Annotated in this window: 112 protein-coding genes and 2 tRNA genes (2 of these 114 only partly in view); 62 read left to right on the top strand and 52 right to left on the bottom strand. The window is 29.4% G+C overall.

Annotation, left to right across the window (positions count from 1 at the left end; all coding sequences use genetic code 11):
- The 4 genes from LPB136_RS04180 to LPB136_RS04165 form a co-directional block, all read right to left on the bottom strand.
- Positions 1-1,677, bottom strand: partial view of a RelA/SpoT family protein gene (locus LPB136_RS04180; protein WP_072554934.1) — the 5' portion only. 540 nt of this gene lie to the left of the window's left edge; only the first 1,677 of its 2,217 coding nucleotides appear in the window; it begins with the start codon at positions 1,675-1,677; its stop codon lies beyond the left edge, outside the window.
- A 271-nt stretch (positions 1,678-1,948) separates the two neighbouring features.
- Positions 1,949-2,752, bottom strand: coding sequence for a carboxypeptidase-like regulatory domain-containing protein (locus LPB136_RS04175; RefSeq protein WP_072554933.1), 804 nt, complete (start codon positions 2,750-2,752; stop codon positions 1,949-1,951).
- A gap of 105 nt (positions 2,753-2,857) precedes the next feature.
- Positions 2,858-2,941, bottom strand: a tRNA-Leu gene (locus LPB136_RS04170).
- A gap of 44 nt (positions 2,942-2,985) precedes the next feature.
- Positions 2,986-3,058, bottom strand: a tRNA-Lys gene (locus tag LPB136_RS04165).
- Positions 3,059-3,151: 93 nt separating this feature from the next.
- On the opposite strand from LPB136_RS04165, the gene LPB136_RS04160 reads away from it, so the two are divergent.
- The gene (locus tag LPB136_RS04160; RefSeq protein WP_072554932.1) at positions 3,152-3,667 is read left to right on the top strand and encodes a shikimate kinase; all 516 of its coding nucleotides are present in this window, start codon (positions 3,152-3,154) and stop codon (positions 3,665-3,667) included.
- On the opposite strand, the gene LPB136_RS04155 is transcribed toward LPB136_RS04160, so the two are convergent.
- The gene (locus LPB136_RS04155) at positions 3,659-4,162 is read right to left on the bottom strand and encodes a phosphoribosyltransferase family protein (protein ID WP_072554931.1); all 504 of its coding nucleotides are present in this window, start codon (positions 4,160-4,162) and stop codon (positions 3,659-3,661) included. The genes LPB136_RS04160 and LPB136_RS04155 overlap by 9 nt on opposite strands.
- A complete protein-coding gene (locus LPB136_RS04150; RefSeq protein ID WP_072554930.1) occupies positions 4,162-4,548 on the bottom strand; it encodes an RNA-binding S4 domain-containing protein in 387 nt (128 codons plus the stop codon). Before LPB136_RS04150 ends, LPB136_RS04155 begins: the two co-directional genes overlap by 1 nt.
- Before the next feature lie 79 nt (positions 4,549-4,627).
- Here LPB136_RS04150 and LPB136_RS04145 point away from each other — a divergent pair, with 79 nt between their 5' ends.
- Positions 4,628-5,521, top strand: coding sequence for an FKBP-type peptidyl-prolyl cis-trans isomerase (locus LPB136_RS04145; RefSeq protein ID WP_072554929.1), 894 nt, complete (start codon positions 4,628-4,630; stop codon positions 5,519-5,521).
- Between the two features lie 74 nt (positions 5,522-5,595).
- Here the strand turns inward: LPB136_RS04145 and LPB136_RS04140 are convergent, their stop codons facing one another.
- The 5 genes from LPB136_RS04140 to smpB all read right to left on the bottom strand — a co-directional run bounded on the left by LPB136_RS04140 (position 5,596) and on the right by smpB (position 9,363).
- Positions 5,596-6,204, bottom strand: a complete 609-nt coding sequence (locus tag LPB136_RS04140; RefSeq protein ID WP_072554928.1) for a porin family protein — start codon at positions 6,202-6,204, stop codon at positions 5,596-5,598.
- Positions 6,205-6,213: 9 nt separating this feature from the next.
- A complete protein-coding gene (locus LPB136_RS04135) occupies positions 6,214-7,164 on the bottom strand; it encodes a transketolase family protein (protein WP_072554927.1) in 951 nt (316 codons plus the stop codon).
- A 121-nt stretch (positions 7,165-7,285) separates the two neighbouring features.
- A complete protein-coding gene (locus LPB136_RS04130) occupies positions 7,286-7,870 on the bottom strand; it encodes a Maf-like protein (protein ID WP_072554926.1) in 585 nt (194 codons plus the stop codon).
- Positions 7,871-7,974: 104 nt separating this feature from the next.
- Positions 7,975-8,904: a geranylgeranylglycerol-phosphate geranylgeranyltransferase gene (locus LPB136_RS04125; protein WP_072554925.1), complete on the bottom strand. Its 930-nt coding sequence runs from the start codon at positions 8,902-8,904 to the stop codon at positions 7,975-7,977.
- On the bottom strand, positions 8,905-9,363 hold the full coding sequence (gene smpB / locus LPB136_RS04120) for an SsrA-binding protein SmpB (RefSeq protein ID WP_072554924.1): 459 nt from the start codon (positions 9,361-9,363) through the stop codon (positions 8,905-8,907). It lies immediately after the preceding gene.
- Between the two features lie 90 nt (positions 9,364-9,453).
- Between smpB and LPB136_RS04115 the strand changes: the two genes are divergently transcribed.
- On the top strand, positions 9,454-10,203 hold the full coding sequence (locus tag LPB136_RS04115) for a DUF6503 family protein (RefSeq protein ID WP_072554923.1): 750 nt from the start codon (positions 9,454-9,456) through the stop codon (positions 10,201-10,203).
- A 7-nt stretch (positions 10,204-10,210) separates the two neighbouring features.
- Positions 10,211-11,842 carry an aryl-sulfate sulfotransferase gene (locus LPB136_RS04110; protein WP_072554922.1) on the top strand — a complete coding sequence of 544 codons (1,632 nt, stop codon included), beginning with the start codon at positions 10,211-10,213 and terminating at the stop codon, positions 11,840-11,842.
- A 3-nt stretch (positions 11,843-11,845) separates the two neighbouring features.
- On the opposite strand, the gene LPB136_RS04105 is transcribed toward LPB136_RS04110, so the two are convergent.
- Both LPB136_RS04105 and clpB read right to left on the bottom strand, forming a co-directional pair.
- Positions 11,846-12,343: a SixA phosphatase family protein gene (locus LPB136_RS04105; RefSeq protein ID WP_072554921.1), complete on the bottom strand. Its 498-nt coding sequence runs from the start codon at positions 12,341-12,343 to the stop codon at positions 11,846-11,848.
- Between the two features lie 94 nt (positions 12,344-12,437).
- Positions 12,438-15,038, bottom strand: coding sequence for an ATP-dependent chaperone ClpB (gene clpB, locus LPB136_RS04100; protein ID WP_072554920.1), 2,601 nt, complete (start codon positions 15,036-15,038; stop codon positions 12,438-12,440).
- Positions 15,039-15,204: 166 nt separating this feature from the next.
- Between clpB and ytxJ the strand changes: the two genes are divergently transcribed.
- Positions 15,205-15,597 carry a bacillithiol system redox-active protein YtxJ gene (ytxJ, locus tag LPB136_RS04095; protein ID WP_072554919.1) on the top strand — a complete coding sequence of 131 codons (393 nt, stop codon included), beginning with the start codon at positions 15,205-15,207 and terminating at the stop codon, positions 15,595-15,597.
- Between the two features lie 60 nt (positions 15,598-15,657).
- Positions 15,658-17,208: a DEAD/DEAH box helicase gene (locus tag LPB136_RS04090; protein ID WP_072554918.1), complete on the top strand. Its 1,551-nt coding sequence runs from the start codon at positions 15,658-15,660 to the stop codon at positions 17,206-17,208.
- A gap of 68 nt (positions 17,209-17,276) precedes the next feature.
- Here LPB136_RS04090 and corA read toward each other — a convergent pair whose 3' ends face one another.
- On the bottom strand, positions 17,277-18,341 hold the full coding sequence (gene corA, locus LPB136_RS04085; protein ID WP_072554917.1) for a magnesium/cobalt transporter CorA: 1,065 nt from the start codon (positions 18,339-18,341) through the stop codon (positions 17,277-17,279).
- A 20-nt stretch (positions 18,342-18,361) separates the two neighbouring features.
- Positions 18,362-19,195 (bottom strand): universal stress protein, encoded by an 834-nt coding sequence (locus LPB136_RS04080; RefSeq protein WP_072554916.1) that lies wholly within the window; start codon positions 19,193-19,195, stop codon positions 18,362-18,364.
- Between the two features lie 97 nt (positions 19,196-19,292).
- Between LPB136_RS04080 and LPB136_RS04075 the strand changes: the two genes are divergently transcribed.
- The 6 genes from LPB136_RS04075 to LPB136_RS04050 all read left to right on the top strand — a co-directional run bounded on the left by LPB136_RS04075 (position 19,293) and on the right by LPB136_RS04050 (position 25,407).
- Positions 19,293-19,817 (top strand): mechanosensitive ion channel domain-containing protein, encoded by a 525-nt coding sequence (locus LPB136_RS04075; RefSeq protein ID WP_072554915.1) that lies wholly within the window; start codon positions 19,293-19,295, stop codon positions 19,815-19,817.
- Between the two features lie 315 nt (positions 19,818-20,132).
- On the top strand, positions 20,133-21,581 hold the full coding sequence (locus tag LPB136_RS04070) for an arginine decarboxylase (protein ID WP_072554914.1): 1,449 nt from the start codon (positions 20,133-20,135) through the stop codon (positions 21,579-21,581).
- Positions 21,582-21,598: 17 nt separating this feature from the next.
- A complete protein-coding gene (gene speB / locus LPB136_RS04065; protein ID WP_072554913.1) occupies positions 21,599-22,537 on the top strand; it encodes an agmatinase in 939 nt (312 codons plus the stop codon).
- 9 nt (positions 22,538-22,546) lie between these two features.
- Complete coding sequence (locus LPB136_RS04060; RefSeq protein WP_072554912.1) at positions 22,547-24,076, top strand: bifunctional GNAT family N-acetyltransferase/carbon-nitrogen hydrolase family protein; 1,530 nt, start codon at positions 22,547-22,549, stop codon at positions 24,074-24,076.
- Positions 24,077-24,088: 12 nt separating this feature from the next.
- Positions 24,089-25,057 (top strand): deoxyhypusine synthase family protein, encoded by a 969-nt coding sequence (locus tag LPB136_RS04055; RefSeq protein ID WP_072554911.1) that lies wholly within the window; start codon positions 24,089-24,091, stop codon positions 25,055-25,057.
- A gap of 77 nt (positions 25,058-25,134) precedes the next feature.
- Positions 25,135-25,407 carry a hypothetical protein gene (locus tag LPB136_RS04050; RefSeq protein ID WP_072554910.1) on the top strand — a complete coding sequence of 91 codons (273 nt, stop codon included), beginning with the start codon at positions 25,135-25,137 and terminating at the stop codon, positions 25,405-25,407.
- A 65-nt stretch (positions 25,408-25,472) separates the two neighbouring features.
- Here the strand turns inward: LPB136_RS04050 and fahA are convergent, their stop codons facing one another.
- Positions 25,473-26,753 carry a fumarylacetoacetase gene (gene fahA, locus LPB136_RS04045; RefSeq protein WP_072554909.1) on the bottom strand — a complete coding sequence of 427 codons (1,281 nt, stop codon included), beginning with the start codon at positions 26,751-26,753 and terminating at the stop codon, positions 25,473-25,475.
- A gap of 197 nt (positions 26,754-26,950) precedes the next feature.
- On the opposite strand from fahA, the gene glyA reads away from it, so the two are divergent.
- Positions 26,951-28,225, top strand: a complete 1,275-nt coding sequence (glyA, locus tag LPB136_RS04040; RefSeq protein ID WP_072554908.1) for a serine hydroxymethyltransferase — start codon at positions 26,951-26,953, stop codon at positions 28,223-28,225.
- Between the two features lie 47 nt (positions 28,226-28,272).
- Here glyA and LPB136_RS04035 read toward each other — a convergent pair whose 3' ends face one another.
- The gene (locus LPB136_RS04035; protein WP_072554907.1) at positions 28,273-29,592 is read right to left on the bottom strand and encodes a DNA recombination protein RmuC; all 1,320 of its coding nucleotides are present in this window, start codon (positions 29,590-29,592) and stop codon (positions 28,273-28,275) included.
- A 44-nt stretch (positions 29,593-29,636) separates the two neighbouring features.
- On the opposite strand from LPB136_RS04035, the gene LPB136_RS04030 reads away from it, so the two are divergent.
- Positions 29,637-30,197, top strand: coding sequence for a 1-acyl-sn-glycerol-3-phosphate acyltransferase (locus tag LPB136_RS04030; protein ID WP_072554906.1), 561 nt, complete (start codon positions 29,637-29,639; stop codon positions 30,195-30,197).
- Between the two features lie 3 nt (positions 30,198-30,200).
- Here LPB136_RS04030 and LPB136_RS04025 read toward each other — a convergent pair whose 3' ends face one another.
- Both LPB136_RS04025 and gcvT read right to left on the bottom strand, forming a co-directional pair.
- Complete coding sequence (locus tag LPB136_RS04025; RefSeq protein WP_072554905.1) at positions 30,201-31,199, bottom strand: metal-dependent hydrolase; 999 nt, start codon at positions 31,197-31,199, stop codon at positions 30,201-30,203.
- Between the two features lie 84 nt (positions 31,200-31,283).
- The gene (gene gcvT / locus LPB136_RS04020) at positions 31,284-32,369 is read right to left on the bottom strand and encodes a glycine cleavage system aminomethyltransferase GcvT (protein WP_072554904.1); all 1,086 of its coding nucleotides are present in this window, start codon (positions 32,367-32,369) and stop codon (positions 31,284-31,286) included.
- A gap of 201 nt (positions 32,370-32,570) precedes the next feature.
- On the opposite strand from gcvT, the gene LPB136_RS04015 reads away from it, so the two are divergent.
- Together LPB136_RS04015 and LPB136_RS04010 are read left to right on the top strand one after the other, a co-directional pair.
- A complete protein-coding gene (locus tag LPB136_RS04015) occupies positions 32,571-34,202 on the top strand; it encodes an aminopeptidase P N-terminal domain-containing protein (RefSeq protein WP_072554903.1) in 1,632 nt (543 codons plus the stop codon).
- Between the two features lie 142 nt (positions 34,203-34,344).
- Positions 34,345-34,566, top strand: coding sequence for a VF530 family protein (locus tag LPB136_RS04010; protein WP_072554902.1), 222 nt, complete (start codon positions 34,345-34,347; stop codon positions 34,564-34,566).
- 411 nt (positions 34,567-34,977) lie between these two features.
- Here LPB136_RS04010 and LPB136_RS04005 read toward each other — a convergent pair whose 3' ends face one another.
- The 3 genes from LPB136_RS04005 to LPB136_RS03995 all read right to left on the bottom strand — a co-directional run bounded on the left by LPB136_RS04005 (position 34,978) and on the right by LPB136_RS03995 (position 38,202).
- A complete protein-coding gene (locus LPB136_RS04005; RefSeq protein WP_072554901.1) occupies positions 34,978-35,352 on the bottom strand; it encodes a hypothetical protein in 375 nt (124 codons plus the stop codon).
- 6 nt (positions 35,353-35,358) lie between these two features.
- Positions 35,359-37,143: a hypothetical protein gene (locus LPB136_RS04000; protein ID WP_072554900.1), complete on the bottom strand. Its 1,785-nt coding sequence runs from the start codon at positions 37,141-37,143 to the stop codon at positions 35,359-35,361.
- 207 nt (positions 37,144-37,350) lie between these two features.
- Positions 37,351-38,202, bottom strand: a complete 852-nt coding sequence (locus LPB136_RS03995; RefSeq protein ID WP_072554899.1) for an alpha/beta fold hydrolase — start codon at positions 38,200-38,202, stop codon at positions 37,351-37,353.
- Positions 38,203-38,381: 179 nt separating this feature from the next.
- On the opposite strand from LPB136_RS03995, the gene priA reads away from it, so the two are divergent.
- Genes priA through mqo form a run of 3 tightly spaced genes read left to right on the top strand, consistent with a single transcriptional unit; the run spans position 38,382 to position 43,701 of the window.
- Entirely contained in the window at positions 38,382-40,826 is a 2,445-nt protein-coding gene (gene priA / locus LPB136_RS03990; protein WP_204218370.1) for a replication restart helicase PriA, read from the top strand.
- 3 nt (positions 40,827-40,829) lie between these two features.
- On the top strand, positions 40,830-42,227 hold the full coding sequence (locus LPB136_RS03985) for an ArnT family glycosyltransferase (protein WP_072554898.1): 1,398 nt from the start codon (positions 40,830-40,832) through the stop codon (positions 42,225-42,227).
- 1 nt (position 42,228) lies between these two features.
- Entirely contained in the window at positions 42,229-43,701 is a 1,473-nt protein-coding gene (gene mqo, locus LPB136_RS03980) for a malate dehydrogenase (quinone) (RefSeq protein ID WP_072554897.1), read from the top strand.
- A 169-nt stretch (positions 43,702-43,870) separates the two neighbouring features.
- Here mqo and LPB136_RS03975 read toward each other — a convergent pair whose 3' ends face one another.
- The gene (locus tag LPB136_RS03975; RefSeq protein WP_072554896.1) at positions 43,871-44,761 is read right to left on the bottom strand and encodes a sterol desaturase family protein; all 891 of its coding nucleotides are present in this window, start codon (positions 44,759-44,761) and stop codon (positions 43,871-43,873) included.
- Positions 44,762-44,879: 118 nt separating this feature from the next.
- On the opposite strand from LPB136_RS03975, the gene rpsF reads away from it, so the two are divergent.
- The 4 genes from rpsF to LPB136_RS03955 all read left to right on the top strand — a co-directional run bounded on the left by rpsF (position 44,880) and on the right by LPB136_RS03955 (position 49,265).
- Positions 44,880-45,221, top strand: a complete 342-nt coding sequence (rpsF, locus tag LPB136_RS03970; protein ID WP_072554895.1) for a 30S ribosomal protein S6 — start codon at positions 44,880-44,882, stop codon at positions 45,219-45,221.
- A 3-nt stretch (positions 45,222-45,224) separates the two neighbouring features.
- Positions 45,225-45,524, top strand: coding sequence for a 30S ribosomal protein S18 (gene rpsR, locus LPB136_RS03965; protein ID WP_173862380.1), 300 nt, complete (start codon positions 45,225-45,227; stop codon positions 45,522-45,524).
- Positions 45,525-45,538: 14 nt separating this feature from the next.
- On the top strand, positions 45,539-45,985 hold the full coding sequence (gene rplI / locus LPB136_RS03960; protein ID WP_072554893.1) for a 50S ribosomal protein L9: 447 nt from the start codon (positions 45,539-45,541) through the stop codon (positions 45,983-45,985).
- 109 nt (positions 45,986-46,094) lie between these two features.
- Entirely contained in the window at positions 46,095-49,265 is a 3,171-nt protein-coding gene (locus LPB136_RS03955) for a TonB-dependent receptor (protein WP_072554892.1), read from the top strand.
- Positions 49,266-49,507: 242 nt separating this feature from the next.
- On the opposite strand, the gene lysA is transcribed toward LPB136_RS03955, so the two are convergent.
- From lysA to LPB136_RS03935, 4 genes are all read right to left on the bottom strand, one after another.
- Complete coding sequence (lysA, locus tag LPB136_RS03950) at positions 49,508-50,710, bottom strand: diaminopimelate decarboxylase (protein WP_072554891.1); 1,203 nt, start codon at positions 50,708-50,710, stop codon at positions 49,508-49,510.
- Between the two features lie 283 nt (positions 50,711-50,993).
- Entirely contained in the window at positions 50,994-52,232 is a 1,239-nt protein-coding gene (gene pepT, locus LPB136_RS03945; RefSeq protein WP_072554890.1) for a peptidase T, read from the bottom strand.
- Between the two features lie 28 nt (positions 52,233-52,260).
- A complete protein-coding gene (locus LPB136_RS03940) occupies positions 52,261-52,815 on the bottom strand; it encodes a hypothetical protein (RefSeq protein WP_072554889.1) in 555 nt (184 codons plus the stop codon).
- Positions 52,816-53,820, bottom strand: coding sequence for a DUF3810 domain-containing protein (locus LPB136_RS03935; protein WP_237267416.1), 1,005 nt, complete (start codon positions 53,818-53,820; stop codon positions 52,816-52,818).
- A gap of 214 nt (positions 53,821-54,034) precedes the next feature.
- Between LPB136_RS03935 and dnaB the strand changes: the two genes are divergently transcribed.
- The 5 genes from dnaB to bshA all read left to right on the top strand — a co-directional run bounded on the left by dnaB (position 54,035) and on the right by bshA (position 60,172).
- Positions 54,035-55,543, top strand: a complete 1,509-nt coding sequence (dnaB, locus tag LPB136_RS03930) for a replicative DNA helicase (RefSeq protein WP_072554887.1) — start codon at positions 54,035-54,037, stop codon at positions 55,541-55,543.
- A 101-nt stretch (positions 55,544-55,644) separates the two neighbouring features.
- A complete protein-coding gene (locus LPB136_RS03925; protein WP_072554886.1) occupies positions 55,645-56,616 on the top strand; it encodes a hypothetical protein in 972 nt (323 codons plus the stop codon).
- A gap of 80 nt (positions 56,617-56,696) precedes the next feature.
- Positions 56,697-57,881 (top strand): asparagine synthetase B, encoded by a 1,185-nt coding sequence (locus tag LPB136_RS03920; protein ID WP_072554885.1) that lies wholly within the window; start codon positions 56,697-56,699, stop codon positions 57,879-57,881.
- Between the two features lie 153 nt (positions 57,882-58,034).
- Entirely contained in the window at positions 58,035-58,880 is an 846-nt protein-coding gene (locus LPB136_RS03915; RefSeq protein ID WP_072554884.1) for a transketolase, read from the top strand.
- Positions 58,881-59,041: 161 nt separating this feature from the next.
- On the top strand, positions 59,042-60,172 hold the full coding sequence (gene bshA, locus LPB136_RS03910) for an N-acetyl-alpha-D-glucosaminyl L-malate synthase BshA (RefSeq protein ID WP_072554883.1): 1,131 nt from the start codon (positions 59,042-59,044) through the stop codon (positions 60,170-60,172).
- Here the strand turns inward: bshA and aroB are convergent.
- A complete protein-coding gene (gene aroB, locus LPB136_RS03905) occupies positions 60,169-61,227 on the bottom strand; it encodes a 3-dehydroquinate synthase (RefSeq protein WP_072554882.1) in 1,059 nt (352 codons plus the stop codon). The two genes, bshA and aroB, sit on opposite strands and share 4 nt — an antisense overlap.
- A gap of 90 nt (positions 61,228-61,317) precedes the next feature.
- On the opposite strand from aroB, the gene LPB136_RS03900 reads away from it, so the two are divergent.
- The 3 genes from LPB136_RS03900 to typA all read left to right on the top strand — a co-directional run bounded on the left by LPB136_RS03900 (position 61,318) and on the right by typA (position 64,918).
- Entirely contained in the window at positions 61,318-62,481 is a 1,164-nt protein-coding gene (locus tag LPB136_RS03900; protein ID WP_072554881.1) for a proline dehydrogenase family protein, read from the top strand.
- Positions 62,481-62,765 carry an LETM1 domain-containing protein gene (locus LPB136_RS03895; RefSeq protein ID WP_072554880.1) on the top strand — a complete coding sequence of 95 codons (285 nt, stop codon included), beginning with the start codon at positions 62,481-62,483 and terminating at the stop codon, positions 62,763-62,765. Before LPB136_RS03900 ends, LPB136_RS03895 begins: the two co-directional genes overlap by 1 nt.
- 380 nt (positions 62,766-63,145) lie before the next feature.
- Positions 63,146-64,918 carry a translational GTPase TypA gene (gene typA / locus LPB136_RS03890; RefSeq protein ID WP_072554879.1) on the top strand — a complete coding sequence of 591 codons (1,773 nt, stop codon included), beginning with the start codon at positions 63,146-63,148 and terminating at the stop codon, positions 64,916-64,918.
- A 127-nt stretch (positions 64,919-65,045) separates the two neighbouring features.
- On the opposite strand, the gene LPB136_RS03885 is transcribed toward typA, so the two are convergent.
- Complete coding sequence (locus LPB136_RS03885; RefSeq protein ID WP_072554878.1) at positions 65,046-65,567, bottom strand: thioredoxin family protein; 522 nt, start codon at positions 65,565-65,567, stop codon at positions 65,046-65,048.
- Positions 65,568-65,649: 82 nt separating this feature from the next.
- On the opposite strand from LPB136_RS03885, the gene LPB136_RS03880 reads away from it, so the two are divergent.
- From LPB136_RS03880 to hisIE, 10 genes are all read left to right on the top strand, one after another.
- Positions 65,650-66,801, top strand: a complete 1,152-nt coding sequence (locus tag LPB136_RS03880; RefSeq protein ID WP_072554877.1) for a class I SAM-dependent methyltransferase — start codon at positions 65,650-65,652, stop codon at positions 66,799-66,801.
- Positions 66,802-66,812: 11 nt separating this feature from the next.
- Entirely contained in the window at positions 66,813-67,724 is a 912-nt protein-coding gene (locus tag LPB136_RS03875; protein ID WP_072554876.1) for an EamA family transporter, read from the top strand.
- A gap of 296 nt (positions 67,725-68,020) precedes the next feature.
- Positions 68,021-68,878 carry an ATP phosphoribosyltransferase gene (hisG, locus tag LPB136_RS03870; RefSeq protein WP_072554875.1) on the top strand — a complete coding sequence of 286 codons (858 nt, stop codon included), beginning with the start codon at positions 68,021-68,023 and terminating at the stop codon, positions 68,876-68,878.
- 1 nt (position 68,879) lies between these two features.
- Positions 68,880-70,163: a histidinol dehydrogenase gene (hisD, locus tag LPB136_RS03865; protein WP_072554874.1), complete on the top strand. Its 1,284-nt coding sequence runs from the start codon at positions 68,880-68,882 to the stop codon at positions 70,161-70,163.
- Entirely contained in the window at positions 70,163-71,200 is a 1,038-nt protein-coding gene (hisC, locus tag LPB136_RS03860; protein ID WP_072554873.1) for a histidinol-phosphate transaminase, read from the top strand. The genes hisD and hisC overlap by 1 nt, the downstream gene beginning before the upstream one ends.
- Positions 71,201-71,413: 213 nt before the next feature.
- Positions 71,414-72,553, top strand: coding sequence for a bifunctional histidinol-phosphatase/imidazoleglycerol-phosphate dehydratase HisB (gene hisB / locus LPB136_RS03855; protein WP_072554872.1), 1,140 nt, complete (start codon positions 71,414-71,416; stop codon positions 72,551-72,553).
- 77 nt (positions 72,554-72,630) lie between these two features.
- Positions 72,631-73,212 carry an imidazole glycerol phosphate synthase subunit HisH gene (gene hisH, locus LPB136_RS03850; RefSeq protein ID WP_072554871.1) on the top strand — a complete coding sequence of 194 codons (582 nt, stop codon included), beginning with the start codon at positions 72,631-72,633 and terminating at the stop codon, positions 73,210-73,212.
- 113 nt (positions 73,213-73,325) lie between these two features.
- Positions 73,326-74,063, top strand: a complete 738-nt coding sequence (hisA, locus tag LPB136_RS03845) for a 1-(5-phosphoribosyl)-5-[(5-phosphoribosylamino)methylideneamino]imidazole-4-carboxamide isomerase (RefSeq protein ID WP_072554870.1) — start codon at positions 73,326-73,328, stop codon at positions 74,061-74,063.
- Position 74,064: 1 nt separating this feature from the next.
- Positions 74,065-74,820, top strand: a complete 756-nt coding sequence (gene hisF, locus LPB136_RS03840; protein ID WP_072554869.1) for an imidazole glycerol phosphate synthase subunit HisF — start codon at positions 74,065-74,067, stop codon at positions 74,818-74,820.
- Between the two features lie 90 nt (positions 74,821-74,910).
- Positions 74,911-75,510, top strand: coding sequence for a bifunctional phosphoribosyl-AMP cyclohydrolase/phosphoribosyl-ATP diphosphatase HisIE (hisIE, locus tag LPB136_RS03835; protein ID WP_072554868.1), 600 nt, complete (start codon positions 74,911-74,913; stop codon positions 75,508-75,510).
- 2 nt (positions 75,511-75,512) lie between these two features.
- On the opposite strand, the gene LPB136_RS03830 is transcribed toward hisIE, so the two are convergent.
- Positions 75,513-77,009, bottom strand: coding sequence for a hypothetical protein (locus LPB136_RS03830; protein WP_072554867.1), 1,497 nt, complete (start codon positions 77,007-77,009; stop codon positions 75,513-75,515).
- 150 nt (positions 77,010-77,159) lie between these two features.
- Here LPB136_RS03830 and yiaA point away from each other — a divergent pair, with 150 nt between their 5' ends.
- Complete coding sequence (gene yiaA / locus LPB136_RS03825) at positions 77,160-77,648, top strand: inner membrane protein YiaA (protein WP_072554866.1); 489 nt, start codon at positions 77,160-77,162, stop codon at positions 77,646-77,648.
- Between the two features lie 177 nt (positions 77,649-77,825).
- Entirely contained in the window at positions 77,826-79,190 is a 1,365-nt protein-coding gene (creD, locus tag LPB136_RS03820) for a cell envelope integrity protein CreD (RefSeq protein ID WP_072554865.1), read from the top strand.
- Positions 79,191-79,322: 132 nt separating this feature from the next.
- Here the strand turns inward: creD and LPB136_RS13815 are convergent, their stop codons facing one another.
- The 15 genes from LPB136_RS13815 to LPB136_RS03740 all read right to left on the bottom strand — a co-directional run bounded on the left by LPB136_RS13815 (position 79,323) and on the right by LPB136_RS03740 (position 95,636).
- The gene (locus tag LPB136_RS13815; protein WP_083426175.1) at positions 79,323-80,567 is read right to left on the bottom strand and encodes a S41 family peptidase; all 1,245 of its coding nucleotides are present in this window, start codon (positions 80,565-80,567) and stop codon (positions 79,323-79,325) included.
- A 95-nt stretch (positions 80,568-80,662) separates the two neighbouring features.
- On the bottom strand, positions 80,663-81,460 hold the full coding sequence (locus tag LPB136_RS03805; RefSeq protein WP_072554864.1) for a LytTR family DNA-binding domain-containing protein: 798 nt from the start codon (positions 81,458-81,460) through the stop codon (positions 80,663-80,665).
- 20 nt (positions 81,461-81,480) lie between these two features.
- Positions 81,481-82,296 (bottom strand): DUF1853 family protein, encoded by an 816-nt coding sequence (locus tag LPB136_RS03800; protein WP_072554863.1) that lies wholly within the window; start codon positions 82,294-82,296, stop codon positions 81,481-81,483.
- A gap of 8 nt (positions 82,297-82,304) precedes the next feature.
- Positions 82,305-82,808 (bottom strand): OmpH/Skp family outer membrane protein, encoded by a 504-nt coding sequence (locus LPB136_RS03795; protein WP_072554862.1) that lies wholly within the window; start codon positions 82,806-82,808, stop codon positions 82,305-82,307.
- A 57-nt stretch (positions 82,809-82,865) separates the two neighbouring features.
- A complete protein-coding gene (gene miaA / locus LPB136_RS03790; protein ID WP_072554861.1) occupies positions 82,866-83,783 on the bottom strand; it encodes a tRNA (adenosine(37)-N6)-dimethylallyltransferase MiaA in 918 nt (305 codons plus the stop codon).
- A gap of 2 nt (positions 83,784-83,785) precedes the next feature.
- On the bottom strand, positions 83,786-84,619 hold the full coding sequence (locus LPB136_RS03785) for an ion transporter (RefSeq protein WP_072554860.1): 834 nt from the start codon (positions 84,617-84,619) through the stop codon (positions 83,786-83,788).
- Between the two features lie 88 nt (positions 84,620-84,707).
- Complete coding sequence (locus LPB136_RS03780; protein WP_072554859.1) at positions 84,708-87,518, bottom strand: caspase family protein; 2,811 nt, start codon at positions 87,516-87,518, stop codon at positions 84,708-84,710.
- Between the two features lie 10 nt (positions 87,519-87,528).
- Positions 87,529-88,968: a C1 family peptidase gene (locus LPB136_RS03775; protein WP_072554858.1), complete on the bottom strand. Its 1,440-nt coding sequence runs from the start codon at positions 88,966-88,968 to the stop codon at positions 87,529-87,531.
- An 88-nt stretch (positions 88,969-89,056) separates the two neighbouring features.
- Complete coding sequence (locus LPB136_RS03770) at positions 89,057-90,139, bottom strand: exonuclease domain-containing protein (RefSeq protein ID WP_072554857.1); 1,083 nt, start codon at positions 90,137-90,139, stop codon at positions 89,057-89,059.
- A 24-nt stretch (positions 90,140-90,163) separates the two neighbouring features.
- Entirely contained in the window at positions 90,164-90,832 is a 669-nt protein-coding gene (locus LPB136_RS03765; protein ID WP_072556897.1) for a YggS family pyridoxal phosphate-dependent enzyme, read from the bottom strand.
- A 1-nt stretch (position 90,833) separates the two neighbouring features.
- A complete protein-coding gene (locus tag LPB136_RS03760; RefSeq protein WP_072554856.1) occupies positions 90,834-92,072 on the bottom strand; it encodes a DUF1015 domain-containing protein in 1,239 nt (412 codons plus the stop codon).
- A 47-nt stretch (positions 92,073-92,119) separates the two neighbouring features.
- Complete coding sequence (locus LPB136_RS03755) at positions 92,120-93,070, bottom strand: NAD(P)-dependent oxidoreductase (RefSeq protein WP_072554855.1); 951 nt, start codon at positions 93,068-93,070, stop codon at positions 92,120-92,122.
- Positions 93,070-93,489 carry a hypothetical protein gene (locus LPB136_RS03750; protein WP_072554854.1) on the bottom strand — a complete coding sequence of 140 codons (420 nt, stop codon included), beginning with the start codon at positions 93,487-93,489 and terminating at the stop codon, positions 93,070-93,072. Before LPB136_RS03750 ends, LPB136_RS03755 begins: the two co-directional genes overlap by 1 nt.
- Positions 93,490-93,498: 9 nt before the next feature.
- A complete protein-coding gene (gene serC / locus LPB136_RS03745) occupies positions 93,499-94,563 on the bottom strand; it encodes a 3-phosphoserine/phosphohydroxythreonine transaminase (RefSeq protein WP_072554853.1) in 1,065 nt (354 codons plus the stop codon).
- Between the two features lie 11 nt (positions 94,564-94,574).
- Entirely contained in the window at positions 94,575-95,636 is a 1,062-nt protein-coding gene (locus LPB136_RS03740) for an acyl-CoA reductase (RefSeq protein WP_072554852.1), read from the bottom strand.
- 68 nt (positions 95,637-95,704) lie between these two features.
- On the opposite strand from LPB136_RS03740, the gene LPB136_RS03735 reads away from it, so the two are divergent.
- Both LPB136_RS03735 and ychF read left to right on the top strand, forming a co-directional pair.
- Positions 95,705-96,055 (top strand): 4Fe-4S binding protein, encoded by a 351-nt coding sequence (locus tag LPB136_RS03735; protein ID WP_072554851.1) that lies wholly within the window; start codon positions 95,705-95,707, stop codon positions 96,053-96,055.
- 156 nt (positions 96,056-96,211) lie between these two features.
- Positions 96,212-97,303 carry a redox-regulated ATPase YchF gene (ychF, locus tag LPB136_RS03730; protein WP_072556896.1) on the top strand — a complete coding sequence of 364 codons (1,092 nt, stop codon included), beginning with the start codon at positions 96,212-96,214 and terminating at the stop codon, positions 97,301-97,303.
- Positions 97,304-97,388: 85 nt separating this feature from the next.
- Here the strand turns inward: ychF and LPB136_RS03725 are convergent, their stop codons facing one another.
- Positions 97,389-98,180 carry a hypothetical protein gene (locus LPB136_RS03725; protein WP_072554850.1) on the bottom strand — a complete coding sequence of 264 codons (792 nt, stop codon included), beginning with the start codon at positions 98,178-98,180 and terminating at the stop codon, positions 97,389-97,391.
- A 146-nt stretch (positions 98,181-98,326) separates the two neighbouring features.
- Between LPB136_RS03725 and LPB136_RS03720 the strand changes: the two genes are divergently transcribed.
- Genes LPB136_RS03720 through LPB136_RS03700 form a run of 5 tightly spaced genes read left to right on the top strand, consistent with a single transcriptional unit; the run spans position 98,327 to position 101,637 of the window.
- Positions 98,327-99,001, top strand: a complete 675-nt coding sequence (locus LPB136_RS03720) for a DUF2461 domain-containing protein (RefSeq protein ID WP_072554849.1) — start codon at positions 98,327-98,329, stop codon at positions 98,999-99,001.
- On the top strand, positions 99,001-99,393 hold the full coding sequence (locus tag LPB136_RS03715; RefSeq protein WP_072554848.1) for an acyl-CoA thioesterase: 393 nt from the start codon (positions 99,001-99,003) through the stop codon (positions 99,391-99,393). The genes LPB136_RS03720 and LPB136_RS03715 overlap by 1 nt, the downstream gene beginning before the upstream one ends.
- Before the next feature lie 32 nt (positions 99,394-99,425).
- A complete protein-coding gene (locus tag LPB136_RS03710) occupies positions 99,426-100,544 on the top strand; it encodes a DEAD/DEAH box helicase (protein WP_072554847.1) in 1,119 nt (372 codons plus the stop codon).
- Positions 100,544-101,164, top strand: a complete 621-nt coding sequence (locus tag LPB136_RS03705) for a trimeric intracellular cation channel family protein (protein ID WP_072554846.1) — start codon at positions 100,544-100,546, stop codon at positions 101,162-101,164. Before LPB136_RS03710 ends, LPB136_RS03705 begins: the two co-directional genes overlap by 1 nt.
- Positions 101,165-101,172: 8 nt before the next feature.
- On the top strand, positions 101,173-101,637 hold the full coding sequence (locus tag LPB136_RS03700; RefSeq protein WP_072554845.1) for a MaoC family dehydratase: 465 nt from the start codon (positions 101,173-101,175) through the stop codon (positions 101,635-101,637).
- A gap of 43 nt (positions 101,638-101,680) precedes the next feature.
- On the opposite strand, the gene LPB136_RS03695 is transcribed toward LPB136_RS03700, so the two are convergent.
- Entirely contained in the window at positions 101,681-102,097 is a 417-nt protein-coding gene (locus LPB136_RS03695) for a hypothetical protein (RefSeq protein ID WP_072554844.1), read from the bottom strand.
- 163 nt (positions 102,098-102,260) lie between these two features.
- Between LPB136_RS03695 and LPB136_RS03690 the strand changes: the two genes are divergently transcribed.
- The 5 genes from LPB136_RS03690 (at position 102,261) to LPB136_RS03670 (ending at position 105,613) form a co-directional block, all read left to right on the top strand.
- The gene (locus LPB136_RS03690) at positions 102,261-102,656 is read left to right on the top strand and encodes a hypothetical protein (protein WP_158009593.1); all 396 of its coding nucleotides are present in this window, start codon (positions 102,261-102,263) and stop codon (positions 102,654-102,656) included.
- Positions 102,657-102,661: 5 nt separating this feature from the next.
- Positions 102,662-102,862 carry a helix-turn-helix transcriptional regulator gene (locus LPB136_RS03685; protein ID WP_072554842.1) on the top strand — a complete coding sequence of 67 codons (201 nt, stop codon included), beginning with the start codon at positions 102,662-102,664 and terminating at the stop codon, positions 102,860-102,862.
- 41 nt (positions 102,863-102,903) lie between these two features.
- Positions 102,904-103,440, top strand: a complete 537-nt coding sequence (locus tag LPB136_RS03680; protein WP_072554841.1) for a LysM peptidoglycan-binding domain-containing protein — start codon at positions 102,904-102,906, stop codon at positions 103,438-103,440.
- Between the two features lie 270 nt (positions 103,441-103,710).
- Positions 103,711-104,157 (top strand): cold-shock protein, encoded by a 447-nt coding sequence (locus LPB136_RS03675; RefSeq protein ID WP_072554840.1) that lies wholly within the window; start codon positions 103,711-103,713, stop codon positions 104,155-104,157.
- A 115-nt stretch (positions 104,158-104,272) separates the two neighbouring features.
- On the top strand, positions 104,273-105,613 hold the full coding sequence (locus LPB136_RS03670; RefSeq protein ID WP_072554839.1) for a DEAD/DEAH box helicase: 1,341 nt from the start codon (positions 104,273-104,275) through the stop codon (positions 105,611-105,613).
- 23 nt (positions 105,614-105,636) lie between these two features.
- On the opposite strand, the gene LPB136_RS03665 is transcribed toward LPB136_RS03670, so the two are convergent.
- From LPB136_RS03665 to LPB136_RS03650, 4 genes are all read right to left on the bottom strand, one after another.
- Positions 105,637-106,554, bottom strand: a complete 918-nt coding sequence (locus LPB136_RS03665; protein ID WP_072554838.1) for a glutaminase — start codon at positions 106,552-106,554, stop codon at positions 105,637-105,639.
- Positions 106,555-106,626: 72 nt separating this feature from the next.
- Positions 106,627-107,526 carry an EamA family transporter gene (locus LPB136_RS03660; RefSeq protein ID WP_072554837.1) on the bottom strand — a complete coding sequence of 300 codons (900 nt, stop codon included), beginning with the start codon at positions 107,524-107,526 and terminating at the stop codon, positions 106,627-106,629.
- Positions 107,527-107,561: 35 nt separating this feature from the next.
- Entirely contained in the window at positions 107,562-108,203 is a 642-nt protein-coding gene (locus LPB136_RS03655; RefSeq protein ID WP_072554836.1) for a thiamine phosphate synthase, read from the bottom strand.
- Between the two features lie 30 nt (positions 108,204-108,233).
- The gene (locus LPB136_RS03650; RefSeq protein WP_072554835.1) at positions 108,234-108,845 is read right to left on the bottom strand and encodes a DEAD/DEAH box helicase; all 612 of its coding nucleotides are present in this window, start codon (positions 108,843-108,845) and stop codon (positions 108,234-108,236) included.
- Between the two features lie 189 nt (positions 108,846-109,034).
- Between LPB136_RS03650 and LPB136_RS03645 the strand changes: the two genes are divergently transcribed.
- From LPB136_RS03645 to LPB136_RS03625, 5 genes are read left to right on the top strand one after another with little or no spacing between them, the layout of a single operon-like run.
- Positions 109,035-109,886, top strand: a complete 852-nt coding sequence (locus tag LPB136_RS03645; protein WP_072554834.1) for a hypothetical protein — start codon at positions 109,035-109,037, stop codon at positions 109,884-109,886.
- 9 nt (positions 109,887-109,895) lie between these two features.
- Positions 109,896-111,383: a phage tail sheath family protein gene (locus LPB136_RS03640; protein ID WP_072554833.1), complete on the top strand. Its 1,488-nt coding sequence runs from the start codon at positions 109,896-109,898 to the stop codon at positions 111,381-111,383.
- Positions 111,384-111,410: 27 nt separating this feature from the next.
- Positions 111,411-111,866, top strand: coding sequence for a phage tail protein (locus LPB136_RS03635; RefSeq protein WP_072554832.1), 456 nt, complete (start codon positions 111,411-111,413; stop codon positions 111,864-111,866).
- A gap of 3 nt (positions 111,867-111,869) precedes the next feature.
- Positions 111,870-112,331 (top strand): phage tail protein, encoded by a 462-nt coding sequence (locus LPB136_RS03630; protein ID WP_072554831.1) that lies wholly within the window; start codon positions 111,870-111,872, stop codon positions 112,329-112,331.
- Positions 112,332-112,348: 17 nt separating this feature from the next.
- On the top strand, positions 112,349-112,804 hold the full coding sequence (locus LPB136_RS03625) for a hypothetical protein (RefSeq protein WP_072554830.1): 456 nt from the start codon (positions 112,349-112,351) through the stop codon (positions 112,802-112,804).
- A gap of 66 nt (positions 112,805-112,870) precedes the next feature.
- Here LPB136_RS03625 and LPB136_RS03620 read toward each other — a convergent pair whose 3' ends face one another.
- The gene (locus LPB136_RS03620; protein WP_072554829.1) at positions 112,871-113,605 is read right to left on the bottom strand and encodes an arylesterase; all 735 of its coding nucleotides are present in this window, start codon (positions 113,603-113,605) and stop codon (positions 112,871-112,873) included.
- Positions 113,606-113,734: 129 nt separating this feature from the next.
- On the opposite strand from LPB136_RS03620, the gene LPB136_RS03615 reads away from it, so the two are divergent.
- Positions 113,735-114,424, top strand: a complete 690-nt coding sequence (locus LPB136_RS03615; RefSeq protein ID WP_072554828.1) for an ABC transporter ATP-binding protein — start codon at positions 113,735-113,737, stop codon at positions 114,422-114,424.
- A gap of 44 nt (positions 114,425-114,468) precedes the next feature.
- A protein-coding gene (locus LPB136_RS03610) for an ABC transporter permease (RefSeq protein WP_072556895.1) crosses the window boundary here: on the top strand, positions 114,469-115,343 show its beginning. 1,618 nt of this gene lie beyond the right edge of the window; 875 of the gene's 2,493 nt are visible here — the first part of the coding sequence; its start codon is at positions 114,469-114,471; its stop codon lies beyond the right edge, outside the window.

Genomic DNA, 115,343 nt, shown 5'->3' with positions numbered 1-115,343 from the left:
GCTACGCTGGTTAGCAAATGCTTTTAATTGTGTATTGTCTATGGCTCCATTTCCAATTCTATAAAACAAATCGAAACTTGTTTTAAGATTAAAATAATTAACCATTTCATTTACAGCTTTATCATCAAAATTAATTTTTAAATGACGTAACTTTCTTGAAAGAACAGCTTTTCCTTCTTCTGCAATAATCTTTTCTTCTTCTTTTAGTGCTGTTTTAATTTTTGTTCTGGCGCGAGCAGTAATAACAAAATCTAACCATCTTGCTTTTGGTTTATTTGTAGATGTAGTTAGTACTTCTATTTGATCTCCACTTGTAAGTGTATGACTTAGTGGAACTAGCTTTCCGTTAACTTTAACACCTCTTGTTTTTAAACCAACGTCTGTATGTATTGAAAATGCAAAATCTAAGGCTGAAGCTCCTTTTGGTAGTGATTTTAAATCTCCATTTGGAGTAAATACATATATTTCTTTTGAATATAAATTCAATTTAAAATCTTCAACAAAATCTACCGCATCTAAACTTTGGTTTTCTAAGGTTTCTTTTAATTTATTCAACCAAGATTCTAAACCACTTTCATTTTCATTACCTTGTTTGTATTTAAAATGAGCTGCATATCCTTTTTCAGCAATTTCATTCATTCTATTAGAACGAATTTGAACTTCTACCCATTGTGCATTTGGCCCAACAACTGTTATATGCAAGGCTTCGTAACCTGTAGATTTAGGTTGAGAAATCCAATCTCTTAATCGAGTTGGGTTTGGCTTAAAATAATCTGTAACTATTGAATATATTTTCCAAGCATCAAATTTTTCATCTTTAGAAGTTGGTTCAAATATTATTCTAATTGCAAATTTATCATAGACTTCATCAAAAGAAACATTTTGCTTTCGCATTTTTCTCCTAATTGAAAAGATAGATTTAAACCTGCCTTTAATTTCATAAGTGAATTTTTCTTTATCTAAGCCAGATTTTAGTTTGTCTGAAAAAGATTTTATGTATAGTTCTTGTTCTTCTTTGCTTTCTTTAATTTTGCTTAAGATATCGTTGTAAACTTCTGGTTCTGTATATTTTAAGCCAAGATCTTCTAACTCTGTTTTAATATTATATAAACCTAAACGATGGGCTAGTGGTGCGTAAATATATAAGGTTTCTGATGCAATTTTAAGTTGTTTATATGCTGGCATTGCATCCATGGTTTGCATATTATGCAATCTATCTGCAATTTTTATTAAAATTACACGAACATCATCATTTAAAGTAAGAAGCATTTTACGAAAATTCTCTGCTTGGATAGAATAATCTTGATCTTTCTTTAAACGAGAAATTTTTGTTAAGCCACTTACAATACGAGCAATTGTTTCTCCAAACAACTGTTCCATATCTTCAACAGTGTAATGTGTGTCCTCTACAACATCATGAAGTAGGGCAGCAGCAATAGAAGTTGCTCCTAAGCCAATTTCGTTAGCAACAATTTTTGCTACAGCAATTGGATGGTAAATATAAGGTTCACCAGTTTTTCTTCTTTGTTCAGAATGTGCCTCTACAGCAATTTCAAAAGCCTTACGGATTAATACTTTATCTTCTTTTGATAAAACTTCATACGTTCCTTTTAGCAAGTCTTTATATCTATTTGCTATCTCCTTATTTTCCTCTTCTACAGTTGCTGTGTATGCCATAGATTAAAAGTAACGCAAAGAATTTTACTAAGCAAGTTTTTTTAACTCCTATTATTAAAAAATAATTTTCTGAATGAAATTAATAAATGAGCGGTAGTTCTCTTAAAAAACTGTTAAACTAAAAATTAAACTGTAACTAATTTAATAAAGCATCGTCTTATAAATGATTACTTACTACAAGTTAGTGATTAGTTAGTTTTTAATAGTTGATAAAAAGGGTTGAAATTTCACAATTTCAACCCTTTTGAATTATATAAACTTTTGTTTTATTTTAATTACCGTTGCTATTTAATTTTTTATCAGGAACACGATTACGTTCAATTTTACCTTTTTTAACGGCTTTGTATTCTTCATAACAATCTAAAACAGCTTCAATAAGCTGTAAATCACTTGCTTTTTTGATAAAATATTCTGAATAATTACAATCGGTAAGTAATTTAGTTAGCTCTTGACGATCCATTTCTAAATATTCCATCATTACCTCACGATCAAATTTACCTTGTAACATTTTACGTAAATCGTCTTCTTTCTTTAATTTCTGAAGCTTTTTAAGCTGTTTTGGCTTTTTCCCGAAGAGATTATACACTAAATCTACCGGATTAAAAAGTTTTGCAATTGGAGAAGATATTTTTTGAGGACGACCAACTTCGTACGTTTGTGGCAATCCGTTTATATGTATTCTGGTAAATTTATCTGTAGGAACTTGTTTAACATCTACTTCTAAAACACCAATTAATTTAGTAGATCTTATAATAACTTCTTTAACTTCTTCGGGTTTTTCAATTAAGGCAATTTCTAGTTCATTTCCTTTTAATAAATCGTTTGTTACTTTCAGTTTTATTGATTCAAAACCTAAATAAGAAACCAATACAGTATCATTAGCTTTTGCAACTAATTCAAAAAAACCTTTATCGTTTGTAATGGTTCCTGTAACAGAATTCAAGTTTAAAATATGAGCGGCACTTAAGCCATTTTTATTTTCTGAATGAATAATTTGACCTTTTAACTTATTGTTTTGTGAAAATCCAACAATAGAAATTAACAAAAAAGATAGTAAGAATAGATGTTTTTGCATGTTGCAATAATAATAATAATAGTGTATAATGACGTTAATAATCTGTGAAAAGTAGCAACAAAAAATATACCATAAAAAAAATCGAAGTAAAACTTCGATTTCTAGTGCGCACGAGAAGACTCGAACTTCCACGGACTAATGTCCATCAACCCCTCAAGCTGACGCGTCTACCAATTCCGCCACGTGCGCTTTTAAACAAAAAAAAGTTAAGCTTACACTTAACTTTTTTTTTGTGACCGGGCTGGGGCTCGAACCCAGGACCCTCTCCTTAAAAGGGAGATGCTCTACCAACTGAGCTACCAGGTCATTGCTTTTTGTAAAAGCGAGTGCAAATATACTATGATAAGTTTTATTAACACAATTTTTTTTGAGATATTTTATCGATATTTGTAAAATATTATGAAGATAGTTTTAGTTGGGTATATGGCAAGCGGTAAAAGTACCGTTGGAAAGGAATTGAGTAGTAAATTATACATTCCGTTTATAGATTTGGATAATTTTATTGAAGAAGGTGAGGGGAAATCAGTTTCTAAAATATTTGAAGAAAATGGAGAAATCTATTTTAGAAAAAAAGAACATCAATATTTAAAACAGTTATTAAACTCTGAAGATAGTTTTGTATTGTCTTTAGGAGGCGGAACACCTTGTTATGCTGGTAACATGGATTTAGTTTTAAATTCTGATGCTTCTTCTATTTATTTAAAAGCTAGTTTAAAAACGTTATATAATAGACTTCAAAAACAAAAAGAAACTAGGCCTTTAGTTGCTTCAATTTCTGATAAAAAATTATCAGAATTTATTGCAAAGCATTTATTTGAAAGAAGATTTTACTATGAAAAAGCAAATTTCAACCTTACAATTGATGATAAGAAAGTGTCTGATATTGTAGCAGAATTAAGAATTTTATTACATTAAAAAAGCTACAGCATCTTTTCCTTTAAATTCTACAACAATATGCTCTTTTAGAGAAGTTGATAAAGAAATACCTTTAAAATCTGCTTTTACAGGATATTTTTTATGATTTCTATTTACTAATACAGCTGTCTTGAACCTTTTTAAAGGTACATCTAGAAAATGTTTTATACCATAAATTAAGGTTGTACCAGAGTTTAAAACATCATCAACTAAAACCAAAGATTTATTTTTATACTCTTCAGCTTTAATAGAAGTAGTTATTGGGCTCAACGGTTTTTTCTTATTTATTTTAACCTCACACAGTTGTACTTTTAAGTCAGAAATTTCTGAAAGTATTTCTGCAATTTTTTTAGCAAATAAAAAACCATTATCTGCAATGCCGGCTATAATAATTTCCTCTTCTTTACTATTACTTTCAAATATTTGATAAGCAATTCTTCGAGTTTTATGAGCTACTTCCGTAGCATTTAAAATTATATTATTGGTTGTTGTCATCATATTATTTGTTCTTCTTCCGGTGATTCGTAATAATCATCAATATCTCTTCTATCTTTTTTTGTTGGTCTTCCAGTACCTTTTTTTCTATAATAATCTTTAGAATATTTTAAAAGTTCAGTTTTTTCAAATTCTTCTTTTGGTGTAATATCTTTTCGATATAAATCTACCAATTTTGCGCCAACTCTACTTAAAGGTATGTCTAATACTTTTATTTTATAATTAATTTGATTCTTTCTAACTGTAAGTTCTTCGTTACCAAATATTTCTTTAGAAGGCTTTAAATTGTTTCCTTCAACTTTTACATGCCCTTTTTTACAGGCTTCCGTTGCTAAACTTCTTGTTTTAAAAAGCCGAATACACCATAAGTATTTATCAATTCTCATACAAAAAGTTAAATTTTTACGTTAGGTTTTTTACAAAGGTATAAAAATGCTAACTTGCGCCTTAAAATTTTTAGAATAAATGATTAAAATTAAACACGTTTTTATAGTAGCATTATTTTCAATTGCATTTTATGCTTGTGGAGATGATAATGATAGTAATGCGGTTGAAGTCTTTGACCATGAAGCGCAAGCCTTAATTGATAAAGATTCTTTAGCTAGTTTTTTTACAAAACATTATTATGATACAACTTCTGGTTTAGTAAAACCATTAATAGCTGGAGAAACAGCGTTATCTAATGATTCTAATTTAAAATCTCAAGAAGTTACTGAACAAGAAGTAGATTATACTTTTTATTATTATAAAATTGGAAATGAAGGTTCAGATCCAGACGCTAAAGGAAATCCTTCTGTTGTAGATTCTGTATATGCAAAATATAACGGAGTAAGAATCGTTGATACAGATAGTATAAGTACTTCTTTTGATAGTAATACATCTTGGTTTACACTTGATGGTGTTATACGTGGTTGGTCTTATAGTTTTCCTAATTTTAAAGGAGGAGAAAATGTTTCTTCTAGTACTCCTGGTGAACCAATTAATTTTATTAATGGAGGAAAAGGTATCTTATTCATTCCTTCTGGTCTTGGTTATAGAAATGTTGGTACACCAACCGGATCTATACCAGGTAATGCTAATCTTATTTTTTATATTGAATTATGGGATATTGTAGCGAACACTGATCATGATCAAGATGGAATTCCTTCAATTGAAGAAGATTTAGACGGAGATGGAGATCCAAGAAATGATGATACTGATGAAAACTTTGTTGCTAATTATGTCGATGCAGATGATGATGGCGATGGAAAATTAACAAAAGATGAAGATAGAAATGGAGATGGAGATCCAAGAAATGATTTTAATGATCCTGATAACCCAACATTACCAGATTATTTAAACCCTAATATTTTTGGGTAACAGAAAAAATACAGAAATAAAAAAAGCACGTTTACAAAATGTAAACGTGCTTTTTTTATGTTTAATAGTTTCTCTTAAAATCTATAAGATAAACCTACAATAATCTGGTTAACTCTTGTGTCAAAATTAACTTCGTTACCACCAACATTACTGTCTACAAAAGAAGATTCTGTATCAGATAAAGCTCTTTCCCAACGAACATCTAGACCTAATTTACCTAATTCTACACCAGCTCCAAATTGTAAACCAAGTGAAAAACCGTCAGAATTAACATCTTTTAAATCTTCAATATCAAAGTCTGAATCAAGTATATATTGAAAAGAAGGCCCTCCAAAAATATGTGCAATTCCAAAAACTTTTGTTCCTAATAAAACAGGAATATCTATTTTTTGAAAATCATACGTAGTTTTAACTCCTTTATTTAAATAAGTAACTTCATTACTTAATTGAGTATACACCAATTCTGGTCGTAAATACAAACCTAAAACTGGTAATTTAATACGTGTCCAAATACCTGCATGAAAACCAGTTTTACTTTTTGCTCCATCAAAGATATCTGTTTGAACTTCTTCAATAGATTCAGAATTATAATTTACACCACCTTTAATACCAAAGTCTATTTGTGAATTTACAAATTGATTGAAACCTAAAGTGAAAATTGCTACTAAAATTATTCTTTTCATAATTAATTATTATTTACGTGTTAATACTTTTTCTACAGCTTTAACGATGGCAATGTCATTAATGTTGTATTTAGCCATTAATTCTTCTGGAGTTGCAGATTCTCCAAAGCTATCGTTTACAGCTACAAATTCTTGTGGAGTAGGATTGTTAGTAGCTAAACAACGTGCTACACTTTCTCCTAAACCACCATATTTATTGTGCTCTTCAGCAGTTACAACACAACCTGTTTTTGCCACAGATTTTAAAATAGCTTCTTCGTCTAAAGGTTTTATTGTGTGAATATTTATTACTTCAGCAGAAATTCCTTTTGCTTCTAATGCTTCAGATGCTTGTAATGCTTCCCAAACTAAATGTCCAGTTGCAATAATGGTTACATCTGTACCTTCAGTTAATTGTACAGCTTTACCAATTTTAAATTCGCCAGTTGGCATATAAACAGGTACTTTTGGACGACCAAAACGTAAATAAACTGGTCCTTCATGTTCTGCAATAGCAATTGTAGCTTCTTTTGTTTGATTATAATCGCACGTATTAATTACCGTCATTCCAGGTAACATTTTCATCAATCCAATATCTTCTAAAATTTGATGTGTTGCTCCATCTTCGCCTAAAGTTAAACCTGCATGTGAAGCACAAATTTTCACATTTTTGTCTGAATATGCAACAGATTGGCGAATTTGATCGTAAACTCTTCCTGTAGAAAAGTTGGCGAATGTTCCTGTAAAAGGAATTTTACCTCCAATTGTCATACCAGCAGCAATACCAATCATATTTGCTTCAGCAATTCCTATTTGAAAAAAGCGTTCTGGATGATTTTTTTCAAATTCATTCATTTTTAAAGAACCTGTTAAGTCGGCACAAAGTGCAACAACATTAGGATTTGTTTTTCCTAATTCAGTTAAACCATCTCCAAAACCAGATCGAGTATCTTTTTTTTCTGTATAGGTGTATTTTTTCATTTTTTTAGTATTTGTGTGTTGTTAATTTAGTCATCAAAAATAAACTTTTTATTCCTTTTTGAGGTAAAGAAAAAGGCAATAAAATAAAGACTTTTTAACAGTTAGTAAGTAATGTTTATAATTAATCTAATTTTAGTAATTCATCATATAATTTATGTACTGGCAAGCCCATTACATTAAAATAACTTCCTTCTATTTTTGTAATTCCAATTCTGCCAATCCATTCTTGAATTCCATAAGCACCAGCTTTGTCGTAAGGTTTGTATTTGTTGATGTAATAGTTAATTTCTTCATCAGATAAATCTTTAAAGTATACAATTGTGGTATCGTTTATTATCTTCTGGAAATTCTTATTTTTTATACTTATTGAAGTAATAACATCATGCTTTTTGCCAGACATTTTCTTAATCATATTAAAAGCATCTTCGTAGTTTTTTGGCTTACCAAGCGCTTCATTTTTAAACCAAACAATGGTGTCAGAAGTTATTAAGATGTCTTTTTCAGTAAGTTCATTGTCAAAAGGTTGCGATTTTAAGTCAGCAAGAAAATCGGTTATTTCTGCTCCTTTTAATTCCTTCGGATAAATTTCTTCAACTTCTTTTAAACGGATTTCATAATCGATATCTAAATCTTTAAAAAACGCTTGTCTTCTTGGTGAACCAGAAGCTAAAATGATGTTGTATTTTGATAGTTTTTCTCTTAACATATTTTTTTTGTCATTCCCGTGAAAACGGGAATCTATACTTGGTTAATTTTTTAATATTTTTCTTTCTATGGATTCCTGCCTACGCAGAAATGACACATTGTTTTTTAAATAAATTTGAATAATAACATTGATAAAATTCCGAAGCACATAATTAGTTTCATTAAATCACTTAAATAGGAGTAGTGTTTTTTTGTTTTAACATTATTAAGCTTATAAGCTAAAAATATAAAAGGAATAAATGTTATAAATAAAAAATAAAAAAATAATAGTTTATTATGAATCAGAAGAGATTTTAAAATAATTACCCCAAAAATTAATGATAAGAAAACAATTAAATTAATGATATAAATAGAGCGTTTTCTGCCTATTAGAATAGGTAAAGTTTTAGCATTTATCTTTAAATCTCCATTTATATCTTCTAAATCCTTAATAATTTCTCTTATTAAAGTGGAAATAAACGCAAAAATCATGTATAATATTATTGTTATCCACACTCTAAAGTGAAAAGTAGAATCAGTTTGTTGGTTAAAATTTAGGTAGTAATTGGGGATATATTTGAAGTCTAATAAATAGACAATATAAATAGTTAGAGAAACTAAAATAGAGATAATTAGATTTCCTATTAAAAGTACCTTCTTAAATAAGATAGAATATAAAAACAATCCAAAAACAGTTACTAAAAAAATATAAAAACAATTTATATTTTCTGTTATTAAAGAGAGTTGGTAGCTTAATGATAATCCTAAAAAACTTAATATAAAATAACTTCTCCAAGCATTTTTCTTAGCAAATGTTACATCAATAAACACCTTATTTGGTTTGTTTATTTTATCAGCTTCTACATCAAAAATATCATTAACAATATAACCGCCAGCAGTTATACAAAGTACACTTATAACTAAAAGTATAAATTGAAAATGTGTTAAATAACTAGGAGAAATAAAAGATTCAATCAACGCATATTTAGTTAAAACCATCGTTAATAAAACCATTAAAAGGTTTTTATAACGGATTAGTTTTAAGAAAGAAATCATTTAGTTAAAGTTCTTTTTAATACGCGCTAAATCTTTTTTATTGTCACGATCTTTCATGGTTTCACGCTTATCGTGTAGTTTTTTACCTTTAGCTAAGGCAATTTCTAATTTAGCAAAACCACGTTCGTTAATAAACAAACGTAACGGTACAATTGCATTTCCTTTTGCTTCAACTTCTTTCTTTAGAGATTTTAATTCACGCTTATTTAAAAGTAACCTTCGCTCACTTTTTGGCTTGTGATTAAACTGATGTCCGTATATATATTCTTCAATATACATGTTTATTACAAACAATTCACCGCCTTCGTTAAACTCACAAAAGCTTTCGGTAATACGAGCTTTGCTTAATCTAATCGATTTTATTTCTGTTCCAGTTAACTGAATTCCAGCCGTATACTTATCGATTATCTCGAATTCGAAGCGGGCTTTTTTGTTTTTTATGTTAATATTCTTCTGCATTTAGCATCTTTTATAAAAGATTAACAAATATACATTTTTGATTAAGATAAAGAAGTGTAATTTTGAATCTAGAAAATCGACTTATAATTTATGAGAAATATTATACTATTTGCACTTTTTATACTTGTTGCTTGTAAACCAAATAAAATAAAAGATTTAAATGCTCAAGAAATTGTTGATAAAGCAATTTTAGCTTCTGGAGCAGATAAAGTTTCTAATTCTATTATTACTTTTCAATTTAGAGATAAAAAGTATGTAGCGGTAAGAGAAAATGGTTTGTACAGATTATCGAGATCTTTTACAAATAAAATGTCTGATCATGAAGAAGATCAAGTTACTAATTATGGTTATAGAAGATATTTAAATGGTCATAAATTACCTGCTGCTTTAGATTCTTTAATTGATGTAAATAGAGCTAATGCGGTAAATTCTGTTCATTATTTTTCAGTTTTACCTTATGGTTTAAATGATAAAGCTGTTAATAAGAAGTTATTAACTTCTTCAACAATAAATAAAAAGGAATATTATAAAATTCAAGTTACTTTTAATGAAGAAGGTGGAGGAGAGGATTTTGATGATGTATTTATATATTGGATTGGAAAAGAAGATTTTTTAGTTGATTATTTAGCATATTCTTATCATACTAACGGAGGTGGAATGCGTTTTAGAGAGTTAACAGAACAATGTGTTAAAAACGGAATTAGATTTGTAGATTATGCTAATTATAAGCCTTTAGACACTACTATTTTATTAGAAAATTTAGACAAAGCGTTTGAAGAAAATAAACTTAAAAAAGTTTCTGAAATTATTTTAAGGAATATTGAAGTTGAAATTAACTAGAAATTACATGAAAAAACTACTACTTTTTATCTTATTCATAAGTACTTATTCTCTAATTTTTGCTCAAAATACTGTTGGTACAAAAAATATAACCAATGATGTTTATGAAGGTTACACATTATTCTCAATTCATAAAAAAACATTTTTAATTGATAATTGTGGTAGAGTAGTAAATGAATGGAATAGTGAATTTACACCTGGTAATGCGGTCTATTTATTACCTAACGGCAATATTCTAAGAGCCGGTAGAGAAGATGGTTTAAGTAATATAGTTTTTGGCGGAGTTGGAGGTGTTGCAGAAATTTTTGATTGGGACGGAAATTTAATTTGGCAATATAAATACAATAATAATAGCAAAAGACAACACCATGACGTTTATCCAATGCCTAATGGGAATGTATTAATTTTAGCAGTTACTGTTTTAACTAACGAAGAAGCCATCCAAGCAGGTAGAGATCCAAGTGTTACTTCTGGAGAATTATATAACGAACAAATAATTGAAGTAGAACCTATTGGGACTACTGATGGAAATATCGTTTGGGAATGGAATGTTAAAGACCATTTAATTCAAGATTTAGATAGTTCTAAAGACAACTTTGGTGTTATTGAAGATAATCCTCATAAAATTGATATTAATTTTTTAAATGGAGGAAATGGAAGTTCAAATTGGTTGCACGTTAACTCTATACAATATGATGAGAATTTAGATCAGATAGTGATTAGTTCTAGAAATTTAAGTGAAATTTGGATTATTGATCACTCAACAACAACTATAGAAGCTGCATCAAATTTTGGCGGAGATTATGGAAAAGGTGGCGATATTTTATACCGTTGGGGAAATCCAGAAGCTTATAAAAAAGGATATAGTTCAGACAGAAAATTATTTGGACAGCATTATCCACATTTTGTAAGAAATACAGGAACTATTTATGATGGTAAAATGATAGTTTTTAATAATGGTTTAACTAGAGATCCTTTATTTTCAGAAGTTAATATCTTAACTCCACCAACTGATTCTCCTGGTTTTTATAGTTATAGTGATGTTGCTTTTGGACCAACTAGTTTAGATTATGAGTATTCAGATTTATCTTTTACACCATCAACTTTTTATTCTTCAATAGTAAGTAGTGCACAAGTTTTACCTAATAATAATATTTTAGTTTGTGAAGGAGCAGAAGGACGTGTTTTTGAACTGAATAAAAATAAAGAAATAGTTTGGGAATATGTAAATCCCGTAACAAATGGAACAGGAAATATATCTACACAATTTGATACTTCGCCAGTTGGAAATACCACTTTTAGAGCAATAAAATATGGTTTAGATTATGGAGCTTTTATTGGAAAAACGATTACTGTTGGAGATCCTATTGAAAATGATTTTAATTTAACTCCTTGTAATAATTTGGATGTAAATCAATTTAGTATAAATTCATTTAACATATATCCAAACCCAACAAAAGGAGTTTTAAATTTAGCTAAAAAGGTAGATAAGATTGAATTGTATTCAATTTTAGGAGCCAAATTAGCTGAATTTAAAAACACTAAACAAATTGATGTATATAGCTATAAAACAGGTGTTTACTTAGTTAAAATATATAAAGATGATACGTTTTTTACTTCTAAATTTATAAAAAACTAATTTTTATTCAATCTTTAAAAGCGTACTTGTTTTTATATCGCCAATTACGGTAACAATATATAAGTTTCCATTATTAGTTTCTTCTATTTGTTTATATTTTTCTACGCCTAATATTTTATTTGCAAAATAAGGTGTAGTATTACTATGACCAACAATTAATATTGTTTTGCCTTTTGTATTGTATTGAAAAGCTTCATCAAACATATTTCTAGGATCATAACCTAAAATTTGTAATTTCTGACTATCTGCAACAAACTTTGCTGTTTGTTTTGTTCTTTTATAATCAGTAGAATATATTGCATCAAAAGAAACATCGCTTAAGATTTTTACCCAATTTTCAGAACGTTTAATACCTTCATTATTTAATGTTGGATTTTTGTCAGTTGTATCTGTTTTTACTTTTTCTGCATGTCTAATTAAATAATAAGTTGTAATTTCTTCTTGAGAAAAAACTCCTATTGAACTAAATAATACTGCAATAATTAAAATAATTTTCTTCATATTCTTAAATTTAAATAGCGAATATACTTAAAAAAAGAAAAAAGCGATGCTTTTTCAAACACCGCCTTAATCAACTATTAAAAAAAACTAACTATTAACCATCAATCAATTCAGATTGATTTCTAAAAACTAACTCATTATCAAAAGCATCTAATAAAATAATGCTGTCTGTTGTTATTTTTCCTGCTAAAATTTCTTTAGAAAGTTGATTTAAAACTTCTTTCTGAATTACTCTTTTTACAGGTCTTGCGCCAAACTCTGGCTGATATCCTTTTTTAGCTAAGTAAGAAATTGCTTCGTCTGTTGCATCAAAAGTGATGTTTTGCTCAGCAATCATTTTTTTAAGACTGTCTAATTGTATTTTTACAATATTATTTATATGCTCTTCCGTTAGAGGCGTAAACATAATAATATCATCAATTCTATTTAAAAACTCTGGTCTTACAGTTTGTTTTAGTAATCCTAAAACTTCTGTTTTTGCTGTTTCCATTGTTGTATAAATATCACCTTTAAAATTGTCAAACTTCTCTTGAATTATATGGCTTCCCATATTAGAAGTCATAATAATTATGGTGTTCTTAAAATCGGCAATTCTACCTTTATTATCGGTTAATCTTCCTTCATCTAATACTTGTAATAAAATATTAAAAGTATCTGGATGCGCTTTTTCAATTTCGTCTAAAAGTACTACAGAATAAGGCTTTCTACGAACAGCTTCCGTTAATTGACCACCTTCATCATAACCAACATAACCTGGAGGCGCACCAATTAATCTACTCACAGAATGGCGTTCTTGATATTCACTCATATCTATTCTTGTAAGCGCATTTTCATCATCAAAAAGATATTCCGCCAATGCTTTTGCAAGTTCCGTTTTACCAACACCTGTTGTTCCTAAAAATAAGAAACTACCAATTGGTTTATTAGGATTTTGTAATCCGGAACGAGAACGGCGAACAGCATCAGAAACGGCTTCAATAGCTTCTTCTTGGCCAACAACACGTTTGTGTAATTGATCTTCTAGTTTTAAAAGTTTCTCTCGATCAGATTGTAACATTTTTGTAACTGGAATTCCAGTCCATTTTGCTACAACTTCAGCAATATCATCATAAGTTACTTCTTCTTTAATTAAAGTATTTTCACTTTCACCAACTAATTCTTGTTGCTTTTCTAACTCGCTTTGCGCTTCTTTTATTTTACCATAACGTAGTTCTGCAACTTTACCATAATCTCCATTTCTTTCTGCTTTATCAGCTTCAATTTTAAAGTTTTCTATATCAGTTTTTAAATTCTGAATAGCATCAACCACATTCTTTTCAGATTGCCATTTGGCATTAATCTCGTTGCGTTCTTCTTTTAAATTAGCTAAATCTGCATGCAGAGATTTTAATTTGGTTTCATCTTTTTCTCGTTTAATGGCTTCAATTTCAATCTCTAACTGCATTATTTTTCTATCCAAAACATCTAAAGTTTCTGGTTTAGAATTTATTTCCATTCGTAATTTAGAAGCCGCCTCATCCATTAAATCAATAGCTTTATCGGGTAAAAATCGATTGGTAATATAGCGTTGAGACAATTCTACAGCACCAATAATTGCTTCATCTTTTATACGAACCTTGTGGTGCGTTTCATATTTGTCTTTAATTCCACGTAAAATTGAAATTGCACTTTCTGTATCTGGTTCATCTACCATAACTTTCTGAAAACGACGTTCTAATGCTTTGTCTTTTTCAAAATACTTTTGATATTCATCTAAAGTTGTTGCACCAATTGCTCTTAATTCTCCACGAGCCAAAGCAGGTTTTAAAATATTTGCAGCATCCATTGCGCCTTGTCCGCCACCTGCGCCAACAAGTGTGTGGATTTCATCAATAAATAAAACAATATCGCCTTCAGAAGTAGTTACTTCTTTAATTACGGCTTTTAATCGCTCTTCAAATTCACCTTTAAATTTTGCACCTGCAATTAATGCGCCCATATCTAAAGAAAAAATAAGTTTGTCTTTTAGATTTTCTGGAACATCTCCATCTACAATTCTGTGTGCTAAACCTTCTGCAATAGCCGTTTTACCAGTTCCTGGTTCTCCAACCAAAATTGGATTGTTTTTTGTTCTTCTTGATAAAATTTGAAGTAATCTACGGATTTCTTCATCTCTACCAATTACAGGATCTAACTTACCGTCTTGCGCTAGTTTATTAAGGTTTTTAGCAAATTTATTTAAAGAGTTATACGTTTCTTCTGCACTTTGAGAAGTAACACGTTCACCTTTTCTAATTTCTGAAATTGCCGTATTTATATCTTTTTCTGTTGCTCCTTGGTCTTTTAAAACTTGTGATATTTTACTTTTAGATTTAAAAATAGCTAAGATTAAATGTTCTACTGAAACATATTCATCGTTCATTTTTTTAGCAATAATAGATGCTTCTGTTAACGTTTTATTCGCTTCTCTAGATAGCATTAATTCTGCGCCAGAAACTTTTGGTAAACTTTCTAATTGTTTGTCTAAAATTTGCTGAACAACATCAATATTAATATTCAATTTCTTTAAAATGAATGGTAATATGTTTTCATCAACAGAAAATATAGCTTTAAAAATATGCTCATTTTCTATTTGATTATGACCAAAACTTTGCGCTATTTGTTGCGCTTGTTGTATGGTTTCTTGAGATTTTATTGTATAATTGTTAAAGTTCATATTTGTTGTGTTTTAACTTTTTCTATCAACAGAAAAGCAAAAGTAATACCAATAAAAAACGAACTCAATTTACAGTCATTTTGTCTGTTTAAGCCTTGTTTTTGCTGACTTTTTGTCTTTTTTGAAAGATTTTATCTGCAGTAACGACAGAGAATAAAATTATACTATGGGAATATTGAATAACATTTTTGGAAATAGAGGAGAAGCACAACAAGAAAAGGCTTCAAATATTAATTGGATTCCGCTTACCAATCTAGATCAGTTAGAAAAAATTAAAGAGGAGTCTAAAACAGAACCAATCTTAATCTTTAAACATTCTACACGATGTGGAATTAGTAGAATGGTTATTAAACAGTTCGAGAAAATGTTTGATGAAGATTTAAAGAATTTAAAGGTTTATTATTTAGATTTATTAAATTATAGAACAATTTCAGATGAAGTTGGTTATCAGTTTCAAGTTATGCATCAATCTCCACAATTATTGGTTGTAAAAGAGGCAGTTGCAGTTGCACATGCATCTCATTATGATATTACCCAAATAGATCTCACCAAATTTTAACGATTAATCTATAGATATTACCTATAATTAGTTGTATTTTTGTTGCTCAATTTTTTACATTTGGCTACAGAAAACACTACAATTCTTACGGAAGAAAAACAACTTTACGGATATCAGCAAGAAGCTTTAGATAAAATTTTTAAGGCATTTGAAAAAGCTCCAGAAGATTATCATTTGTTATATCAATTACCAACAGGTGGTGGTAAAACGGTAATTTTTTCAGAAATTGTTCGTCAATACATAAAAACTTATAAAAAGAAAGTTCTTGTATTAACGCATAGAATTGAACTTTCTAAGCAAACATCTAAAATGCTTGATGAGTTTAAGGTTGAAAATAAAATTATAAATAGTACCGCTAAGTTAGACGACCAACACAAATATAACTGTTTTGTGGCAATGGTTGAAACACTTAAAAATAGGTTAAACGACAATAAAGTAGATATTTCAGATATTGGTTTAGTTATTGTTGATGAGGCGCACTATAATTCATTTACTAAAATATTTAAGTTTTTTGATAAATCATTTATTCTTGGAGTAACGGCAACACCGTTAAGTTCTAATAATAAATTACCAATGCATGAAAACTATAAAGAGTTAATTGTTGGTGAAACTATTGAAAACTTAATAGAAAACGAATATTTAGCACAAGCAAACGTATATTCTTATAATGTTGGTTTAACTTCTTTAGAAGTTGGTGCAAATGGAGATTATACTGTTAAATCTTCAGAAGATTTATATACAAATTCCGACATGATTTCTAAGCTAATTACAGCTTATGAAGAAAGAGCAAAAGGACAAAAAACACTAATTTTTAATAATGGTATAAACACTTCTATAGAAGTATTCCATGCATTTAAAAAAGCGGGTTATCCTATTGCACACTTAGACAATACAAACTCTAGAAAGGAAAGAGATTTTATATTAAAATGGTTTAAAAAAACACCAAATGCAATTCTTACCTCTGTAAGTATTTTAACCACTGGTTTTGATGAGCCAACAATTGGTGCTATTATTTTAAACCGAGCAACAAAATCTTTAACTTTATACTACCAAATGATTGGTCGTGGTTCAAGAATCTTAAAAAACAAACCAACCTTTAACGTAATAGATTTAGGAAATAATTTTTATCGTTTTGGAGCTTGGGGAGCAGATTTAGATTGGCAACGTATGTTTAAGAATCCAGATTTTTACATGGATGCTTTACTTTCTGATGAAGAAATTGAACGTACTTTTAGTTATGAATTGCCAGCTGCAGTTAAAGCTGAGTTTGCCAAAAGTGAAGATATTTCATTTGACATGAAAGCAACTTATATAGATACTATTAGAGCAGGAGAAAGCTCTAAAAGAGTACTAGAAAAATCTATTGCACATCATACAAAAATGTGTGTGGAGAATAGTGAAGACATGTTTGATGCTTTAATTTTAGCAAAATTATTAGGAGGAGATATTGATGATAGAATTCATAAGTATTCTAAATGTATTTCTAAAAGTACGCACAACTTTTTAACGTGGTTAAGAGATGATTATCGTAAAAAGTTAAACTCTAATATTAGAACAAACTTTGACGAAGTGTATGAAGAAATTCATGGATTTCCGCCACCAGAAGAGTAATAATATTAATCACAAAAAAAATCCGTTTCAATTTTAAAACGGATTTTTTAGTTATTAAAATAACGTTCTTAAAACCACTTTTTATATTTAAAATAACTTACCATAGTAATTATAATTACAAGCATAGATCCTAACATTACAAAGTAAGAATTTTTGTATTTTAACTCAGGAATATAATCAAAGTTAGTACCGTAAATACCAGCAACAAAAGTAATTGGGATAAAAATTACAGAAAACATTGTTAAGACTTTCATTATATCATTTAAACGATTATTTACGTTTGTAGAGTAAACGGTTAATTGCTCGCTCAACATACTTTTATAGTTTTCTAAATTTTCATGAGCTCTATGAATCAATTCATTTAAATCATTAAAAAAAGGCTGTTCTTTCTTTGTTATTAAATCGGTTTTAAAGGATTTAAAATTACTAATTGCTTCTTTAGCAGGTCTAATTGTTTTTCTAAAATAGTTAAGTTCTATTTTTGTAGCGTTAATTTCCTCTAATGTATCTTTACTTGGTTGTAATAAAATTTTGTCTTCTAATTCTTCTACTCTTAAGCCAAAAATTTCCATTAAAAAGTTGTAATTTTCTACTATTGTATCTAATAAACAGTACTTTAAATAAGTAGTGTTATGTGTTCTAACACGTCCTTTACTTGTTCTTAAACGTTCTCTTATTGGTTCAAAAATATCGCCTTGCTTTTCTTGAAAAGTTAATAATATGTTTTTAGCTAAATACATAGAAACTTGTTCTGCTTCTAATTCTTTTTTCTGCGGATTTAAAAACATCATTTTAATAATAGTGAAAATATAATTTTCTTCAATATCTACTTTGGCTCTAGAACCTGTGTGTACAATACTTTCTGTTACTATTGGGTGCATATTAAATAATAAACCTACTTCTTTAATAATTGCAACATTATGTAAACCATCAATATTTATCCAAATATTGGTGTATTTTTCTCTGTAACTTGTAATTTCATTTAAGTTATCTAATTCAATTTCAACAAAGTTTGTGGCGTCAAAACCAATTAATCGGATTCTAATACTTTCCTCTTTTTGTTTCCCTATAAATACAGGTTTACCAGGAATTTCGCCTTTTTTTATCTTTTGATTTATTATAAATCGTGTCATTCTTATCTAAATTTTTCTTTTTAAGAAATTTCTGGTAAAATTAATAAAGGAATTTTACTGTGAAAAGCAGCTTTTTTAACTACGTTTTCCTCTAAAAACTGATTAAAGAACGTGTACTTGTGGTTTATTAACACTAGCAATTGGCTCTTTGTTATTTCTATATGTTTTTCTATAGTGTTGGTTTCAGATGCTGCCCACTCTAATTTTTTATATTCAACATTTAAGTTACTTAAAATTACTTTTAAATTTTCTTTATTTGTTTGTTGTTTGGTTGATAAAAATGATTCTTCAGCAAGGTTTACAACTTCTAATTTACATTTTTTAAAGGTTGTTAACCAATTTAAATATCCTAATTCTTTTGTATTAAAAGCTCTTTTGTAATTTGTTGAAAATACAATTTGATTAAAATTTAAGAACTTATAATCTGTTGGTACAACTAAAACTGGGCAAAGGTTATTTGCGTTAATAATTTTCATAGTATTTGTCCCAATAAATGTTTCAGCCAAACTTTTGGTTCCTTTTGTTCCAGTTACAACAAGATCTATATTTTTTTCTTGGATTGTATTAACAACAGCTTTTGTTAAAGTGTTAGATTTAACAACATATTCATAACTAAAATTGTTTTTCTCTTTCTGTAAAACGTCTACTAAATACTTAAGTTCATCCTCTATTTCGTTATCAATTTCATTAAAATAAATATCATTTTTTTCGTCACTCATCATTTCTGAAGGATTACTAATATATACATCTAACAAAAAAATGTTTACCTCCAAACCATCAAACATTTTCTTTGTATAATTTAAGGCATTTATAGCTGTATTAGAAAAATCATAAGGAATTAAAATATTTTTCATGATAATTAAAATTTAGTATTGTTTACCAAATATAATTTTTTATTCTGATAAATTATTTAGAAAACCATAAGTATATTTGTATTAAAATTTAAAAGAAATGAATAATCGTTTTTTTGTGTTGAGTGTTTACAATCCGTTTTTTCAATTTATAATTTTAATAGTTGTATTATTTTTTTTAATTGAAATTACTAAGAAACTAACAAAATCTTATGTTATTAGAAATGCTATAGAACCGCATAGAAGGTTATTAATTTTAAAGTTTAGTTATTTTATTTACTACACGCTAACTTTATTTATTGCGTTAATAATTTTTGGGATTAATTTTAAAGAAGTTATTGTCTTTGCCTCGTCTATTTTAGCTGTTTTAGGAGTTGGTTTTTTTGCACAATGGTCTATTTTATCAAATATTACAGCTGGTGTTTTGCTGTTTTTTTATCATCCGATGAGAATAGGGAACACCATTAAAATTTTAGATAAAGATTACGATTTTACAGGAGAAATAAAGAATATTACCAGCTTTTATGTAGTATTACATATACCTGAAGGCAATAGAGAAATAACAATTCCTAATACAATAATCTTATATAAAAGTATTGAATTATTAAAAGACGAAAAAAAATAACAAAATATTTTTTGTTTTAAAAAAAAGATTACATTTGCTTCACTTATTTAAGTAAAATGTTTAGTTTTTCTTATTTCGGAAATAACATTCAATCGGAGAATGATTGTTATATAGCATTTTGGAAATGCAACGAAAAAATTAAGGTATCTCCACTTACTTTTCTTCAAGAACTGCAACTTTTCTCAAAGCTGCATGTAGTTTACTTGCAAATATTACAGTGATAACAACCTTTTTATAGGGTTATAATTTCTATTCTAAAACTTTTAATTGTTTTAGTCTGGACAGGTTTATCATACAATTAATTTAAAAATACAAGTGAATACAAAATACATCGATTTAATTGAGCAAACGTTCGATTTTCCTCAGGAAGAATTCAAAACAGAAAACAATAAATTATTCTGGCACGGAATTAATTTAATGGAATTAACAGCAAAATATGGAGCTCCGTTAAAGTTTACCTACTTGCCAAAAATATCTGAAAACATCAATAAAGCTAAAGGATGGTTTCAAGAAAGTATAGAAAAACACAATTATAAAGGGAAATACTTTTATAGCTATTGTACAAAAAGCTCTCATTTTAAACACATTTTAAATGAAGCTTTAAAAAATGATATTCATATAGAAACATCATCTGCTTTTGATATAGATATTGTAAACAATTTAAAAAAAGACGGTAAAATAAAAGACAATACGTTTGTTATTTGCAACGGATTTAAACGCGATCAATACATTAAAAATATTGGAAGTTTAATTAATTCTGGTCATAAAAATGTAATTCCGATTATCGATAATTATGAAGAGATTAATTTATTATTAGATGAAACAGATAAAAAACTAAATGTTGGTATTAGAATAGCTTCTGAAGAAGAACCAAAGTTTGAGTTTTATACATCTCGTTTAGGAATTGGTTACAAAAACATTGTGTCTTTTTATGAAAGAGAAATAGCAACTAATAAGCAAGTTGATTTAAAAATGTTACATTTTTTCATCAATACTGGTATAAAAGACAATGCGTATTATTGGAACGAATTAATGAAATGTTTAAACGTTTACATTAACCTTAAAAAAGTATGTCCAACGTTAGATTCTTTAAATATTGGTGGCGGATTTCCTATAAAAAACTCTTTAGCTTTTGATTATGATTACGCGTATATGATAGATGAAATTATCAATCAAATACAACAAGCATGTGATGAAGCAGGAGTAGATGTTCCACATATTTTTACAGAGTTTGGAAGCTTTACGGTTGGAGAATCTGGTGCCGCTATTTATGAAATTTTGTATCAAAAGAAACAAAATGACAGAGAACGTTGGAACATGATAAACTCTTCATTTATAACAACTTTACCAGATGCTTGGGCAATTAATAAACGTTTTATTATGTTGCCAATAAACAAATGGAACAGACAATATGAACGTGTTTTATTAGGTGGTTTAACCTGTGATAGTGATGATTATTATAATTCTGAACAACACATAAACGGAATCTATTTACCAGTTTATGAGAAAGATAATCCGCTGTTTATTGGTTTTTTTAACACTGGTGCTTATCAGGAATCTATTGGAGGTTTTGGTGGATTACAACACTGTTTAATTCCGCATCCAAAACATTTAATTATAGACAGAGATGAAGATGGGAATTTAGTTACCAAGATTTTTAAAGAACAACAAAAAAGTAGCGAATTACTATCTATTTTAGGATACGGAGAAGTAACAGAAAGTAAAACTGAGTCAGAAAATTTAATAAAACAAGAAGTTATTTAAGCTTCAAAAAATATAAAATGAATACAAATAAAACATATGCAGGAATTTCAGAAGAATTTGGAAACCTGTCAACATCTAAAATAGTAATAATTCCTGTTCCTTATGATGGAACAAGTACTTGGCAAAAAGGAGCAGATAAAGGGCCAAAAGCTTTTTTAGAAGCATCAGAAAACATGGAGTTGTATGATATTGAAACAGATTCTGAAGTGTACAAAGAAGGTGTTTATTTAGCAGATGCAATTACAGAAAATTCATCGCCAGAAGCAATGGTAGAAGAAGTGCACCAGGTTACAAAAAAGTACATTAACAAAAATAAATTTGTTACTGCTTTTGGTGGAGAACATTCAGTTTCAATAGGAACAATTAGAGCTTTTAACGAGTGTTTTAATAACCTAACCGTATTGCATATTGATGCACATGCAGATTTAAGAAAAGAATACGAAGGCTCTAAATGTAACCACGCTTGTGCTGTTTATGAAGCAAACCAGAACACAAATTTAGTGCAAGTTGGTATTAGAAGTATGGATATTTCTGAAAAAAGAGAAATGAATCTAGATAAAGTTTTCTTTGCACATGATATGGCTGTTAATGAAGATTGGATGGAAGATGTAATAGATCAACTTACTGAAAACGTTTTTATTACGTTTGATTTAGATGCGTTAGATCCTTCAATTATGCCTTCTACAGGAACTCCAGAACCTGGCGGATTATTTTATTATGAAACGTTAGAATTTTTAAAGCAAGTTTTTGAGCAAAAAAACGTAGTTGGTTTTGATATGGTAGAATTATGCCCTAATGAAAATGAAAAATCATCAGATTTTTTAGCAGCAAAATTATTCTATAAAATGTTAAGCTATAAATTTTCTTCTGATGAAGATGCTTATGACACAGATGAAGAGAATACTATTTCTGTTAATAAATTACCGAAGTTTAAAGATAATGATGACGATTATTAGTCTTCTATAATGATACAAAACATAGAAAATATAGAGCTGAAATATTTAACTCTTAAAGATTATCAAGAGTTAAAATCAGCAATGATTCAGGCATATTCAAGCATGCCTGAATCTTATTGGAAAGAAAATCAGATTAAAGCATTAATCGAAAAATTTCCTGAAGGACAAGTAGTTATAAAGATAAACGGTGAGTTAGCTGGTTGCGCACTTGCTATTAAATTAGATTATGACAGTTTTGATGATCAACATACGTATGAAGACATAACAGGTAATTATACATTTGATACACACGATGAAGAAGGTGATGTTTTATACGGAATTGATGTTTTCATTAAAAAAGAATTTAGAGGTTTACGTTTAGGTAGAAGATTGTATGATTATAGAAAAGAGCTTGCAGAAAAACTGAATTTAAGAGGAATTGCCTTTGGAGGAAGAATACCTAATTACCATAAATATGCAGCTACTTTATCACCTAAAGAGTACATAGCTAAAGTAAAACGTAAAGAAATTCATGATCCAGTTTTAAACTTTCAAATTTCGAATGATTTTCATCCTTCAAAAATTTTAAAAGGATATTTAGAAGGTGATAAGAATTCTGGAGAGTTTGCGGTTTTATTAGAATGGGATAACATTTATTACGAGAAAAAGTCTAAAAAAGCAGCTACAAAGAAAAAAGTAGTGCGTTTAGGATTAATTCAATGGCAAATGCGTTTGTATAAAGATTTAGAAGAATTAATGCAACAAGCAGAATACTTTGTGGATGCAGTTGCTGCTTATAGATCAGATTTTGCTTTATTTCCAGAGTTTTTTAATGCACCATTAATGGCTGATAATAATCATTTGCCAGAATCGGAAGCAATTAGAGAGTTAGCTAAATACACGCCTGTAATTGTTCAGAAATTTTCTGAATTGGCTATTACTTATAATATCAATATTATAACTGGTAGTATGCCAGAAATGAGAGATAGTTTGTTATACAATGTAGGTTATATCTGTAAAAGAGATGGTTCTACAGAACGTTATGAAAAATTACATGTTACGCCAGACGAAGCAAAAGTTTGGGGAATGCAAGGCGGTAATGAGATAAAAACTTTTGATACAGATTGCGGAAAAATAGGTGTGTTAATTTGTTATGATTCTGAGTTCCCAGAACTAAGTAGAATTTTAGCAGAAGAAGGAATGGATATTCTATTTGTTCCGTTTTTAACAGATACTCAAAACGGATATTCGCGAGTAAGACATTGCGCACAAGCAAGAGCTATAGAAAACGAATGTTATGTTGCCATTGCTGGTAGTGTTGGTAATTTACCGAAAGTAAATAATATGGATATTCAGTATGCGCAATCTATGGTATTTACACCTTGCGATTTTTCGTTTCCTGCAAACGGAATAAAAGCAGAAGCAACCACAAATACAGAAATGATTTTAATTGCTGATGTAGATTTAGACTTGTTAAAAGACCTAAATCAATTTGGTAGTGTACGTAATTTAAAAGATAGAAGAACAGATATATTCGAGGTTAAAAAACTTCAAAAATAACAATATTTAAAAATGAAAAAACCAATTACAAATTTTATAGAAAAATACTTTTTACACTTTAACGCAGCTGCTTTAGTAGATGCAGCTAAAGGGTATGAAGCACAATTAAACAAAGGGTCTAAAATGTTAGTTTCTTTAGCAGGAGCAATGAGTACTGCAGAGTTAGGGAAGATTTTTGCAGAAATGATTCGACAAGATAAAGTGCAAATTATTTCTTGCACAGGAGCAAACTTAGAAGAAGATATTATGAATTTAGTAGCGCATTCTCACTACAAACGTGTGCCAAATTACAGAGATTTAACGCCACAAGATGAGTGGGATTTATTAGAAAAAGGTTTAAACCGAGTTACAGATACATGTATTCCAGAAGAAGAAGCTTTTAGAAGAATTCAAGAACATATTGTAAAAATATGGAAAGATGCTGAAGCAAAAGGAGAACGTTATTTACCACATGAATACATGTATAAATTATTGTTGTCTGGTGTTTTAGAACAATATTATGAGATTGATATAAAAGATTCTTGGATGTACGCTGCTGCAGAAAAAAACTTACCAATTATTTGTCCTGGTTGGGAAGATTCTACATTGGGTAATATTTTTGCATCGTATGTGTTAAAAGGCGAATTAAAAGCAAGCACTGTAAAGTCTGGAATTGAATACATGACTTTCCTTGCAGATTGGTACACAGCTAATTCTGAAAACGGAATTGGATTTTTCCAAATAGGTGGAGGAATTGCTGGAGATTTCCCGATTTGTGTAGTGCCAATGTTATACCAAGATATGGAAAAACCAGAAACACCATTTTGGAGTTATTTTTGTCAGATTTCAGATTCTACTACAAGTTATGGTTCATATTCTGGCGCAGTTCCAAATGAGAAAATTACTTGGGGTAAATTAGATATTGATACACCTAAATTTATTATAGAAAGTGATGCAACCATTGTAGCGCCATTAATCTTTGCTTATTTATTAGAAATGTAATTATAATTGTCATTCTGAAATGAGTTTTTTTTAACGATTGAGGAATCTAAAAAACAACAAAATAAAAGTATTAAAAAATGAATAGAGTAATCGTAGAATACGCAAAATTAACAAAAGACATATTAGATATGTTAATAGATAAATATCCTGATGGTTATGATTATAGTGATGTTATTTCCTTTAAAAATGCAAAAGGAGAAACTGTAAAAGCAGTAGAAGTAAAAACTGAAGACACACATTATTTAGTCAAAATAAGTGATCGTTTAGAAAATGCAATGGAAGAATATGCAGAAGATGAAGAGTTTTTTGATGATAATGATGATTTTGATGTAAATGATTTAGAAGATTAATTAAATAACAAAAAAATCCGTTTCAATTTTGAAACGGATTTTTATTTAATTGATAGAGAATTAGTTTATAATTTAGCAGGTAAAATCTTACCAGTACATTCACCAAATCCTATTCTTACATCATCATTTTGAGAATAACCGCGCATAATTACAGTGTCATTATCATTAATAAATTTACGTTCAGAACCGTCTTTTAATTTAATAGGATTTTGTCCTCGCCAAGTTAATTCTAACATAGAACCAAAGCTATCTTTTGTTGGTCCAGAAATTGTTCCAGAACCCATCATATCTCCAGCTTCAACCGGACAACCATTTACAGTATGGTGCGCTAATTGTTGCGCCATTGTCCAATACATATATTTAAAGTTTGAATTACAAACAACCGTTTCTTCTTTGTTTTCTGGTTGAATAGCCATTTGCAAGTTAATATCATAACTATTTTTACCATCTTGTTTTAAATATGGTAAAGGTTCATGAACTTGTTTAGGATTTTCAGTTCTAAATGGCTCTAAAGCATCTAAAGTAACAATCCAAGGAGAAATAGTAGAAGCAAAGTTTTTTCCTAAAAATGGGCCTAAAGGAACATATTCCCAAGCTTGAATATCACGAGCAGACCAATCATTAAATAAGACCAATCCAAAAATGTGTTCTTCAGTTTCTTCAATAGGAATTCTATCTCCTAAATCATTTGCATCTGTAGTAATAAATGCCATTTCTAATTCGAAATCTAATAATTTTGTTGGACCAAAGTTTGGTGTTTTTTCACCTTCGCTAGGTCTTTGTTGTCCAACTGGACGACGAATCGGTGTTCCCGAAGGAATGATAGAAGAACTTCTTCCATGATAACCAATTGGTATGTGTAACCAGTTTGGTAATAATGCATTTTCTGGATCTCTAAATAAAGAACCAACATTAGTTGCGTGTTCTTTACTTGCATAAAAATCTGTATAATCTCCAACAGAAACTGGTAAAAGCATTTCTACTTCATCCATTCTAAAGATAATTTTATCTTTATGTTCTGCGTTATCACGTAGTTTTCCATTAACAACATCAAAAACTTCAGCAATTCTATTACGAACTAAACGCCATGTTTTACGACCGTCTGCAATAAAATCATTTAAAGTATCTTGTAAAAACATATCATCCGTAAGTGGAATTCCTTCAAAATATCCTAATTGATGAAAAGCACCTAAGTCGATTGCAAAGTCTCCAATTCTTGTTCCAATAGTAATTATATCATCTCTTGTTAAAAAAACTCCGAAAGGAATATTCTGAATTGGGAAGTCAGAATTATCCTCAACTTTTAACCAAGATTTCCTATTCGTATTGTTTGCTGTTATAACCATTGTGTTGTAATTTATTTTTTATCAAACCTACATAATTTTTTCTCATTTTAAAATAAAAAAACAATGAAAAATACATTTTTAACAGTACTTTATTTTGAAAAGCGTAATTATAATAAGTATTTATAAAATATTGCTAAAAGTTGTTTTATTCGAAATTGATTTTAACTATTTTTGAAACTTATATAAATTAAACAACAATGCAACAAGATCACTTAATTTTTGATTTAATTCAAGAGGAAAAAGAACGCCAACTTAATGGTTTAGAATTAATAGCTTCAGAAAATTTTGTAAGCGAACAAGTTATGCAAGCGCAAGGCTCTGTTTTAACGAATAAATATGCTGAAGGATATCCTGGAAAAAGATATTATGGAGGTTGTGAAGTAGTAGATGTTGTAGAGCAGATTGCTATTGATAGAGCTAAAGAATTATTTGGAGCTGAATATGTAAATGTACAACCTCACTCTGGTTCTCAGGCAAATACAGCTGTTTTTGCTGCGTGTTTAAAACCTGGAGACACAATCTTAGGTTTCGATTTATCGCATGGAGGACATTTAACACACGGATCTCCAGTTAACTTTTCTGGTAAATTATACAACCCTGTTTTTTATGGAGTTGATAAAGAAACTGGAAGAATAGATTATAATCATATAGCTGAACAAGCTAAAGAACACAAGCCAAAATTAATTATTGCGGGTGCTTCTGCATATTCTCGTGATATGGATTTTGAAAAATTTAGAGAAATTGCAGACAGTGTAGGTGCAATTTTAATGGCAGATATTTCGCATCCAGCTGGTTTAATTGCTAAAGGAATTTTATCAGATCCATTACCACATTGTCATATTGTTACAACTACAACTCATAAAACATTACGTGGACCACGTGGTGGAATGATTATGATTGGTAAAGATTTCGAAAATCCGTTTGGATTAAAATTGAAATCAGGAAAATTAAAGAAAATGTCTACGTTAATTAACTCGGCAGTTTTTCCTGGAAATCAAGGAGGACCATTAGAACACGTTATTGCTGCAAAAGCAATTGCTTTTGGTGAAGCTTTAACGGATGAGTTTTTAGAATACCAATTACAAGTTAAAGAAAATGCTGCTGCAATGGCAAAAGCATTTGTTGCAAAAGGATACGATATTATTTCTGGAGGAACAGACAATCACTGTATGTTAATTGATTTACGTAATAAAAGTCTAACAGGTAAAGATGCTGAAAATGCTCTTGTAAAAGCAGATATTACGGTAAACAAAAACATGGTTCCTTTTGATACTGAAAGTCCATTTGTAACTTCAGGAATTAGAGTTGGAACTGCTGCAGTAACAACACGTGGTTTAAAAGAAACAGATATGGAAACTGTAGTTTCTTTAATTGATGAAGCATTAATGAATGCTACAGATGAAGAAAAACTGAAACAAGTAGGAGAGAAGGTACATGAATTAATGCACCAAAGAAGATTATTTATAATGTAAAAAAGTTTTTTACAGAATAAAAAAAGCGACCAATTTGGTCGCTTTTTTTAATCATCATCATTTGCTCTTGCAATAATATTTTCTGGTAGTGCTTTTTTAGCTTTTGCACCCATTTTCTTTAGTTTTTCTACACTGGTAATTAAGTTTCCTTTACCTTCAAAAAGTTTATTCATTGCAGAATTATAATCTGTTTTAGAAGCATCTATCTTTTTACCAACACCAATTAAATCTTTTAGTAAACCATCAAATTTATCATACAAAGCACCAGCTTGTCTTGATATTTCAATTGCGTTACGTTGTTGCTTTTCGTTATTCCACATCGTATCAATAGTACGTAAAGTAGCCAATAAAGTTGTTGGAGTAACAATTACAATGTTTTTCTCAAAAGCTTTGTTGTACAATGTGTTATCTGTATTTAACGCAACTGCAAAAGCAGGTTCAATTGGTACAAAAAGAAGTACAAAATCTGGCGATTCTATTTTATAAATATCTTCGTATTTCTTTTCTGATAATTGATCTACGTGACGTTTTAAAGAATTAACATGCTCTTTTAAAAACTGTTCTCTTTGCTCTTCTTCGCCATTTACATATTGTTCATATGCAGTTAAAGAAACTTTAGAATCGACTACCATTTTTTTGTTGTCTGGTAAATGAATTACAACATCTGGTAATACTCTTTTTCCTTCGTCATTTGTAAACGATTGTTGTACAAAATACTCTCTATCTTTTTCTAATCCAGATTTTTCTAAAACACGTTCTAAAACTAATTCGCCCCAATTTCCTTGGGTTTTACTATCTCCTTTTAAGGCTTTTGTTAAGTTGATAGCTTCTTTACTCATTTGTGTGTTCAGCTCTTTTAAACCTATTATTTGTTGACGTAAAGCTGCATGATAATCAATACTTTCTTTGTGAGTTTTGTCTACTTTATCTTCAAATCCTTTAATTTTTTCTTGTAACGGACTTAATATATTTTTGATATTTTCTTTATTCTGCTCTGTAAATTTATTCGATTTTTCGTCTAAAATCTTATTCGCTAAGTTTTCAAATTCTTTGGTAAATTTTTCTTGTAGCTTTTCAACTTCGTCTTTGTTTTCAGTAAGTTTTAATTGTAGATTATTTAAATCTGCATCTTGGCGCGTATTAACTTTTATCAAGTCTTCTTTCTGAAATTGAATGTTTTTCACTTCACTTTTCAGCTCTTCAATAGTCTTTTCTGCGTTTTTCTGCGTTTCTATTAACATAGAGTTACGTTCTGCTAAACCTGCTTTCTCTTGTTCAAATTTTAGTTTTGAAAAGTATTTGCCTGAAAGTAATCCTATTACAACTCCAACTATAGCAATTATTAAGTAAATTATAAATTCGTTCATTAAGTAAAAATTAAGGCTTAAATTTATCACTTTAAAATCAATTAATGGTACAAGCTATTTCAAAATTTATTTATACTAAAATTCTAGGTTGGAAATTGAACGGCGATTTTCCGAAGGAATTAAAAAAATATATAATTATTGGAGCTCCACACACAAGTTGGAAAGACTTCCACATTGCTTTATTGGCAAGAAATTCTTGGGGAACACAAATTAATTTTATTGGTAAAAAATCGATCTTTAAATGGCCTTGGGGATTTTTTGTAAGAGCTTTTGGTGGTTCTCCTGTAGACAGAACTAAAAGTACTAATTTAGTTGATGCAATTGTACAGTTATTCGATTCTAAAGAGGAATTTAGATTGGCATTATCTCCTGAAGGTACTCGTAAATATGTTGAAAAATGGAAAACTGGTTTTTATTATATTGCAAAAGGTGCCAACATACCAATTGTTATGTTTGCGTTTGATTTTGGTAAAAAAGAAATAAAATTATCGGAACCATTTTATCCTACAGATAATATTGAAAATGATTTTAAAGTTTTTCTAGACTATTATAAAGAAATAGTAGGAGCCAAGCCAGAATTGTTTAATAACAAGCGTATTTTATAACTTTTAGTTTCCTTTAATTCGTTGCCATAATTCTGATAGTAACTTTTTTCCGTCTCTTTTTTGTTTCGGTTCTTCTGTAAAAGTTGGATTTCCGTTTGCATCAACATCAATTTTATATTTGAAAACAAAATTTTGAGCATTTGGTTGCATGCTTAATGTTCCGAAACGTAAATCGTTAAAATAGAGTGTGTTGTTTTCTTTATTAATGGTAAACCAACCTTTAGAAATTGCCATCATTCGTTTTGTTTTTGGGTGCTTTGCCAATTCTCCTAATAAATGATGATTCTTTGTGTATTCAGAAAACTGAATTGGTTTGCTATCAAAAAATGAAGAATGACCAATTAAATAAGCATTTTCCGTTTCTACATTTGCGCTCCATAAAATAGTGTTTAAAGGCGTTGGTTTTGTCTTTAAACTTTTATAAGTTATTTGTTGATTTGCTAATTCCTTTTTGAATGTTTGATAAGAAATCATTTTTAAAATAAGCGTTAACACTAAGTAAGAACTACTAACTATTAATCCTAAATTATTGTAAAAACGTCTTTTTTTAGCTTGCTTTTTCTGTCGCATTGCTAAAATTAAAAAGATCAAAAACGGAACCGTATATAACGGATCAATAACAAAAACATTTTTAAAGGCGAGTCTAATATCAAGTGGCCAAAAAAGTTGTGTTCCCCAAGTTGTTTGTGCATCTAAAATAGGATGTGTAACAAACGCTAAGAAAAATAATAGCGTCCAGTTTTTGAAGTTTTTATAGCGCTCGTATTTACAAACTATAAAGGCAAATAGTGGAGCAAATAATACAGAAAATAAGATGGAATGTGTAAAACCTCGGTGGATTTCTAAAGCAGAAACTGTATCTGTTAAATAAGAAGAGAAAATATCAAAATCTGGAATTGTACCAGCAATAGCGCCATATAACATTGCTTTGTTGCCAATTTTTCTTCCTAAAACAGCTTCTCCAACTGCAGCTCCTAAAACTATTTGAGTTAATGAATCCAATGAGTGCTAAATTTATATTTCAATCATAAAAAAACAGATTACATAAATATATATAATCTGTTTTTAATTATCTTATATACTATTTTATCCTTTGTAAAAAGGCAACTTTACTATTGTTGCAGGAATTGCTTTTTTACGAACCTGAATATGTATTTGTGTTCCAGATTTAGAGAATATTCTTGGTACATAACCCATTCCAATTCCTTTTTGTAAACAAGGACTCATAGTACCAGAAGTTACATTTCCAATTACTTTTCCGTTTCCATCAACAATATCGTAACCTTGTCTTGGAATTCCGCGTTCGTCTAATTCAAAAGCAACTAAACGTCTTTCTGGTTTGTGTTCTTTTTCTTTGGCTAAAGCTTCAGCATTTACAAAGTCTTTAGAGAATTTTGTAATCCAACTTAAACCTGCTTCAATTGGCGATGTTGTATCGTCAATATCATTTCCGTATAAACAGTAACCCATTTCTAAACGCAATGTATCACGCGCTGCTAAACCAATTGGTTTAATTCCGAAATCTGCTCCAGCTTCAAAAACTTTCTTCCAAATATCTGCAACAACATCATTATTACAGTAAATTTCGAATCCTCCGGAACCTGTATAACCTGTTGCCGAAACTATAATTCCGTCGTAACCCGCAAAATCAGTAATTTTAAAAGTGTAAAAACCAATTGCAGATAAATCTTCCGAAGTTAAACTCTGCATTGCTTCTACAGCTTTTGGGCCTTGAATAGCTAATAAAGAATAGTTTTCTGAAAGATCTCTAATGTTAGCGTCAAATTCTTCGTTGTATTTAGAAATCCAGTTCCAATCTTTTTCAATATTAGAAGCATTTACTACTAATAAATACGTTTCTTCTTTTAAACGGTAGCAAATTAAATCATCTACAATTCCATTATCTTCATTAGGAAAACAGCTGTATTGCGCAGATCCAATTTCTAATTTAGAAGCATCGTTAGAAGTTACTTTTTGGATTAATGCCAACGCATTTTCTCCTTCAACCAAAAATTCTCCCATATGACTTACGTCAAAAACACCAACAGATTCTCTTACTGTTAAATGTTCTGCAGTAACACCTTCGTACTGAACTGGCATGTTAAAACCTGCAAAAGGAACCATTTTTGCACCTAAACTTTCATGTATTTTTGATAATGCTGTATCTTTCATTGTTTGTTGTATTCTAAATTTAATGGCTAAATTATTGAAAAAAATGTAATTTTCAATAGCTTTTTAGCGATGTTTTTACATTGATATACCATAAAAATGTCATTCCGTAAGAAGCATTAAACTCGCAAATCTTTTGTTAATTATTTTTAATCGAATTTTAAAAGAGTTACTTTTGAATGCCTAACAATTAATTTATAAACTATGAAACTGTATAACTACTTAATAATCTTAGCATTACTTTTTGCTTCGGAAGTTTTTTCGCAAACACCAACCGATTTTTTATCAGCAGAATTTCACAAAGAAAGAAGAGCAACTTTACGTGCTAAAATGCCAGCAAATTCAGTGGCTGTTGTATTTGCAAATCCAATTAGAAATAGAGCTAACGATGTAGATTATGTGTTTCATCAAGATCCAAACTTCTATTATTTAACAGGTTATCGTGAGCCAAATGCGGTTTTGGTTATCTATTCAGACAAGCAAACAGATGCAAGCGGAAACACATTTAACGAGGTTTTATACGTTCAAAAGAAAGATAAAGTTAGAGAACAATGGGACGGAAAACGTTTAGGTGTAGAAGGAGCAAAGACCGAATTAGGTTTTGCAGTTGCTAAAAACGGAGAAGAGTTTGCTAAAGACAACATCAATTTTAAGAATTTTACCAAGGTTTTTGCTGAAAAATTTAAAGACGATTATAGAAACTCTAGCAGAAATAATGCAGAAGTATATGATTTGGTAAACGGATTTAAAAATCAATCTGGTTATGGAGATATTAAGGAAACGGATCCAAATGTTGCCTATGTTTATAATATGATTGCCAATGTTCCAGATCCAAAATTGGAGGAAGTTGCAAAAAGTATCTATAACAATTTCGAGAAGTATCCAGCCTTTAAAAACGACGAATTAATCAATAAATACGCAACAGCAACTAACAATGAATTGCGTAAAGAGTTAAAGCAAAAAATGATAATTGCTGCAGCTAAAAAGCCAGATACAAATATTGATACCAAGTTTTTATCGACTAAAATGGCTGAAATGCGCGAAATTAAATCAGAAGCAGAATTAAAATTATTAACCAAAGCAATCAGAATTTCTGCTGTTGGTCAAATAGAAATGATGAAAGCCATGAAACCGCACATGTCTGAAACTGAAATTCAAGGAATACACGAATTTGTGTACAAAAAATACGGCGCAGAATACGAAGGTTATCCGTCTATTGTTGGTGCAGGAAACAACGGTTGTATTTTACATTATATAGAAAACAACAGAACGCATGTAGATAACGATATGGTTTTAATGGATTTAGGCGCAGAATATAGAGGTTACACAGCAGATGTTACCAGAACAATTCCGGCAAACGGAAAATTCTCTCCAGAACAAAAAGCCATTTACAATATTGTTTTAGAAGCGCAAGACAAAGGAATAGCTGCAAGTACAGTTGGCGGACAGTTTTGGCAACCAGGAGAAGAAGCAAAAAAAGTAATTAATAAAGGTTTATTTGATCTTGGAATTATAAAATCTATTGATGAAAAGCACAACTATTTTCCACACGGAACATCGCATCATATTGGTTTAGATGTGCACGATCCAGGAACTTATGGAGCTTTTAAAGAAAATATGGTAATAACTGTAGAACCAGGTATTTATATTCCAGACGGAAGTAATTGCGATAAAAAATGGTGGGGAATTGCCGTTAGAATTGAAGACGATATTTTAATTACCAAAAACGGACCAAAAAACTTATCTGAAGAAGCACCAAGAACCGTAGAAGCTATCGAAAAAATGATGGCTAAAAAATCTGTCTTAGACGATTTTATTTTACCAAGTTTAGATTAAAATATGTATCTATTTCTGACACGGATTTCACTGATTTACATTAATTTTGTCATTTCCGAGAAATCGGGAATCCATAAGTAACTCTCTGTGGATTCCTGCCTACGCAGGAATGACAAAAAGACAATAAATATTCATATAATTTATGAGCCAAGAACAACCCAACAACCCATTACACGGAATAAAATTAGCCACTATTTTAGAACAACTATTTCTCGAATATGGTTGGGAAGAATTAGGCGATATCTTAAATATAAACGCCTTTAAAAACAACCCAACATATAAATCTAGTTTAAAGTTTTTAAGAAAAACACCTTGGGCAAGAGAAAAAGTAGAGAAACTGTATCTACAAACTATGATTGATTAAACTTTTTTTAGAAGCTATTTCCTGCTTTCCGCACTCGCTTTTTTTTATACTTCAAAAAGAGCTCAAACAAATGCTACAATCAGGGCTAAACTTGTTTGTTGGCTTTATTGAGGTTTGAAAAGATTTTTTTATTTTTCGCTAACGGTCTTGTGTAAGATTAGTTGCGTGTTCCAGCAACTAAGTAACTAAATAAACACAGGTAGGAAAGTCTGCAAGGACTTTCGTAAACTGGCTAAAACCAGCAATTAATTTTACACGGTGTTGTGGTTTGTATTTTATTTGTTCCAAATATTTTCCTTTTATAGTGTTTTTTATTCTTAAAATATTTTAAAAATATCATATAGATTTACTACTATTAAAACTAAGAATATTAATAAAATAATTTTTATAATTTTGTTTTCAATTCTATATTCATTCTTTTTTTCCATCTTTTAAAATTTTTTTAACTAAATCTGCAATAGGGAAAAAATCGACTTCAGAACTTTCTAAAGACTCCCAATAACTTATTAACATCAAATTATATTCACTTTTCTCAACACCATTTAAATATTGTGTAAATAAACATATTAATTCATTATTTACTTTATTTTCTAAAATTGCTTCATTCATTGAAGAGCATATTAAATCAATAAACTCTGAATTAACTGGTTTTTTTAGTAAATGTTTATTTTTATTAAAATATAAAATAAATTCTTTTACTCTATTAGGATCTGTATTTTCAATTCCTCCCCAATCTTGGTTTTTTCTTAAAAATAGTTCTGTATTTACTTCTCTTGATGTTTTCATAAAATTTTATGGTATATAAATTCCTAAAGTATTTAAAGAAGACAAACTTGAATTAACAGGATATGCTGTATATACACCAGAGCCACTAGGAACTAATCTGATGTGCGTTGGTGTAAAAATAGCACCATCTCCTTTACGAAATACCCTACCAATATTTTGTAAACTTGAAGGAATAGGAATATCTCTTGCTCCATTGCTTAATTGACTTAAATGTCTTGCAATAAAACTTTCTGCAGCAGCATCATCTAACCATTGTCCAATAGCTTTATTTCCATTAATAGCTCTCATTTTACAAAACTCAGTTAAATGACTCCCATGTACTTTATAGGTATGCCCAATTCTTTTTCCAACCATAGCTCCTCTAAGTGTGTAAATTCTGTTTTTTAGAGACTTTAAAAGATTACTTAGCGCAACTGCGGTAACTCTGTTTCCTCCACTTGCCAATAAATATGCTCCACCACCTCTGCTTGGAGAAATTAAAGCAACTACATCAAAAGCAGAAACAGCTACGTCAATAATCAATCCTTTTAAAGTATTATCTTGGTATTCGACAACTAAGTTTCTATTTCTTTTCCTTAAACTAAATAACTCTCCTAAAGTTTCATCAGGAATATCGTCTGAAATTTCTAATCCCATTTTAGGCATTAAAAGTCTTAATATTTTACCTTCGTTGGCAGGATGAGATCTATACTCTAAGTATATTAATATTAAGTTTCCGAAACCATCAATAGCATTATTCGCAATATCTAATAATATTTGATTTCCTAAGATTGGGTCATTAGGATCATAATCTTGGTAAGAAACACCAGAAGAAGTCGAAGTTATATTACTTAAATATGGTGTTATATCTAAATCGGTATTATTTTCTAATGATTTAATAATTTGTTTTGCAAAGTTTTTAGCTTGATAAGAGTAATTATTAGTAAATAAAAAATCTTTAATATCGTCGTAAACAACATTATTAAATAAGCAAAAGTTTTGTTGATCAGAAGTTAACGAGTTCCAAAAATTAGTTTCTAAAAGTAGTATATCATCAACAGTTGTAGGATTTGTGGGAATTCCTCCATTTCCAACTGTACTACCACCACTGTTTGAATTATCATTATTACAAAAAGTATATTCCATTCCAATTTGTGGACTTCCTTCACAACACCAAGCACCAGAAGGTGGATGTCCGTTAGCATTACCACCGCAACCACATCTTGCATAAATTGCATCTATGGTAACACAACTTCTAGAATAAATATTATTAGAAGATTTTTGCTGTTGTTGATTGTTTATATTTTTAGTTGCAATTATTTCACCATCTTTGTTAAAGACTTCAATTTCACCAACAAATTTTTCAATATTATTATTGTAATTTATGGGTTTATATTTAATAACAAAAACAGTTGTTTGATTATTTACTTTTTTTATAACTAAATTAAAAAACTCAGTATCTTCTTTTGGCAGTGAAGTAATAATAGGAAGTGTATAGGTTTTAATTACGCTATCTTGAAAAACAACTACTTTAGAAGAATCAATTAGCCTGATAAAGTCAAAATATGTACTGTTTTCACCTCGTTGTTTTTTATATTGATTGAGTTCGTTTTTATTTAATAACCAATCTAAAGAATTGTTTTCGTTTTTAAGTTTGGTAAAAGAAATTGTTTGTTTTTCAAATTTAGGGTTTATACCAAAATGTTCATTATTTAAAGAGTCAGTTTCTTGGTTTTGACAATTAGTAAATAATAAAGAAAATCCAAAAAGGAATATTCCAAGTTTGATAAAGTTTATTTTTCTGTTTTTCATACACTGTAAATTTAAAAATTAATATTCATTTTTTGTTATTTAACAAGCTGTGATTTTCTAGATACTCAATTCCGTTTTTAGATTAGCGAAATATAAACCACAACGTTATAACGATTATGCAACGTTTTAATGTTTTATAATCGCAGTTAGCGAAGTTATATTTTTTACTTTAAAAAAGCAAGAGGGAAAAACTGGTTTTAATTCTCGTTATACCAAAACCAACTCCAACCATTCATAAGGGTTTTCTAACATTGGGAAGTGTCCAGTGTTTTCAAGTGGTAACAATTTGTTATTCGGTATTTCGGTAGCTAATAATTGAGCAATGGCAAAAACAGCCACAGGATCGTTTTTTGCCCAAACAATTTTAGTTGGTATTTGTGTTTCTTTTAAAGCACCAATCCATCTGTGCCAGAAAAAGTATCGTTCATTTATATAATTAGACAATAAGTGTATTACTTTTCGGCCGTTATTGTATTCTAACTGCAACCAAATTTCTTTTAATTCGGCTTCAGTAGCTTGGGTTTTATCAAAATATACGTTTCTTAAATTCTTTTTAAAAATGCTGTAGTTTGTCAATTTTGCAACCCATTTTCCAGTCAGTTTACTTTTTAATAATTTCTGTATGGTGCGTAATTGAGACAATTCAATATGCATAGAACCGTTACAGAGAATTAGGTTATCTATTTGTAAATCAATTTGTTTTCTGTTGTGTCTTGCTAAAATTTCTGTACAAACGCTTGTTCCGTAATCGTGCGCTAAGAGTGTAACTTTTGTTAAACCCAATTGTTTCCAAAGTTGTAGTGCAACATCGGCTTGTTCAATTAAAGAATACGAATATTCTTGCGGTTTATCAGAAAAACCAAAACCCAAATGATCGTGAATTATTACCCGATATTTTTTAGCCAAAGCTGGTAAAACCTTGTAATAATCGTAGGAAGAAGTTGGATAACCGTGGAGAATTACTAAGGTTTCTTCAGTATTTCCTTCATCAATAACAAAAACAGTATTACCAAAAACGTTGATAAATTTTCCTTTTTGTTTCCAATCTTCCGCAGTCATATTCTTTATAAATTTATGTTTACAATGTAGTGATTTTTGCGTAGTTTTGGTTTGAAAACAAAGCAAGTAATTTTATAGAATTGTCATTCCTGCGAAGGCAGGAATCTATACCTACTTTCTTTGGATTCCTGCCTACGCAGGAATGACAGAACTCTTTTGAATCATAAAAAACAAGTTGTTTGCCACACTTTATCAACGTCATATTACCAATTCCGTTACACAAAACGTTTACGTATTCCGTAACCGAAGCAGAAGCTAATTTCTTAGAAAAAGGAATGCGTGTTGCGGTTTCTTTTGGTAAAACAAAAATGTACACTGCGTTGGTTGTAGAAATTCATACAACAGCGCCAACGTTATATGAAGCAAAAGATATTCATCAAATTTTAGATGAAAAACCTATTGTAAATGAGCAACAATTAAAACATTGGCAATGGATTTCTAACTATTATATGTGTCCGTTAGGCGATGTTTTTCGTGCTGCTTTGCCATCTGCATTTTTGTTAGAAAGCGAAACTATCATTTATAAAAATGAAGCGTTTACAGACGAAAGTATTTTAACAGATACAGAGTTTTTAATTTTTGAAGCCTTACAACATCAATCTCAGCTTACAATTCATCAAGTTGTAGATATTTTAGATAAGAAAAAAGTAATGCCAATTATTAATGAACTCATTAAGAAATCGGCAATTTATATTAAAGAAGAAATTTACGAGGTTTACAAACCAAAGTTGATTAAGTATGTTCGCATGCATCCAAATTATAGCAATGATGCAGATTTGGAAAACTTACTAAACGAACTTTCCAGAGCTAAAAAACAGCGAGATGCTGTATTGAGCTTTTTTCAACTTTCCTCTTCAAAAAAGCCAATAAAAGCGAAAGATTTAGAAACAAATGCCAATGTTTCTGCGTCCATTTTAAAAGCTTTGGTTGATAAAAATATCTTTGAATTTTATCATTTAAAAACCGATAGAATAAATTACAAAGGAGACACCAATTCCTTAAAAGAACTGAATGAATTTCAGCAAAAAGCATTAGAAGAAATTGAAACTTCTTTTCAAGAAAAAGATGTTGTTTTATTGCATGGAATTACGTCTTCTGGTAAAACAGAAGTCTACACAAAGCTGATTCAGAATGTTTTAGATAGCGGAAAACAAGTGTTGTTTTTATTGCCAGAAATAGCTTTAACAACGCAAATTATTACCAGATTACAACATTATTTCGGAAATCAGATTTCTGTTTTCCATTCAAAATACTCAATGAATGAAAGGGTAGAAGTGTGGAATAATGTTTTGGAAAACAAACCGAAAGCGCAAATAATTTTAGGCGCGCGTTCTTCAGTTTTCTTACCGTTTAACAATTTAGGTTTAATTGTGGTGGATGAAGAACACGAAACTTCTTACAAACAATTTGAACCTTCACCAAGATACAACGCAAGAGATTCTGCCATTGTTTTGGCAAATATTCATAAAGGAAAAATCTTATTAGGTTCCGCAACTCCAGCTTTAGAAAGCTACTTTAACGCAACACAAAACAAATATGGTTTGGTGGAGTTAAATAGACGTTTTGGAAATGTGCAATTACCTAAAATTGAGTTGATTGACATTAAGGATAAGCACAAAAAGAAATTGATGAAAGGGCATTTTTCTGATAGAATGCTACAATTAATAACGGAAGCTTTAGAACAAAAAGAGCAAGTTATTTTGTTTCAGAATAGAAGAGGATTTTCGCCAGTTGTAGAGTGTAACACTTGTGGGAATTCGCCTCAATGTCCAAATTGCGATGTTTCTTTAACCTATCATAAATACAGAAACGAATTGCGTTGCCATTATTGCCATTACCAACGCGCAATGCCAAACAGTTGTGGTGCTTGTGGAAGCAATACATTAGATACTAAAGGTTTTGGAACAGAACAAATTGAGTTGGAATTGAAGGAATTATTTCCGGATAATTCCATCGGAAGAATGGATTTAGATACAACTAGAGGAAAATTTGGATATCAAAAGATAATTGGTGCTTTTGAAGCGCATGAAATTGATATTTTAGTAGGAACACAAATGCTTTCTAAAGGATTGGATTTTGAAAATGTGTCGCTTGTAGGAATTTTAAACGCAGATTCTATGCTAAATTTTCCAGATTTTAGAGCGCATGAACGCGCCTATCAATTAATGGTACAAGTTTCGGGTAGAGCAGGACGAAGCAAAAAACAAGGTAATGTGGCAATTCAGACTTTTAATCCGCATCATCAAATATTGCAACAAGTTTCTACCACAAATTATGCAGAAATGTATAAAGAGCAGTTAAATGATAGATGGCAATATCATTATCCACCTTATTACAGGTTGATTAAAATTACCTTAAAACACAAGGATTTTATTCGAGTTGATAACGGAATTAATTGGCTCTTTAAATCTTTACAAAACGTTTTCGGAGAACATGTTTTAGGACCAACTGCGCCTGCTGTAGCAAGAGTTCGAAATCAATATATTAAGAATTTGGTTATTAAAATTCCGCCAAAACAATCGTTAGCAAAAACCAAAGAACAAATTGCTAAAATTAAAAACACCTTTGAAGCGGTAAAAGATTTTAGACCAATTCGTTTTATTTTAGATGTGGATGCTTATTAGATTATGAAAGAATATAAAAATTTCTACATTTTCGTGATTGCAATAATAATCTTATTGCTCGTTCCTAATTTATTACAAAAAGGAATGTTTGTAGATGGTTTGTGGTATGCAGCAATCTCTAAAAATTTAGCAAATGGTTTAGGTTCATTTTGGCAACCAATGTTTACAGAAACTATGTTTGCGCAGTTTTATGAACATCCACCATTGGTTTTTGGAATTCAATCTATATTTTTCACTGTTTTTAATGATAGTTTATGGATAGAGAAGTTATATTCAATTTTTATTTTCTTAGCAAACATTTATCTAATTAAGCTACTTTGGTCAGCAATTTTTTACGCAAATAAAGAAAGCCAAAAGCTATGGTTTATACCAGTTTTACTGTGGTTTTTATGCGAAGTTGTTTATTTAATGTACACGAACAATGTTCTAGAATGTACTCAAGAAATCTTTATTTTACTCAGTATAATTTTAATTTTAAAAGGAATAAGAAAAGAGAAGTATTCGTTCTTTTTTTTAGCAGGAATTTGTGTTTTACTATCTTTTTTATCAAAAGGAATTACAGGAATTTTTCCTTTAATAGCAGTTGTTTTGTATTCTTTTTCAGTTAAAAAGATTACAATTAAACAAACTATTACATACAGTTTATTAATGTTGTTGGGTTTTGCCACAATATTAGTACTCTTTATTATTCAACCAGAATCTTATACAAACATTATTAGCTATTTTAACAATCAAGTCTTAAATTCTTTAGAAGGAAATAGTATAAGTAATATGCAATCTAGTAGATTTTATATTATTAAAAAGTTGTTTCAAGTACACTTGTTGCCAATTATTTTGGTACTTATAATATCGTTAATTTCTTATTTTAAATTAAAAACATCAACTTTTTTTCAACATAAAAAACAAATATTTTTCTTTTTATTATTAGGTTTATCTGGTGTTTTGCCAATAATGATATCAGAGAAACAAGCAAGTTATTATTTAATTACAACTGCGCCATTTTTTGCTGTAGCATTAAGTTTAATTTGTGTTCAAAACAAAGAAGTAATCCAGCGATTAAGTACTTCTAAAATATTTACTTTTATTTCAATTGGTTTGTTAGTAACGTCAATTTTTGTGTCATTCAATAACATTGGAAAAATAAATAATAGAGATAAAATTTTACTAGAAGATCTTACAAAATTAGAAGTAAAATTACAAAAAGGTGTAATTTTAGGTTGCAAAACTGAAAAAAGATATGATGCTTTATATGGATTTATGATGCGGAATTATGAAATAAGTTTAGATACGCTAAATCCATACAACTATAAAACAATTATTAGTGATGTTAATCTTGATAAAAAGGAATTTGTAAAAGTTGATATCCATACTAAACAGTTTAACTTATATATAAAAAAATAATATGAATCAATTCAAAAAAGAATACGATCTAATCTGTGTTGGTGGCGGAATAATGAGCGCCAATTTAGCTTTGATTTGCAAGTTGTTAAACCCTAAGATGGATATCTTAATTTTAGAGCGTTTAGATAAAGTTGCACAAGAAAGTTCTGCTGCCTGGAACAATGCAGGAACAGGACATTCCGCTTTGTGTGAATTGAATTATTGTCCAGATGAAAATGGCAAGGTTTCTATAAAAAAAGCCATTGATATTTGTACACAGTTTGAAATGTCTAAACAATTTTGGTCGTATTTAATTGAAGAAGATTTATTAGACACTCCATCAGATTTTATAAACGCAGTAAAACACCACAGTTGGGTTTTAGGCGAAGAAAACGCGGATTATTTAGAAAGGAGATTCAAAGAATTTAAAGAACACTTTATGTTCAATTCTATTGAGTTTACAAGAGAAATAGATAAAATGCGAGAATGGTTTCCTCTTATAATGAATAATAGGAGTGAAGATGAAATTATGGCGGCTTCAAGAATAGATCGTGGAGCAGAAATGAATTTTGGTGCTTTAACAGAAAAGTTATTTCATATTTTAGAAACAAAGTTTGATACTACTGTTCATTGTAATATGGATGTGTTAGATATTGATCCAGAAGCAGAAGATTGGACAGTTGAAGTTAAGAACAATAAAACTGATGAAACTTTTAATGTAGATGCAGAGCATGTTTTTATTGGAGCTGGAGGCGGAAGTTTATTGTTACTTCAAAAAGTAGAAATTGAAGAAAAAGAAGGTTACGGAGGTTTTCCTGTTAGTGGAGAATGGTTGGTTTGTAAAAATGAAGAAATTATAAAACAACACAACGCAAAAGTATATAGTAAAGCAGGTCTTGGAGATCCACCAATGTCTACACCACATTTAGATACACGTTACATTGATGGAAAACGTCAGTTAATGTTTGGTCCGTTTGCAGGTTTTAGTCCGAAGTTTTTAAAAGAAGGTTCAAATTTAGATTTGTTTAAATCGATTAAGTTTGATAATATTCCGTCTATGTTTGGTGCTTTTTGGCACAATTTGCCATTAACCAAGTACTTAGTAGAGCAAGTTTTAATGAGTAAAGAAGATAGAATGGAGGCGTTACGTAAGTTTATGAAAGACGCAAAAGATGAAGATTGGGAAGTAGTAAAAGCTGGTCAACGTGTTCAAATTATTAAAAAAGACGAATTTGAAGGCGGTAAACTTCAGTTTGGTACAGAAGTAATTTCATCTAAAGACGGAAGTATAACCTGTTTGTTAGGAGCTTCTCCTGGAGCATCAACAGCAACTTCAATTATGTTAAACGTTATTGAAAAAGCATTTCCGGAGTTGTTAAATACTAATGAAGGAAAAGAAAAAATGAAACAGATTATCCCATTTTATAAAGCTGAAGTAACAAAAGAGCTGTTTAAAGTTCAGTTAGAAAAATCTAAAAAAACGTTAAAGCTTTAAGCTAATTTATAAATACAGGTTTTTTCCTTATAAAAGATTGGGATAAACTTTGTAGTTTAGAGGTGTAATTCAGGAATAAGAATAACAGAAAAGTTATATTAATCCCCTGAATATCATGTTTAACTATGATATTTTGAACCTCGAGCTAACTTAGCTCGAGGTTCGTACTTTATTCCATTTTATTGTCTTCCCATTCTTTTCTTAAGTCTGAAGATAATTTTCCAGTTCCATCGTGTTTCCAACCAGGAGGTTTTATAAAATAACCTAGGCGTTTACCTATTGAAGTTTTACTATTAAAAACATCTTTAATCATATTAAACCATTCAATAAAAGCAATTTTAATAGGATTGTAGGTGTTTATGTTTGAAACCAATCCGTAAGTAGGTTTTTCAACTTCTGGTTCAAAGGTTCCAAAAATCTTATCCCAAATAATAAAAATTCCTGCATGATTTCTGTCTAAATACTGCGGATTTGTTGCATGATGAACTCTATGATGACTTGGTGTGTTAAAAATAGCTTCGAACCATTTTGGTAATTTGTCAATCATTTCTGTATGAATCCAATATTGATATAATAAAGAAATACTCATTTGCATTAATACCATTATTGGATGAAAACCAATCAAAATAAGTGGCAACCAAAAGATAAAAGTATAAAAACTCCCAGTCCAAGTTTGGCGTAATGCTGTACTTAAATTATATTGTTTTGAAGAATGATGCACAACATGGCTTGCCCAAAACAACCTGCTTTCATGCGCAATTCTATGATTCCAGTAATAGGCTAAATCTTCAGCAAATAGTAAAAGCAACCAAGCCCACCAAGTAAATGGAATTGTAAAAAAACGATATTCGTATAAAAATAAGAATACTGCTAAGATTAATCCTTTGGTAAATAAACCAACAAAAACATTTCCTAAACCCATTGTTATTGAGGTTATTGCATCTTTGTATTGGTAATCTTCCATTTTTACTTTTACAGTTAAAATAACTTCAATAATAACTGTTAAAACAAAAAAAGGAATAGCATAATGTATTAAATTTGGCAATTCAGGAATATTCATAAGAGTAATTTTAAAAATATATTGGTAAAAATAGCTAAAATTATACATTATAAAAGTATGTAGTTGATTTAAAACTCACTATATTTGCAGCCTTAAAAATAAATTTAAACAATTAATTATGAATCATTACGAAACTGTTTTCATATTGAATCCCGTTTTATCTGACACTCAGATAAAGGAGACAGTACAAAAGTTCGAAGATTATTTAGCATCTAAAGGAGCTAGCATGATCTCAAAAGAAGATTGGGGCTTAAAGAAATTAGCGTATCCAATTGAAAAGAAAAAAAGTGGATTTTATCACTTACTTGAATACAAAGTAGCTGGAGAAGCTATTGCTGCATTTGAGTTAGAATTTAGAAGAGATGATAGCGTTATGCGTTATTTAACTGTTAAATTAGATAAACATGCTGCAGCTTGGGCTGAAAAGAGAAGCGCACGTGTTAAATCTGCTAAAAAATAAGAGATTATGTCGTCTATAGAACAACAAGCAAAAGGAAACAAACAAGGAGAAGTTAGATATTTAACGCCGTTAGATATTGAAACTAAAAAAGAAGCAAAATACTGTCGTTTTAAAAAGAATGGTATTAAATACATCGATTATAAAGATGCAGACTTCTTAATGTATTTAGTAAATGAACAAGGTAAAATTTTACCAAGACGTTTAACAGGAACATCATTAAAATATCAACGTAAGGTTGCGCAAGCAATTAAAAGAGCGCGTCATTTAGCGTTAATGCCTTATGTAGGAGATATGTTAAAATAATAAAGAAGTAGACAATGGAATTAATATTAAGACAAGACGTAGAAAACTTAGGTTTTAAAGATGATGTTGTAACTGTTAAAAACGGATACGGTAGAAACTTTTTAATACCTCAAGGACAAGCAGTTTTAGCTACTTCTTCAGCTAAAAAAGTATTAGCAGAAACTTTAAAGCAACGCGCTTTTAAAGAAGCTAAATTAATTGAAGAAGCTAATAAAGTGGCTGAAACAATTAAAGGATATGAATTAAAAATTACTTCTAAAGTAGGTAGTGGAGATAAATTATTTGGATCTGTAAACAACATTAATGTTGCAGAAGCTTTAGTAAAAGCTGGTACAGAAATAGACAAAAAGTTTATTAAAGTTACTGGAGGTAATGTTAAAAGATTAGGAAAATACAACGCAGCTGTTCGTTTACACAGAGCTGTAGTTGCAGAAATCGTATTTGAAGTTGTTGCTGAGTAATTAGCAAAATGTTAAATATGTGTTAATAAAAGATAAGCCTACTCGTTTGAGTAGGCTTTTTTTGTTTTAAATTTACATCATAATAATTCAAATTTAAACATATTTTCACATGAAAAAAACACTAGCATTACTATTTGCTTTAACCTTGGTGTTAAATGTAACTGCACAAGTTACCACATCAAAAATTAAAGGAATAGTTACGGATAATGCTGGAGAACCAATTTATGGTGCAAATGTAATTGTATTACATACTCCAACAGGAACTGTTTCTGGAACAGTTACACAAGAAAATGGTAGATATTCTGTACCAAACCTTAGAGTTGGTGGTCCTTATAAGGTTACATTTAGTTACGTTGGTTTTACAGCACAAGATGTAAACAATGTTTATTTAACTTTAGGTAAAACAACTAATATAGATGGTAAGATAGCTGAAGAAGGAGTTTCTTTAGATGAAGTTGTAATTACATCATCTAAAAGTAAAGTTTTTAATAGCGATAGAACAGGAGCACAAACAAGTGTAAGTGCTATGCAATTAAAAACATTACCAACAATTTCTCGTTCAGCTTCAGATTTTACAAGATTAGAACCAACTGCAAGTGGTAATTCATTTGGAGGTAGAAATGACCAATACAATAATTTTTCTTTAGATGGAGCCGTATTTAACAATCCTTTTGGATTAGATGCAGCAACACCAGGAGGACAAACAGATTCTCAACCAATATCTTTAGATGCAATTGAGCAAATTTCTGTTTCTGTTGCTCCTTATGATGTTACGCTTTCTGGATTTACAGGAGCTTCTGTAAATGCCGTAACTAAAAGTGGTACAAATGAGTTTCATGGTACAGTTTATGGTTTTTTTAGAAATGAAAGCTTAACAGGTGGAAGTATTGAAGGTGAAGATGTTTTTAAACCAGAACTATCTCAAAAACAATATGGATTTAGTATTGGAGGACCTGTTATTGAAAATAAATTATTCTTTTTTGCAAACTTTGAAAAAGATGATAGAACAGATTTAGGGTCTTCTTTTCAACCAAATAGTGGAAGTGGTGCCATTAATGATTCTAGAGTTTTAGAATCAGACTTACAATTAGTAAGTAATATACTTTCTCAAATTGACATAGGAAATGGACAAATGTATGATCCAGGAGCTTACAAAGGCTTTACTTATGATTCTAAGTCAACAAAAGGAATTATTAAGTTTGATTGGAATGTAAATGAAAAGCATAGACTTGCTTTTATATATAATTTCTTAAACGCTTCAAAAGAAAAACCGGCACACCCAACAGCATTAGGTTTTAGAGGGCCAAGTGCAACAACATTACAGTTTGAAAATGCAGGTTATGAAATTAATAATAATATAAACTCATTTCAATTAGAATTAAATTCAACATTTAGTGATAAAGTAACAAACAAATTACAAATGGGTTATACTCATTTTGATGATTTTAGAGATCCACTTTCTAGTCCAGCACCTTCTATTACTCTTTTAGATGAAAATGGAAGTTCAAATTACATTATTGCTGGTCATGAGCCTTTTTCTGTAAATAATGTTTTAGATCAAAAAGTGTTTCAAATTACTAATAATTTAAATTTATATAGAGGAGATCATACTTATACAATTGGAGTTTCTTTTGAGAAATTTATGTTTGATAACTCTTTTAATTTAGGAGCATTAGGTGCACAAGGAGTATTTTTTCCTTCAGGAAGTATTGCTGATTTTAGAGGCTTAGATGCTGCTGGAGAAGCTGCATTAGTAGCAAATTATCAAGGTCAATTTGATGCTGCTATTTCTGTGCATAATGATTTAACAACTAACGGAACAGGTAATGCTGGAGGTTGGGCATTAGCAGAAACAAATGTTGGGCAATTAGGACTTTATGTTCAAGATGAATGGGAAGTAAACGATAATTTTAAATTAACGTATGGATTAAGAATGGACAAACCATTATTTTTTGATACTGCTGAAAAAGCACAAGAAGTAATAGACGTTTCTTGTTGTGTTGATTTAACTATACCATATACAAACCCTAATACTGGTGAAACGGTAATGTTAGATAACGCTAAAATGCCTACAAACAAATGGTTATTTTCTCCAAGAGTTGGTTTCAATTGGGATGTAAATGGAGAAAGAAAACTTCAGGTTAGAGGTGGTTCTGGTTTATTTACAGGACGTTTACCTTTTGTATGGTTAGGAAATCAAATTGCAAACCCTAATGCATTCTTTTATCAAATGGTTGATCCAAATTTTCAATTTCCGCAAGTGTGGAGAACAAATGTTGGTGTAGATTATAAGTTTGAAAATGGATATGTAGTAACTGGAGATATTTCTTATACAAAAGATATAAATGGAGCTCATGTTCAAAACTGGGGATTAAACACACCTTCTCAAAATTTAGTAGGTCAAGGAGATACAAGAGCATATTATGATGATGCAGATAAAGGAAATAATGCTTATGTTTTTACTAATTCAGATAAAGGAAGAACTTTTAACTTTTCTACAAAAATTCAAAAGACTTTTGAAAACGGTTTATATGCCAATATAGCATATAGTTATTTAAGTTCTAAAGATGTAAACTCTATTGAAGCAGAAATTACAGGAGATGCTTTTGATTTTAATCCAACTACAGGAAATGCTAATGCAGATGTTTTATCAAATTCTAAGTATGGAGATAATCATAGAATAATAGGTGTAGCATCAAAAAAGTTTAATTTCTTCGGAGATAAAGCTCCAACAACTATTTCAACATTCTTCGAATATGCAAAAGGAGGAAGGTTTAATTATACTTATGGTGGAGATATAAATAATGATAATTCTTCATTAAATGATTTATTATACATTCCTACAGATTCTGAAGTTGATGCAATGAATTTTGACACGACAAATAATACATTGGCTACTCAAAGAACAGGTTTAAAATCTTACATAGCACAAGATGAATATTTAAACAGTAGAAGAGGACAATATGTAGAACGCTATGGTGCTTCTGCTCCTTGGAGAGGTAAATGGGATGTTAAAATTTTACAAGACTTTAAATTATCAGAAGACAAGCAAAATACAATTCAATTAAGTTTAGATATTTTAAATATTGGGAATTTAATTAATTCTGATTGGGGAGTTGTGCAGCAGGTTGCTAATGTTCAACCATTAGGGGTTTCTGTAGATCCTGGAACAAGAGTACCAACATATACTTTTGATCCAAATGTAACACAAACATTTACTCCAAACTCTAGTTTAATTTCTCGTTGGCAAATGCAGTTAGGATTAAGATATATATTCTAAATAATTGAATATTAATATTATAAACTAAAAGGCTCATTATTAATAATGAGCCTTTTTTGTTAAAACAATACTTTTCCCTTAAAAAAATAGGTTTTTTCCTGTAAAAAAAACTATACTTCTGAACTATATTTGCAGTGTAATTAAATTTTAAGGGGATTTATTACAACATTCAAAATATTGCTTTTTAAGGGGTAGCAATATTTTAAAGTTCAAAAGCTCTGGTAAAATGCCAGAGCTTTTTTTTATATACAAATTTCTTGATTTCTTAGAATATCTTCAAAAGTTTCTCTTTTTCTAATCAAATAGTCTTTATTGTCTAAAATTAAAACTTCAGCAGGTCTAAATCTAGAGTTGTAATTAGAAGCCATAGAAAAACAGTAAGCACCCGCATTTTTAAAACATAAAATATCTCCTTCAGAAATTTCAGAAATTCTTCTGTTAGAACCAAAAGTATCTGTTTCACAAATATATCCTACAATAGAATAATAACGTGGTCTTCCTTTAGGATTAGAAATGTTTTCTATCTGGTGATAAGAATTGTACATCATTGGTCTAATTAAATGATTAAAACCACTATCAATTCCTGCAAAAACGGTAGAAGTTGTTTGTTTTACCACATTTACTTTAGCTAAAAAATAACCTGCTTCAGAAACTAAAAACTTTCCTGGCTCAAACATTAAGGTTAAATCTTTACCATATTCTTTACAAAATTCATTGAATCTTTTGGAAAGTTGTTTTCCTAATTCATCAATATCTGTAGAAATATCTCCTTCTTTATAAGGAACTTTAAATCCGCTTCCAAAATCAATAAAATCGATATCATCAAATTGTTTAGCAACATCAAAAAGAATATCAGAAGCTCTAATAAATGTATCAATATCTAAAATATCTGAACCAGTGTGCATGTGAATACCATTAATATTCATATTGGTATTTTCTACAACTCTTTTTATATGTGGAACTTGGTGAATTGAAATTCCGAATTTAGAATCTATATGTCCAACTGATATATTAGAATTTCCACCAGCCATAATATGCGGGTTTATACGAATACAAACTGGAATAGTTGGGTGTTTTTGCCCAAACTGCTCTAATATTGAAAGATTATCAATATTAATCTGAACACCTAACTTTGCAACATCTTCAATTTCTTTTAATGAAACTCCGTTTGGTGTGTAAATTATATCTTTTGGGGTAAAGCCAGCTAATAAACCAAGTTTAACTTCTTGTATAGAAACTGTATCTAAACCAGATTTTTGCTGATTTAGTAATTTTAAAATATTTATGTTAGATAAAGATTTAGCTGCATAATTTATCTTTACATTTTTCACTTTAGAAAAAGCACCTGTAATGGTATTGTATTGAGAAATTATTTTTCCTGCGTCATATACATATAGAGGACTGTCGTATTTTTTTGTTAAGTTTAATAATGTATTTCTATTCATTTTTTAAATATTTAGGTCAAATGTAAAGAATACTAATACTTCAATTTGTGTATTTAATAAAATAATACACATCTAATCAATTTGTAGAAAATTATACATTTAACTGTTAAAAAAGGAGGTTTTTCCTTATATATAACTGTTAATAAAGTTGTTACTTTGAAATGAATAAAGATAAGGGGCTTTATTTAAAATTTTGATATTGTTATTTTAAGGGGGTAATAATATCATAAAAAACACCAGCTTTACGGCTGGTGTTTTTATTTTATATAGTAAATACTGTTGTTTATGAGAAGTTTACAGCCACTTTTTGAGCAATTCCTACAATAACTTCGGTAGCTTTTATAATAGATTCTAATGGAACATATTCATAACGTCCATGAAAATTATGACCTCCAGCAAATATATTTGGACAAGGCAAACCTTTGTAAGAAAGCTGAGAGCCATCTGTACCACCGCGAATTGGTTTAATTAAAGGCTCAATGTTCATTTCTTTCATAACATCTTCAACTATATCAACAATATGCATTACAGGAACTACTTTTTCCTTCATATTAAAATACTGGTCTTTAATCTTAACTTCAATTAAATCAGTTCCTAATTTATTATTTAATTGATTTGCAATTGTTTGCATTAACTCTTTTCGTTTTTCAAACAAATCTAAATCATGATCTCTAATAATGTATTGTAGAGTAGTTTGTTCTACTTTTCCTTCCATATCATGTAAATGAAAAAAGCCTTCGTATCCTGACGTTTTTTCTGGCACTTCATTCTCAGGTAACATTGCAATAAACTCATTTGTAATTAACATAGAATTTATCATTTTTCCTTTTGCATAACCAGGATGCACAATTTTACCGTTTATAGTAACAATAGCTCCAGCCGCATTAAAATTTTCGTATTCTAACTCACCAATTTGGCTTCCGTCCATTGTATACGCCCATTCTGCACCAAATTTTTCTACATCAAATAAATGTGCTCCTTTACCAACTTCTTCATCTGGCGTAAAACAAATTCTTATTTTTCCGTGTTTAATTTCTGGATGCTGAATTAAATATTCCATAGCAGAAACTATTTCGGTAACACCAGCTTTATCGTCTGCGCCAAGTAGTGTAGTTCCATCAGTTGTTATAATAGTTTGTCCTTTGTATTGTAATAAATCATCAAAATAATCTGGAGATAAAACAATATTTTGTTCCTTATTTAAAAGAATGTCTTTTCCATCATAATTCTCATGAACTTGTGGTTTTACATCTTTTCCTGTAAAATCTGGACTTGTATCTATATGTGCAACAAAACCAATAGTTGGTACTTTATAATCAATATTACTTGGCAACGTTGCCATTATGTAACAGTTCTCATCTAATTCAACATCGCTAAGGCCAATTTCATTTAGCTCCTTTTCTAATTGCTTTGCTAAATTCCATTGCTTTTCTGTACTTGGAAATGCCGGATTATTTGGGTCAGATTCTGTATCTACAGTAACGTAACTTATAAATCTGTTTAATATATGTTCTTTGTTCATTTTGTGTTATTTTAAAAGGTAAAAGTAGCTATTTTAACTGAATTTTGTTAACTAAATTGATGGCATTACAAAGCCTTTTTGAAACTGCAGAATCTCCATAAACTTCAATTTTTGTCAATAAAAAATTATCTGAATTTATTTTAGAGAAAACATTTACAACTTCATAAGAATAGTTGTTTTTCTTTCCTTTTGAATGTTGCAAGAAAGAAGGTTTATCTAAAAAATGAATTTCTTTTAAAACTTCATCTTTTAGACCTTTTTCTTCTGAAGAAGCAGTAGTTTTATTAATGAAAATTTCATTAAAACTGACAGAATTATGGATAAAAGTTACGTCTAGTAAAACACTTTTGGTTAATGATTTGGTTGTATCTGCTGCAAAAATTGATGTTTGAGCATTGTCATAATATAAATTAGTTTTCCAATGCTTAGGTAATTCAACCGAAAACAAGTTTCTAATATCTTTAATCGTCTTTAATTCTGTCTCAACAGTAGTATTGTCGCAAGAAAAATGATTGCTTAATTCTGAATTTTTATCCGAACAAGAAATCAATAAAAAGAGTAAGAATAATGTTAAATATTTCATTTAGATGTTTTTTTCAAAATACGAAATTAATAAATCTACCACATAACTGTAAGATGCAATTCCGTTTGTTTGCTTATTTGCTTTTAAATAGGAGTTGTAACCTTTTTTCATTAAAGGTTCAATTGGATTTTTATATTGCTGCCAAAACTGATAGCTAGCGTTAAAATCTTTAGAAATCCCTTTATTTACTGTTAGCCAAAGCTCTTTAAACAATGCTTTGTCTTGTTTTCTAACTTCAGAAATACAATACCCAAAAGCCATTCTATAACCTGAATATTGAAAGTATTTGTCCTTATTATATATCGACGCTAAAAAACCTACAAAATTGGCTTCGTTTTCTGCGGAATAACCTATTTGATGTGCCATTTCATGACAAGTAGTTGTCGGGTAACTCGTTTTTGGTAATAATCTATTTACTTGTGCTTCACCAGTTATTGGGTTTAAATATCCTGCTGTTCCGTTATAAGATTGAAATTTACTAACTAAAGAGTTTTTTACAGAGGAATATTGATATTTCAATTGCGGAAAATCGCCTTCTAAATTTGTGTATCCGTTTCTAGCTAACGTATAGATTTCTTTTTGTTGATATGGATTTACAACTTTTAAGCTATCATTATTTGTAATGTTTAAATGGGCTTCATTTAATTTTAAAATGATATGTTTTGTAACTTCTTTAAGTTGTTCTGAGGTGTATTTAGATTGCTCAAAACCAAGGTTTTTAGCTAAGGGGATTCTAAAATAATTAAGTCCCCAAAAGAGATAAAAACAACAATATAAAATTGATAAAAATGCAGTAAATTGTAAAACACTTGTTAATAAGTGTTTAAACCTGTTTTTAATAAGTTTGTAGACTCCGCGAAGTAAACAAAAAAATAAAATTAATCCAATAACATCTCCAACAGAAAAAGGAATCCATCCAAATAAAACTCTAAGAAATTTAGAAATATAAGGATACAATCCGTTAGAATAGTAGCGTTCAATAAATGCTGGATATTGACTCAACACTTGGACTAAGCCTATTTGCAGAGGCAATAAAAGAGTTAGTATAATATGTTTTTTATTCCACTTCACAGCGTGAAAATAATAAACTTTTTTAGAAGTTGGCTACTTATTAACATGTTAATAACAGTAAAAAAACAATCTTGTTTACAATATATGTGTACAAATAAATGTTGTAATTTAGAAAAGGAATTCGATGTAAAAAATTACATTTGTAGTCATGGAAAAAACCAACCCAGTTACTGGTCATAAAATAGATAAATCGCGTATTATTTCTCTTGAAAAAGGAAAAATACCACCACAAGCAGTTGATTTAGAAGAAGCTGTTTTAGGTGCAATGATGATTGATAAAAAAGGAATTGATGATGTTATAGATATTTTACATCCAGATGCTTTTTATGACACAAAACACAATTTAATTTACGAAGCAATTTATGCTTTGTTTCAAAATTCTGAACCAATTGACTTATTATCAGTTTCTAGTCAATTAAAAAAGAATGCGAAGTTAGACCAAGCTGGTGGCGATTTTTATCTAATTCGTTTAACTCAAAAAGTAGCTTCATCTGCTCACATTGAGTTTCATTCTCGTATCATTTTACAGAAATTTATTCAACGTAAATTAATATCAATTTCTAGCGAAATTATAGAAAATGCGTACGATGAAACAACCGATGTTTTCGATTTATTAGACGATGCAGAGGCAAAACTATTTGAGGTAACACAAGGAAATCTTAAAAAAGGTTCTGAAGATGCTGGAAGTCTTGTAAAACAAGCACTTAATAAGATTCAGGAAATATCAAATCAAGATGGAATGTCTGGTTTGGCAACAGGTTTTACCAAATTAGATGCGCTAACTTCCGGTTGGCAACCTTCGGATTTAGTTATTATTGCTGCGCGTCCTGGTATGGGAAAAACAGCATTTGTAATTTCGATGGCAAAAAACATGGCAATTGATTTTGGTCATGGAGTTGCCGTATTCTCCTTAGAGATGTCTTCTGTTCAGTTAATAACACGTATGATTTCTTCGGAAACAGGCTTAACTTCAGAAAAACTAAGAAAAGGAAATTTAGAACCGCATGAATGGGAACAACTAAATGTAAAAGTTAAAAAACTTTCTGATGCACCTATTTTTATTGATGATACACCATCTTTATCAATTTTCGATTTACGTGCAAAAGCACGAAGATTAGTATCGCAACATAATGTTAGAATTATTGTAATTGATTATTTACAATTAATGACAGCAGGAGGAAAGGCAGGAGGAAATCGTGAACAAGAAATTTCTATGATTTCTCGAAATTTAAAAGCATTAGCTAAAGAATTGGAAGTTCCGGTAATTGCACTTTCTCAGTTATCACGTGCGGTAGAAACACGTGGAGGATCTAAAAGACCTTTATTATCAGATTTACGTGAATCTGGAGCCATTGAGCAAGATGCAGATATTGTATCGTTTATTTTTAGACCAGAATACTACGGAATGACTGAATGGGATGATGATGATCATTCTCCGTGTGAAGGACAAGGTGAATTTATTGTGGCTAAACACAGAAATGGTGGTTTGGATAATATTCGTTTGAAATTTACGGGACATTTAGCAAAATTCTCAGATTTAGAAGAAAGCTTTAGTAGTGAATTTCAATCATCTATGAATACAGATATAAATACGCGTATTGAGCCAAAAGATGCTTTTGGAACAGATGAAGGTATTGATGATGAAGTGCCTTTTTAGGGCAATAATTGCCATTTATTAAAAGGACTTTTAATAATAATCATAAAATATATAGAAATACACATTTGCTTTAAGGTAATTGTGTATTTTTAGTTTTTAGAATGAAGAAAGAAAAAATTATACCATTATGGAAATTAGGTTTATTTATAATTTTATTATGGATATTATCTACAGTTTTAATAAAATATTTTTTTCCAGATTGGGCAGTTAGTGCAACATTTGGAGATACTTTTGGAGCGATTAATTCTTTGTTTTCTGGTTTAGCTTTGGCTGGAATTATTTATACTATCTACTTACAAAAAACAGAGCTTTCATTACAAAGAGAAGAATTAAAATACACACGAGAAGAATTAAAAAGAACTGCTGATGCTCAAGAGTTATCTAATAAAATGATGACAGAACAATTGAGAATAAATAATATGCCTTTTTTACAACATGGGACGAAACATCAGGATTCCAGTTTTACTCAAAAAAACAGTGATATTTTAGTTTTACCTGAAAAGTTTGATTTAAATATTTCAAATAGGAGTAATAATGAAGCCTATGATATTGATTGTTTTTTAATCTTACCAATAAATAGTAATAAATATGAACCTGATTATTTTGTAGATAATTTTATAAAAGAAGAATATAAGGAGAGAGCAAGAATAAGAATAAATAAAAGTATTTATTTAACATCTGGTGAAAATTATTATTTTACAGAGGAAATAGTTTGTGATTATCTTCCTCAAAAAAAGGAAATCAGTATTTCTCTTAAAGATTACCAAATAGAATTTGATAATTTTAATTTGATGATTCAATATAGAGATATATTAAATAATAATTATTATCAAATGTCTACATTTGAAAAAAACGTCAATTATGAAAATTCGTATATACAAACTATTATTGAACCTAAAATACCAAGAGTTAATGAGAGATTTTATTTTGCTTCTTCAAAAAACAAAATTCCAAATGAAATAGATTTTATCTTTGAACGTTTTATCCATTCAATTCCAAATGATTGGTTTTTAGGGGTTGAAAAAAATATTTATAAAAATAATTGGGTAATGAAGAACTTAAATAATTATTAAAATTTATGCAAAGACTCTTGTCAATATTAACATTTCTCTTATTGTCAAACTCCATTTGGGCGTCATTTATTTACGTTCCAATGAGTTATGATAATCAGAAAAACCATTTAAAAGCCTACGGAATTGTCTATTATTCCTTAGAAAATGGCTTAAAAGCTAAATGGTTATTAAACTATGATGGCGGTGCTTTTTTAATTGAAAATAATGATGCATTAGAAAAAGAATGTAAAATTCGTGGTGTTTCTTTTCAGGTTATTTCAGATTCAAAAGCTGCACTAATTTTAGAAGAGATTTCTTCTCCTTCTCAAAATATGGAAGCGGTAACTTTGGAAAAAGCTCCAAAAATTGCTGTGTATTCACCAAAAAACAAAGCACCTTGGGACGATGCCGTAACAATGGTATTAACCTTTGCTGAGATTCCGTTTGATGTAATTTATGATGAAGATGTTTTAAATGACAAATTACTTTTATACGAATGGCTACACTTACACCATGAAGATTTCACCGGACAATATGGTCGTTTTTATGGAGCATTTAGAGCGGCACCTTGGTACATTCAACAGAAAAAAGATGCAGAAGCTTTAGCTACAAAATTAGGTTTTAATAAGGTTTCTGAATCAAAAGCTGCAGTTTCAAAAAAAATTAGAGATTTTGTAATTGGAGGTGGATTTATGTTTGCCATGTGTTCTGCAACTGATAGTTTTGATATTGCATTGGCTGCAGATGGTGTAGATATTGCTGAAGCAATGTTTGATGGAGATGCATCTGAACCAAATTATCAATCAAAAATAGATTTCAATAAAACGTTTGCTTTTAAGGACTTTGAACTAATTAAAAACCCTACAACTTACGAGTTTTCATCAATAGATATGACCCGTAAAAGAAAAATTTCAAAAACTTCAGATTACTTTTCGTTAAAAGAATATTCAGCTAAATGGGATCAAGTTCCAACAATGTTAACGCAAAACCATACACAGTTAGTTAAAGGTTTTATGGGGCAAACTACTTCTTTTGATAGCAATACCGTAAAATCTACAGTTTTGGTAATGGGCGAAAATAAGACAAATGGAGAAGCACGTTATATTCATGGAACCAAAGGAAAAGGAATGTTTACCTATTATGGAGGTCATGATCCTGAAGATTATACGCATAGAGTAGGAGATCCAAAAACGGAGTTAGATTTACATCCAACTTCACCAGGATATCGTTTAATTTTAAACAATGTATTATTTCCTGCTGCTAAAAAGAAGAAACAGAAGACATAGTTTTTTATCAATTAAAATCAATAAATGTTTAGATTGAGCATAGTCGAAATGTTAATAATCAGTAAATATCTCTTAAAATAAAAGTACGAAAAACCAATCCACTTTTATATTTTTGTTTTTTAAATTGAAAAATAACAACACAACCAACATACAATGCCAACAACACAACAATTACAAGATTTTACACAACAAGTACGTAGAGATATTTTACGCATGGTACATGCAGTGAATTCTGGTCATCCAGGAGGATCTTTAGGATGTGCTGAATTTTTAACCGTTTTATATCAAGATGTAATGACACATTCATCAGATTTTAAAATGGATGGAAACAATGAAGATTTATTTTTCTTATCAAACGGACATATTTCTCCTGTTTTTTATAGTGTTTTAGCACGAAGTGGTTATTTTTCTGTAAGTGAATTAGCTACTTTTAGAAAAATGGATACTCGTTTACAAGGACACCCAACTACGCATGAAGGTTTACCAGGAATTAGAGTTGCTTCTGGTTCTTTAGGACAAGGAATGAGCGTTGCTATTGGAGCTGCGGAAGCAAAAAAACTAAACGGAGACGATAAATTAGTATATTTATTATTGGGTGATGGAGAATTGCAAGAAGGTCAAAACTGGGAAGCAATTATGTATGCATCAGCAAAAAAAGTTGATACTTTAATTGCTACAGTAGATTTAAATGGAAAACAAATTGACGGTTCTACGGATGAAGTTTTACCAATGGGAAGCATTAAAGCAAAATTTGAAGCTTTTGGTTGGGATGTTTTAGAGGTAAAAGAAGGAAATGATATTGAAGCTATCCAAAATGGATTAGCAACTGCAAAATCAAAATCTGGAAACGGAAAACCAATTTGTATTTTATTACATACAGAAATGGGTAATGGTGTAGATTTTATGATGCATACACATGCTTGGCACGGTAAAGCACCAAGTGACGAGCAATTAGAAAATGCATTAGCACAGAATCCTGCAACTTTAGGAGATTATTAATACTGAACTTGTTTCAGTATCTTCATATTATAAACCTACAATTTTTATTGTAGGTTTTTTTTATACTTTTATTTAGAATTTAACTGTAAGAATACCTTTATCTTTACAACTAAGAAATTGAAGTTTTCAATCTTTTAATAATTTAATTTTTCAATAATTACATGAAAATAGGAATTGTATGTTATCCAACTTTTGGAGGTAGTGGAGTAGTTGCAACGGAATTAGGAATGGCTTTAGCAGATAAAGGTCATGAAGTACATTTTATAACCTACAACCAACCAGTACGTTTAGATTTTTTTACGCACAATTTACATTTTCACGAAGTATTGATGGAAGAATATCCATTATTTCAATACCAACCTTACGAGTTGGCTTTGTCTAGTAAAATGGTTGAAGTTGTAGAGAAACATCAACTAGAAGTTTTACATGTACATTATGCCATTCCACATGCTTATGCTGCTTATATGGCTAAGAAAATGTTACAAGAAAAAGATATTAATATAAAAGTGGTAACAACACTTCACGGAACAGATATTACGCTTGTTGGAAGTCACCCAACATATAAAACTGCCGTAGAATTTAGTATCAATAATTCTGACGTTGTAACAACCGTTTCTAAAAGTTTAAAAGAAGATACTTTACGCTTATTCAACATAAAAAAAGATATAAAGGTTGTTTATAATTTTATTGATACTGAAAAGTATGATAGAGCCCATGATACAGAATGCAATAGAATTGCAATAGCTAAACCAGAAGAAAAAATACTTACGCACGTTAGTAATTTTAGACCTGTAAAGCGCACACATGAAGTTATAGAAATTTTTGCAAAAGTTAATAAAGAGGTTCCGTCTAAATTATTAATGGTTGGTGATGGTCCTGAAAGGTTTAAAGCAGAAAAGTTAGCTAAAGACTTAGGTGTTGCAAAAGATGTTATTTTCTTAGGAAGTAGTAATGAGGTCGCTAAGATTTTATGTTATTCGGATGTGTTTTTATTACCATCAGAAACAGAAAGTTTTGGATTAGCAGCTTTAGAGGCAATGGCGGCAGGAACAGCTGTTATTTCTACAGATGCTGGTGGATTGCCGGAAGTAAATATTCACGGAGAAACTGGTTTTTTAAGTGCTGTTGGTGATGTTGTAGACATGGCAAAAAACACCCTAACAATCCTTAAAAACGAAGATACTTTAGCGCAATTTAAAATAAATGCTAAAGCGCATACTAAATTGTTCTCTTTAGATAATATTTTACCAGTTTACGAAGATTTGTATAAGAGTTGTTCGGTAACGGTTTAAGAATTATAATATTCAATACTCTTAATAACTAAATCTTCAGATACTTTACAATCTAATTTGTAATCTTCATAATCGTTTAGTAAAACAAAGTTTACTTGACCGTTTACGTTTTTCTTATCATGTTTTAATAAGTCAATAATAGAAGGGAAGTCCTCTTTTAAAATAGCAGTTTTTCCATAAATTGAAACAATTGTTTCTTTTACTTCTTTTAATTTTTCCTTCGGAAAATTTAATAATTCAGCAGAAACAAAACATTCACAAATCATTCCTATTGCTATAGCTTCTCCATGAGTTAGGTTGTTTTTGTGTTCAGATTCAAGAAAATAAGACTCAATTGCATGCCCAATTGTATGCCCGAAATTTAATATTTTACGCAATCCATTTTCTTTAGGATCCTGTAAAACAACTTCGTTTTTAATATTAATAGAAGTAAATATTAAATCGCTTATTTCCAGGTTTTTATTGTGTTTTATTTCATTAAATAGTTTAATGTCATACGTTAAGCCATATTTAATGATCTCAGCAGTGCCAGAACGTATTTCTCTTGGAGTAACAGTTTGCAAATAGGCATCATCTACCAATACCATTTCTGGATTAGAAAATAATCCAATTTGATTTTTCAAAACACCTAAATCTACACCAGTTTTTCCTCCAACAGAAGCGTCAACCATAGAAAGTAAAGTAGTTGGAATATTGACAAAATCAATTCCACGTTTAAAACAAGAAGCAACAAAACCACCTAAATCGGTAATAACGCCACCACCAAGTGTAATCAACAAACTTTTTCTGTCGGCTTCTAATTCCGTTAGTACATTCCAAACACCAGTACAAGTTTCTAAGTTTTTATTTATTTCCCCAGATTCAATTTCTATGACTTCAATACGCTTGTCTGTTGCTAAATTTGGAATAAATTTAGGATAACAATGCTCTAAAGTGTTTTCATCAACTAAAATAAAGATAGTAGAATAATTTTTCTCTTCAATTAATTTAGAGAGTTCTTTGTAGCTTTCTTTTTGAAAATGAACAGGATATGTAACTGCTTGTATGGTTTTCATTAGTAAATTTATTAAGCGTGCAATTTAAACAGAAAATATTCAATTATTACCATTCAAATATTATATTTGTTTCTACTAAAACGATATAGTATGAAACTTTTTGATAATACAGAAGTTGCTTTTTCATTAAAAACAGATTCTCAGTTAGAACGCGCTTATTTTTTGTTTAAAATGATACAAAACGAGCCAATGGTTCGTATAGGATCTGCGGTTACCAACTTTGCATTAAAAGTACATTTACCTGTAGAAGGTTTAATAAGATCTACAGTTTTCGACCATTTTTGTGGTGGAGTTACTGAAGATGATTGTTTGCCTATCATTGATAATATGCATAGCAATGGTAATGTTCATAGCGTTTTAGATTATTCTGTAGAAGGTAAAGACGAAGAAATAAGTTTTGATGGCGCTTTAGAAAAAATTCTAAGAATCATTAATTTTTGTGAAGAAAAAAAATCAATTCCCTATGCAGTTTTTAAACCTTCTGGTTTTGGAAGATTTGGACTGTATGTTAAAATTTCTGAAGGAAAAAAACTAACAGAAGATGAACAAAAAGAATGGGATAGAGTAGTAGCTCGTTTTCATAAAGTTTGTGAAGTAGCCTTAAAAAAGGATGTTCCTTTATTAATCGATGCAGAAGAAAGTTGGATGCAAAAATCAGCTGATGAGTTAATTGAAGAATTAATGGAAATCTATAATAAAGACAAAGCTATTGTGTTTAATACGTTACAAATGTATCGTCATGACAGAATGGATTATTTGAGAGATTTACATCAAAAAGCACATCAAAAAGGATTTTATATAGGAATGAAAGTTGTTCGTGGCGCTTATATGGAAAAAGAACGTGACAGAGCTGAAGAAAAAGGATATCCATCTCCAATTTGCCAAGACAAACAAGCAACAGACGATAATTATAATGAAGCTATAAAATACATGATGGAACACCCTAAAATGGCTTTATTTGCAGGAACACACAACGAAGAAAGTTCTTATTTGTTAATGGAATTAGCAAAAAAACACAATATAGAAAACAACGATATGCGTCTTTGGTTTGGACAATTATTTGGTATGAGCGATCATATCAGTTATAATTTAGCAAACGAAGGTTACAACGTTGCAAAATACTTGCCTTTTGGGCCAGTTAGAGACGTTATGCCTTATTTAATACGAAGAGCAGAAGAAAATACATCCGTTTCCGGGCAAACAAGTAGAGAGCTAAATCTACTTAAAACTGAGCGCAAACGTAGAAAATTATAATGACTACAGTTCAAGAAATAAAAGACCTTCTATCAAAGAATAAAAAACGCCTTGCATTAGAATTAAAGCAAAGTAAAGAAGCTGTATTTTTAATTCAAAAAGCAACACATTCGAGTTTAAACACAGAAGAAAAGGAAAAGATTAAAGTCCAATTATTAGATATCTGTAAGGCAATCCCAGCATTTACAGTGTTTATGCTGCCTGGAGGCGCACTTTTATTACCACTTCTAATAAAATTAATACCCGATATTTTACCAAGCGCCTTTAGAGAAGATCCAGAATAATTTGGGCGTTACCACGCAAAAAAAACGTGGTCGCGCTTTCCGCTATATCTTTTTTGAGAAAAACAAAAAAGGATGCCGCTGCAATCGCTAACGCGGGTGTTTTCAGTAAGCAGTTTTCAGTCACAGTCACAGTAAATCTATGTTTTCTATGTAACTATGTGGTAAAATATAATGTTTCAGTATTCAGTATTCAGTAGGCAGTATTCAGTCTTAGTCATAGTCACAGTAAAACTATGTTTTCAATATTAAAAGTGGTAAAAAAACTACATATTTTCACCATCACTTCAAGGTAAAAAAAAATCAAACCTAAAATAATTAGAGATATTAGGTGTAATTCGCTACTAAACAACTATTTTTGCACGAAATTTAAGAATACGCAAATGCAACCAATTAGAAATATCGCTATTATAGCCCACGTAGATCACGGTAAAACAACCTTAGTTGATAAGATTATTGACCAAGCAAAAGTTTTAGACGATCGTAAAGAACGTACAGATTTATTGTTAGATAATAACGATTTAGAACGTGAAAGAGGAATTACAATTCTTTCTAAAAACGTATCTGTAAACTATAAAAACACAAAGATTAACGTAATTGATACACCTGGTCACGCCGATTTTGGAGGAGAAGTAGAACGTGTATTAAAAATGGCTGATGGTGTTTTATTATTAGTTGATGCATTTGAAGGACCAATGCCACAAACTCGTTTTGTATTAGGTAAAGCCTTAGAATTAGGATTAACACCAATTGTAGTTGTAAATAAAGTAGATAAAGAAAACTGTACACCAGATTTAGTACACGAAAAAGTGTTCGATTTAATGTTTGCATTAGAAGCAACTGAAGAACAATTAGACTTTACTACAATCTATGGTTCTGCAAAGAACAACTGGATGTCTACTGACTGGCAAAACGAAACTGACAATATTGTACCTTTATTAGATGCTGTATTAGAATCTATTCCAGAAACTAAATACAACGAAGGAACTCCACAAATGCAAATTACTTCTTTAGACTTTTCATCTTTTACAGGAAGAATTGCAATTGGACGTGTTTTTAGAGGAGACTTAGAAGCAGGTAAAGATTACATGTTATGTAAAGCAGACGGTACCAATAAAAAAGTAAGAATTAAAGAACTACACGTATTCGAAGGAATGGGTAAAGTTCAAGTAGATAAAGTTCCTTGTGGAGATATTTGTGCAATTACAGGTATTGAAGGATTTGAAATTGGAGATACAATTGCAGATTTAGAAAATCCAGAAGCATTACCAAGAACTGAAATTGACAAGCCAACAATGAGTATGTTGTTTACAATTAACAACTCTCCATTTTTTGGTAAAGAAGGTAAATATGTAACATCTCGTCACTTACGTGATCGTTTATTTAAAGAATTAGAGAAAAATTTAGCATTAAAAGTTGAAACTACAGATTCTGAAGATAAATTTAACGTTTACGGACGTGGAGTATTACACTTATCTGTATTAATTGAAACAATGCGTCGTGAAGGTTACGAACTACAAGTAGGTCGTCCTCAGGTAATTATTAAAGATATTGACGGAGTAAAATCTGAACCATACGAAACATTATCTATTGATGTACCAGAAGATGTAGCCTCTAAAGCTGTAAACCTAGTTTCTTTACGTAAAGGAGACTTAATGATTATGGAACCAAAAGGAGATTTACAACACTTAGAATTTACAATTCCTTCAAGAGGATTAATTGGTTTAAGAAATAAAATTTTAACAGCAACATCTGGTCAAGCAATTATTAACCACCGTTTTTCTGAATACGGACCTTATAAAGGAGACTTTAATGAAGAAATTAAAGGAGCTATTGTTTCTGCTGCTGCTGGTAAAGCTACTGCTTATGCATTAGACCGTTTACAAGATAGAGGTAAGTTTTTTATCGATATTAACCAAGAAATATATATTGGTCAAGTTATTGGAGAAAACTCTAAGTCAGATGATATGGCAGTAAACCTTGTAAAAGGTAAGCAATTAACAAACATGCGTAAATCTGGTACAGATGATGCTATGAAAATTGCTCCAAAAATCGATTTTTCTTTAGAAGAATGTATGGAATACATTAAAGCAGATGAGTATTTAGAAGTTACTCCAGAAAGCTTAAGAATGCGTAAAATTAAATTTAAAGCATAAATAAGAGTTTGTAATACTGAACAACATTTCAGTATTATTTAATAATAAAAAACCCACCAAATTTGGTGGGTTTTTTGTTTTCAATTTTAAAATTTGATTCTGTACCTTATTAATTCAACGAAATATCTTATTTCATTACAAACTGTTCTATTATTGAAACTTCATCTTTCTTAGTAAAATTAGTTGACGCCTTTTTTAATTTTTTAATAAATTCATTAACTTCTTTTAAACTTCCAGGACCACCTAAGTTTTGTCCGTTAGAATCAAACGAGTCTGTAATTACTTCTAAATCACTATTTAAAATCAACCAAAAAGGCAATCCGGCTTTATCTCCCTTGTATTTTTTTAATAATTCTGTTGAACCTGGGTTTTCTAAGTTTTTATTTTTTTGAGATTCATTAACTACTACTGGAACTGTCACATAATTATTTTCAAAAAACTTTTTTGTACTTTCAGCTTTCATATCTTTTGTCATTTTATGACACCAACCACACCAAGAAGCCTCAAATTTAATAAAGATAGATTTCCCTTCTTTTTTAGCTTTTAATTGTGCTTTTTCTAATAGAACAGCAGTACTTTCTTGCGCCTTCACTTCAAAAATAGTAGTTAAAAAAATGGACATAAAAAGCACTAAAACTTTAATTTTCATATATATAATTTTTTAAGAATGTTTTCAAATATAAAAAAAGCTAAGGTATACAGAATGGTAAAATTTCACTTATTTTTGCAACATGAATGAATTTCAACAATTTAGAGACACACTTAATCAAAGTGTTTTAGATAACAATTTTGTAAAACTAACCTTAAGTAAACCTACCAGAAAAGGTGACGGTTTACCTAATGTTTATGTTAGGTTGGTGAAAATAAAAGGAGCAGAAATGTTTCAATTTACTTATCATTACACAACCAATGATAAAGTGAAAAATTACACCATAACAGAAGCATTATCGGAATTAGAAATCTTATTGATGGATAATTTTAGAGCAGCAACCTTATTTACGTTGGCAAATGATTTGTTAATTTTCATATCTAAAAAGAAAAAAGTTTCTTACAGAATAAATGCTGCAAGTTTTAAAAATAAATTACCTGAAACTCATGATAAACCTAAAGAACGTTTAGCAGAAGCAGGAAGTTATTTACATCATTTAGGTATTACCGATAAAGAAGGCAAGGTTATTCATAAAATGGCAGATAAATATCGCCAGATTAATAAATACTTAGAAATTATTGAAGGTTTATTAAAATCTACAAAATTGCCAAAACATATTAATATTGTTGATATGGGTTCTGGAAAAGGCTATTTAACCTTTGCTTTGTATGATTATTTAGTAAATCAAAAGAAATACAATGCAACCGTAACCGGAATTGAATTACGTAAAGAATTGGTAAGTTATTGTAACGATGTTGCAAAGAAATCTGATTTCAAAAAATTAAACTTTGTTGCACAACCCATTCAAGAATACGATAACAATAAAATTGATATTTTAATTGCATTACACGCTTGCGACACTGCAACCGATGATGCTATTTTTAAAGGTTTGTCCGCAAATTCAGAATTGATTATTTGTGCGCCTTGTTGTCATAAACAAATCCGCCAGCAAGTAAAAGGAAAAGAACAAGAGAGTCCGTTATTAAAATACGGTATTTTTAAAGAGCGTCAGTTTGAAATGGTAACCGATACTATACGAGCTTTAATTCTTGAAAAGCATAATTATAACACCAAAGTTTTTGAATTTATAAGTAATGAACATACACGTAAAAATGTAATGTTAGTAGGATCAAAATCAACAAAAAAGAGTGACACCGCTAAAATAGATACTAAAATTGCTAGCTTAAAAGATGCTTATGCAATTGAAAAGCACTATTTAGAATCACTTTTATAAAAACCTATTCAATGAAAAACTCTAAACTATTAGTTGTTATTGCTTTCTTCTCTATTTATGTAATTTGGGGATCTACATATTTATTGAATAAAATTGCAGTAGCAGAAATTGCACCTTTATTTTTAGCATCACAACGCTTTATTTTTGCTGGACTTTTAATAATGTTAATAGCAAAAGTGATGGGGTTTTCATTAAAAATAACTAAAAGACAAGCATTAAATTCTGCTATTGCAGGTTTTCTGTTTTTAGTATATGGAAATGGCGTTTTTGTTTGGGCTTTAAAATATGTAGATAGTGGTTTTGCTGCATTATTAGCATCAACGCAACCGTTATTTGTATTGTTTTTATTGCGTTTAATAGATGGAAAAAAAATGCAACGTAAATCTATTATTGGTGTTTGTTTAGGGCTTTTTGGAATGTATTTATTAGTAAGTCAAAAAGGAATTACAACTTCAGAAGGTAGTGTTTTAGGTATTTTTATGATTTTAACCTGTGTGTTAAGTTGGAGTTATGGAAGTGTATTTGTTTCCAAAGCAGATTTGCCTAAAAACTTTTTTGTTACAACAGGTTATCAAATGCTTATTGCGGGCGTTATTTTAGCAGCATCTAGTTTACTTTTTAAGGAATCTTGGATTTCTCCTTTAGATTTAAGTTTTAAAGTTCAATTATCAATGATTCTGTTAGTATTCTTTGGAGGAATTGTGGCTTTTACAGCATTTAATTACTTATTAAAAGTAGTTTCACCAGAAAAAGTAGCAACATCAGCTTATGTAAATCCTGTTGTTGCATTAGTTTTAGGTTGGTATGTTTTAGATGAAAATTTAACCACACAATCAATAATAGCTTCAGGAATTTTATTGACTGGTGTTTATTTTATAACATCCAGAAAAAGAGTAAATGATACAATTTCAAGGAAGAATTAATTTTTTTCAAATTTTACTTGTTTTAAAAAAATAAAAGACAAATATTTGCACTCACAAAACAAAGACATGACATTTATTCAAAATCATCATCATCATTTTTACAATTGCACTCGAGCGATCTAAAAATGTATTGAATAAATTCAAGATATTTAAAAACCCGTTTGAGCCAATCAAACGGGTTTTTTATTTAAAAAAAAGAGTTTTTAAGGCTCAGCATTAAAAAACCCGTTAAAATTGTCATTCCTGCGGAGGCAGGAATCTAAAACACAAGATTGCTCAAGCATAAAATTAGAAAAATGAACAAATTAAGAATTGCCATTCAAAAATCAGGAAGATTAAACCAAGATTCCTTACAAATTTTAAAAAACTGTGGAATTTCTATTGACAACGGAAAAGACCAATTAAAAGCTTCAGCAACCAATTTTCCTATTGAAGTATTCTATTTACGTAACGGAGATATTCCTCAATATTTACGCGATGGAGTTGTTGATATTGCTATTATTGGAGAAAATGTGTTAATTGAAAAAGGTAGCGATTTAGAGTTTGTAGAACGTTTAGGTTTCTCTAAATGCAAGGTTTCAATTGCGGTTCCAAAAGAATCAAATGCAACATCTTTAAAAGATTTAAACGGAAAGCGTATTGCAACTTCGTACCCAAAAACGGTTCAGAAGTTTTTAGATGAGCAAAACATTGAAGCGCAAATTCACATTATTAATGGTTCTGTAGAAATTGCTCCAAATATTGGATTAGCAGACGGAATTTGTGATATCGTCTCAAGTGGTTCAACTTTATTTAAAAACGGATTAAAAGAGATTGAAGTATTGTTGAAATCGGAAGCAGTTTTAGCAGTTTCTCCAGAAATATCTTCAGAAAGAAAAGAAATTTTAAGCAAATTACAATTTAGAATTCAATCGGTTTTAAAAGGAAAACAATCAAAATATGTATTGTTAAATGCTCCGAATGATAAATTAGAAAGCATTTTAAAATTGTTGCCAGGAATGAGAAGTCCAACCGTTTTGCCTTTGGCCGAAGAAGGTTGGAGTTCTGTGCACACCGTAATTAACAAAAACGATTTTTGGGAAATTATTGACGAGTTAAAACAAAATGGAGCAGAAGGTATTTTAGTATGTCCAATTGAAAAAATGGTACTTTAAAATGAATACAATTATAAATCCATCAAAAAAAGACTGGACTAAAATTTTAGAAAGACCAACCAAAACAGTAGATGATATTGAAGGTATTGTAAATGAGGTTTTTATTGATATTCAACAAAATGGAGATACAGCAGTAGCAAAATACACTGTTAAGTTTGATGGAGTTTCTTTAGAAAATACAATTGTTTCAGGAGAAGAAATTAAAGAAGCCATTAATTTAGTTTCTAATGATTTAAAAGAAGCAATTAATGTTGCTAAAGAAAATATTACAAAATTTCATGCAGCACAAAAAACTAAAAAAGTATTTGTAGAAACTACAAATGGTGTTGAATGTTGGCAAGAAAAAAGACCAATTTCTAAAGTTGGTTTGTATATTCCTGGAGGAACTGCACCTTTATTTTCAACAGTATTAATGTTGGCAATTCCTGCTCAAATTGCAGGTTGTAAAGAGGTTGTATTATGTTCTCCACCAAACAAAGAAGGTAAAATTCACCCAGCAATTTTATATGCAGCAAATCTTTGTGGAGTTACAAAAATTATAAAAGTTGGTGGAATTCAAGCAATTGCTGGTTTTACTTTTGGTACAGAAACCACACCGCAAGTTTATAAAATATTTGGACCTGGAAATCAATTTGTTACCGTTGCAAAACAAATAGCAACAAAACATGGTGTTGCAATAGATATGCCAGCTGGACCAAGTGAATTATTGGTTGTAGCAGACGATTCTGCAAATGCAAGTTTTGTAGCTTCAGATTTATTAAGTCAAGCAGAACATGGTGCAGATAGCCAAGTAATTTTGGTTTCAACATCAGAAAAATTAATTACTGAAGTAGAAAAAGAAATAAAATTACAATTAGCTCAATTAAGTAGAGTAGAAATTGCTCAAAAAGCAATTGACAATTCGAAATCGATTTTTGTTAAAAACGATGAAATTGCATTAGATTTAATAAATGAATACGGACCAGAACACTTTATTGTTTGTACAAATAACAATGATTTCTATGTTGATAATATAGAAAATGCAGGTTCTGTTTTTATTGGTAATTATACGCCAGAAAGTGCTGGAGATTATGCTTCAGGAACAAACCATACATTACCAACAAACGGATTTTCAAAATCGTATTCTGGAGTTAATTTAGATAGCTTTACAAAAAGTATTACGTTTCAGAAAATTTCTAAAGAAGGAATTAAATCAATAGGAAAATCTATTGAATTAATGGCAGCAGCAGAAGGTTTAGATGCACATAAAAATGCAGTTTCAATTCGTTTAAAAGATTTAAAATGATGAATATTCTAGATTTAGTAAGAGAAAACATTAAGTCTTTAAAACCATATTCATCAGCGAGAGATGAATATAAAGACGCAACTACAGATACAATGGTTTTTTTGGATGCGAATGAGAATCCGTTTGAAAATGGTGTAAATCGTTATCCAGATCCGCAACAGAATTCTGTAAAAGATTTCTTGTCTAATATAAAAGGAATTTCAAAAGAAAATATTTTATTAGGAAATGGAAGTGATGAAGTTCTAGATTTAATTTTTAGAGCTTTTTGTGAACCAAATAAAGACAACATCATCACATTACCTCCAACTTACGGAATGTATGATGTGTTATCGAATATAAATTCAGTTGAAAATAAAAGAGTTCTTTTAACAGAAGATTTTCAGCCAAAAGTAAATCAGATTTTAGAAGCTGTAGATAAAAATAGTAAAATCTTATTTTTATGTTCGCCTAATAATCCTTCTGGAAATAGTTTTTCAGTAGAAATTGTAGAAGAATTATTAAATAAATTCAACGGTTTGGTGGTAATTGATGAAGCATATATTGATTTTTCTGAACAGAAAAGCTGGTTAGCTAAGTTAGCTAATTTTCCAAATTTAGTAATAACACAAACCCTTTCTAAAGCTTATGGTTTAGCAGGAATACGTTTAGGTGTATGTTATGCATCTAAAGAAATAATATCAGTTTTAAACCGAATAAAGCCACCTTATAACGTAAACGAATTAACGCAACAAAAAGCAATAGAACGTTTACTAAAAGTTGATGAAGTTGAAAAAGAAGTTTCAGAAATTATCAATCAAAGAACATTGTTAATTGAAAGTTTAAAATCGGTTTCATTTATTCAAAATATTTACCCAACAGATTGTAATTTTGTATTGGTTAAGGTTGATGATGCAACAAAACGTTACAACCAATTAATTGCAAAAGGAGTTGTAATTAGAAATAGAACAACACAACCTTTGTGTGAAAATTGTTTGCGTTTTACGGTTGGAACAGCAACTGAGAATGAGAAATTGATTTCAGCTTTAAAAAGTTTGTAATCGAATTAGGATGTCATTCCGAACGTTAATGAAATCAATATATATATTTTGATTGAAATTACATAGCGAAGCTAATGAGGAGGAATCTCAAGAGATTTATCAATCGTCAAAAAAGAGTCAGTTTGTCATTCCTGCGAAGGCAGGAATCCAAAATAAATTGACAAAAAATAAAAATAGATTCCTGCCTGCGCAGGAATGACAAGAATATAAAAAATGAGCAAGAAAGTATTATTTATAGACAGAGACGGAACTTTAGTTTTAGAGCCGCCAGTTGATTATCAATTAGATAGTTTAGAAAAGTTAGAATTTTACCCAAAAGTATTTCAATACATGGCAAAAATAGCTACTGAACTGGATTACGAATTGGTAATGGTTACAAATCAAGACGGATTGGGAACAGATTCTTTTCCTGAAGATACTTTTTGGCCAGCACAAAATAAAGTAATGTCTGCTTTCGAAAAAGAAGGTGTTGTTTTTACTGAAGTTCATATAGATAAAACTTTTCCGCATGAAAATGCAGAAACACGTAAACCAAGAACAGGTTTATTAACCAAGTATTTTTCTGAAGATTATGATTTAGAAAACTCATTTGTGTTAGGTGATAGAATAACAGACATGGAATTGGCTAAAAATTTAGGAGCAAAAGGTATTTATTTATCTGAAGATCCAGAATTAGGTGCTGATGAAATTGAAACTTCTAAACAAGAAATTTTAAATTCAATTGCTTTAACTTCTACTGATTGGAAATCTATTTACGAGTTTTTAAAATTAGAAGACAGAGTTTCAGAAATTACTAGAAATACTAACGAAACTAAGATTTATATAAAATTAAATTTAGACGGTTCTGGTAAAAATGATATTGACACAGGTTTATCATTTTTCGATCATATGTTAGACCAAATTGGAAGACATGGAAACATGGATTTAACCATTAAAGTTGATGGCGATTTAGAAGTTGATGAACATCACACAGTTGAAGATACAATGATTGCTTTGGGCGAATTATTCAACAAAGCATTAGGAAATAAACTAGGAATAGAACGTTACGGATTCTGTTTACCAATGGATGATTGTTTAGCTCAGGTTGCTGTAGATTTTGGAGGAAGAAATTGGTTAGAATGGGATGCAGAATTTAAAAGAGAAAAAATTGGTGATATGCCAACAGAAATGTTTTTTCATTTATTTAAATCGTTTACAGATGGTGCAAAATGCAACTTGAACATTAAAGCCGAAGGAGTTAATGAACATCATAAAATTGAAGGAATCTTTAAAGCTTTTGCAAAAGCAATGAAAATGGCTGTAAAAAGAGATCCAAATAAGATGTTTTTACCATCAACAAAAGGAATGCTTTAAAAAGAGTGTTGAATTATAAATTTTTAGTTTTGAGTGATAATCACTTAAAATTAAACACTAACAATTAAAAACTAATTATGAAACTCATAATTATAGATTACGGTGCAGGAAACATTAAAAGCATTCAATTTGCCTTTAAAAGATTAGGAGTTGATGCTATTTTATCAAATAATATTGATGAAATAAAAGCTGCTGATAAAGTTATTTTTCCTGGAGTTGGAGAAGCAAGTTCTGCTATGAAAATGTTAATTGAAAGCGGGCTAGATAAAGTAATACCAACGTTAAAGCAACCTGTTTTAGGTATTTGTTTAGGAATGCAATTAATGTGTAATTCATCTGAAGAAGGAAACACAGAAGGATTGGGTATTTTTGATGTTGCCATAAAAAAGTTTTCTAATTCAGTAAAAGTTCCTCAAATGGGTTGGAATGTAATTTCTGATTTAAAATCGGATTTATTTTTAGGAATTAAGGATAAAGAATTTATGTATTTAGTACATAGCTTTTATGCAGAAAAGTGTGATGAATCTATTGCAACAACAGATTATGAAATTGAGTACGCATCTGCATTACAAAAAGATAATTTCTATGGAGTTCAATTTCATCCAGAGAAATCATCAAAAGCAGGAGAGCAAATATTAAAGAACTTTTTGAATCTATAAACATGAACAGCTGTCATTCCGAACGAAGAATGAGGAAAAATCTATTATTTAGATTTCTCAATCGCCCAAAAAGGCTCATTTCGAAATGACATAAATTTAAAAAAGAAACTATTTTGAGAATAATACCAGCAATAGATATTATAGACGGAAAGTGTGTTCGTTTAACAAAAGGAGATTATAACACAAAGAAAATTTATAACGAAAATCCGTTAGAAGTTGCCAAAGAATTTGAAGCAGCAGGTATCGAGTATTTGCATGTTGTAGATTTAGATGGAGCAAAAGCAAGTCAGATTATTAATCATAAAGTATTAGAGCAAATTGCTTCTAAGACTAATTTAAAGATTGATTTTGGTGGTGGTTTAAAATCTGATAAAGATTTAGAAATTGCTTTTAATTCTGGAGCTAATCAAATTACTGGCGGAAGTATCGCTGTAAAAAACAGTAAAATCTTCGAAAGTTGGATTTCAACATATGGTTCAGAGAAAATTATTTTAGGAGCAGATTTTTATCCAGATAATTCTGGTGGGAAAATTGCTACAAATGGTTGGCAAGAAGAAAGTACTTTAGAATTAATTCCTTTTATTTCTGATTATCAGCAAAAGGGAATTCAATATGTAATTTGCACAGATATTTCTAAAGACGGAATGTTACAAGGACCAAGTTTTGATACTTATAATGCTATTTTATCAGAAATAAAACCTTTAAAACTAATTGCTTCAGGTGGAATTTCAACGTTTGAAGAATTGCCAAAGTTGGCAGAAAATGGTTGTGAAGGAGTTATTATTGGAAAGGCTATTTATGAGAATAAAATTAGCTTAAAACAATTAGAAAATTTTATAATAAATAAATAAAATGCTGACAAAGAGAATAATACCTTGTTTAGATATTAAAAACGGTAGAACTGTAAAAGGTGTCAATTTTGTTAATTTAATTGATGCTGGAGATCCTGTAGTTTTAGCAAAACAATACGCAGAGTTAGGTGCAGATGAATTGGTTTTTCTAGATATTTCAGCTACTTTAGAAGGAAGAAAAACCATGTTGGAAATGGTTTTAAAGGTTGCCGAACAAGTAAACATTCCGTTTACTGTTGGTGGCGGAATTTCTTCTGTTGAAGATGTAGATGCACTTTTAAAATGTGGAGCAGATAAGATTTCTATCAATTCTTCAGCAGTAAAAAGACCTGAATTAGTGAATGAATTATCTAATAAATTTGGAAGTCAATGTGTTGTGGTTGCAATAGATGCAAAACAAATTGATGGCGAATGGATTGTGCATTTAGCAGGTGGAACAATTGCCACAGAATTAAATTTATTTGATTGGGCAAAAGAGGTTGAAAAACGTGGCGCTGGAGAAATTTTATTTACTTCAATGAATAATGATGGAACAAAAGCTGGTTTTGCAAACGAAGCTTTGGCTAAATTATCAATGGAATTAAATATACCAATTATAGCTTCTGGAGGTGCAGGAACTGTACAACATTTTATTGATACCTTTGAAGTTGGTAAATCTGATGCAGCATTAGCAGCAAGTGTTTTTCACTTTGGGGAAATACCAATTTTAGCCTTAAAACAAGAATTAAAAGACAATAATATTCTAGTAAGAATATAAACTTGTTGTCATTCCTGCGAAGGCAGGAATCTCAAAATAAATGAATACAAAATAGATTCCTGCCTACGCAGGAATGACAAATTAGGAATTATGAATATAAATTTCAATAAAAATAACGACGGATTAGTGCCAGCAATCATTCAAGATGCAACTACAAAAAATGTGTTGATGTTGGGTTATATGAATGAAGAATCATTCAAGAAAACTAATGAATCAAAGTTAGTTACCTTTTTCAGTAGAACTAAAAATAGACTTTGGACAAAAGGTGAAGAAAGTGGAAACACATTAAACTTAGTCGATATTAAATTAGATTGTGATAATGATACTTTATTAATTCAAGTTAATCCAAACGGACCAACGTGCCATAAAGGTTCAGATACGTGTTGGAACGAAGAAAACAATCAGAATTATGGTTTCTTTTCAACGTTAGAAAATGTTATATCTGAAAGAGTTGCCAATAAAGACACTCAAAAATCTTATGTAGCAAGTTTATTTGCAAAAGGAATTAATAAAGTAGCACAAAAAGTAGGAGAGGAAGCAGTTGAAACTGTAATTGAAGCCATGGATAATAATGACGAGTTATTTTTATATGAATCGGCAGATTTATTATTTCATTATTTAATGTTATTGCAAGCAAAAGGGTTTACTTTAAAAGATATTGAAGCAGAATTAAAGAAAAGGCAGAAATAAACTTAATTGTTTATTAAATTTAAAGTGACCAAATAAACATCTTGTTTGGTCATTTTTGCTTTTAACCAAGCAAAGAAACTCATCATAAAAATATCTTCTTTATTGGTGTCAATCCAATTAAAAGAAGTTTCTACTTTAGCATGAAAATCTTTTGAGGTAGCTATATCTGGATTTTTATAATAGATTTCGACTAATTTTAAATAGGTAATTACTCGTTCTTGATTTATTTCTGTTAAGTTAGAAAAATAATTTCTTTTAAAACTCTTTAACCTAGAGTCTACTAAATCGATATTTCCTAAATCTATTTGCAATAAAATTTCTATCAAGTTTTTTTTAATAGTCCAAACTATACCAGCTTTTTCAATATACCACTTATCTGTATGGTAAAACTTAGAAAGTAGTTTTCTTGCTTTGTCTAATGATTTATGCTGATAATAAAATACAATTAATGATAAATAAAAATCTAATTGAGCAACAAGGTCTATGTTTTTTTTATCAACATAAGACTCCAATAAAGCGATAGCTTTCCCTTGATTCTTGGTGTAATTTAAGTTTAATGCGAGAAGTAAATCATATTTAGGTTTATAGTCTTTAAAGTATTTTTTATTGTCCTCATTCATATAAAAAAGCATCAATTTTAAATATTTTTGAGATTCATTAAATTTTTTATTCCTAAAAAAAACGTTTGATATTAAATACAATACTTCTAAATGGTAATTAATTTGTTTGTCTTTTGAAACATGGTTTTTAATAATTTGATAGGTTTCAATAATAAACGATTCAATATTGTGATAATCAAATTTTTGAGCAGAAGAAATGCTTGTAATTTGAATAATTTGATATAACGATTTAAAAGATAATGAATCAGAAATTATAATATTATGATTTACTAAAACCTTCTCTATGAGTTGTTTAATGTCAAGTTTAGATTTATTTTGTTGATATTCAACTAAATTTTTTCTAATTTGAGCATACGCAATATTTAAATTTTCTTCTAATAAAAGTTGTTGTTGATTTTGCTTAAAAAGAGAAATAATTTCTTCAAGATTTAAATCTTTATTTAGATGTGCAAATTGAATTTTGGTATGATAAACTTCATTTAAAATAGTAAACAACTGATACTCATTTGCTATAATTATTGCTTTATCTAAGATTTGGTATCCTACTTTAATTTGTCCTTTTAAAAGAAAATTCCTGGCAGATAGAATGTACTTTATCAATTTCATATCAATAGAGTTCTCTTCTTTAATACTCAAATTTGCTGTAAAGTCTATTAAAGATTGAAACAGACGTTTTCTAAGTGCGTGTAATGCAGCTTTATTTTGTTTTCCATATAATTTGTCTGAAATTTCTGTAGAAGACAACCTGTCTGACAACAGTAACTTTACTAATTGAATGTTTTTTGCATCTTTTCTTTTGTTCTTTTTATCAAGATAAGACAGCAGTTCTTGCTGTTTATCTTCCGTAAAAGTACTTAATACTTCTTTTAGGTTTATCATTATATCGTCAGTAAAATATTAGTAAAGATAATTATTTAAAGTGTTTTTTAATGCAATTCATAAATTTAGTCGTCAGTATATGTTAAAAATTGAATTTTCAAAACTTTAAAACTGTCGCAAATTTGTATCATAATTATTAAACTAAATATTATGAATTATCAAACAACATCTTCTGTAAATGAAGAGACAAAAAAAGAAAGTAAAAAAAGTAAAGTAAAAAATGAATTGAATCCAAAACCAACTTCAGCCTATATTGGCGCTTCTTGGGGAGCTGTAATTATCGGTTTGTTATCTTATTGTATTGGTTTATGGAATGCAAGTATGGAATTGAATGAAAAAGGATATTACTTCTCAATTCTATTAATGGGAATTTACGCAGTTATTTCTCTCCAAAAAGCAGTAAGAGATAGAGCAGAAGACATTAAAGTAAGTGAAATGTATTACGGAATAAGTTGGGTTGTGGTTATTGCTGCAATACTTTTATTAGTAATTGGACTTAGAAATGCAGAATTACTTTTAAGTGAAAAAGGTTTCTACGGAATATCATTTTTATTAAGTTTATTTGGTGCCATAACCGTACAAAAAAATACAAGAGATATCGAATTTATCAACATTAAAGCTGAAGAAAAAAAGAGTTAGTTTGATAATGGTTAATGATAACCAAAACCTCATAAGTTTAGGCTTGTGAGGTTTAAATTTTTGATAAAATAATTATTAACGAATTCTAAACCAATACTTACGAATTCTAATTTATCATATTTACTAATTCAATTCTAAACTAATTTTGAACTATCTAAAAACTTTAAAATTAGTATTATGGAACAACAGCAACAACCAAACAAATTTGTAAAATGGATTAAAAACTCTTCAGCTGCAAGAATGATTATGATTGGGTTTTTAAGCCTAATTTTAATGATTCCGCTTATGTATATTGAAGGTTTAATTCACGAAAGATCCTATCGGCAAAAAAGCGTTGTTAATGAAATAGGCAAACAATGGGGAAATGAGGTTGTTGTATATGGGCCAATTTTAAAAGTTCCTTATAAAGTCTTTACGGAAACAATAATTACAGATAAAAAGACTAAAAAAGTAACTACAGAAACTATTGAAAGAATTAAATACGGTTACTTTTTTCCTAATAAATTAGACATTAATTCCGCTATAAACCCTGAAGAAAAGAAACGCGGAATTTACACAACTGCCGTTTTTAATAGTAAAATTGATATTAACGGAAGTTTTGATTCCATTGATTTTAGTAAATTAGAAATAAAACAAGAAAACATACTTTGGAATAAAAGTAAAGTACTCCTAAAAACCACCAATGTAAAAGGTGTAAACAGTGTATTGTCAATAAATATTAATGACAAAAAATTAGGTTTATCTTCTGCTAATTCCAACAGACATCAAGATAATGGTTATTACACTTTAGAAACTGATAAATTCTCATTAAATGAACTTCAAAAAAACACAAAATCCTTAAAATTTAGGTTAGATTTCGATGTTAGAGGAAGTAAAGAAGTTCGTTTTATACCAATTGGGAAAGAAACAACTGCTCAAATAACTTCTAGTTGGAAAACAGCTAAGTTTATGGGAGAATTTTTACCATTTAATCCAGATAAAATTAATGACAATGGTTTTGATGCAAAATGGAAAATATTGGATGTTAATCGTCCTTTTTCTCAACAGCATTTTAATGGATTACCACATTTAAATGAATTCGATTTTGGTGTAAATTTTAAAATACCTGTTGATGAATATCAAAAAAGTGAACGATCAGCCAAATATGGGTTTTTAGTTATTGTTTTAACATTTCTAGTATTCTTTTTAATACAAACTATAAGTAAAATTAACATGCATCCTTTTCAATATTTAATGATTGGTTTAGCGCTGTTAATGTTTTACACTTTATTAGTTTCAATATCTGAACATAGTAATTTCTTAAAAGCCTATGCAATTGCAAGTATTTCGGTTATTAGTTTGATAACAATTTATGCAAAAAACATACTGAAAAGCATAAAATTTATGCTGCTAATTGGTGTTTCATTAACTGTTTTGTACGCATTCATTTTTATAATTATCCAATTAGAAAGTTACGCCTTATTAGTAGGAAGTGTTGGTTTGTTTTTAATTCTAGCTACAGTAATGTTTGTTTCCAGAAAAATTGATTGGTCTAACAGTTAATTTTAAATGAAGTAGAGAAGTGGTAGCATTATCCAGAAACGCTCGCAATTTAATTGCGAGCGTTTTATTAATAATCTAATGTATAAAATAGAAAGTTTAATCGCGCATTAGAAACACGTAACTTATTATATTTTATTGATTGTCTTTGGCAATTATTTCTAAAGTTTGCTCAATCCAATCTCTTTTAAAATCTAATTTAATTTGAGGAACAACACCTTTTCCTTCATATTTTAAATACTTGCTAAAATCCATATCTGTTGGCTTAATATTAAAGTTCCCAGAAGGAGTATTGTAATTATATCCGTAATTCATTCCGTAAGAAATAATTCCACGAGTAGTTTGCCCTAAATGGGTAGCATTTTTAAGGTTTCTTAATTTTAAAGTAAACTGCTCACCATTACTACCTGCAAAACAGTTTGTTAAAATATAAACATTTTTCTTTTTCAATAATTTTAAAAAAGGATCAGACAGTTTTTTGTTTCCACCACCATTACTTCTTAAATCTACAATTACATTTTTCGCATTTAATTCTTTTTTCATTTTATTATAAAAACTCTTAAAAGCATTTCTATTTTTTTTAGAAAAAGAATTGAAATTTCCAAAATACATATATTGTGTATTTTCATTTATCTGCTTAAACACCAAATTGTCTTGATCTTTAATTGGTAATTCTTCATTATAAGAATTGCCTTCTTTTTTATAACCCCAAATCCTTCCATTTTCAAAAGAAATACTTTTAACTAAACCTGGTTTTCTAGTTGTTGGGTTGTAATAATACAAGTTGTATTTTATACTATTTGTGTGTGTTGCATAAAATATAATTTCACCTGCTTCCCATTGATCTAATTTACTTTCTAAAACAACACCAATTAAATCTTTTTTATTTTCTGAATAATAAACACCTATTTTTTGAAGTTCACCATAATTGTAAATCCCTTCTAGATCTTCCTTAGGTTTATTAGATAATTCCTCTTTTAGAGTTGATAAGTTTAGGTTTGTTTTTGGGTGATTTTTAAAAACTTCTAAAGTTTTAAAAGCGGCTATTTTAATTGAGTCTTTCACGTCTTCTTTTGAAAGGTATTCCTTTTTAAAAGACAAGGAAGCATGTACGTCGTTTACCAATAACATTTGCTGTAATAATAGTTTATAACAATTTTCAATTAATATAGGTTGCTTCATTTTTTCTGAAAGCATCTTATAAGTATTTTTAAATTCAACAGCTTTTTCGCCTTTAATTTGATCTTTATAAGACGGCATTTTTTTCATTTTCGCAACTATAAAATCTAAATCTGTTTTACAATCGCAAGTTTCCGATTGTGCAAAAATTGAAGAGATTGATACTAGAAATACAATACTCAGTGTACATAAATTTTTCATAATTAGTGTTTTAATTGATTAAACTTTCTGATACAAATGTATTTTAGAAAAACCAATAAAATGCTATATTAATAGGTGTTTGGGGCGAAATACAGTTATTCTGTGGTAGAATTCAAAACAGCTTTCACATCATTTTGATACGTTCTAGAAACTGGCACTTCTATGTGGCGAAATAAAACAACAAATAGTTTGCTGTTTTCTGTTTTCCACTGTAAAAAATGAAATGGGTTGATAATATAAGAACGATGGGTTCTTAAAAATTGAGGAAATTCATCAGCAATTACAGAAAGTTTATTTCTAATTAAACTCTTCTTTAAATCATTGCCTGACAAATAAAAAACTTCGATATAATTATCTGATGATTGTATACAAATGATGTCATTTAAAAATAGACGCAACCCTTCATAATTTCCTTCACCTTTAATTTCTATTTTCTGTGCTTCAGTTTTTTTATTTTTATATTTTCCAAATGCAAATCGGCTAAATATTACCATTGGTAAAATGGTTAGCATTGCAGGTATAATTATAGATTTTAATTGATAAGTTAAATCGTGTGCATTAGGGTGCCAATTAACTACAAAATGTAGGTAAAACAACCTAATTAAAATAATTGATGCAAAGATATAAATGGCTAAGAAATAGCATTCAAGTGATAATGTCCAAGTTTTTTTATTTCTATTAAATAACCAATATTGAAAAGGAAGCGAAATTAAATATAAAAGTCCACCAAGTATACCGTAACCTGGTAAATACATTAGTTTTTCTGAATTTATGAGTTCATTAACGTCAAAAGGTTCAGTAAAATATAGGAAAACAAAAATCCAAAGAGCTAAACCTAAAGCAATTATTAAATGATGTTTTATTGAAGGATCAAAAGGATATTTTTTATTCAACGTTTTGTATATAAATTATGTTACCACCAAACTACAAATATTCTGTGTAATTCACCATTTATTTTTTTTAGCCAACATAAAGGTGATTTTTCATCAATTAAAAAAGTGTCTAATTTCTCAAAAAAATCATCAAATTTTAACCAATTAATGTTTTTATGAGGTTTTAATAGCCAATTGTGTTTATTAGGAATGTGAAACTTACAGTTTGAAAATTCCAATAACTCTTTTCTATTAACATAAAAACCAGTAATGCAATTTTGATTTAAAGTGTTTAATTTCAATTTTAAATTATCATATGGAACAAACAATTGTGCCTTAAAATAAATTTGTTGTTCAATATTAGAAGCCTCTAAATTGATACTTTCTAAATAGGCTTTACATTGGTTAGCGTAGAGAAGTGGTAGTTGTTTTTCTTTTAGTTTAGTTAGCTTTTGTGTTAAAGAATCTTTTCTGTTTGGGCCAATAAAATGTTCAATTTCTGTATTTCCTATAGAAGAATCGTACAAATAGAACTTATAAATAATTTCTAAATGAATTGGTTTCTCGTTTCTTAATAATAAGCAGTCTAATTCACCCAGCGTAATTTTATCTTTTTGAATTTGAATGTTTTCTGCTAAAACTTCAATTTTAGAATCTTTGGCTAATTCAAAAGAAACAAAACGTTCCACTAATTTACCTAAACGTAATTTTTGTTGAAGATTAAAGTTGAAAGAAACTGTATTTACTGAATTATTTTGAAATTGTTGAAAACCAAAAACACCTTTTCCATTCCATAGAAAAGGTGTTTCTAAAAAACCTTGATATTGTAATTGTAAGTCTTCTGTATTTTTATGCATCAAAGGGATTATTCTGTAATTCCCAATTTAGCTAATACTTTTTGAGTTATATCAAAACGTTCATCAATAAATGCAAATTCATTACCTGAAGTAGTTAGAATCTGAGTATAGCCTTCTATTTTAGCTATTTCAGAAATTAACTCACTAACTTTCTTATATAAAGGTCTCATGTATCCTTCTCGTTTTATCTTCATCATTGCAGTTCCATTCTGACGAAATTTACCCATTTCTTTCTCAAAATTAACGATTTCATTTATTTTAACCTGTTTTTCTGCTTCAGAGAGTTTATTTTCTATAATTTTAAAAGCTTCAACTTTATCTTTATATAAGTTGGTTTTAATTAAATATGTTGAATCTAATTCTTTGCCATAATTACTTATACGTTCTAAAGCTAACTTCATTTGTGGCATTTTACCTACAATGTATTCGCTGTTTACAGTACCAACTTTAGATTGTGCCATTGTAATTGACGTTATTATTAAAGCAATTACTAGTATTAATTTTGATTTCATTTTTGTTAAATTTTAGCAAATATAATAAAGGAAGATAGGTGTAACTCTTAAAAATCGTTAAATTTTATTTTTTATATCTGATATAATTTTCTGAACATCTGTTTGATAATCAAACCATAAAATATTTTTATCTCGCCTAAACCAAGTTCCTTGTCTTTTTGCAAATCGACGGGTGTTTTTCTTAATTTCTGAAACAGCAAATTCTTTCGTAAAATTACCTTCAAAATAATTAAAGAGTTCTCTGTAACCAACCGTTTTTAAAGCGTTTAGTTCTTTATGTTGATGCAATTTTTGAGCTTCTTCAACTAAACCGTTTTCAATCATAATATCAACTCGTTGATTAATTCTATCGTATAAAACTTCTCTATCGGCAGATAAACCAATAACAACAGAATTAAAATTTCGTGGTGCTTTAGGTTTATTTATAAATGATGAATAGGTTTTACCTGTTCCAATACAAATTTCTAAGGCTCTTGTTACCCGTTTAGGATTATCTAGGGTTATTTTTGAATATGTTTCAAGGTCTAAGTCTTTTAGTTTTAACTGTAATGATTCTAATCCTTTTTCAATCAGTTCATTATTTAAATTAGTTCTTATTTCTGGAGAAACTTCAGGAAAGTAATCTAACCCTTTTAAAACAGCATCTACATATAAACCGCTTCCGCCAACCATAATTTGAATTGGGTTTTTCTCAAATAAGGAGTCTAATTTTTTTAAAGCATCTTTTTCAAATTGACCAACAGAATACTCTTCAAAAATACTTATATTTTGAATAAAATGATGTGTTGCTGCTGCTAATTCGTCTTTATCAGGTACAGCTGTTCCAATATTCATTTCTTTAAAAAACTGACGAGAATCGCAAGAAATAATATCAGAAGAAAAAGTATTTGCTAATTTTATACTTAAAGCAGTTTTACCAATTGCAGTAGGACCAACAATAGTAATTAAAGTATTTTTAATTGTTGAATTATTCAATTTTAAGGATTTAATTGATGACCACAATTATAACAAAACTCGGCTTGATCTTTATGGTTTTCTTTTGTGCAATTTGGACAAGATTGTGTATTCATGTGAATGTCAGTTGCAGTAGCTTTAGTCATTTCAGAAGAAACAATTCCTGTTGGAATAGCAATTATTCCATAACCTAAAATCATTATTATACTTGCTAAAAACTGACCAAATGGAGTATGAGGAGCAATATCTCCGTATCCAACAGTCGTTAATGTTACAATTGCCCAATATACACTTCTAGGTATACTTGTAAAACCATTTTCTTCACCTTCTACCATATACATTACAGTACCTAAAATTACACATAAAATAACTACAAAAAATAGAAATACAGAAATTTTAGCTTTACTTGCTTTTAATGCAAATAATAATCTATTTGAAGCACCAATATAACGTGCTAATTTTAAAATTCTAAAAATTCTTAATAAACGTAAAGCTCTTAAGGCTGCTAAATGATGAGATCCTATAAAAATAAACGATAAGTATTTTGGAATGGTAGACAACAAATCAATGATACCATAAAAACTAAAGATATATTTCCATGGCTTTTTAACGGTTATAATTCTAGCAATATATTCTATAGAAAATAGGATGGTAATTATCCATTCAGAAATGTTTAAAAAGTTATGATATTTTTTATCAAAACTCTCAACACTTTCTAACATCACCAAAATTATACTTGCTAAAATTGCTACAAGTAAAACAACATCAAAAAGTTTTCCTGAAGGAGTATCTGCTTCATAAATTATTTCATGAAGTTTTTCTTTCCAAGTTAAAGATGTGGGTTTAGCGTTATCCAAAAAAATATTATTGTTGATTTTGATACAATACTACAAATTATTTTATAAAATGAAACGATATAACAGTGTAACTTTTAATACCAGAATATTATTTTTTAATGAAAATAAAATCTCCTCCTTCGTCACCAATTCCGTGTATAGTTCCATATTGTGGCTTATTTTCACTGTTATTAATTACCGGATCTTCTATCATGTCAAATAATTTTCTTGCAGATAAATATTTATTTGGGTTATTTTCTAACCTTTTAATTAAGTATTTAAAGAAAACGCTTTCATTTGGTACTGTTTTTAAAGTTCCGCTTGTAATTGCCTTTTTACTTGGTAATTCAAATTTTCTTTGAATAGATTTTGGAGCCTTAGTTACAGCTCTTGTTTTAAATATACTTCCGCTAAAACATGCGTCAGAAATTAATAATGTATGTTTAGATTTTATGGCCTTAAAATGATCTACTAAACTGGAATTACTAAACAAATTTTCTTCATATTCCATTATTGCATTGGAAGGTAGCCAACTACCAATTTCATCTTGAAAAACTCCATGACCAGCATAAAATAATAATAAATTATCTTTAGATGTTATTTTCTTTCTAAGCTTAAAAAGTTCTCTGTTTATTTCGTTATCCTTTGGATTCTTTAAAACAATTACATTTTGAGAATTAAAATTATATTGTTGTGTTAAAACTTGTCTCAATTTTTCTGCATCTCTTAAAGGCTTACCTTGTAAATCATCTATAGATTCGTCTTGATAATCACTAACACCAATAATTAAGGCGTAATATTTACCAAAGCCTAAATTAATATTCTGATTACCATTGTTTGTAATAACTTCTGAATTAGTATCAAAATTAGCGTTAGATTTTCTTTTTATGGTGAATTTTTTGGTTGAAGTAGCTTGTTTTAAATCTGTAGCTGAAACAATTAACTCATTTTTACCATATTTTAAAGGAACATTAGCAACAAAATTTCCATTTTCAGCAACGTTTGCTTCAATGCCATTTATTAATATTTCATAAATCCCATCTGAATCTGATGCAGTTCCTCTTACAGTTATTCTCTTAGCTTGTACAATTTTAAAACCTCTTTTTTCTTCAACATTTGGTTCAGAAATAACAATAACTGGAGGGTTATTATGGCTTGTTGTTTGGTATTTTACTCTAAGATAATTTACAGCTACTTTTTGTTTATCATAAACTGTAAAACCTATTTTGTTTCCGAAAAAACCTTCAAAAGGAAATTCATTTACATAAACATTGTTTATATAAAAACGTACTAATTGATTACTCTTCACAATTTTCAGGACATTCTCTTGATATAAGTTTGTTTTAATAGCATCTGCTTGTGTCCAAGGAATCATGGCAGAATACGTGTTGTTTTCATACTTTCTATAAAGATATTGCCCAGTATTTGATAAAAAGAAACTATACTCATTAGCAGAGTTTTTTCTACCAAATGTTACACCATAAGTTAAGTTAGATGCGCCTGTTTGTTTTGTAAAAGAAGTCTCTAATATAAAGTCTTTTTGAGTGTTTAAATTAATTTCATTTTTAAAGAAAATACCACCTTTTACTTTTCTGTCTAATACAAATTGTCCGTTATTTATTTTTGCGGAATAATTATCTGTATTATTTAAAATCCAACCATTATTGTTATTAGAAAAATTGTCTGAAACAGGTACAGACATTTGCTTAGCTACTATTGTATTATTGTTATTATTAGAGTTTTGAGATTGTTTTACTTTTAAATAATCTACAGCAATTTTTTGCTGATTGAATAAAATAAAACCTATATGATTCCCATAAAAAGGTTCAAAATCAGATTCATTTATATAATTTCCATTTATATAAAACAGGTATCTATTGTTTTGTTTTTTAATTTTTATAATATTAGATGCTCCGTTATTTTTATTGATAAAAGAAGTTAGTTTCCAGTTTATAATTTTTTCTTCTTTACCCTTTACGTTTCTTACAAACTTGTAATAACCATTAGAGGTAATATAAAATCTGAAACTACTATCACTTTTTTTACCCCACATTATTCCGTAAGAATAATTAGTAACACCACTTATTTTATCAATTTTTGTTTCAAACTCAAAATCTTTAGTTTCATCAATTACATTATTTATGGTTGATGAATAACCACCTTTTTCTTTTTTATGATCTAAATAATATTTTCCATATTTAATATCATAGGTTACAAACTCATTATTATTGATAGACCATTTGTTAGAATTACTACTAAAAGTCTCATTTAAAGATGTATTTGTTGTGTTTATATTGTTATTAGAATTAGTGCTAGCTTTTTTAATTCTTATATAGTCTATTGATATTTTTTGGTTCCTATTAATTACATAACCAGCAGAATTAGCAGAAACTCCTGCAATAGTTTTAGAAATTTGAAATTTATTATTTACATAAAATGAAATAGTCGTGCCATCTTTTTTAATTTTAAGCGTATTTACTGCGTAATTTCCTTTTTTTATGTCAACAGATTTTGTCCATTTATGAATTGTTGTTAGTGTTCCGTTTTTCTTTTGATTTATTTGATAATATCCATTACTGGTAATTGTTATTTCTAGACGGTCTTTATTCTCTTCTTGAATAAACATACCATAACCATAATCTTGAACACCAGAAATTTTTTGAATAGAACTTTCCATTTCAAAATTTTCTGAAGTAGTTATCTTAAATTTTGGAGAAAAAATTAAAAGGTTTTTTTCTGTGTTTTTATATTCATAATAGTATCTACCATTAAATACTTTTAAATCGTAACTAGTATTGTTACCAACGTACCATTTTTTAGAATTGTTGTTAAAATCATCATTTAGATAATAATCTTGACTAAAAGAAAAAGTAGTATAAAAGAATAGTGCTAATAATATGCTGTTTTTTAAGGATTTCATATTCAGTTAGTTATTTATGGTTCATAGCAATAAATATTGGTACAATTTTATCGGTACTTTTGTTAGATTTTGCGCTAAAAGCTATTTTAGTATTATTAAAATTAACATTAGCGCCATTAAAAGTATGGCTTTGTAAAGCTGTTTTAATTTTAGTCACAAAATCTCCAGAGTTATATTTTGCATTACTAAGTAAGTTACTAATATTCATTTTTTCTTTACTGAATAAGACACAAAGTATGTCTTGTCCAGGCTTATTATCAAACTCTATAAAATAATCTTCATTTGGCAATGCTATTTCACTATTTGAGTAATTAAAATATGCACTAAATTTATCAAACGGATATAATTTTTCTGCTGCTTTATCTGCGCCACTATAACCTATTAAATATACATAACCTCTTTGTTTAGATTTTAGATAAATTCTAAATTGAGTTCCTGAAGAATAAGATTTATTGACTTTATAGGTTGTTTTGCTAGATTTTACAATATTAAAACCTCTATTTGCATCTTTAGATAAACTAATTGGCATGTTCTGTCCATTACTCAATTCTAATCTTAATTCACCTCCTAAAGTATTACTAACATTGAAGTTATTGTTATTATTGGTGTCTTTATTTTTATCAATTAAAACATAAGCAGTTTTTACTTGTCTTTGGAAATCTGAATATTTAATCCAGAAAAAACCATTTTGACCAAAACGAGTTCCCCAAGAATTCATAATTTCAAAAGCGCCTCCCATTTTATTATCATCATAACCAACAACAACCATAGCGTGTCCTTTTTTTCCATAATTAGAAACCCAAACATTATTATAATCTGTTTTTAAACTGTTAAATTTAAATAAACCAATTACTACTGGATTTTTATTTGCAATAGCTTTTTTTACTTTTTTTACAAGATTGTAAGGATTATTCCAACGTGCTAAACGTTCAAAAGTTAGTATTTTATGATTTTTAGCAGAATTTAATGTTGAATTTGTTGGTGGCTTTGTACAGTTTCTTGAATCATAAGGAAACTCGGTTAATTTAGAAGCTCCTTTTAAATTCAATATTTTCATAGCATCTTCTATAAATGCGCCTTGACAGAGATTATTAACTCTAATCTGATTATATACAAAAGATGGCGAAAATGTATTTTGATTAATTTTGGTAAGATTGTTTTCCCATCCGTTTTTTACCGCATTAGCAATTGTTCTTGCTCCATAAGCGCTAGACCAACCAACACAAGAACCTTGCGCGCCTTGATTTCCTGGAGTAGGAGCGTAGCCTTTTATACTAAATTTGGAAGGAAGTCTTTCGAAGCTTCTAGAAACCAATGGAACAGACATTTCAATAGATTCATACCTTTCTTGATCAAACTGTAAACCAGTTCCTTGATTAGCTTCTTGAGAAAATGAAGCATAGCAAGATAATACGATAAATAACGTTAATAATAGATTGCGTTTTAACATTGCAGAGTTGTTTTAGGTTAAAAAACAAAAATCTAATATTATAAAAGGAGTTAAAATACGTCAAATGACGTATTTTCTGGTTTTAAGATTAAAACCTTATAATTTCATGAACTTTGTTTCTATTTAAATAATTTTTAATAATATTTTTAGCCATTAATTTATTTTCAATAGGGGTAATTATATTTTTTAATATATCTAATTTGTTTTCTTGTAAAGCTAAATTAGTAAAGCCATAACCAGTAACTTGATCGTTTTCTATAAGTATTACAGAGTTTTCTTCAATAGTTCTTCCTTGATCAATTAAAACCATATTTCCATGCTGGAAATTAATATTAGGAATATTTTTTTTAGGTTTCCTGATGTTATACTTCGGATTTAAAACATCTAATTCAGTATAATACTTTAATCTAGTAAGTAACTCGTTTCCAGTTGCTTCGTATGTAAATTTAGTAACTTTTTCTTGAATTTTCTGTGCTCGGCTACTAGTTTTTATAAAAATTTTATTTATTTCTTTTTTAATATTCTTTCCTCTACCCATAAATAAGATTTTACCATCTCCATTATGTAAATAGAAAACACCTGAAACTTCTGGCGCTTTATCAATTAGACTATTCAGTTTTTCAGTAATTGTTCTGTTATCAAAATAGGTTACATTTTGTTGTAAAATATTTTTATCAGTATCTTTTTCAAGTAACAATTTAAATAACTGAACTGTAGCTAAAGCATCTCCGTTTGCTCTATGTCTATCTGTCATTGGTATTCCTAAAGTTTTACAAAGTTTACCTAAACTATGCGAAGGTGCTTCTGGAATTAACTTTTTACTCAAAGTAACAGTACAAATAGTATCTCTAAGGTAATTATATCCTAATCTTTTGTACTCAGTTTTTAGAATTCTGTAATCAAACTTAGCATTATGAGCTACAATAAAACAATCTTTTGTTATCTCTATAATACGTTTTGCAATTTCATGAAATTTAGGTGCATTAACCAACATTTTGCTGTTAATACCCGTTAATTTTACTACAAATTCCTGAATTTCTCTTTCAGGATTTACTAATGTAATAAACTGATCTACAACAGTATGTCCGTCAAATTTGTGAATTGCTATTTCTGTAATTCCTTCTTCGTTAAATTTACCTCCAGTGGTTTCAATGTCTACTATTGCGTACAATCTTTTTCTTTTTATGAGTTAAAATTACGTAATATAATTACGTGAACCAAATATTGAACTTCCAATTCTTACCATTGTACTTCCGTTTTCTATGGCCAATTTATAATCGCCACTCATTCCCATGCTTAAAGTTTTAAGTTCTAAGTGTTGAGTGTTAAGTTCTTCAAAAAAGGTTTTTAATGATAAAAATTCATCTTGAAGTTGTTGTTGATTATCCGTAAATGTTGCCATTCCCATCAATCCTACAACATTTATATTTTTTAATGCTGAAAATTCTTCCGAAGTTAAAATCTGTTCAATTTCAGAAAATGGTAATCCAAATTTTGTGTCTTCTTTAGCAATACGTGCTTGTAATAAACAGTTAATTACACGATTGTGTTTTTTAGCTTGTTTATCAATCTCTTTCAAGGTTTTAAAGCTATCGACACCATGAATTAAATCGACAAAATGTGCCATATACTTCACCTTATTACGTTGTAGATGCCCAATCATGTGCCATTCAATATCTTTTGGTAAAGCATCAAATTTTGTAACCATTTCCTGAATTTTATTCTCTCCAAATATACGTTGGCCAGCATCGTAAGCTTCCTGTATATCAGTAATTGGTTTTGTCTTAGAAACCGCAACTAGTGTTACACTTTCTGAAAGTGATTGCTTAATTTTAAGTAGATTTTCTTTTATTCCAGTTATCATATCAGAATTCATAAATAGTTAAAGCACTTCTTAATTTTGGTTCTATATAAGTTGTTTTTGGAGGCATCAATAAATCTGCATCCACAATTTCTTTTAACTCAATAATGTTTGTTGGCAACATTCCGAAGGAAACCTTAAAATTACCCGTATCAACTTTAGTTTTTAGCTCTAAACTGTCAGATTTATCTTGAGAATACATAATTTTAGAAGCATTTCTAATATCATCAATCCCTAAAATTGGTTTTAAAACTGTTGAAAACAATATTTGTGCATCCAACTTACTTAAAGAATCTGTAAAATTATATGCCGATTTCCTTAAATATAATGCATAAAACTCCCCATTTAAATACATACTAAAATGATGTTTTTCTTTAGGTTTGTATAACTCTTGACCTTTGTTTTCAATTCTAAAAAAAGTATCTAATTCAATTAAAAACTCATGTGGAGTTAAACCATTTAAGTCTTTTATAAATCTATTGAATTCATAAATTTGTAATTGACTTTCTGGCAATAAATAACTCATAAAAAAGTTATAATCTTCTTTTCCAGTATGATTAGGGTTGTCCTTAGCTAAATTTTGAGCCAATAAACAAGAAGATGTAGATCTATGATGGCCGTCTGCAATATACAAGGTATCAATCTCTTTGAAAGCTTTAATTATTTGTTCAATATCATTTGGATCATCTACTACCCAAAGTTTATGAGATTCTTTATCCGTTGTAGAAAACTCATATTCTGACCTTTCTTGCTTATATTTTTTAATAATGGATTCAATTACAGAATTATCAGGATAGGTTAGGAGCACAGGTTCTGCATTAAAACCTGTATTCTTTAAATAATTTTCAAAAAGTAACTCTCTTTCTTTTAGAGTTCCTTCATGTTTTTTTATTACGTTGTTATGATAATCTTCAACCGAAGTTGCCGAAATTATTCCGCAGAAAGATTTTGATGCTGTAGTTTTTTTATAAATATAAAAACCAGGATTTTTGTCTTGCGTAAAAATTTCATCTTCTTTAAATTCTAAATAACGATTGTGTACTAATTTAAAGCGCAATTCTCCGCTAACATCTTGTTTATGATATTTATAACCTGGATTTATTACATGTAAAAATGTATAAGGATTAAATGCTAATTTTGAATTTAACATTTCTGGTGTATAAATTTCATACGATTTAGACGAAACCATTGCTACTTTATCTCGCGTAGCTCTCACAGCTTTAAAAGGTTTTACAATTGCCATTTTTACAAGTGATTAGTCTTTAGTTTTAAGTGATTAGTCAAAAAAAATTACTGTAACAAAGTTATTATTTGATTTGCCAATTCTGTTCCAACTCTATCTTGTGCTTCAACTGTAGCTCCTCCAATATGCGGAGTTAAAGAAATTTCTGAGTTCATTAATAATTGTACTGCAGGCGTTGGTTCTGTTTCAAAAACATCTAAACCAGCAAATTGAACTTTACCGCTATCTATTGCGTTTACTAGATCTACTTCATGTAAAATACCACCTCTTGCAGTATTTACAATACCAACACCATCTTTCATTTTTTCAAACTCATCTTTGGCAATAATATAATCTTCTTGAGCAGAAACGTGAAGTGTAATAAAATCTGCTTCCTTTAACAATTCATCCTTGTCAGTTGTATCAATAGTAAAAGTAGTTTTTTGTCCGTTGAAAAACTCTAATGTTATTGCAGCGCTGGGAACTTGTTTATCTGTAGCTAAAACTTTCATTCCTAAACCGATGGCAATTTTGGCAACTTCTTGTCCAATTTTACCAAAACCAATAATACCAATTGTTTTCCCTCTTAATTCTGTTCCGTAAGAGTATGCTTTTTTCAAATCATTAAAACGAGAGTCTCCTTCTAAAGGCATTTCTCTATTAGATGAATGTAAAAAACGAACCATTCCAAATAAATGAGCAAAAACTAATTCTGCTACAGAACTAGAAGGAGCTGCTGGCGTATTTATAACTAGCAAACCATTGTCTTCAGCATAATCAACATCAACATTATCAATTTCAACACCTGAAATACCAATTAGTTTAATACTTGGACAAGCTTCCATTAATTCTTGACGAACTTGGGTATTGTTACCAACTAAAATTGCATCAATATTTTCCTCGTTTATAAAGTTTTCTAATTGATTTTGAGCCACTTTTGTATTTAATACTTCAAAACCATTTTTCTCTAAAATGTCTATTCCGCTTTGCGAAATTCCATCATTTGCTAATATTTTCATTATGATATAGTCAATTTATTAATTGATATTGTTTGGGTTGTTAGATTCTTTAAACAATCTTCTAAAATGTTTAAAAGTCCTTTAGGTATTGATTTTATTTGTTCTTTTCCTAATAAATAATTATATGAATGTAATTTTCCATCATCATCCATTAATGATATAAAAAGAGTAATTTCATTTTGGGATAAAAACTTAATAGTTAATTCTTTTTCATGTTCATATTGATCATATGTTACACATGAATATTTAACTTTATAATAAGTTTGAATTCCAATCTGAATTTCATCCCTTTTAAATAAATCTTCTAATAGAAAATTTAATAAAAATGGATATAGTTCATCATTTTTTTTCTTAAAATAATCAATATCAAAAGAATTTAGATTATTCCAGAAAGTTTCAATTTTACTGTAATTATACATTTGAATAAATTATTTTTTTCTTTCTAATTCTTGCATTACATCAACCAAAACTTGCACACTGTATAATGGTAATGCGTTGTACATACTTGCTCTATAACCACCAACACTTCTGTGTCCGTTTAAACCGTTTATACCGGCATCTTGCCACATTGTATCAAAAGTTTCTTTTAATGAATCATCAACTAAATTAAAAGTAACATTCATATTACTTCTATCTTCTTTGTTGGCAAATCCTTTAAAAAGCGGATTTCTATCAATTTCTGAATATAATAAAGCTGCTTTCTTATTATTTACTTTTTCTATAAACGGAATTCCACCTAAATCTTTCAACCATTCTAAATTCAACATAGAAGTATATACTGCAAAAACAGAAGGTGTATTAAACATACTGTCTTTATCTAAATGGACTTGGTAATTTAACATTGAAGGAATTTCTCTTTCTACTTTACCTAAAATTTCTTCTTTAATAATAACCAATGTTGTTCCTGCTGGACCCATATTTTTTTGAGCTCCTGCATAAATTAAATCGAATTTTGAAAAGTCTAATTGACGAGAAAAAATATCTGAACTCATATCACAAACGTTAATTCCTTTAAAATCAGGAAAGTCTTTTATTTGTGTTCCGTAAATAGTATTGTTACTAGTTGTGTGGAAGTAATCTGCATCGGTTGGAATTGTAAACCCTTTAGGAATGTAAGAGAATTTTTTGTCTTTAGATGTTGCAACTTCTACAACTTCACCAAACATTTTTGCTTCTTTAATTGCTTTGTCTGACCAAGTTCCTGTATTTAAATAAGCAGCTTTTTTATTCAATAAATTATAAGTAACCATTAAAAACTGCATACTTGCGCCACCTTGTAAAAACAAGGCTTTGTATCCTTTATTTTCTAATCCTAGAAGTTCTAAAGCCAATGATCTTGCTTTTTCAATAACTTCTACAAAAGCTGTACTTCTGTGAGACATTTCTATTAAAGAAAGGTTTTCATTATTGAAATTTAAAACAGCTTCAGATGCTTTTTGCAATACTTCTTGTGGTAAAATACAAGGTCCTGCACTAAAATTATGTTTTTTCATTTTATGTTTTCTTAAATAGTTGATAAAAATTCTAAAGTATTAACTCCATCAGCATAATCCCATAATTGCGGATTTTGAGTTTGCCCAAAAGCAATTTCATTTGCTATAAAACCGTTAGCAACAACACATTGTACGTATTTTTTATCTTCCCAAAGTTTTATTTTTAAATTATCTGTATTGTCATAATATTCATAAAAAATAGATGCGATAGGAGAGGCGTAGCTTGCATCTTCTTTAATCATTAAAAATCCATTTTCTAAAATATCAAACTCGCTCATTAAATATACCGCTTTGTTATAATCGTAATTATTGGCGTATTTAGCGTTATTAATTATTTCTTTTTGCTGATACATTCCGTTAAAAAAAGCATCAAAATTATAATCTTTAGGAACATATAATTTAGAAACAGAACGACAACCTAATCCAAAATAACAAAAAACATCATTCGATAATTCTTGCATTTGTGCATCAGTTTCATTTCCTGTTAAAACTGCTACTGAATTTCTGTTTTTTCTAATGATACTCGGTTTATCCTTAAAATAATACTCAAAATAACGCGCAGTATTATTACTTCCAGTTGCAATAACAGCATCAAAACCCTCTAATTTTCCTTCAGTAAATGTAATATTTCCTTTAAAATCTTCATGTACATATTCTAAATACTTCGCTAAAAAAGGTAATAAATGTTTATCGTTTGAAGATTGCTTTACCAAAACTGAATGCCCAGAAATTAATACCGATAAAAAGTCATGAAAGCCAACTAACGGAATATTTCCTGCCATAATTATGGCAACTAATTTAGAATGATTTTCACCAATTTTTTCTTCGGAAATCCACTTTTTAATATTTTCTTCGGATAAAGCTTGCGCCCAACTTTCACAAGAAAATAATATGTTTTCCTTGGTAAACCAAGAGTTATTTTCTTGTGCAACTTTAATTTGATGCTTAAAACCATCAAAAAACAGTTCATTATGTTCAATACTATTCTTTTTTTCAATTGAATTATTAGAAAACTGACTTAAAAAGTGCCCTAATTTTACGAATGCATCAATTCTATTTTGGATTCCACCCATTTATTTTGTTTCTGAATTATTTTGGCGTTATTTTTGCAATCGCAAAGGTACAAAACTAGATAAAGATTATGGCAATTATAATAACGGATGAGTGTATAAATTGTGGTGCATGTGAACCAGAATGTCCAAATACAGCAATTTATGAAGGTGCAGACGATTGGAAATACGCAGACGGAACCGATTTAAAAGGGAATGTTGTGTTACCAAATGGTACCAAAGCTAATGCAGATGAAGACCAAGAACCTGTTTCTGACGAAATATATTTTATTGTAGCAGACAAATGTACAGAATGTAAAGGTTTCCATGAAGAACCACAATGTGCGGCAGTTTGCCCGGTAGATTGTTGTGTTCCTGATGATGATAATGTAGAAACTGACGAAGAATTGTTAGCTAAACAAAAGTTTATGCATAATGATTAATTTAAGGTATAAGACTTTAAATACATAAGAAAAATAAAAACCTCGAACTATTTCGAGGTTTTTTTATGCCTAAAATTGAGAAGAAAACAAGTATATTTGCACTCACAAAAATCTAATCTAGATTCTTGTGTATTTTATTTAAAATCTAAAGAAAAAATGAAAGCTGGAATTGTAGGATTACCAAACGTAGGAAAATCAACCTTATTTAACTGTTTATCTAATGCAAAAGCGCAAAGTGCAAACTTTCCTTTTTGTACAATAGAGCCTAATTTAGGTGTTGTAAACGTGCCAGATGCTCGTTTAAAAAAGTTAGAAGAATTAGTAAATCCAGAACGTGTTTTACCTGCAACAGTTGAGATTGTTGATATTGCTGGTCTTGTAAAAGGAGCAAGTAAAGGAGAAGGTTTAGGTAACCAGTTCTTAGCAAACATTAGAGAAACAGATGCACTTTTACATGTTGTACGTTGTTTTGATAACGATAATATTATACACGTAGACAGTTCAATAGATCCAGTGAGAGATAAGGAAACTATTGATATTGAATTACAATTAAAAGATTTAGAAGCAGTAGAAAAACGTTTAGAGCGTGTAAAAAGAACTGCAAAAACCGGTAATAAAGAAGCGCAGGCAGAATTAGTTGTTTTATTAAAAATTGAAGAAACATTATTAAAAGGAGTTTCTGTAAGAGCTTTAGATTTTACAGAAAAAGAAATGGAATTTGTACAACCATTACAGTTTATTACTTTAAAACCAGTTTTATATGTTTGTAATGTAGATGAAGGTTCTGCTGTTTCTGGAAATGAATATGTAGAAAAAGTAAAAGAAGCTGTAAAAGATGAAAATGCAGAAGTTATAGTTTTAGCTGTTGGTACAGAAGCTGATATTACAGAATTGGAAGACTATGAAGAACGCCAAATGTTCTTGGCAGATATTGGTTTAGAAGAACCAGGAGTTTCACGTTTAATTCAATCTGCATATAAATTATTAAATCTACAAACCTACTTTACTGCAGGTGTAAAAGAAGTAAGAGCTTGGACAATTCCAATTGGTTCAACTGCACCTCAAGCAGCAGGAGTTATTCATACCGATTTCGAAAAAGGTTTTATTAGAGCTGAAACTATAAGTTATTCAGATTACGAGACTTACGGTAGTGAATCTAAAGTAAAAGAAGCAGGTAAAATGAGAGTGGAAGGTAAGGATTATATCGTAAAAGATGGTGATGTAATGCACTTTAGATTCAACGTCTAAACATTAAATTCTACATAAAATTGAATAAAAAAAAATCCCAATGAAAAGATTTCCATTGGGATTTTTTATTGTTTTTTAAGTTTGCTTATTTTGAAATAAAATCTTCTGGAATAGCATTTACTGTTTCTTTAAAACCATCAATAAATTGAATATTGGTAATTTTTGCAGAACCAATTTTATTTGTTAAACCATCTGTAGAATTCCATCCCCAGAAAGACCAATTATTAGAAATAGGAATATTATTAATCAGTTTATAATCTTCATATTTAATTGCATGTGGGTCTTTTTCTGCCTCTTCGTTTGTTTTTCCAGAAGTAACAATATAGGCCACATTATCTAATACATCAGTTTCTTTGTTTTTGTAAACAATATACCAATCATCAGATGAATCTCCAACATTAGCTTTAAATGTTAATTTTGCAATATCAAAATTAGCAACAGCCTCATTAGTTTTATAAGTATCGTTCCAAAGAGTACCTTGGTCGTTTAATTTATATGGAAAAAGGAAAAAATAACTCCAAGTATATGCATGAAATCTTACTGAAGGATCATCTTTTAATTCAGGAGACACAAAAACTTTATCCTTATTAATATAGATTTTACTACCGTCTTTTTTCTCAATAATTGCATATTCAGAAGTCGTAGCTACAGAAATAGTAGCGTCTAAAATTTCATTTCCTCCAAATTCAATTACAACATCAAATTTTATAGCTTCCTTGGCTAAAAAAGCGTCTTTATTATGTGCTACTTCTACTTTTTCAGAAAAGGTTGTAGCTTTTTTTTCTATTTTATCATTAGTGTTATCTGTTTGGGGTTGTTTTTTACAGCTTAAAAGTAAAAATGTTCCAGCAACTAAAGTTATAATTAGTTTCTTCATAAAATTTGTTTAAAAATCAGTTAATCTAGTTATTCGTATAAAAATATATTTCCTTACAAAGTTATATCATAATTTTATAAAACCATAAAAAGTACAAGTCTCTTTTTGCTTTTTTGTACCTTTAAATTTTAAAATAAAAAGACAACATGCAATTCGAAAAAAGCAGCCTTCAATATTTAAAAGATTTAAAGAAAAACAACAATCGCGATTGGTTTGCAGATACAAAACCTACCTTTAAGATAGCACAAGACAATGCCAAAGAACTGTACGCTTCCATTAGAGAAAGTCTCGAAAAACATGATGAAATAGACAAGTTTAAGCTATTCAGAATTTATAGAGACGTTCGTTTTTCAAAAGATAAAACTCCATATCAACCACATTTTGCAGGTTCATTCTCAAGATTAGGTAAACATTTACGAGGCGGTTATTATTTACGAATTCGTCCAGGAGAAAGCTTCCTTGCTGGCGGATTTTGGCAACCTGAAAAAGACGATATTCTTAGAATTAGAAAGGAAATAGAACAAGACGCTTCAGAAATTAGAGAAATATTAGATGATAAAAATTATGTAAAGTACTTTGGCGGTAAATTTGAAGGAGATGAATTAAAAACAGCTCCAAGAGGTTTTGATAAAACACATCCAGATGTAGATTTACTTCGTAAAAAAGGCTTCATAGCTGTTAGAAATTTTACAGACAAAGAAGTTTTAGATCCTAATTTTATAAATGAATTAGACAAAAGCTATAAAGCTTTACGTCCATTTTTTAACTTGTTCAGCGATATTTTAACTACAAATTTAAACGGAGAAAGCTTAATAGATTAATGAATTCACATAAAACAACACGTAAAGTTCAAGCATCAGAAATAGACGGATTAAACCATGTAAATAATGTAGTTTATTTAGAATGGATGCAGGATATAGCACACGAACACTGGAGTATACTAACAAAAGATAATCCACAAAAAAATAATGCTTGGGTAGTTATTAGACATGAAATTGATTATAAAAATCAAGCTGTATTAGATGATTTAATTACAGTAAAAACATGGGTTGGAGAAGTTTCTGGAGTTAAATCTATTAGGCATTTCGAAATTTTAAGAGAGCATACTTTATTAGTAAAATCTCAAACTACTTTTTGCCTTATAGACTTAAAAACTGGCAAGCCAGCAAGAATAACAGAAAGTATATTAAATCTTCTAAAACCTACTAAATAAAGGTATCTTTGCACTTTTAAAAGAAATTTATTATGGCATCATTTTCTACTTTAGGAATAAGTAAAAACTATATAAAATCATTACAAGAAATAGGTATTAAAAAACCTACGGAGATTCAAGAGCAAACAATTCCGGTATTGTTAAATGCTAAAACCGATTTTATTGGTTTAGCCCAAACAGGTACAGGAAAAACTGCTGCATTTGGTTTACCGCTTTTACATCACGTAGATCCTAAAAAAGATGTTATACAAGGACTTATTTTATCGCCTACACGAGAATTAGTTCAACAAATAAAAAAGCAACTTTTTAAGTTTACTAAATATAATACTGATAAAATTTTTCTTGAAGCTGTTTATGGTGGAGAAAAAATTGATCGTCAGATTGGTAATTTAAAAAGAACTACACATATTGTAGTTGCAACTCCTGGTAGATTAATAGATTTAATTGAGCGTGGAGAAATCAATCTTAAAAACGTTAAAACTATTGTGTTAGATGAAGCAGATGAAATGCTTAACATGGGTTTTAAACAAGATATTAATAGAATTTTGCGTTATATTTCATCAGAAAAAAACACATGGTTGTTTTCTGCAACAATGCCAGATGAAATTAAGAAGATTATTAAAACCTACATGAATATTAATGCTCCAAGAGTTGAAATTGATAAAAACTCTCGTGTAAATGCTAATATTCGTCATCAATTTGCAAAAACTACTATTAAAGAAAAAACAGGTGCAATTATTGGTTTCTTAGAAAACCGTAGTAATGAACGTGGTATTATTTTCTGTAGAACAAAAGCAGGTGCACAAAACCTTTCACATCAATTACAAGAAGAAGGTTTCTCAGTTGGCGCTTTAGAAGGAGATATGCAACAAAAAGAACGCGATAAAGTTATGCGTGCTTTTAAGAATGAAAGCTTACAATACTTAATTTCTACCGATGTTTCTGCGCGTGGTATTGATGTTAAAGACTTAAATTTTGTAATTCATCATCAATTACCAGAACAGTTAGAATACTACACGCACAGAAGTGGAAGAACAGCAAGAGCTGGTAAAACCGGAGTTTCTTTAGCCTTTGTTTTACCTTATGAAACAGAAAGACTTCATGAAATTCAGAAAGAATTAAATATAAAATTCACAGAAGTTAAATTGTAATGAACATAATTTATACACTGGATATTGCAGGTACTTTTGCCTTTGCATTAAGTGGTGCTTTGGTTGCCAAAAAAGAGAATTTTGATGCTTTTGGTGTCATTATTATAGCTTTTGTAACAGCTGTTGGCGGTGGAATGTTACGTGATGTACTTATAAACGCACATCCAATTAATTGGATTGCCGATTTAAATTACATTTGGACAATTTTAGCTGCAGTCTTTGTAATGTTTTTCTTTAAAAGTAAAGTTGCTCCGTTAAGTAAAACGATGTTTTTGTTTGATACCATTGGAATTTCAGTATTTACTTTATTAGGTTTACAAAAAGGGTTAAATTTCAATCTACATCCATTTGTTGCCTTAATTATGGGAATGGTTTCAGCTGTTTTTGGTGGTGTACTTAGAGATGTTTTAACAAGAGAAGTTCCGTTAATCTTTAAGAAGGAAATTTATGCGTCAGCTTGTTTAGCTGGCGGCGTTGTTTATTTATTACTAGGTTATTTGGGCTTGCAAGAAAATCTTCAATTTATAGTATCTGCAACTGTTATATTTTTAATCAGATTTATATCTGTTAAATATCATTTCGAATTACCTAAAATTAAAAATGATATCTTCGGAAAATAAAATACATTATGGAGAAACTTATTTTTAACACTTTAGAGGAATTTACACAAATAGAAGGTAAAACACTACCAAACGGAAGTTGGTATACTGTTACACAACAGATGATTAACGATTTTGCCAATGCAACTTTAGACAAACAATGGATTCATATAGATGAAAAAAGGGCAGAGAAGGAGTCTCCTTTTAAAAGTACTGTTGCACATGGTTTTATGTCTGTTGCTATGATTTCTAGAATGTTAGAAGAAGCTTTTGCAGTAAAAAGTGTAAAAATGGGCTTAAATTACGGGTTGAATAAAGTCCGTTTTCCAAATCCTGTTCCTGTAAATAGTGAACTAAGAATGTTGAGCTCAGTAAAATTAATTGAAGAATTACCAAACAATGGTGTAAAAGTTACTTTTTCTTGTACTATTGAAATTAAAGGGCAAGAAAAACCTGCATGTGTTGCAGAGTTTTTAGCTGCATTGTTCGAATAAAAAAACCACTCAATTTGAGTGGTTTTTTTATGCAATTATCTTTTTAAGATAAAACTCTATCTCTAATACTTTTCTTAGAATACCAAACTAAAAATACACATACTACAATTACCATAGCTGGCATTACAATACTCGTTATTTCCACATTAGTAAATAAGTAAGCATGTTGTGCAATTGCAGCAAATGCTGAAACTACAAATAAAGGATAGGCTAATTTCTTTTTCATTAATAATAAAATTGAAGCTAATACTCCTACAAAAACAGCAATTGCAAATGCAGCGGTTACCCAAGTGGGTTGTTCTATTAAAAATTCTGCTTGTTGTTCTGCAGGTAAAGTTGCAATCATTTCATCTGTAACAAAAGCTTTAGTTAGATAAGCCATAACGCCGAGTCCGTTCCATAAAAGGGCAATAATACCAATTACCCAAAATAGAGCCGTTGGTTTTCTTGAATATGTCATAATAAGGGTTTGTTAGTTATAGTTTAAATGTATAAAAAAAAGTTGTAATAATTAAAAATGTAAAGTATATTTGTCATTATATAAAATATATTTGTCTAATTGTAAAATAAAGAACATGTCAAAACAGTCATTTTGTGAAAGAGAGCAAAACTATTTAAAAAAGATGAATAGATTTCAACTATCTAATAAATTCAAAAAAATTGGATACATAGTAGCTATTATTGCATTTATCTTAATTTTTGTACGTAAATCGGTAGATGCTCCAATTTGGGTACATTCTGCATTATTAAACATTGTATTAGTTGGATTATTAATCGTTTCAATTTCAAAAGAGAAAATAGAAGATGAATTTATAGATAGCTTACGTTCACAATCATATAGATTGGCTTTTTTAATGGTAGTTGTTTATTCTTTAACTCAACCTTTTATAAATTACATTGTTGGCATATTTCTTAATCAAAATGAATCTCTAGAGAGTTTTAGTTATTTTCAGGTATTGTTTTTTATGTTAGTTATTCAATTAATGTTTTTCTCTCAATTAAAACGTTTTAATAAATAATTGTTATGAAAAATACAATTAAAGTACAGCGTGCAATTTTAGATATAACGCAAGAAGAATTAGCAATAGCTATTGGAGTTTCTAGACAAACCATTAATTCCATTGAAAAAAACAGATATGTTCCTTCAACAGTATTAGCATTAAAACTATCAAAAATGTTTAATCAACCAGTAAATGTTTTTTTTGAATTGACTGATGAAGATTAATAAAAATAGTATTTTTGAAGATATTATAGAATAAAATTATTATGAAATTAAAGTTATTATTTATCTGTTTGTTTGCATTGGTTTGTAATTCTTATTCCCAAGAAAAAAAACTTCCTCAAGGTTGGGATGAAGTTATTTTAGAAGGTAAACCTGCTTATATGAATTTAATTACAGGAGATATTATTACAAATTTCCCAAGTAAACCCGCTTTAAAGAAAGTTAAAGTTGCTGAATATGATCCTACACAAATTCATATTGTAAAAAAAGGAGAAACATTAAGTGTTATTGCTCGAAAATACAATTTAAGTTTAGCCGAAATGTATAGATTAAATAGCGTAGAGAATTTTGATAAAATTAAAATTGGACAAGAAATTGTTGTAGGTTATGATGAAAAAACGATAGAACCTATTAATGAGAAATATACAGATACAACTACTACAGATTACCATACAGTTGTAAGTGGAGAAACGTTATATAGAATTGCAAAAAACTATAACATTAGTGTTTCTCAGTTAAAATCTTTAAATAATTTAACAAATAATATTATTGCGATAGGGCAAGAGTTAAAGGTTAAATAATGTAGGAAAAATAGAATACTAATATTAAAACCTTTTTTTAAAATTTAAAAAGTTAAAATTACTTTTGATAAAAAAGTAGGATGCAATTTCTTTTTAAAAATTAAGATATTAGCAGTATATTTGCAGTACTTAAAAGAATTGACTTTACAATTCTAGTTGTTTTGGAAAAATTTCAGATAAATTTTCATTTATCTTTTTCGTAATTAATAGTTTAATTCAATTATCTTCCTAAGCAAGTTATCAAAAATAATTATATTATAAAACCAACGAATGGCAAAATCACAGCAGACTTTTAATAAAAATGAAAAAGAAAAAAAGCGTTTAAAAAAACGTGAAGATAAAAGGAAGAAAAAAGAAGCTAAAAAAGAAGCTAAAATTCCTGGACAAGGAATACAGTTTGTATACGTAGATCATAATGGTAATTTTACAGATACACCACCAGATCCTACGATGAAAGTACAGGTAGATGCCGAAAGTATTGTTATTGGTATTCCTAAAAAAGAAGATATGGAACCAGAAGATCCTGTTAGAAATGGTAAAGTATCGTTTTTTGATACTTCAAAAGGATTTGGTTTTATTATAGATTCTGAAAATCAAGAAAAATATTTTACGCATGTTAGTGGCTTAATTGATGAAATAGCTGAAAATGACAAAGTATCTTTTGAACTAGAAAAAGGATTAAAAGGTATGAATGCTGTTAAAGTTCAAAAAATATAACAGTTACTATCATTTTAAAAATTATAACAAAACCCATCTAAAAAGATGGGTTTTTTATTGTGTAATAGTAACAACCGCTTCAAAAAGTGTAGTTACCTTTGCATAAAAATATTTTATGTCAAAACAGTTTTCAGATTTAGGAATTAATGCTCAATTACAAGAAAGTTTAGCTGCTTTAAAAATTTCTGTTCCAACGGAAATTCAAGAAAAAGTAATTCCTGTTGTTTTAAATCAAAAAGAAGATATTGTAGCATTAGCAAAAACTGGAACTGGTAAAACAGCTGCTTTTGGTTTACCGTTATTACAATTAATAGACATAGAAAACTCCAATATTCAAGCTATAATTTTAGCACCAACAAGAGAGTTAGCGCAACAGATTCAAAATAATTTAGAATCATTTAATTCAGAAGCTTTAAATGTATCTATAGTTGGTTTGTTTGGTGGTATTCCTATAAAACCTCAAATAGAAAGCCTAAAAAAGACCACACATATTATAGTAGCAACTCCAGGACGCTTGGCAGATTTAGTTAAACGTGAAGCAATTAATATTAAAAACATATCTTACTTTATTTTAGATGAAGCAGATGAAATGGTTAGTGCTTTAAAAGAAGGTTTAGACAGTATTATTAAAGAAGTTCCAAAAAACAGAAGAACCTTACTATTTACAGCAACAATGCCAGGAGCAATTAGACAAATGGTAAATAATTACATGGCAAAAGATGTAATTACTATTGAAGCTAGTATGGAAACTATTGGTCATCAAGGAATAGCGCATCAATATGTAGTTGTAGAACCTATAGAAAAATTAGAAGTTTTACTTCATTTTTTAAATTCTAAAGAAGGTCAAAGAGGAATCATTTTCTGTAAAACGAAAGCTGCTGTAAACAAATTGGCTAAAAAATTAGCGATTAACAAGTTTTCTTCAGGTGCCATTCATGGAAGTTTAACACAAGGAATTCGTGATAGATTAATGGGGCAATTTAGAGAAGGCCATGTAGATATTTTAGTAGCTACAGATTTAGCTGCTCGTGGTATTGATGTAAAAGAAGTTTCTTATGTAGTAAATTATCATTTACCCGATACTTTTGATGCTTATGTGCATAGAAGTGGAAGAACAGCTAGAGCAGGAGCAAAAGGATTGTCTTTAACAATAATACAAGAAGAGGAAGAAGAAAATATTGCCCATTTTGAAAAGGATTTAGGTATTACCTTTAAAAATTACCAAAAAGCAGACGCACAAAGTATTGAAGAAAATAATGGACTGTTGTGGGCTAAAAAAATATTTAAAACCAAACCAAATAGAAATGTTTCTGAGGATTTTAAAGCGCAAATAAAAACTATTTTTCATCATTTAACTAAAGAAGAATTAGTAGATAAAATATTGGCAAATTATATAGCAAGTACAAAAACAATAAGCACAACTTCTGATGTTTCAAAAAAGAAGAAAAAGAAATAAGTTATGAAAATTAAATTACTTTTTTAAAAAATACTCAATTCTGAATGTGTGGTAACTTCTTCTAAAAGATGCATTCCTTTATAAGAATTTCCATGCGGATTCAATTTAGGACTCCAAACTGCAATGGCAAAGTTATTAGGATATAATGCTACAATACCACCACCAACACCACTTTTTCCTGGTAATCCTACTTTAAAGGCAAATTCTCCTGATTCATCATAAAAACCACAGGTTAGCATTAAAGCATTAATTCTCTTACACTTACTTTTCTTTAATATTTTTTTCCCTTCTAATGTTTTTCCTTTATTGGCTAAAAAAGTGAAAGTATAAGATAATTCCTTACAAGACATTTCTAGTGAGCACATATCAAAATAAAAATCAAGTACTTCTGAAGGTTCGTTTTTAATGTTTCCAAAAGATTTAATAAAATTACACAACGCTACATTTCTGTATCCTGTTGCTTTTTCTGAATCGGCAATTTTATCAGAATACGTTAGTGTTGGTAAACCACTTAATTCCCTAACGTAGGCTAAAAATTCTACTTTTGCATCACCTAAATTAGAAATTAAAACATCACAAATAACGATGGCTCCTGCATTTATAAATGGATTTCTTGGTATTCCTTTATTGGTTTCTAATAATAAAAGTGAATCGAATTTAGCTCCTGAAGGTTCTACATCCACGCGTTCCCAAAGTTGTTCTCCTAAGATTTTATATGCTAAAGATAATGACAGCACTTTAACTATACTTTGTATAGAAAATTTCTCTAAATTATTTCCTTCTCCATAATTAGTACCATCTGTTTTAGTGATATGAACACCAAACATTTCTGGATTTACATTTGCTAATTCTGGTATGTAAGTAGCTATTTTTCCTTCATCTTTAATTAAAGAAGCAGATTTATAGGCGTTTTTTATTATGTTTTTATAATTAGATTCCATTTAGATACTATAAATTTTAAAAGGGTAAGGTAGTTTTTTCTTTATGAAGTTTTTTATATAAATTTTAAAAAACTATGAGTACAAAATCAAAAAAACACCAATTAAAATACCAGCTAAAGGTATTAGTTTTTTACGTTTGTTTTTCTCTTTAAAAACCAAACCGCCAATAACTACAGCTATTATTAATTGACTTCTTTTTATGGCAGACAATAACATAATTAAGGCTTCCGGATCTTGTAATGCTTTAAAATAAAAATAATCTGCGGCTTGTAATAAAACACCAACGGCAATTATAGACCAACGAAACTTAAATGCTTTCCGTTTTTCCGCATACGGAAACCAAGTAATACTTAAGATAATCAGTAAAATGAGTATGGTATACAAACAAAACCAGAATTGTAATGTTTGTGGATTTAAGCTTAAATTCTGAATTAAAAATTTATCATACAAACCACTTGAAGCGCCTAAAAATGTAGCTCCAATTATGGCGAAAATCCATTTATTTCTCTTAAAATTAATACCTTCCTTTTTACCAATTCTAGAATATAAAATAACCGAAAAGATAATTAAGAAAAAACCAATCCATTGATACAAATTTGGACTTTCTTTATAAATTACAATAGCGCCAATAAACGTAAAAAAAGGTCCAGCACTTCTAATGGGCGTTACAATAGTTATTGGTAAATGTTTTAAAGCTTGATAGGCTAAAACCCATGAAGCCGCCATTATAGCAGACTTTATAAAAATAAAACCATGCGTTTTCCAAGGTATTTGTTGAAAATCATAACCGTTTTCTTGCGCATAATCTGGATAGAAAACAGAAAATAGATAAAAACTAGCTACAAACAAAAATCCGCTAGAAACAGTACCTAAAAGTACAGGGAAAACCTCATTACCTTGTACAGCGTGTTTTTTACATAAACTGTGTAATCCTAAAAAAAGTGCGGCTAATAAGCCTAAATACATCCACATAATGTTCCCTAAAAAAGTTTGTTAGATGTTATTTCTTAAAAAGTATGACGTAATTCTTCAGTTGAAGAAGCGCTTAATAATTGATTAAATGTTTTTATGCTATTAAAATCACTTGTAATAGCATCAGAAACTGCGACTCCAGAAATACCAGTTTTTAAAATAGCTGAAATATCTTTTGTGGTAATACCTCCAAAACCAATAATTGGTGTTTCTGTTTTTAAAGCTTCAATAATAGCTGTATAACCATTCAATCCTAAAACAGCACTTTTTTTGTTTTCTGTATTTGTATTTTTAAAAGCCTCTAAACTAATATAGTCTACTTTTTTACTAAGCAATGTTTCACAGTCTTCCAAAGTGTTTGCAGTTGCTCCAATAATTTGCCAAGTATATAAGTTTTCTATAGCTGTAGTAGGGCAGAAGTCCGTTTTTTCTAAATGAACACCATCTGCTTTTATCTTTTTTGCTATTTTAAAATGATTATTAATTAATAATCTAGTTTGAAAATGAGCAGTAATTTCTCTTGCCTCTGTTGCTATTTTTAAATATTTACTTTCTGAAATATTTTCTAAACGCAATTGCACCAATTCTGCTCCAGAAGAACAGGCAGTTTGTATATTTTTTAAATGTTCTTTAGGTGAATTTCCTTGAGATATATAATGTAGCTTAGGTATTGTCATGATCTAGTGTTGTTAAAGAAATGAAAATTTCTAAATTGAAACTTTTTTAGCGTATTGCATAAAATAAGACTCAAACTTTTTTAACGTTGGATCTATTTTTTCTGAATACAAAACAAACTGACATTTTTCAATACTTTGAGAGATGGACATTAAAGCTGTATACGATTTCTTTTGTTTTAAAAACTCAGCATCATCAATACTTAACATCTTTAACTGACTCGTATTTACACCATTCAATAAAAACAACTTATTTAATGTAATTGGTGTAGAAATTAGCACATCTACACCTTCAAAAATTTCAGAACGTTGTGTATCAATATGTAACTGTTCGTAACCAACATACACACGTAAATCTGTATATCTAGTGTATTTTACAAAAGCATCATACATTTCTAAGGCTTTCTCTTTGTTTTCTACTAAAACAATGGTTCTTGGCGCAGTTCCAACAGGTTCAAACTTTAACTTCTGTAAGGTTGTAAGTATTAATGCTGTTGTTTTTCCACCATCTTTTGGAGCAGTACAATAAACATTTGCACCACTTTTTATTACAGGAATTCCTTTTTTCTGTATTTCTGTAGGTGAAGTTATTTCTAAGTTCTCAAGCTTTTCTTGAATTGTAGGATGTAGTTTTTTAAAAGGCATAGTGTAATAAAACTGATTATCTAACGTAATAAATGACCGCAAAGATACAACTAAATTGAGGTAGTTATAATCATAATATTTAAATTATAAATACAGTGTAAGTCCTTATAAACAAACAGTTAAAAACCTTATATATAATCTGTAAACTAATAGTAATTTGATACATTAATTGTTTAGCCAATAACTTTAATGTCTCAAAACTACTTCCATATAGCTACAATATACTTCAATCACGAGTATTTTAAAGATAAAATATTTAAACATGTTGAGTTTTATTTGGATGAAGATTCAAATACAATAACAAAAAATTTAGGAATCTTTTTTAAACCTAATAAAGGAAATTTACAAATATTTGCTACAAACCCAAGGGAATTAGTATTAGAAAATTCAGCTATTTCTTTTAGAGTAAGTTTTAGAAATAATACTTCAGAATATATAAGTTATACGGATATTAAAAACTATTTCTCAGAAGATAAAATACTCTACTTCAGTAATTCAGATAGTAAATTTAATGTAACTAAAAACACTTTTTTGTTGCACTCAGAAGATTTTGTTGACAATAATGATACAAAAACAATAAAAGAAATAAGAAAGGAAGGTTTAATTAACCAAAATAATAAACCATTGGGTATTCTAGAGTTCTTTGTACAAGATTTATTCCGAACTTATATAGCAAACAGTGTAGCTAATTATGCCGTTAATTTTAAAACTAAACATACTGTTTGGAGGTATTTTATCATTAATAATTCCACTCTAAAATTAGAAGATGTAAGCATTATTCAAAAAGGAAAAGGAGTTGTTTTTAAAGAACCTATACAAGAAACTCTAGCAAATGGTCAAAAAGCATTGGTTTTTGAATCAAACAACAAAATCCCTTTATTGGAATATTCCGAAGAAACGTATCAACTTATAGAAAATTATAATTCAAATTTAGGTCCAGAAAGAATAATTATTAGCAGTTTACCAATTGCGAACCCAAAACAATTAAAATTTAATACATCGAATACTACATACTACTCACATATGTATATATATATTTAAAGTAATAATATGGGAAAAACATTTAAAACTCCGGGCGTATTTATTGAAGAAGTACCTGCTTTTTCTAGTTCTGTGGCACAAGTTTTAACTTCTATACCAGTTTTTATTGGTTATACAGAAAGGGCCGAAAACGGTATAAATAAACCTATAAAAATTACTTCTTATGGAGATTATATTAGCTTATTTGGAGATGCTTTTAAATCGAAATTCGACATATTAAAACCAAATGAAGACGAAACAAGACCACTTGTCAGCTTAAATGGTGAAGATTATGTTATTGATTATAAGGAAAATAATAAAGCATTTATGAATCCTTGCATCAAACTGTTTTATGAAAATGGAGGCGGAGCATGCTACATTGTTTCCGTAGGAACTTACCAAGACAAAGATCATGTTAAAATTGATCTTGACGAATTACTTGGCACACATACTGAAGGTGGACTTAAAACTTTACGTAACCAACCAGAACCAACTATAATTGTAATTCCTGATGCTGTAAATTTAGAAAATGATAGTTTTAAACTCTATAAAAGCGTTTTAAAACAATGTGCAGAAATACAAAGTAGATTTACAATTGTAGATATTTACAATGGTTATAAAAACAGAATAGATTCAGAAATTGATATTATAACCAACTTTAGAGAAAAAATAGGCACAGAAAATCTTAGTTATGGAGCTGTTTATTATCCGTGGTTGCAAGCCATTGTTGTACAAAAAACAACGATAACATTTCAGAATATAAACCTCCAATTAACAGAAATAGTGCACTTATTACCAGAAGCATCAGCAAAAACAGTTATTACAACCTATTTAGAATCAGAAGATTTTAGCCAAGAAAACAATGCAAACCTTCATGCAAGTCTTATTATAAATAGCCCAACTTACAATACAATTATTGATAGTATGCATTTGCTATTAAACAGGTTGCCGCCTTCTGCTGCAATGGCAGGTATTTACACAAGAGTAGATAATGATAGAGGCGTTTGGAATGCACCCGCAAATGTAAATGTTTCAAGCGTACTTAAACCAGTAGTACATATTACAAGTGATGAGCAACAAGATTTAAATGTTTCATTTGATGGTAAATCTATAAATGCAATTAGAGCCTTTCCTGGAAATGGTATTTTAGTTTGGGGAGCTCGTACTTTAGATGGAAATAGTAACGATTGGCGTTATATTAATGTTCGTAGAACAATAATTATGATAGAACAATCCATTAAACTAGCTTTAAAAGCCTATGCTTTTGAACCCAATAATTTAAATACATGGAATTCTGTAAAAAGTATGATTAACAATTACCTTACTATAATGTGGAGAAACGGCGCTTTAGCAGGAACAAAACCAGAAGATGCTTTTAGTGTTATTATTGGTTTAGGTAACACCATGACAAGTACAGATATATTAGAAGGTAGAATGTTGGTTACTGTAATGTTAGCAATTGTAAGACCTGCCGAATTTATTCTAGTAAGGTTTGAGCAAAAAACACAAGAAGCATAATTATAAACTTTATAAAATCTAAAGATTATGGCAGGAGAAGCACAAGACAAAAATTGGCCATTACCAAAATTTTACTTTACAGTAGATTTAGGTGGAGGAATGGCAGATGCATCATTTCAAGAAGTTGCAGGATTAGATATAGAAGCACAAATTATAGAATACAGACATGGTGATTCTAAAATATTTTCGAATCAAAAAATGCCTGGATTGGCAAAATACGGCAATGTAACGCTCAAGAAAGGAATCTTTGTAAAAGATAATCAGTTTTTTAATTGGTATTCCAGCATAAAGATGAATGTAGTAAAACGCGATACAGTAACCATAAAACTGTTAGACGAAGGCGGAAATCCAACAATGACATGGACACTTACAAATGCATGGCCAACTAAAATAAGTGCTACAGATCTTAAAGTAGATGGTAATGAAGTTGCAATAGAAACCATAGAATTAGCTCACGAAGGTTTAAAAATTACAAATGCGTAATAGATGAATGAAACAGCTACAGTTCTTGGCAATAACAACGCGTTTTATTTTACACTTAAGTTCAGTGGAGATAACGGAAATGAATCTAGTTTTCAAGAAATTACAGGTTTAAGTGTAACTTTAAAAACTGAAAAAATAAAAGAAGGAGGCCAAAATAGATTTATTCACCGCGTTCCAACTCCTCCAAAATATAAAGATTTAGTATTAAAACGTGGTTTAATAGCAAGTCCTGTTTTAATAAACTGGTGTAAAAACACTTTGGAAAATGTTGGTTTAACTTCTAAAATTGAACCAAAAGAAATCCAAATATCATTGAGAAATGCAGCAGGAGAAAATATGGGTTCTTGGCAATTTACTAGTGCATATCCAATTAGTTGGGAAATAGCTTCACTAAGTAATACAAGCAATGCGTTACTCATTGAAACACTAACCTTAAGTTATGCTTATTTTGAAAGAACTTTATAAATATAAAACGTGTACTTATGATTATTCTAAAAATTATTATTTGGATTGTAGCAATAGTAGGAGCCTTAATGCTAATTTATAATATTACTACGTTTCATTGGCCAAGAGGTTGGAAAGCCAATATTTATTACAAAAAAGATTTTTCTAATAAAATGTGCGCCATTGTGGGTGCAAAAAATAGAGGTGAAATTACTGAAGAAGTAGCGTTTAAGGCGCTTGAAAAAGAATACCTAGCCGATAAAGCTGTAATAGATCTAAACGAATTAATACATAGTAATGGTTTAAATCATGGAAACAAATGGAGCATTGGCTATTCTGCCATGTTTAGTCAAGACCAAAACCAAACACCAATACCAATTATGGAATATTGGTCTGAAGAGTTTATACAATTTAGTTTGCAAAAAATTAAAGAAGGCGCAAGACCTGGTTTTATAGCTAATTTTTATGATAAAAATCTTCGTAGGTATTTTTAATGGATTTTAATTCCAAAACAATTGTAAAACATAATTTTCTGGTTTTATAAGTCATAAAATAATCTACTAAAGCATAGATTCCAAAACCTCCCAAACATTTTTTGCTAATATTTTATGACCTTCTTTTGTAGGATGAATTCCATCGGCTTGGTTTAACGAAGTAATTCCACCCACATTTTCTAGTAAAAAAGGAATTAAATACAAGTCGTTTTTCTCAACCAAAACAGGAAATATATTTTTAAATTCGGCAGTATATTCTTGTCCCATATTTGGAGGTATTTGCATACCTGCCAACACAATTTTTGTTGCAGGATATTTTGTTTTTACAGCCGTAATAATGGCTTGTAAATTAGTTTTTGTTTCTTTTAAAGGAACACCTCTTAAACCATCATTTGCACCTAATTCTAAAATAAAAATGGTTGGTTCTTGATTTAAAACCCAATCAATTCTATTTTTTCCGCCGGCTGTAGTTTCTCCACTAATACCAGAGTTGATAACCGTATAACCTAACTGTAAAGAATCTATATTGTGTTGTATAATTCCTGGAAAAGCATCATTTACATCGTCTAAACCTAAACCTGCGGTTAAACTATCTCCAAAAAAAACAATCTTTTTAGAAGTACTTTTTTCAGGAGTTTCCGTGGCTGTTTTAGAGTTTACTTCCTCAGAAATAATTCCCTTTTTAGGAGCATCCGTTTTACAAGAAATCAATACAATTAAGAAAGAAAAATAACATAACTTTAAGAAAATTGTGCTTGTTAAGTTGTGGTTATTCTTCGTTAAATGATTATTTTTCAGCATCAGTATATTTTTATTTAGATTCCCGTTTTACTGAATCAAGTTCAGCACAAGTTATGGGAATGATAATTTCAACAGAAACCTCAAGGAATATTGCCTAGAGGAATTATTTTTTCAATTAAAAACAAATTAATGTCAAAGATATTAAAGATTAATGATTTAGAGAAAACTTATACAAGTGGTTCTAAAAAATTAACAGTAATTAGTAACATTTCTTTTGAAGTAGAAAAAGGAAGTATTTTCTCTATTGTTGGGCCTTCTGGAAGTGGAAAAACAACCTTATTAGGCTTGTGTGCCGGTTTAGATTATCCTACTTCTGGTGCTATTGAATTATGTGGAGCACCTTTGCAAGATTTAAATGAAGATGAACTTGCTGGTTTACGTAACAAAGAAGTTGGCTTTATTTTTCAGAATTTTCAATTGTTACCAACCTTAACAGCTTTAGAAAATGTAATTGTTCCGTTAGAATTACAAGGTGAAAAAAATGCCGCTAAATCAGGAATTGAATTACTTACAAAAGTAGGTTTGGCAGATCGTCTGCATCATTATCCGTCACAATTATCTGGAGGAGAGCAACAAAGAGTTGCTTTGGCAAGAGCGTTTGCTAACAAACCTTCAATTTTATTTGCAGATGAACCTACAGGAAACTTAGACGAAGAAACAGGCGAGAAGGTAATTCAGTTATTGTTTGAATTGAATAAAGAAGCCGGTACAACTTTGGTAATTATTACACACGATTTAGATTTGGCAAATAGAACCCAACAAATATTACGATTAAAAGGAGGGAAGATCATTTCTAACGAAAAAACAGCCAACATTTAATGAGCAAATTTAATACAAAAGCAAATTTTAACTGGCTTTTAAAAATGGCTTGGAGAGATGGAAAAGCAAGCATTTCTAGATTGATGCTTTTTATGGCGTCTATAATTCTAGGAATTGCTGCGGTAGTTTCCATTCAATTGTTTAGCGAGAATTTAAAAGATAATATAAAATTACAGTCCAAATCTTTAATGGGCGCCGATTTTATTATCGATAGTAGAAAAGCACCTTCAGAAAAAGTATTACAAATTATTGATTCTTTAGGCGCAACTGCATCGGAAGTAAACTTTGTTTCCATGGCTGCTTTTCCTAAAAATGAAGCTACTAAACTAGTAAAAGTAAGAGCTTTAGAAGGTAATTTTCCTTTTTATGGAAGTTTAACCACAGTTCCAGAAAATGCTGGAGAAAACTACCAACAATTAGGTGGCGCTTTGGTAGATGCAACCTTGTTATTACAATATAATTTAAACCCTGGAGATTCTATAAAACTAGGTAAAGTTACGTTTCCTATCATTGGTGCTTTAAAATCGATTCCGGGAAGCACAGCAATTTCATCTTCAATTGCACCAAGCGTTTTAATTCCGTTTCGTTTTTTAGCACAAACAGAATTATTACAATTAGGAAGTAGGAGTGAATACCAATATTTCTTTAAAGCCCCAGAAATGGATTTAGAGTTATTGGAAGAAAAAATAGATCCTATTTTAGATGATGAAGAAGCAGATTTAGACACACACACAAGTACAAGCCAACGTTTAGGAAAAAGGTATGAGAATGTAAGCCGATTCTTAAATTTAGTTGCATTTATTGCGTTGTTATTGGGTTGTATTGGAATTGCGAGTTCTGTGCATATTTACATCAAAGAAAAACTAAAAAACGTTGCTGTTTTAAAGTGTTTAGGCGCTTCTAGAAGGCAATCTTTCTT

Source organism: Tenacibaculum todarodis, assembly GCF_001889045.1.
In the GTDB taxonomy this organism is placed as follows: Bacteria; Bacteroidota; Bacteroidia; order Flavobacteriales; family Flavobacteriaceae; genus Polaribacter; species Polaribacter todarodis.
The sequence above is the reverse complement of the archived record's forward strand: the minus strand, read 5'-3'. Positions and strand labels throughout refer to the sequence as shown.

Excerpts from the sequence above, each read along its gene's own strand:
- LPB136_RS04175 (WP_072554933.1), bottom strand. The coding sequence starts at position 2,752 with ATGCAAAAACATCTATTCTTACTATCTTTTTTGTTAATTTCTATTGTT.
- LPB136_RS04160 (WP_072554932.1), top strand. The coding sequence starts at position 3,152 with ATGAAGATAGTTTTAGTTGGGTATATGGCAAGCGGTAAAAGTACCGTT.
- LPB136_RS04155 (WP_072554931.1), bottom strand. The coding sequence starts at position 4,162 with ATGACAACAACCAATAATATAATTTTAAATGCTACGGAAGTAGCTCAT.
- LPB136_RS04150 (WP_072554930.1), bottom strand. The coding sequence starts at position 4,548 with ATGAGAATTGATAAATACTTATGGTGTATTCGGCTTTTTAAAACAAGA.
- LPB136_RS04145 (WP_072554929.1), top strand. The coding sequence starts at position 4,628 with ATGATTAAAATTAAACACGTTTTTATAGTAGCATTATTTTCAATTGCA.
- LPB136_RS04140 (WP_072554928.1), bottom strand. The coding sequence starts at position 6,204 with ATGAAAAGAATAATTTTAGTAGCAATTTTCACTTTAGGTTTCAATCAA.
- LPB136_RS04135 (WP_072554927.1), bottom strand. The coding sequence starts at position 7,164 with ATGAAAAAATACACCTATACAGAAAAAAAAGATACTCGATCTGGTTTT.
- LPB136_RS04130 (WP_072554926.1), bottom strand. The coding sequence starts at position 7,870 with ATGTTAAGAGAAAAACTATCAAAATACAACATCATTTTAGCTTCTGGT.
- LPB136_RS04125 (WP_072554925.1), bottom strand. The coding sequence starts at position 8,904 with ATGATTTCTTTCTTAAAACTAATCCGTTATAAAAACCTTTTAATGGTT.
- smpB (WP_072554924.1), bottom strand. The coding sequence starts at position 9,363 with ATGCAGAAGAATATTAACATAAAAAACAAAAAAGCCCGCTTCGAATTC.
- LPB136_RS04115 (WP_072554923.1), top strand. The coding sequence starts at position 9,454 with ATGAGAAATATTATACTATTTGCACTTTTTATACTTGTTGCTTGTAAA.
- LPB136_RS04110 (WP_072554922.1), top strand. The coding sequence starts at position 10,211 with ATGAAAAAACTACTACTTTTTATCTTATTCATAAGTACTTATTCTCTA.
- LPB136_RS04105 (WP_072554921.1), bottom strand. The coding sequence starts at position 12,343 with ATGAAGAAAATTATTTTAATTATTGCAGTATTATTTAGTTCAATAGGA.
- clpB (WP_072554920.1), bottom strand. The coding sequence starts at position 15,038 with ATGAACTTTAACAATTATACAATAAAATCTCAAGAAACCATACAACAA.
- ytxJ (WP_072554919.1), top strand. The coding sequence starts at position 15,205 with ATGGGAATATTGAATAACATTTTTGGAAATAGAGGAGAAGCACAACAA.
- corA (WP_072554917.1), bottom strand. The coding sequence starts at position 18,341 with ATGACACGATTTATAATAAATCAAAAGATAAAAAAAGGCGAAATTCCT.
- LPB136_RS04080 (WP_072554916.1), bottom strand. The coding sequence starts at position 19,195 with ATGAAAAATATTTTAATTCCTTATGATTTTTCTAATACAGCTATAAAT.
- LPB136_RS04075 (WP_072554915.1), top strand. The coding sequence starts at position 19,293 with ATGAATAATCGTTTTTTTGTGTTGAGTGTTTACAATCCGTTTTTTCAA.
- speB (WP_072554913.1), top strand. The coding sequence starts at position 21,599 with ATGAATACAAATAAAACATATGCAGGAATTTCAGAAGAATTTGGAAAC.
- LPB136_RS04060 (WP_072554912.1), top strand. The coding sequence starts at position 22,547 with ATGATACAAAACATAGAAAATATAGAGCTGAAATATTTAACTCTTAAA.
- LPB136_RS04055 (WP_072554911.1), top strand. The coding sequence starts at position 24,089 with ATGAAAAAACCAATTACAAATTTTATAGAAAAATACTTTTTACACTTT.
- LPB136_RS04050 (WP_072554910.1), top strand. The coding sequence starts at position 25,135 with ATGAATAGAGTAATCGTAGAATACGCAAAATTAACAAAAGACATATTA.
- fahA (WP_072554909.1), bottom strand. The coding sequence starts at position 26,753 with ATGGTTATAACAGCAAACAATACGAATAGGAAATCTTGGTTAAAAGTT.
- glyA (WP_072554908.1), top strand. The coding sequence starts at position 26,951 with ATGCAACAAGATCACTTAATTTTTGATTTAATTCAAGAGGAAAAAGAA.
- LPB136_RS04035 (WP_072554907.1), bottom strand. The coding sequence starts at position 29,592 with ATGAACGAATTTATAATTTACTTAATAATTGCTATAGTTGGAGTTGTA.
- LPB136_RS04030 (WP_072554906.1), top strand. The coding sequence starts at position 29,637 with ATGGTACAAGCTATTTCAAAATTTATTTATACTAAAATTCTAGGTTGG.
- gcvT (WP_072554904.1), bottom strand. The coding sequence starts at position 32,369 with ATGAAAGATACAGCATTATCAAAAATACATGAAAGTTTAGGTGCAAAA.
- LPB136_RS04015 (WP_072554903.1), top strand. The coding sequence starts at position 32,571 with ATGAAACTGTATAACTACTTAATAATCTTAGCATTACTTTTTGCTTCG.
- LPB136_RS04010 (WP_072554902.1), top strand. The coding sequence starts at position 34,345 with ATGAGCCAAGAACAACCCAACAACCCATTACACGGAATAAAATTAGCC.
- LPB136_RS04005 (WP_072554901.1), bottom strand. The coding sequence starts at position 35,352 with ATGAAAACATCAAGAGAAGTAAATACAGAACTATTTTTAAGAAAAAAC.
- LPB136_RS04000 (WP_072554900.1), bottom strand. The coding sequence starts at position 37,143 with ATGAAAAACAGAAAAATAAACTTTATCAAACTTGGAATATTCCTTTTT.
- LPB136_RS03995 (WP_072554899.1), bottom strand. The coding sequence starts at position 38,202 with ATGACTGCGGAAGATTGGAAACAAAAAGGAAAATTTATCAACGTTTTT.
- LPB136_RS03985 (WP_072554898.1), top strand. The coding sequence starts at position 40,830 with ATGAAAGAATATAAAAATTTCTACATTTTCGTGATTGCAATAATAATC.
- mqo (WP_072554897.1), top strand. The coding sequence starts at position 42,229 with ATGAATCAATTCAAAAAAGAATACGATCTAATCTGTGTTGGTGGCGGA.
- LPB136_RS03975 (WP_072554896.1), bottom strand. The coding sequence starts at position 44,761 with ATGAATATTCCTGAATTGCCAAATTTAATACATTATGCTATTCCTTTT.
- rpsF (WP_072554895.1), top strand. The coding sequence starts at position 44,880 with ATGAATCATTACGAAACTGTTTTCATATTGAATCCCGTTTTATCTGAC.
- rplI (WP_072554893.1), top strand. The coding sequence starts at position 45,539 with ATGGAATTAATATTAAGACAAGACGTAGAAAACTTAGGTTTTAAAGAT.
- LPB136_RS03955 (WP_072554892.1), top strand. The coding sequence starts at position 46,095 with ATGAAAAAAACACTAGCATTACTATTTGCTTTAACCTTGGTGTTAAAT.
- lysA (WP_072554891.1), bottom strand. The coding sequence starts at position 50,710 with ATGAATAGAAATACATTATTAAACTTAACAAAAAAATACGACAGTCCT.
- pepT (WP_072554890.1), bottom strand. The coding sequence starts at position 52,232 with ATGAACAAAGAACATATATTAAACAGATTTATAAGTTACGTTACTGTA.
- LPB136_RS03940 (WP_072554889.1), bottom strand. The coding sequence starts at position 52,815 with ATGAAATATTTAACATTATTCTTACTCTTTTTATTGATTTCTTGTTCG.
- dnaB (WP_072554887.1), top strand. The coding sequence starts at position 54,035 with ATGGAAAAAACCAACCCAGTTACTGGTCATAAAATAGATAAATCGCGT.
- LPB136_RS03925 (WP_072554886.1), top strand. The coding sequence starts at position 55,645 with ATGAAGAAAGAAAAAATTATACCATTATGGAAATTAGGTTTATTTATA.
- LPB136_RS03920 (WP_072554885.1), top strand. The coding sequence starts at position 56,697 with ATGAGTTATGATAATCAGAAAAACCATTTAAAAGCCTACGGAATTGTC.
- LPB136_RS03915 (WP_072554884.1), top strand. The coding sequence starts at position 58,035 with ATGCCAACAACACAACAATTACAAGATTTTACACAACAAGTACGTAGA.
- bshA (WP_072554883.1), top strand. The coding sequence starts at position 59,042 with ATGAAAATAGGAATTGTATGTTATCCAACTTTTGGAGGTAGTGGAGTA.
- aroB (WP_072554882.1), bottom strand. The coding sequence starts at position 61,227 with ATGAAAACCATACAAGCAGTTACATATCCTGTTCATTTTCAAAAAGAA.
- LPB136_RS03900 (WP_072554881.1), top strand. The coding sequence starts at position 61,318 with ATGAAACTTTTTGATAATACAGAAGTTGCTTTTTCATTAAAAACAGAT.
- LPB136_RS03895 (WP_072554880.1), top strand. The coding sequence starts at position 62,481 with ATGACTACAGTTCAAGAAATAAAAGACCTTCTATCAAAGAATAAAAAA.
- typA (WP_072554879.1), top strand. The coding sequence starts at position 63,146 with ATGCAACCAATTAGAAATATCGCTATTATAGCCCACGTAGATCACGGT.
- LPB136_RS03885 (WP_072554878.1), bottom strand. The coding sequence starts at position 65,567 with ATGAAAATTAAAGTTTTAGTGCTTTTTATGTCCATTTTTTTAACTACT.
- LPB136_RS03880 (WP_072554877.1), top strand. The coding sequence starts at position 65,650 with ATGAATGAATTTCAACAATTTAGAGACACACTTAATCAAAGTGTTTTA.
- LPB136_RS03875 (WP_072554876.1), top strand. The coding sequence starts at position 66,813 with ATGAAAAACTCTAAACTATTAGTTGTTATTGCTTTCTTCTCTATTTAT.
- hisG (WP_072554875.1), top strand. The coding sequence starts at position 68,021 with ATGAACAAATTAAGAATTGCCATTCAAAAATCAGGAAGATTAAACCAA.
- hisD (WP_072554874.1), top strand. The coding sequence starts at position 68,880 with ATGAATACAATTATAAATCCATCAAAAAAAGACTGGACTAAAATTTTA.
- hisC (WP_072554873.1), top strand. The coding sequence starts at position 70,163 with ATGAATATTCTAGATTTAGTAAGAGAAAACATTAAGTCTTTAAAACCA.
- hisB (WP_072554872.1), top strand. The coding sequence starts at position 71,414 with ATGAGCAAGAAAGTATTATTTATAGACAGAGACGGAACTTTAGTTTTA.
- hisH (WP_072554871.1), top strand. The coding sequence starts at position 72,631 with ATGAAACTCATAATTATAGATTACGGTGCAGGAAACATTAAAAGCATT.
- hisF (WP_072554869.1), top strand. The coding sequence starts at position 74,065 with ATGCTGACAAAGAGAATAATACCTTGTTTAGATATTAAAAACGGTAGA.
- hisIE (WP_072554868.1), top strand. The coding sequence starts at position 74,911 with ATGAATATAAATTTCAATAAAAATAACGACGGATTAGTGCCAGCAATC.
- LPB136_RS03830 (WP_072554867.1), bottom strand. The coding sequence starts at position 77,009 with ATGATAAACCTAAAAGAAGTATTAAGTACTTTTACGGAAGATAAACAG.
- yiaA (WP_072554866.1), top strand. The coding sequence starts at position 77,160 with ATGAATTATCAAACAACATCTTCTGTAAATGAAGAGACAAAAAAAGAA.
- creD (WP_072554865.1), top strand. The coding sequence starts at position 77,826 with ATGGAACAACAGCAACAACCAAACAAATTTGTAAAATGGATTAAAAAC.
- LPB136_RS13815 (WP_083426175.1), bottom strand. The coding sequence starts at position 80,567 with ATGAAAAATTTATGTACACTGAGTATTGTATTTCTAGTATCAATCTCT.
- LPB136_RS03800 (WP_072554863.1), bottom strand. The coding sequence starts at position 82,296 with ATGCATAAAAATACAGAAGACTTACAATTACAATATCAAGGTTTTTTA.
- LPB136_RS03795 (WP_072554862.1), bottom strand. The coding sequence starts at position 82,808 with ATGAAATCAAAATTAATACTAGTAATTGCTTTAATAATAACGTCAATT.
- LPB136_RS03780 (WP_072554859.1), bottom strand. The coding sequence starts at position 87,518 with ATGAAATCCTTAAAAAACAGCATATTATTAGCACTATTCTTTTATACT.
- LPB136_RS03775 (WP_072554858.1), bottom strand. The coding sequence starts at position 88,968 with ATGTTAAAACGCAATCTATTATTAACGTTATTTATCGTATTATCTTGC.
- LPB136_RS03765 (WP_072556897.1), bottom strand. The coding sequence starts at position 90,832 with ATGATAACTGGAATAAAAGAAAATCTACTTAAAATTAAGCAATCACTT.
- LPB136_RS03760 (WP_072554856.1), bottom strand. The coding sequence starts at position 92,072 with ATGGCAATTGTAAAACCTTTTAAAGCTGTGAGAGCTACGCGAGATAAA.
- LPB136_RS03755 (WP_072554855.1), bottom strand. The coding sequence starts at position 93,070 with ATGAAAATATTAGCAAATGATGGAATTTCGCAAAGCGGAATAGACATT.
- LPB136_RS03750 (WP_072554854.1), bottom strand. The coding sequence starts at position 93,489 with ATGTATAATTACAGTAAAATTGAAACTTTCTGGAATAATCTAAATTCT.
- serC (WP_072554853.1), bottom strand. The coding sequence starts at position 94,563 with ATGAAAAAACATAATTTTAGTGCAGGACCTTGTATTTTACCACAAGAA.
- LPB136_RS03740 (WP_072554852.1), bottom strand. The coding sequence starts at position 95,636 with ATGGGTGGAATCCAAAATAGAATTGATGCATTCGTAAAATTAGGGCAC.
- LPB136_RS03735 (WP_072554851.1), top strand. The coding sequence starts at position 95,705 with ATGGCAATTATAATAACGGATGAGTGTATAAATTGTGGTGCATGTGAA.
- ychF (WP_072556896.1), top strand. The coding sequence starts at position 96,212 with ATGAAAGCTGGAATTGTAGGATTACCAAACGTAGGAAAATCAACCTTA.
- LPB136_RS03725 (WP_072554850.1), bottom strand. The coding sequence starts at position 98,180 with ATGAAGAAACTAATTATAACTTTAGTTGCTGGAACATTTTTACTTTTA.
- LPB136_RS03720 (WP_072554849.1), top strand. The coding sequence starts at position 98,327 with ATGCAATTCGAAAAAAGCAGCCTTCAATATTTAAAAGATTTAAAGAAA.
- LPB136_RS03715 (WP_072554848.1), top strand. The coding sequence starts at position 99,001 with ATGAATTCACATAAAACAACACGTAAAGTTCAAGCATCAGAAATAGAC.
- LPB136_RS03710 (WP_072554847.1), top strand. The coding sequence starts at position 99,426 with ATGGCATCATTTTCTACTTTAGGAATAAGTAAAAACTATATAAAATCA.
- LPB136_RS03705 (WP_072554846.1), top strand. The coding sequence starts at position 100,544 with ATGAACATAATTTATACACTGGATATTGCAGGTACTTTTGCCTTTGCA.
- LPB136_RS03700 (WP_072554845.1), top strand. The coding sequence starts at position 101,173 with ATGGAGAAACTTATTTTTAACACTTTAGAGGAATTTACACAAATAGAA.
- LPB136_RS03695 (WP_072554844.1), bottom strand. The coding sequence starts at position 102,097 with ATGACATATTCAAGAAAACCAACGGCTCTATTTTGGGTAATTGGTATT.
- LPB136_RS03690 (WP_158009593.1), top strand. The coding sequence starts at position 102,261 with ATGAATAGATTTCAACTATCTAATAAATTCAAAAAAATTGGATACATA.
- LPB136_RS03685 (WP_072554842.1), top strand. The coding sequence starts at position 102,662 with ATGAAAAATACAATTAAAGTACAGCGTGCAATTTTAGATATAACGCAA.
- LPB136_RS03680 (WP_072554841.1), top strand. The coding sequence starts at position 102,904 with ATGAAATTAAAGTTATTATTTATCTGTTTGTTTGCATTGGTTTGTAAT.
- LPB136_RS03675 (WP_072554840.1), top strand. The coding sequence starts at position 103,711 with ATGGCAAAATCACAGCAGACTTTTAATAAAAATGAAAAAGAAAAAAAG.
- LPB136_RS03670 (WP_072554839.1), top strand. The coding sequence starts at position 104,273 with ATGTCAAAACAGTTTTCAGATTTAGGAATTAATGCTCAATTACAAGAA.
- LPB136_RS03665 (WP_072554838.1), bottom strand. The coding sequence starts at position 106,554 with ATGGAATCTAATTATAAAAACATAATAAAAAACGCCTATAAATCTGCT.
- LPB136_RS03660 (WP_072554837.1), bottom strand. The coding sequence starts at position 107,526 with ATGTGGATGTATTTAGGCTTATTAGCCGCACTTTTTTTAGGATTACAC.
- LPB136_RS03655 (WP_072554836.1), bottom strand. The coding sequence starts at position 108,203 with ATGACAATACCTAAGCTACATTATATATCTCAAGGAAATTCACCTAAA.
- LPB136_RS03650 (WP_072554835.1), bottom strand. The coding sequence starts at position 108,845 with ATGCCTTTTAAAAAACTACATCCTACAATTCAAGAAAAGCTTGAGAAC.
- LPB136_RS03645 (WP_072554834.1), top strand. The coding sequence starts at position 109,035 with ATGTCTCAAAACTACTTCCATATAGCTACAATATACTTCAATCACGAG.
- LPB136_RS03640 (WP_072554833.1), top strand. The coding sequence starts at position 109,896 with ATGGGAAAAACATTTAAAACTCCGGGCGTATTTATTGAAGAAGTACCT.
- LPB136_RS03635 (WP_072554832.1), top strand. The coding sequence starts at position 111,411 with ATGGCAGGAGAAGCACAAGACAAAAATTGGCCATTACCAAAATTTTAC.
- LPB136_RS03630 (WP_072554831.1), top strand. The coding sequence starts at position 111,870 with ATGAATGAAACAGCTACAGTTCTTGGCAATAACAACGCGTTTTATTTT.
- LPB136_RS03625 (WP_072554830.1), top strand. The coding sequence starts at position 112,349 with ATGATTATTCTAAAAATTATTATTTGGATTGTAGCAATAGTAGGAGCC.
- LPB136_RS03620 (WP_072554829.1), bottom strand. The coding sequence starts at position 113,605 with ATGCTGAAAAATAATCATTTAACGAAGAATAACCACAACTTAACAAGC.
- LPB136_RS03615 (WP_072554828.1), top strand. The coding sequence starts at position 113,735 with ATGTCAAAGATATTAAAGATTAATGATTTAGAGAAAACTTATACAAGT.